Source organism: Nocardia puris (assembly GCF_036051655.1).
Lineage (GTDB): Bacteria > Actinomycetota > Actinomycetes > Mycobacteriales > Mycobacteriaceae > Nocardia > Nocardia puris.
The window spans coordinates 6,350,492-6,465,202 of the sequence record NZ_CP107943.1 but is presented as its reverse complement, the minus strand read 5'-3'; the positions used below and the strand labels follow the sequence as shown (position 1 = coordinate 6,465,202).

At 69.4% G+C, this 114,711-nt stretch carries 107 protein-coding genes, 2 tRNA genes, 5 pseudogenes and 1 riboswitch (1 of these 115 running past the window's edge); of the genes and pseudogenes, 39 read left to right on the top strand and 75 right to left on the bottom strand.

Annotated features, from left to right (window positions below; genetic code table 11):
- From OHB21_RS29970 to OHB21_RS29940, 7 genes are all read right to left on the bottom strand, one after another.
- A protein-coding gene (locus tag OHB21_RS29970; RefSeq protein WP_113975015.1) for a Dyp-type peroxidase crosses the window boundary here: on the bottom strand, positions 1–103 show its 5' portion. Its footprint begins 1,103 nt before the window's first position; 103 of the gene's 1,206 nt are visible here — the first part of the coding sequence; it begins with the start codon at positions 101–103; the stop codon falls past the left edge of the window.
- A complete protein-coding gene (locus OHB21_RS29965) occupies positions 96–641 on the bottom strand; it encodes a copper chaperone PCu(A)C (RefSeq protein ID WP_067501184.1) in 546 nt (181 codons plus the stop codon). The genes OHB21_RS29970 and OHB21_RS29965 overlap by 8 nt, the downstream gene beginning before the upstream one ends.
- A gap of 524 nt (positions 642–1,165) precedes the next feature.
- Positions 1,166–1,696: a hypothetical protein gene (locus OHB21_RS29960; protein WP_067501190.1), complete on the bottom strand. Its 531-nt coding sequence runs from the start codon at positions 1,694–1,696 to the stop codon at positions 1,166–1,168.
- A 558-nt stretch (positions 1,697–2,254) separates the two neighbouring features.
- Positions 2,255–3,040 (bottom strand): SGNH/GDSL hydrolase family protein, encoded by a 786-nt coding sequence (locus tag OHB21_RS29955; protein WP_067502036.1) that lies wholly within the window; start codon positions 3,038–3,040, stop codon positions 2,255–2,257.
- A gap of 71 nt (positions 3,041–3,111) precedes the next feature.
- On the bottom strand, positions 3,112–3,825 hold the full coding sequence (locus tag OHB21_RS29950; protein WP_113975014.1) for a S1 family peptidase: 714 nt from the start codon (positions 3,823–3,825) through the stop codon (positions 3,112–3,114).
- Complete coding sequence (locus OHB21_RS29945; RefSeq protein ID WP_067501195.1) at positions 3,822–5,210, bottom strand: FAD-binding oxidoreductase; 1,389 nt, start codon at positions 5,208–5,210, stop codon at positions 3,822–3,824. Before OHB21_RS29945 ends, OHB21_RS29950 begins: the two co-directional genes overlap by 4 nt.
- 394 nt (positions 5,211–5,604) lie before the next feature.
- Positions 5,605–6,216 (bottom strand): nucleoside deaminase, encoded by a 612-nt coding sequence (locus OHB21_RS29940; RefSeq protein ID WP_067501198.1) that lies wholly within the window; start codon positions 6,214–6,216, stop codon positions 5,605–5,607.
- Positions 6,217–6,341: 125 nt separating this feature from the next.
- Here OHB21_RS29940 and OHB21_RS29935 point away from each other — a divergent pair, with 125 nt between their 5' ends.
- The 4 genes from OHB21_RS29935 to OHB21_RS29920 all read left to right on the top strand — a co-directional run bounded on the left by OHB21_RS29935 (position 6,342) and on the right by OHB21_RS29920 (position 12,515).
- Positions 6,342–8,348, top strand: coding sequence for a heavy metal translocating P-type ATPase (locus tag OHB21_RS29935; protein WP_067501201.1), 2,007 nt, complete (start codon positions 6,342–6,344; stop codon positions 8,346–8,348).
- A gap of 242 nt (positions 8,349–8,590) precedes the next feature.
- Positions 8,591–9,286, top strand: coding sequence for a response regulator transcription factor (locus OHB21_RS29930; protein WP_113975013.1), 696 nt, complete (start codon positions 8,591–8,593; stop codon positions 9,284–9,286).
- A 61-nt stretch (positions 9,287–9,347) separates the two neighbouring features.
- Complete coding sequence (locus OHB21_RS29925; RefSeq protein WP_067501204.1) at positions 9,348–10,397, top strand: HAMP domain-containing sensor histidine kinase; 1,050 nt, start codon at positions 9,348–9,350, stop codon at positions 10,395–10,397.
- A gap of 84 nt (positions 10,398–10,481) precedes the next feature.
- Complete coding sequence (locus OHB21_RS29920) at positions 10,482–12,515, top strand: DUF4153 domain-containing protein (RefSeq protein ID WP_195124301.1); 2,034 nt, start codon at positions 10,482–10,484, stop codon at positions 12,513–12,515.
- Between the two features lie 226 nt (positions 12,516–12,741).
- On the opposite strand, the gene OHB21_RS29915 is transcribed toward OHB21_RS29920, so the two are convergent.
- The 4 genes from OHB21_RS29915 to OHB21_RS29900 form a co-directional block, all read right to left on the bottom strand.
- A complete protein-coding gene (locus tag OHB21_RS29915) occupies positions 12,742–13,245 on the bottom strand; it encodes an SLOG cluster 4 domain-containing protein (protein WP_324191913.1) in 504 nt (167 codons plus the stop codon).
- A gap of 587 nt (positions 13,246–13,832) precedes the next feature.
- The gene (locus tag OHB21_RS29910; RefSeq protein ID WP_067501207.1) at positions 13,833–14,636 is read right to left on the bottom strand and encodes a DUF72 domain-containing protein; all 804 of its coding nucleotides are present in this window, start codon (positions 14,634–14,636) and stop codon (positions 13,833–13,835) included.
- A gap of 523 nt (positions 14,637–15,159) precedes the next feature.
- Positions 15,160–15,540: a DMT family transporter gene (locus OHB21_RS29905; protein WP_067501211.1), complete on the bottom strand. Its 381-nt coding sequence runs from the start codon at positions 15,538–15,540 to the stop codon at positions 15,160–15,162.
- A gap of 1 nt (position 15,541) precedes the next feature.
- Positions 15,542–15,856, bottom strand: a complete 315-nt coding sequence (locus tag OHB21_RS29900; protein ID WP_067501214.1) for a DMT family transporter — start codon at positions 15,854–15,856, stop codon at positions 15,542–15,544.
- A 9-nt stretch (positions 15,857–15,865) separates the two neighbouring features.
- A riboswitch (guanidine-III (ykkC-III) riboswitch) is annotated at positions 15,866–15,930 on the bottom strand.
- Between the two features lie 225 nt (positions 15,931–16,155).
- Between OHB21_RS29900 and OHB21_RS29895 the strand changes: the two genes are divergently transcribed.
- Positions 16,156–16,317, top strand: coding sequence for a hypothetical protein (locus tag OHB21_RS29895; protein WP_157115784.1), 162 nt, complete (start codon positions 16,156–16,158; stop codon positions 16,315–16,317).
- Here the strand turns inward: OHB21_RS29895 and OHB21_RS29890 are convergent, their stop codons facing one another.
- The gene (locus OHB21_RS29890; protein ID WP_407675041.1) at positions 16,318–17,904 is read right to left on the bottom strand and encodes a serine hydrolase; all 1,587 of its coding nucleotides are present in this window, start codon (positions 17,902–17,904) and stop codon (positions 16,318–16,320) included.
- Between the two features lie 172 nt (positions 17,905–18,076).
- On the opposite strand from OHB21_RS29890, the gene OHB21_RS29885 reads away from it, so the two are divergent.
- Positions 18,077–18,442, top strand: a complete 366-nt coding sequence (locus OHB21_RS29885) for a hypothetical protein (RefSeq protein ID WP_067501221.1) — start codon at positions 18,077–18,079, stop codon at positions 18,440–18,442.
- Between the two features lies 1 nt (position 18,443).
- On the top strand, positions 18,444–19,232 hold the full coding sequence (locus OHB21_RS29880; protein WP_067501223.1) for a helix-turn-helix domain-containing protein: 789 nt from the start codon (positions 18,444–18,446) through the stop codon (positions 19,230–19,232).
- Positions 19,233–19,438: 206 nt separating this feature from the next.
- Here the strand turns inward: OHB21_RS29880 and OHB21_RS29875 are convergent, their stop codons facing one another.
- Together OHB21_RS29875 and OHB21_RS29870 are read right to left on the bottom strand one after the other, a co-directional pair.
- Positions 19,439–20,284: a fructosamine kinase family protein gene (locus OHB21_RS29875; protein WP_084537168.1), complete on the bottom strand. Its 846-nt coding sequence runs from the start codon at positions 20,282–20,284 to the stop codon at positions 19,439–19,441.
- A 68-nt stretch (positions 20,285–20,352) separates the two neighbouring features.
- Positions 20,353–21,228, bottom strand: coding sequence for a TIGR03619 family F420-dependent LLM class oxidoreductase (locus OHB21_RS29870; protein WP_195124299.1), 876 nt, complete (start codon positions 21,226–21,228; stop codon positions 20,353–20,355).
- An 89-nt stretch (positions 21,229–21,317) separates the two neighbouring features.
- Between OHB21_RS29870 and OHB21_RS29865 the strand changes: the two genes are divergently transcribed.
- Positions 21,318–21,926 (top strand): TetR/AcrR family transcriptional regulator, encoded by a 609-nt coding sequence (locus OHB21_RS29865; RefSeq protein ID WP_067501235.1) that lies wholly within the window; start codon positions 21,318–21,320, stop codon positions 21,924–21,926.
- Between the two features lie 238 nt (positions 21,927–22,164).
- Here OHB21_RS29865 and OHB21_RS29860 read toward each other — a convergent pair whose 3' ends face one another.
- The 3 genes from OHB21_RS29860 to OHB21_RS29850 form a co-directional block, all read right to left on the bottom strand.
- On the bottom strand, positions 22,165–23,328 hold the full coding sequence (locus tag OHB21_RS29860; protein WP_228788449.1) for a protein kinase family protein: 1,164 nt from the start codon (positions 23,326–23,328) through the stop codon (positions 22,165–22,167).
- A 398-nt stretch (positions 23,329–23,726) separates the two neighbouring features.
- Positions 23,727–24,530: a HugZ family pyridoxamine 5'-phosphate oxidase gene (locus OHB21_RS29855; RefSeq protein WP_195124297.1), complete on the bottom strand. Its 804-nt coding sequence runs from the start codon at positions 24,528–24,530 to the stop codon at positions 23,727–23,729.
- A gap of 352 nt (positions 24,531–24,882) precedes the next feature.
- Positions 24,883–26,115, bottom strand: coding sequence for a lipase family alpha/beta hydrolase (locus OHB21_RS29850; RefSeq protein WP_067501240.1), 1,233 nt, complete (start codon positions 26,113–26,115; stop codon positions 24,883–24,885).
- Positions 26,116–26,506: 391 nt separating this feature from the next.
- Between OHB21_RS29850 and OHB21_RS29845 the strand changes: the two genes are divergently transcribed.
- On the top strand, positions 26,507–27,274 hold the full coding sequence (locus OHB21_RS29845; protein WP_195124296.1) for a hypothetical protein: 768 nt from the start codon (positions 26,507–26,509) through the stop codon (positions 27,272–27,274).
- A 266-nt stretch (positions 27,275–27,540) separates the two neighbouring features.
- On the opposite strand, the gene OHB21_RS29840 is transcribed toward OHB21_RS29845, so the two are convergent.
- The 8 genes and pseudogenes from OHB21_RS29840 to OHB21_RS29805 all read right to left on the bottom strand — a co-directional run bounded on the left by OHB21_RS29840 (position 27,541) and on the right by OHB21_RS29805 (position 36,522).
- Positions 27,541–28,257, bottom strand: a complete 717-nt coding sequence (locus OHB21_RS29840) for a metal-dependent hydrolase (RefSeq protein WP_067502058.1) — start codon at positions 28,255–28,257, stop codon at positions 27,541–27,543.
- A gap of 70 nt (positions 28,258–28,327) precedes the next feature.
- Entirely contained in the window at positions 28,328–30,562 is a 2,235-nt protein-coding gene (locus OHB21_RS29835) for a serine/threonine-protein kinase (RefSeq protein ID WP_195124295.1), read from the bottom strand.
- Between the two features lie 115 nt (positions 30,563–30,677).
- Entirely contained in the window at positions 30,678–32,906 is a 2,229-nt protein-coding gene (gene katG / locus OHB21_RS29830) for a catalase/peroxidase HPI (protein WP_195126538.1), read from the bottom strand.
- A gap of 37 nt (positions 32,907–32,943) precedes the next feature.
- Positions 32,944–33,387, bottom strand: a complete 444-nt coding sequence (locus tag OHB21_RS29825; protein WP_067501246.1) for a Fur family transcriptional regulator — start codon at positions 33,385–33,387, stop codon at positions 32,944–32,946.
- A 67-nt stretch (positions 33,388–33,454) separates the two neighbouring features.
- Positions 33,455–34,732 (bottom strand): annotated as a pseudogene (locus OHB21_RS29820) (DUF2252 domain-containing protein).
- Positions 34,725–35,108, bottom strand: a pseudogene (locus tag OHB21_RS29815) (hypothetical protein); the annotation flags it as partial. The pseudogenes OHB21_RS29820 and OHB21_RS29815, both read right to left, overlap by 8 nt.
- Before the next feature lie 369 nt (positions 35,109–35,477).
- Positions 35,478–35,966 (bottom strand): DUF5994 family protein, encoded by a 489-nt coding sequence (locus tag OHB21_RS29810; RefSeq protein ID WP_195124293.1) that lies wholly within the window; start codon positions 35,964–35,966, stop codon positions 35,478–35,480.
- A gap of 1 nt (position 35,967) precedes the next feature.
- Complete coding sequence (locus OHB21_RS29805) at positions 35,968–36,522, bottom strand: DUF5994 family protein (RefSeq protein WP_195124292.1); 555 nt, start codon at positions 36,520–36,522, stop codon at positions 35,968–35,970.
- A gap of 360 nt (positions 36,523–36,882) precedes the next feature.
- Here OHB21_RS29805 and OHB21_RS29800 point away from each other — a divergent pair, with 360 nt between their 5' ends.
- Together OHB21_RS29800 and OHB21_RS29795 are read left to right on the top strand one after the other, a co-directional pair.
- On the top strand, positions 36,883–37,788 hold the full coding sequence (locus OHB21_RS29800) for a phosphatidylinositol mannoside acyltransferase (RefSeq protein WP_195124291.1): 906 nt from the start codon (positions 36,883–36,885) through the stop codon (positions 37,786–37,788).
- A gap of 227 nt (positions 37,789–38,015) precedes the next feature.
- The gene (locus OHB21_RS29795; RefSeq protein ID WP_147265763.1) at positions 38,016–38,447 is read left to right on the top strand and encodes a DUF5994 family protein; all 432 of its coding nucleotides are present in this window, start codon (positions 38,016–38,018) and stop codon (positions 38,445–38,447) included.
- Between the two features lie 245 nt (positions 38,448–38,692).
- Here the strand turns inward: OHB21_RS29795 and OHB21_RS29790 are convergent, their stop codons facing one another.
- The gene (locus tag OHB21_RS29790; RefSeq protein WP_084537171.1) at positions 38,693–39,703 is read right to left on the bottom strand and encodes an alpha/beta fold hydrolase; all 1,011 of its coding nucleotides are present in this window, start codon (positions 39,701–39,703) and stop codon (positions 38,693–38,695) included.
- Between the two features lie 16 nt (positions 39,704–39,719).
- On the bottom strand, positions 39,720–40,217 hold the full coding sequence (locus OHB21_RS29785; protein ID WP_067501272.1) for a hypothetical protein: 498 nt from the start codon (positions 40,215–40,217) through the stop codon (positions 39,720–39,722).
- Positions 40,218–40,335: 118 nt separating this feature from the next.
- On the opposite strand from OHB21_RS29785, the gene OHB21_RS29780 reads away from it, so the two are divergent.
- On the top strand, positions 40,336–40,947 hold the full coding sequence (locus tag OHB21_RS29780) for a TetR/AcrR family transcriptional regulator (protein WP_067501278.1): 612 nt from the start codon (positions 40,336–40,338) through the stop codon (positions 40,945–40,947).
- 584 nt (positions 40,948–41,531) lie between these two features.
- Here the strand turns inward: OHB21_RS29780 and OHB21_RS29775 are convergent.
- Complete coding sequence (locus OHB21_RS29775) at positions 41,532–42,011, bottom strand: winged helix-turn-helix transcriptional regulator (RefSeq protein ID WP_067501288.1); 480 nt, start codon at positions 42,009–42,011, stop codon at positions 41,532–41,534.
- Between the two features lie 56 nt (positions 42,012–42,067).
- Here OHB21_RS29775 and OHB21_RS29770 point away from each other — a divergent pair, with 56 nt between their 5' ends.
- Positions 42,068–42,856 carry a thioesterase family protein gene (locus tag OHB21_RS29770; RefSeq protein ID WP_195124290.1) on the top strand — a complete coding sequence of 263 codons (789 nt, stop codon included), beginning with the start codon at positions 42,068–42,070 and terminating at the stop codon, positions 42,854–42,856.
- A gap of 13 nt (positions 42,857–42,869) precedes the next feature.
- Positions 42,870–44,387, top strand: a complete 1,518-nt coding sequence (locus OHB21_RS29765) for an MFS transporter (protein WP_067501295.1) — start codon at positions 42,870–42,872, stop codon at positions 44,385–44,387.
- A gap of 45 nt (positions 44,388–44,432) precedes the next feature.
- Here OHB21_RS29765 and OHB21_RS29760 read toward each other — a convergent pair whose 3' ends face one another.
- From OHB21_RS29760 to OHB21_RS29705, 12 genes are all read right to left on the bottom strand, one after another.
- Entirely contained in the window at positions 44,433–46,826 is a 2,394-nt protein-coding gene (locus OHB21_RS29760; protein ID WP_195124289.1) for an ATP-binding cassette domain-containing protein, read from the bottom strand.
- A 160-nt stretch (positions 46,827–46,986) separates the two neighbouring features.
- Entirely contained in the window at positions 46,987–47,400 is a 414-nt protein-coding gene (locus OHB21_RS29755) for a VOC family protein (protein WP_067501299.1), read from the bottom strand.
- 10 nt (positions 47,401–47,410) lie between these two features.
- Complete coding sequence (locus OHB21_RS29750) at positions 47,411–47,854, bottom strand: helix-turn-helix transcriptional regulator (RefSeq protein WP_067502063.1); 444 nt, start codon at positions 47,852–47,854, stop codon at positions 47,411–47,413.
- A gap of 57 nt (positions 47,855–47,911) precedes the next feature.
- The gene (locus OHB21_RS29745) at positions 47,912–48,700 is read right to left on the bottom strand and encodes a DUF1460 domain-containing protein (RefSeq protein WP_195124288.1); all 789 of its coding nucleotides are present in this window, start codon (positions 48,698–48,700) and stop codon (positions 47,912–47,914) included.
- A gap of 72 nt (positions 48,701–48,772) precedes the next feature.
- Entirely contained in the window at positions 48,773–49,519 is a 747-nt protein-coding gene (locus OHB21_RS29740) for a glutamine amidotransferase (RefSeq protein ID WP_067501304.1), read from the bottom strand.
- A 266-nt stretch (positions 49,520–49,785) separates the two neighbouring features.
- The gene (locus OHB21_RS29735) at positions 49,786–50,232 is read right to left on the bottom strand and encodes a tautomerase family protein (RefSeq protein WP_067501306.1); all 447 of its coding nucleotides are present in this window, start codon (positions 50,230–50,232) and stop codon (positions 49,786–49,788) included.
- The gene (locus OHB21_RS29730; protein WP_195124287.1) at positions 50,223–52,469 is read right to left on the bottom strand and encodes a molybdopterin-dependent oxidoreductase; all 2,247 of its coding nucleotides are present in this window, start codon (positions 52,467–52,469) and stop codon (positions 50,223–50,225) included. Before OHB21_RS29730 ends, OHB21_RS29735 begins: the two co-directional genes overlap by 10 nt.
- Positions 52,466–53,440: an enoyl-CoA hydratase/isomerase family protein gene (locus OHB21_RS29725; RefSeq protein WP_195124286.1), complete on the bottom strand. Its 975-nt coding sequence runs from the start codon at positions 53,438–53,440 to the stop codon at positions 52,466–52,468. Before OHB21_RS29725 ends, OHB21_RS29730 begins: the two co-directional genes overlap by 4 nt.
- A gap of 113 nt (positions 53,441–53,553) precedes the next feature.
- Positions 53,554–54,348, bottom strand: a complete 795-nt coding sequence (locus OHB21_RS29720; RefSeq protein ID WP_195124285.1) for an SDR family NAD(P)-dependent oxidoreductase — start codon at positions 54,346–54,348, stop codon at positions 53,554–53,556.
- Positions 54,349–54,450: 102 nt separating this feature from the next.
- Complete coding sequence (locus tag OHB21_RS29715) at positions 54,451–55,038, bottom strand: TetR/AcrR family transcriptional regulator (protein ID WP_232331566.1); 588 nt, start codon at positions 55,036–55,038, stop codon at positions 54,451–54,453.
- A 38-nt stretch (positions 55,039–55,076) separates the two neighbouring features.
- Positions 55,077–55,967 carry an alpha/beta fold hydrolase gene (locus tag OHB21_RS29710; RefSeq protein ID WP_195124284.1) on the bottom strand — a complete coding sequence of 297 codons (891 nt, stop codon included), beginning with the start codon at positions 55,965–55,967 and terminating at the stop codon, positions 55,077–55,079.
- Between the two features lie 50 nt (positions 55,968–56,017).
- The gene (locus OHB21_RS29705; protein ID WP_067501322.1) at positions 56,018–56,590 is read right to left on the bottom strand and encodes a TetR/AcrR family transcriptional regulator; all 573 of its coding nucleotides are present in this window, start codon (positions 56,588–56,590) and stop codon (positions 56,018–56,020) included.
- Positions 56,591–56,785: 195 nt separating this feature from the next.
- Between OHB21_RS29705 and OHB21_RS29700 the strand changes: the two genes are divergently transcribed.
- The 3 genes from OHB21_RS29700 to OHB21_RS29690 all read left to right on the top strand — a co-directional run bounded on the left by OHB21_RS29700 (position 56,786) and on the right by OHB21_RS29690 (position 59,344).
- Positions 56,786–57,409 (top strand): TetR family transcriptional regulator, encoded by a 624-nt coding sequence (locus OHB21_RS29700; RefSeq protein ID WP_067501325.1) that lies wholly within the window; start codon positions 56,786–56,788, stop codon positions 57,407–57,409.
- Positions 57,410–57,419: 10 nt separating this feature from the next.
- Positions 57,420–58,073, top strand: coding sequence for an enoyl-CoA hydratase-related protein (locus OHB21_RS29695; RefSeq protein ID WP_067501327.1), 654 nt, complete (start codon positions 57,420–57,422; stop codon positions 58,071–58,073).
- 368 nt (positions 58,074–58,441) lie between these two features.
- Entirely contained in the window at positions 58,442–59,344 is a 903-nt protein-coding gene (locus OHB21_RS29690; protein ID WP_084537177.1) for an alpha/beta hydrolase family protein, read from the top strand.
- A gap of 250 nt (positions 59,345–59,594) precedes the next feature.
- On the opposite strand, the gene OHB21_RS29685 is transcribed toward OHB21_RS29690, so the two are convergent.
- The 9 genes from OHB21_RS29685 to OHB21_RS29640 form a co-directional block, all read right to left on the bottom strand.
- Positions 59,595–60,113, bottom strand: a complete 519-nt coding sequence (locus tag OHB21_RS29685) for a DnaJ family domain-containing protein (RefSeq protein WP_067501330.1) — start codon at positions 60,111–60,113, stop codon at positions 59,595–59,597.
- A 20-nt stretch (positions 60,114–60,133) separates the two neighbouring features.
- On the bottom strand, positions 60,134–62,758 hold the full coding sequence (locus OHB21_RS29680) for a heavy metal translocating P-type ATPase (RefSeq protein WP_195124283.1): 2,625 nt from the start codon (positions 62,756–62,758) through the stop codon (positions 60,134–60,136).
- 78 nt (positions 62,759–62,836) lie between these two features.
- On the bottom strand, positions 62,837–63,118 hold the full coding sequence (locus tag OHB21_RS29670; protein WP_067501332.1) for an NUDIX hydrolase: 282 nt from the start codon (positions 63,116–63,118) through the stop codon (positions 62,837–62,839).
- Positions 63,119–63,149: 31 nt separating this feature from the next.
- Positions 63,150–64,214 carry an MBL fold metallo-hydrolase gene (locus OHB21_RS29665; RefSeq protein WP_328436200.1) on the bottom strand — a complete coding sequence of 355 codons (1,065 nt, stop codon included), beginning with the start codon at positions 64,212–64,214 and terminating at the stop codon, positions 63,150–63,152.
- Between the two features lie 271 nt (positions 64,215–64,485).
- Positions 64,486–65,724: a cysteine--1-D-myo-inosityl 2-amino-2-deoxy-alpha-D-glucopyranoside ligase gene (gene mshC / locus OHB21_RS29660; RefSeq protein WP_067501338.1), complete on the bottom strand. Its 1,239-nt coding sequence runs from the start codon at positions 65,722–65,724 to the stop codon at positions 64,486–64,488.
- 250 nt (positions 65,725–65,974) lie between these two features.
- Positions 65,975–66,778 carry an SCO1664 family protein gene (locus OHB21_RS29655; RefSeq protein ID WP_067501340.1) on the bottom strand — a complete coding sequence of 268 codons (804 nt, stop codon included), beginning with the start codon at positions 66,776–66,778 and terminating at the stop codon, positions 65,975–65,977.
- A gap of 3 nt (positions 66,779–66,781) precedes the next feature.
- Positions 66,782–67,366, bottom strand: coding sequence for a DUF3090 domain-containing protein (locus OHB21_RS29650; protein ID WP_067501342.1), 585 nt, complete (start codon positions 67,364–67,366; stop codon positions 66,782–66,784).
- A gap of 71 nt (positions 67,367–67,437) precedes the next feature.
- A complete protein-coding gene (locus tag OHB21_RS29645; RefSeq protein ID WP_067501343.1) occupies positions 67,438–68,181 on the bottom strand; it encodes a histidine phosphatase family protein in 744 nt (247 codons plus the stop codon).
- Positions 68,182–68,212: 31 nt separating this feature from the next.
- Positions 68,213–69,154, bottom strand: coding sequence for an undecaprenyl-diphosphate phosphatase (locus tag OHB21_RS29640; RefSeq protein WP_067501345.1), 942 nt, complete (start codon positions 69,152–69,154; stop codon positions 68,213–68,215).
- Between the two features lie 307 nt (positions 69,155–69,461).
- On the opposite strand from OHB21_RS29640, the gene OHB21_RS29635 reads away from it, so the two are divergent.
- Genes OHB21_RS29635 through OHB21_RS29620 form a run of 4 tightly spaced genes read left to right on the top strand, consistent with a single transcriptional unit; the run spans position 69,462 to position 73,441 of the window.
- Positions 69,462–70,418: an aldo/keto reductase gene (locus tag OHB21_RS29635; protein WP_067501349.1), complete on the top strand. Its 957-nt coding sequence runs from the start codon at positions 69,462–69,464 to the stop codon at positions 70,416–70,418.
- Positions 70,419–70,458: 40 nt separating this feature from the next.
- Positions 70,459–71,493: a heme/hemin ABC transporter substrate-binding protein gene (locus tag OHB21_RS29630; protein WP_195124281.1), complete on the top strand. Its 1,035-nt coding sequence runs from the start codon at positions 70,459–70,461 to the stop codon at positions 71,491–71,493.
- Positions 71,490–72,584 carry a FecCD family ABC transporter permease gene (locus tag OHB21_RS29625; RefSeq protein ID WP_195124280.1) on the top strand — a complete coding sequence of 365 codons (1,095 nt, stop codon included), beginning with the start codon at positions 71,490–71,492 and terminating at the stop codon, positions 72,582–72,584. The genes OHB21_RS29630 and OHB21_RS29625 overlap by 4 nt, the downstream gene beginning before the upstream one ends.
- Positions 72,581–73,441 (top strand): heme ABC transporter ATP-binding protein, encoded by an 861-nt coding sequence (locus OHB21_RS29620; RefSeq protein WP_067501353.1) that lies wholly within the window; start codon positions 72,581–72,583, stop codon positions 73,439–73,441. The genes OHB21_RS29625 and OHB21_RS29620 overlap by 4 nt, the downstream gene beginning before the upstream one ends.
- A gap of 159 nt (positions 73,442–73,600) precedes the next feature.
- On the opposite strand, the gene OHB21_RS29615 is transcribed toward OHB21_RS29620, so the two are convergent.
- The 5 genes from OHB21_RS29615 to OHB21_RS29595 all read right to left on the bottom strand — a co-directional run bounded on the left by OHB21_RS29615 (position 73,601) and on the right by OHB21_RS29595 (position 77,721).
- Positions 73,601–74,257, bottom strand: a complete 657-nt coding sequence (locus tag OHB21_RS29615) for a DNA alkylation repair protein (RefSeq protein WP_324191921.1) — start codon at positions 74,255–74,257, stop codon at positions 73,601–73,603.
- 68 nt (positions 74,258–74,325) lie between these two features.
- Positions 74,326–74,700: a YrdB family protein gene (locus OHB21_RS29610; RefSeq protein ID WP_324191922.1), complete on the bottom strand. Its 375-nt coding sequence runs from the start codon at positions 74,698–74,700 to the stop codon at positions 74,326–74,328.
- Positions 74,701–74,704: 4 nt separating this feature from the next.
- On the bottom strand, positions 74,705–76,801 hold the full coding sequence (locus tag OHB21_RS29605; protein WP_067501359.1) for an MMPL family transporter: 2,097 nt from the start codon (positions 76,799–76,801) through the stop codon (positions 74,705–74,707).
- Between the two features lie 9 nt (positions 76,802–76,810).
- Positions 76,811–77,347 carry a hypothetical protein gene (locus OHB21_RS29600; RefSeq protein WP_067501362.1) on the bottom strand — a complete coding sequence of 179 codons (537 nt, stop codon included), beginning with the start codon at positions 77,345–77,347 and terminating at the stop codon, positions 76,811–76,813.
- Between the two features lie 17 nt (positions 77,348–77,364).
- A complete protein-coding gene (locus tag OHB21_RS29595) occupies positions 77,365–77,721 on the bottom strand; it encodes a hypothetical protein (RefSeq protein ID WP_067501365.1) in 357 nt (118 codons plus the stop codon).
- 146 nt (positions 77,722–77,867) lie between these two features.
- Between OHB21_RS29595 and OHB21_RS29590 the strand changes: the two genes are divergently transcribed.
- The 3 genes from OHB21_RS29590 to OHB21_RS29580 are packed head-to-tail and all read left to right on the top strand — an operon-like array spanning position 77,868 to position 80,214.
- Positions 77,868–78,884, top strand: coding sequence for a YncE family protein (locus OHB21_RS29590; protein WP_232331569.1), 1,017 nt, complete (start codon positions 77,868–77,870; stop codon positions 78,882–78,884).
- Complete coding sequence (locus OHB21_RS29585) at positions 78,884–79,132, top strand: DUF5703 family protein (RefSeq protein ID WP_067501371.1); 249 nt, start codon at positions 78,884–78,886, stop codon at positions 79,130–79,132. Before OHB21_RS29590 ends, OHB21_RS29585 begins: the two co-directional genes overlap by 1 nt.
- 8 nt (positions 79,133–79,140) lie before the next feature.
- The gene (locus OHB21_RS29580; RefSeq protein WP_195124278.1) at positions 79,141–80,214 is read left to right on the top strand and encodes a quinone-dependent dihydroorotate dehydrogenase; all 1,074 of its coding nucleotides are present in this window, start codon (positions 79,141–79,143) and stop codon (positions 80,212–80,214) included.
- 38 nt (positions 80,215–80,252) lie between these two features.
- Here the strand turns inward: OHB21_RS29580 and OHB21_RS29575 are convergent, their stop codons facing one another.
- Positions 80,253–80,636, bottom strand: a complete 384-nt coding sequence (locus tag OHB21_RS29575) for a hypothetical protein (protein WP_067501376.1) — start codon at positions 80,634–80,636, stop codon at positions 80,253–80,255.
- A 16-nt stretch (positions 80,637–80,652) separates the two neighbouring features.
- Positions 80,653–80,919, bottom strand: a complete 267-nt coding sequence (locus OHB21_RS29570; RefSeq protein WP_195124277.1) for a hypothetical protein — start codon at positions 80,917–80,919, stop codon at positions 80,653–80,655.
- A gap of 543 nt (positions 80,920–81,462) precedes the next feature.
- On the opposite strand from OHB21_RS29570, the gene OHB21_RS29565 reads away from it, so the two are divergent.
- The 3 genes from OHB21_RS29565 to OHB21_RS29555 all read left to right on the top strand — a co-directional run bounded on the left by OHB21_RS29565 (position 81,463) and on the right by OHB21_RS29555 (position 85,737).
- Positions 81,463–82,974: a PfkB family carbohydrate kinase gene (locus tag OHB21_RS29565; protein WP_195124276.1), complete on the top strand. Its 1,512-nt coding sequence runs from the start codon at positions 81,463–81,465 to the stop codon at positions 82,972–82,974.
- A 44-nt stretch (positions 82,975–83,018) separates the two neighbouring features.
- Positions 83,019–83,741: a GTP cyclohydrolase II gene (locus OHB21_RS29560; RefSeq protein WP_067501382.1), complete on the top strand. Its 723-nt coding sequence runs from the start codon at positions 83,019–83,021 to the stop codon at positions 83,739–83,741.
- A 163-nt stretch (positions 83,742–83,904) separates the two neighbouring features.
- Complete coding sequence (locus OHB21_RS29555; protein WP_067501385.1) at positions 83,905–85,737, top strand: AMP-dependent synthetase/ligase; 1,833 nt, start codon at positions 83,905–83,907, stop codon at positions 85,735–85,737.
- 175 nt (positions 85,738–85,912) lie between these two features.
- Here OHB21_RS29555 and OHB21_RS29550 read toward each other — a convergent pair whose 3' ends face one another.
- The 4 genes from OHB21_RS29550 to OHB21_RS29535 all read right to left on the bottom strand — a co-directional run bounded on the left by OHB21_RS29550 (position 85,913) and on the right by OHB21_RS29535 (position 87,934).
- Positions 85,913–86,149, bottom strand: coding sequence for an anti-sigma factor family protein (locus OHB21_RS29550; protein ID WP_084537186.1), 237 nt, complete (start codon positions 86,147–86,149; stop codon positions 85,913–85,915).
- Entirely contained in the window at positions 86,149–86,808 is a 660-nt protein-coding gene (locus tag OHB21_RS29545; RefSeq protein ID WP_067501388.1) for an RNA polymerase sigma factor, read from the bottom strand. Before OHB21_RS29545 ends, OHB21_RS29550 begins: the two co-directional genes overlap by 1 nt.
- Positions 86,809–86,912: 104 nt before the next feature.
- Positions 86,913–87,410, bottom strand: a complete 498-nt coding sequence (locus OHB21_RS29540) for a GNAT family N-acetyltransferase (RefSeq protein ID WP_195124275.1) — start codon at positions 87,408–87,410, stop codon at positions 86,913–86,915.
- Positions 87,407–87,934, bottom strand: coding sequence for a DoxX family membrane protein (locus OHB21_RS29535; RefSeq protein WP_084537190.1), 528 nt, complete (start codon positions 87,932–87,934; stop codon positions 87,407–87,409). Before OHB21_RS29535 ends, OHB21_RS29540 begins: the two co-directional genes overlap by 4 nt.
- A gap of 164 nt (positions 87,935–88,098) precedes the next feature.
- Between OHB21_RS29535 and OHB21_RS29530 the strand changes: the two genes are divergently transcribed.
- Complete coding sequence (locus OHB21_RS29530) at positions 88,099–89,064, top strand: Acg family FMN-binding oxidoreductase (RefSeq protein ID WP_067501395.1); 966 nt, start codon at positions 88,099–88,101, stop codon at positions 89,062–89,064.
- Positions 89,065–89,165: 101 nt separating this feature from the next.
- On the opposite strand, the gene OHB21_RS29525 is transcribed toward OHB21_RS29530, so the two are convergent.
- Positions 89,166–89,690 carry a YbhB/YbcL family Raf kinase inhibitor-like protein gene (locus tag OHB21_RS29525; protein WP_195124274.1) on the bottom strand — a complete coding sequence of 175 codons (525 nt, stop codon included), beginning with the start codon at positions 89,688–89,690 and terminating at the stop codon, positions 89,166–89,168.
- 41 nt (positions 89,691–89,731) lie between these two features.
- Positions 89,732–91,093 carry a M20/M25/M40 family metallo-hydrolase gene (locus OHB21_RS29520; protein WP_195124273.1) on the bottom strand — a complete coding sequence of 454 codons (1,362 nt, stop codon included), beginning with the start codon at positions 91,091–91,093 and terminating at the stop codon, positions 89,732–89,734.
- Between the two features lie 294 nt (positions 91,094–91,387).
- Here OHB21_RS29520 and OHB21_RS29515 point away from each other — a divergent pair, with 294 nt between their 5' ends.
- Both OHB21_RS29515 and OHB21_RS29510 read left to right on the top strand, forming a co-directional pair.
- On the top strand, positions 91,388–91,897 hold the full coding sequence (locus tag OHB21_RS29515) for a CD225/dispanin family protein (protein ID WP_195124272.1): 510 nt from the start codon (positions 91,388–91,390) through the stop codon (positions 91,895–91,897).
- Positions 91,894–92,316 (top strand): DUF2752 domain-containing protein, encoded by a 423-nt coding sequence (locus OHB21_RS29510; RefSeq protein ID WP_407675040.1) that lies wholly within the window; start codon positions 91,894–91,896, stop codon positions 92,314–92,316. The genes OHB21_RS29515 and OHB21_RS29510 overlap by 4 nt, the downstream gene beginning before the upstream one ends.
- Before the next feature lie 46 nt (positions 92,317–92,362).
- On the opposite strand, the gene OHB21_RS29505 is transcribed toward OHB21_RS29510, so the two are convergent.
- From OHB21_RS29505 to OHB21_RS37645, 6 genes and pseudogenes are all read right to left on the bottom strand, one after another.
- Positions 92,363–92,704 (bottom strand): hypothetical protein, encoded by a 342-nt coding sequence (locus OHB21_RS29505; RefSeq protein ID WP_195124271.1) that lies wholly within the window; start codon positions 92,702–92,704, stop codon positions 92,363–92,365.
- 352 nt (positions 92,705–93,056) lie between these two features.
- Positions 93,057–93,491 carry a T6SS immunity protein Tdi1 domain-containing protein gene (locus OHB21_RS29500; protein WP_198161644.1) on the bottom strand — a complete coding sequence of 145 codons (435 nt, stop codon included), beginning with the start codon at positions 93,489–93,491 and terminating at the stop codon, positions 93,057–93,059.
- Positions 93,492–93,821: 330 nt separating this feature from the next.
- On the bottom strand, positions 93,822–94,814 hold the full coding sequence (locus OHB21_RS29495) for a hypothetical protein (RefSeq protein ID WP_195124270.1): 993 nt from the start codon (positions 94,812–94,814) through the stop codon (positions 93,822–93,824).
- An 87-nt stretch (positions 94,815–94,901) separates the two neighbouring features.
- On the bottom strand, positions 94,902–95,345 hold the full coding sequence (locus tag OHB21_RS29490; protein WP_067502085.1) for a nuclear transport factor 2 family protein: 444 nt from the start codon (positions 95,343–95,345) through the stop codon (positions 94,902–94,904).
- Positions 95,346–95,504: 159 nt separating this feature from the next.
- Positions 95,505–96,047, bottom strand: a complete 543-nt coding sequence (locus tag OHB21_RS29485; RefSeq protein ID WP_324191925.1) for an aldehyde dehydrogenase family protein — start codon at positions 96,045–96,047, stop codon at positions 95,505–95,507.
- A gap of 176 nt (positions 96,048–96,223) precedes the next feature.
- Positions 96,224–96,327 (bottom strand): annotated as a pseudogene (locus tag OHB21_RS37645) (NAD(P)H-quinone oxidoreductase); the annotation flags it as partial.
- A 251-nt stretch (positions 96,328–96,578) separates the two neighbouring features.
- On the opposite strand from OHB21_RS37645, the gene OHB21_RS29480 reads away from it, so the two are divergent.
- A complete protein-coding gene (locus tag OHB21_RS29480) occupies positions 96,579–97,604 on the top strand; it encodes an alpha/beta hydrolase (protein ID WP_195124269.1) in 1,026 nt (341 codons plus the stop codon).
- Between the two features lie 286 nt (positions 97,605–97,890).
- Here the strand turns inward: OHB21_RS29480 and OHB21_RS29475 are convergent.
- Positions 97,891–97,975: transfer RNA gene (locus OHB21_RS29475), tRNA-Leu, on the bottom strand.
- Between the two features lie 406 nt (positions 97,976–98,381).
- Between OHB21_RS29475 and OHB21_RS29470 the strand changes: the two genes are divergently transcribed.
- On the top strand, positions 98,382–99,464 hold the full coding sequence (locus OHB21_RS29470; protein WP_067501418.1) for a Glu/Leu/Phe/Val family dehydrogenase: 1,083 nt from the start codon (positions 98,382–98,384) through the stop codon (positions 99,462–99,464).
- Positions 99,465–99,576: 112 nt separating this feature from the next.
- On the opposite strand, the gene OHB21_RS29465 is transcribed toward OHB21_RS29470, so the two are convergent.
- Positions 99,577–99,933 (bottom strand): winged helix-turn-helix transcriptional regulator, encoded by a 357-nt coding sequence (locus OHB21_RS29465; RefSeq protein ID WP_067501421.1) that lies wholly within the window; start codon positions 99,931–99,933, stop codon positions 99,577–99,579.
- 414 nt (positions 99,934–100,347) lie between these two features.
- Here OHB21_RS29465 and OHB21_RS29460 point away from each other — a divergent pair.
- A tRNA-Leu gene (locus OHB21_RS29460) sits at positions 100,348–100,432 on the top strand.
- Between the two features lie 163 nt (positions 100,433–100,595).
- Positions 100,596–100,889, top strand: coding sequence for a hypothetical protein (locus OHB21_RS29455; RefSeq protein ID WP_228788448.1), 294 nt, complete (start codon positions 100,596–100,598; stop codon positions 100,887–100,889).
- 285 nt (positions 100,890–101,174) lie between these two features.
- Here OHB21_RS29455 and OHB21_RS29450 read toward each other — a convergent pair.
- Positions 101,175–102,074: pseudogene (locus OHB21_RS29450) on the bottom strand (recombinase family protein); the annotation flags it as partial.
- Positions 102,075–102,919: 845 nt separating this feature from the next.
- Here OHB21_RS29450 and OHB21_RS29445 point away from each other — a divergent pair.
- Positions 102,920–103,102, top strand: a complete 183-nt coding sequence (locus OHB21_RS29445; RefSeq protein WP_195124268.1) for a hypothetical protein — start codon at positions 102,920–102,922, stop codon at positions 103,100–103,102.
- Positions 103,103–103,187: 85 nt separating this feature from the next.
- Here the strand turns inward: OHB21_RS29445 and OHB21_RS29440 are convergent, their stop codons facing one another.
- Positions 103,188–103,457 (bottom strand): hypothetical protein, encoded by a 270-nt coding sequence (locus OHB21_RS29440; protein ID WP_195124267.1) that lies wholly within the window; start codon positions 103,455–103,457, stop codon positions 103,188–103,190.
- Here OHB21_RS29440 and OHB21_RS29435 point away from each other — a divergent pair.
- The 4 genes from OHB21_RS29435 to OHB21_RS29420 all read left to right on the top strand — a co-directional run bounded on the left by OHB21_RS29435 (position 103,440) and on the right by OHB21_RS29420 (position 106,662).
- Positions 103,440–104,624, top strand: coding sequence for a radical SAM protein (locus OHB21_RS29435; protein WP_195124266.1), 1,185 nt, complete (start codon positions 103,440–103,442; stop codon positions 104,622–104,624). The two genes, OHB21_RS29440 and OHB21_RS29435, sit on opposite strands and share 18 nt — an antisense overlap.
- The gene (locus OHB21_RS29430; protein WP_195124265.1) at positions 104,621–105,238 is read left to right on the top strand and encodes a 3'-5' exonuclease; all 618 of its coding nucleotides are present in this window, start codon (positions 104,621–104,623) and stop codon (positions 105,236–105,238) included. The genes OHB21_RS29435 and OHB21_RS29430 overlap by 4 nt, the downstream gene beginning before the upstream one ends.
- Positions 105,235–105,858: an AAA family ATPase gene (locus OHB21_RS29425; RefSeq protein WP_195124264.1), complete on the top strand. Its 624-nt coding sequence runs from the start codon at positions 105,235–105,237 to the stop codon at positions 105,856–105,858. Before OHB21_RS29430 ends, OHB21_RS29425 begins: the two co-directional genes overlap by 4 nt.
- A 129-nt stretch (positions 105,859–105,987) precedes the next feature.
- The gene (locus OHB21_RS29420) at positions 105,988–106,662 is read left to right on the top strand and encodes an NAD-dependent epimerase/dehydratase family protein (RefSeq protein WP_280410818.1); all 675 of its coding nucleotides are present in this window, start codon (positions 105,988–105,990) and stop codon (positions 106,660–106,662) included.
- Positions 106,663–106,759: 97 nt separating this feature from the next.
- Here OHB21_RS29420 and OHB21_RS29415 read toward each other — a convergent pair whose 3' ends face one another.
- The 3 genes and pseudogenes from OHB21_RS29415 to OHB21_RS29410 all read right to left on the bottom strand — a co-directional run bounded on the left by OHB21_RS29415 (position 106,760) and on the right by OHB21_RS29410 (position 114,636).
- Positions 106,760–111,010, bottom strand: coding sequence for a zinc-ribbon domain-containing protein (locus tag OHB21_RS29415; protein ID WP_328436199.1), 4,251 nt, complete (start codon positions 111,008–111,010; stop codon positions 106,760–106,762).
- 15 nt (positions 111,011–111,025) lie between these two features.
- A pseudogene (locus OHB21_RS37640) lies at positions 111,026–111,652 on the bottom strand (zinc-ribbon domain-containing protein); the annotation flags it as partial.
- Positions 111,653–112,617: 965 nt separating this feature from the next.
- Positions 112,618–114,636 (bottom strand): hypothetical protein, encoded by a 2,019-nt coding sequence (locus OHB21_RS29410; protein WP_195124261.1) that lies wholly within the window; start codon positions 114,634–114,636, stop codon positions 112,618–112,620.
- Positions 114,637–114,711: the final 75 nt, after the last annotated feature.

The window sequence follows — 114,711 nt, the reverse complement described above, 5'->3', positions numbered from 1 at the left end:
GCGCGAGCGTGCCCGCACCGAGCCCGGCCGCGCCCGCCGCGGCGGCGCCCCCACCCAGGAGACGCCGCCGCGACAGACCTCGCGACGTGCTCGCCTCAGCCACCGTGCGCGGGGGCCGAGCCGGACGCGCCGTGCTCCTCGTCGGGCACGTAGTTCTCCTGGTTGCCCGGGAAGTCGCGCACCTGGGCGGTGAACGTCATCGAGGAGCCGTCGTCGAAGGTCAGCGTGACCGGGGTTTCCGACCCCGTGCGCAGCGGGCCGTTGAGCCCCATGAACATGATGTGATCCGCGCCGGGCCGCAGCGCGAGCGCGCCGTGGGCGGGAATCGTGAAGCCGCCCTTCTTGGGTCGCATCACCTTCGCGCCGCTGTCGTCGGTGACGACCTCGTGCAGTTCGACGGTGGCCGACGCCGGACTGGTCGCGGACACGATGGTGAGATCCCGATCGGCGCCGTTGGCGAGCTCGCCGAACGCCGCCGACATGTCGCTCTCGGCGGCCTTGATCCACTGCTCCCGGATGGTGACCGCGTCGGCGGCCGTGGTGGGGGCGGCGTCGTCGGTGGACGAACAGGCCACGAGGAGAAGGGGAGTGGCGGCCAGGGCGACCGCGGCCCGCCGGAGGCGGGTGAGGGGTGAAGACATGGTGTGCTCCAGTTTCAGGTTGTGCAGGTGGGTGGGGTTCCGCCTGGATTCGCGCGGGGTGGTCCGGGATCGCGCGGGGCTGGCGTTCGGGCGTGAGGTCGCGATCCGGCGGTGGGCGTCGGGCCCTGAACACCGGGTCGCCTTGCCCGCTGTGCGTGCACCGCCGGTCGACGCGGTCGAGAACCCGATCCGGCCTAGGGCTGCGCAGCCCCGGGCGTTGGTCGGCCCGTACCACGCGTTGGTTCGGTGAGACGCAACATCGGGCAGCCCCGGTCCGGACGTCGTCGATTCACGGCCGCGAGGAAGGAGTCGGTGCCCGCGCGCTCGGCTACGTGGTTTGTGCCGATGCGGCCGTGACGGTCCGCGGAACGCGAGACCGTTCGTTGCGCGCCGCTGGTCCGTTGCCGTTGCCGTTGCCGTTGCCGTTGCTTGCGCGCCGCGCTGGGGTGCGCGACGTGCGAGTCTGCGCCGCATGCCGATTCGTTGGCTCGCGTCGAAGAGTCGGCCGGTGGGAGGAAGAGGAACTACACCCTGACCGGTGGACCTCGGGTACCGAGCCCCGAACTGAGAAGCAGGTGTCGCGCGGCGGGCCGAGTGCCCGGCGCGAGGGGAGCTACGGCAAGCGGGACGACCGGCGCACCACTCGCCGCGAGCGCGCGCACCACTCGCCGCACGCTGGAGGCGATCCGCGCGAGCGCCGTCTCCGCGCCACGGATGAGAATCGCGCCGACCGGGATGGCCGCGAGGTGGGCGAGCAGCATCACCGAGGTGGCGTGGGTGCCGTGGTGGTGTTCGGGCGGCAGGGTGAGCGCGGTGTGCGCGACCGCCTGCCCGAGCGCGAGCAGCGCCATGAGCTCGAGGAGCCCGTTGCGGGTCCGCAGTGACCCGACCACCATGCCGACCGCCGCACACGCCCCGATCAACAGCGCCGCCGACGATTCACCGGGCGCCACCACACCCCCGCCGAGCGCGTGCGCCGCCACACTGACCGCCCCGGACGACGCGCCCACGAAGGCACCGCGCCAACGCGCCGCTACCTCCGCCGGTGAATGCACCGGTTCATACTACCGCCCGTCGTAGGGTCGGGCCTGAGTCACCGGTGAGGGGAGCGACCGTGTGCCGCGCGGTGACACCCCTCGCCCCCGGGACAGGCGACTGGCCGGCCTCCACTCGACCGGCACGCGAACAGCTGGCCGGCTCCGAGCGCGGCGGGTTGAACGGCAGACCGGCTGGGAACCATGCCTGACGGACCGTCCTCGGCGCCCGGCGGCACTCGCCGCCTGCGAGCGCCGGTAATTCGCGTGAACTCCGCGCCCGAGCGGAGTAGCGTCCGCCGCCACGGCGCGATGGCAGACCCTCTCGGACGGCCTCCGATGACCGGCGTATTCGAGTCCCGGATCGCCGACGCGCTGGCCGCCCTGCCCGGCGGCCCGACTTCGGCGGGTCCACGAACTCGTCGCCCGCGCATCCGGTGCGAACTCGGCGGCTCACCGACGCGGCTCACGACACACGTGCCTACCGGATCGTCGGCAAGGCCCGCGATGTCACAGTGAGCCGCCGCATGAAGCGCCTCTACTGCCCACCCCACCGCCCGAATTCCGCCCGAATCCCCCTCAACTCGCCGCGAGGGGCCGCAATTCGGGTCGTTTCGGCTCGATCCCCGTCCCCGACGACTGTCCGCGAATCCGCCGCGCCACCCACGGCAGCATGTGGTTGGCGGCCCAGGTGAACTCGGTCGCCAGGATCTCCCGCGCGCCGCGACGGGTCACCGGCAGCGGGTCGCGCCAGGTGGCGTCCGCGCCCGGCACGCCCAGGGTGTCGGCGACGGCGCGGGCGACGAGGTCGTGGCCGAGCGGGCTCAGGTGCAGGCGGTCCTCGGACCAGACCAGCGGGTGGGTGGTGGCGGCGACCGGTTCGAAATCCACGAGCGTGAGCCGGTATTCGGCGGCCAGACGGCGCATCTCGGCGTTCACCTCCCGCACGCGCGGCGACAGCGGTCGCACGAACGGCGCGACGCCGCCGATATCGGGGTAGGTGAACGTCACCACCCGCGCTCCGGTCGCGGTGAGCGCGGCGAACATGGCGTGCAGGTCGGCCAGCAGCGCGGCCCGGTCGAAACGCGGGCGGATGATGTCGTTCATCCCCGCCATGACGGTGACCAGATCGGGCCGCAACGCCAGCGCGGGTTCCAGTTGTTCGGCGCGAATCTGCCCGGCGCGCCTACCCCGGATGGCGAGGTTGGCGTAGCCGAGCGCGGGTGTGCCGGCGCCGAGCAGGGCGGCGAACCGGTCGGCCCAGCCGCGGTGCCCGCCCGCGCCGTCGGGGTCGCCGATGCCTTCGGTCTGGCTGTCGCCGAGCGCGACATAGCGGGCGAAGGGGTATCCGGGTGTCGAGTCCACGGTGTGCTCCTGCGGGTTCGGCTGCGGCGCAGCCACATCCTACGAGCGCCGGGGACTCACGGCCACGTGTGTCACAGCGGGCGGAAGCCCGCGCCCACCCCGCCGGTGCGGTCGACGGCGTCGAGCACCCGCCCGATGTGGGTGGCGACCGCCGGGTCGTGCACCGACACCGCCGGATGCTGGCAGGCGATGTCGAACACGGTGACGCCCAGGACGTCGACGCGGATGTGGCCGACGTTCATGCCGACGAGCCGGTCACCGACCGTGACGGGTCCGCCGGAATCGCCGGGCTGCGAACACACTTGGTTGCGGAACCACCAGTCGTGCCGATCCCACACCACCCCGCAGCTGTGGCCGGAGGTGCGCCCGTTCTTGCACACCACGTCGCCGGGTTCCGGCGGCCCGCCGATGCCGGTGATGACGGTGCCCGCCACCTCCCGCCGCGGCGCGACGCGGGCGGCGTCGAACTCGATGACGGCCCAGTCGTCGGCGAGCTGGCGCGCGACCACGGTGCCGATCACACCGGCGTGGGTGGCGTGCTCGGCGTGCACGGGCTGGCCGACTTCGGTGCAGTGCCCGGCGGTGAGCCCGACGAGCCTGCCCTCGCGGTCGTGCCCGATCGCGGTGAGCGTGCAGACGGCGCGGTACCCGAACACGACACCCGATCCACCACCCAGCGGGACATCGGGCGTGACCGCCTGCGCGCGCACGGGCAGCAGCGTGACGACGAGCGCCGGCACCGCGAACAGCAGGACGGGAAACGCCGCGCGGCGCGTCGCGCTCACGGCTGCGCCGTCGCGGCGGCGGGGTCGATGTTGTGATGCAGGTGGAAGACGTTGCGCGGGTCGTATTCGAGCTTGACCGCGGCCAGGCGCGCGTAGTTCTCGCGGCCGTAGCCGGCGATGACGCGGTCCATGCCTTCGTCGCCGATGAAGTTGAGGTAGACCGCGCCGGTCGAGTACGGCCGCATGGCGGCGGTGGCGTCGCGGACCCAGGAGATGACGCGGTCGTCCTCGGCGGAGTCCTCCCACATGCCGAAGGGGTGCAGCACCCAGCCCGCGCTGCGGTGCGGCTGCGGCCAGTACCCGGCGTTCTCGGCGACGGCGCCGCCCCACGGTGCCAGCAGATGCTGGGTGAAACCGGGGCACGGCATCGACTGCCCTTGCGCGTCGAACAGGCGTAGCGCGTCGTCGGTGAGGGCCGCGAGGTGCTGGCCGGACCAGTAGTTGCGGTTGCCCGGCGGATCGTCGAGCGCGGATTGCAGGTCGGTGTAGGGCATTTCGGCGATCATGGCGCCCGGGGGCGCGAGGTCGAGCAGCGGCGCGATCACCTCGCGCAGCTCGGCCTCGGTGCCCGCGTAGGTCCCGATGCAGGCGACCACGCGTTCGCCGCGCAGGGGTTCGGGGACGAAGTCCTCGGGCGGCCCGGTGAGGTAGGCGACGGCGCCACCGAGCTCGAGGGGGACGCCGCGCTCGAGCAGATCCCGGTACGCGGTGGAGATTTCGGGTCCGCGGTCGGCGGGCCACAGGAGCAGGGCGAGTGTGCACACCGGCAGCGGATGCAAGCGGAACGTGAGCCGGGTGGCGACGCCGAAGTTGCCGCCCCCGCCGTGCAGGGCCCAGAACAGGTCGGGGTGGCTGGTCGCGCTCGCGGTGATCGCGTCGCCGTCGGCGGTGAGGAGGTCGACGGAGGCGAGGTTGTCGCACGCCAGGCCGAAGCGGCGTTCGAACCAGCCCGAGCCGCCGCCCAGGGTGAGTCCGGCCACGCCGGTGGTCGAGACCCGGCCGCCGGTGGTGGCGAGTGCGTGGGGCTGGCAGGCGCGGTCGAAATCGGCCCACGTCGCGCCGCCCTCGGCGACGGCGGTGCGGGCGGCGGGGTCGACGGTCACGCGGTTCATGCGCCGCAGGTCGACGACCAGTCCGCCGTCGCTGAGGCAGGCGCCGGTGACGCTGTGGCCGCCGCCGCGCACCGCGACCTCGAGCCCTTCGCGCCGGGCGTGGGCGAGGGCGGCGCGCACGTCGTCGGGGGTGGCGCACTGGGCGATCACCGCGGGGCGGCGGTCGACCATGGCGTTGTAGACAACGCGGGCGTCGTCGTAGCCGGGATCCTCTGGGGTGAATACGGTGCCGGTGAATCCGGTCCGCAAGCCGTCGGGAGACAGGGTGCTCATGGCGCCTCCTTGGCCCGACCGCTGCCAGCATCGCGTCGGCAAACTCCGATCGGCTGAGTCAGGGTACGCAGGGTGCCGATGCGGGCAGACGGAGATCGCGGCGAGTGATGTCGAGCTGCAACGGGCGACCCGATCGGGGCGCCTGTGCTCGTGGATCATCCACTGCCGCAGGTGATTCGGAGGAATCGCCGGGTTGCGGGATACACGGAGTGGTCACGTGGGCGTCGCGTTCGGGGCACGATCGGATGGCGACGCGGTCTCGATGTGGCACCCATCCGTTCCGAGCGGTCACTCGCACAGGACGGCATGACCGGCGTGCCGAACGTCACTGATGTAGGTGTTCCCACCCGGCGATCCGCCGAAACGGGACGCGACCCTCTCGTCGTCCGCCGACTTACCCCGCCCCTCGCGCGTTGTACACGGTCAGCCCGCGTTCCACCGTCATCCGTCCGTACTCGGCGAACACCTCGAGCGCCTCGGCCCGCCGCACCCCGGTGACGACCTCCACGCCGCGCAGCCGCAACTGTTCGGCCCAGTCCTCGCGCATGGGTCCCTCGTCGAAGCCGGTGAGCTGCTCCAGTTCGGGGCCTTCGCCCGCGATGACGAGCCGCCGGATGCCCGACCACAGCACCGCGCCGTAGCACTGCGCGCAGGGTCGCCAGTTGACGACGAGTTCCCGCCGGGGCGCGCCCGCCGCGCCGAGATCCCATCCGCCCACCCGGGCCTGCGCCAGCGACAGCGCCGTCACCTCGGCGTGCGCGACGGACAATCCGCTGGCCAGCACCAGGTTCACCCCGGCGGAGACGAGTGCGCCCGTGTCGCTGTCCACGACCAGCGCCGCGAACGGGCCGCCCGACCCCTCCAAGGGATTGCGCGCGGCGAGGCGGTGCACGAGGGCCATGCGGTCGGCGTCGGTGCGCAGTGTGGCGGGGGTGGCGGCGATCTCCTCGAGCACCCACTCGGGCAGGTGCGCGCCGAAGGAGCGGGGTAGGCCGGTGGTGTCCACGGGCGGGTCTCCTTTCTGGGGACCTTCGCCACGCTAGGGCGGATCGATTGCGGCGATGTTGCCCGCAGGGGACGGCGGGATGACAGAGCTATGCAAACATAGCCATCTATGCATATGATGCTGGTATGACAGGGACCACGCACGAGCCCGGCCACGCGCACGGGCACTCGCTCCTCGGGGAACGCGGCGAGCTGATCTTCGCGCTCGCGGCCGGTGTCACCTACGCCGCGGGCATGGTGGCGGAATATCTGCTGTCGGCGCCGTCGTGGGTGCCGCTGGTGTTCTTCGCCGCGACCTACTTCTTCGGCGGATACTTCACCGTGCGCACGGCGGTGGAGACGGTGCGGCGCGGGCGGTTCGAGGTCGACTTCCTCATGCTGGTGGCGGCGGTCGGCGCGGCGGCGGTGGGGAAGTGGGCCGAGGGTTCGGTGCTGCTGTTCCTGTTCAGCCTCGGCCACGCGCTGGAGGAATACGCGATGGGGCGGGCCAAGCGCTCGATCGAGTCGCTGGCCGAGCTCACGCCCCGCACGGCGCTGGTGCGCGGCGACGACGGGGAGGTGCGCGAGGTCGATGTCGACGAGCTCGCCGTGGGCGATGTGATCGTGGTGCTGCCCCACGCGCGTCCGGCGGCCGACGGCATCGTCGTCGCGGGCGAGAGCGCCATCGACGAATCCTCGGTCACCGGCGAGAGCATTCCCGTGGCGAAGGCGCCCATGGCGGGCGCGGCGGTGGACGGGCGGGCGGTGCCCGAGGAGCACCGGGTGTTCGCGGGCACCGTGAACGGGTCGGGCGCGCTGGACGTGCTGGTCACCCGCCGGGCGTCGGACAGCATGCTGGCGCGCGTCATCACCATGGTCCGCGAGGCCGACACCCAGAAGTCGCCGACGCAGCGGTTCATCGACCGCTTCCAGCTGTTCTACGTGCCCGCCGTGCTGGCCGGTGTCGCCGCCGTGCTCGGGTTCGGTGTGCTCGCGCTGAGCGAGCCGTTCGCCGACAGCTTCTACCGCGCGATGGTGGTGCTGGTCGCCGCGAGCCCGTGCGCGCTGGCGATCGCGACGCCCAGTGCGGTGCTGGCCGGTGTCGCGCGGGCCGCGCAGGCCGGGGTGCTGGCCAAGGGCGGCGGGCCGCTGGAGACGCTGGGGCGGGTGCGGTCGATGGCGTTCGACAAGACCGGCACGCTCACCTGGGGGCAGCCGCGCGTCACCGATATCGTGGCGCTGCGTCCGGAACGGCGCGCCGACCTCATCGACACCCTGCACGCCGTCGAGTCCTACAGCGACCACCCGCTGGCCACCGCCCTCACCCGCGACCTCGCGCCGCTGGTCGGCACCGCGCGTGACGCGTCGGCGGTGCACTCGGTGACCGGTCGCGGCGTGACCGCGCTGGTCGACGGGCACGCCACCGAGATCGGCAACCTCACCCTGTTCGCCGAACTGGAGACCGACGGTGTGCCCGCCGAGGTGGCGCGCGTCGCCGACGACCTGCACGCGGCCGGGCGCACCATCATGATCGTGCGCCAGGGCGGGGTCTACCTCGGCGTGGTCGGCGTGATGGACACCCCGCGCGCCGAAGCGGCGCCGGTGGTGGCGCGGCTGCGCGAGCTGGGCATCGAGGACATCGTCCTGATCTCCGGCGACCACCAGCGCGTGGCCGACGCCGTGGCCGCCGGCATGGGCCTGGACGCCGCGCACGGCGGGCTGCTGCCCGAGGACAAGGTGCGCATGATCGGCCGGCTCGGCGGCCGCGACGGCACCGCCATGGTGGGCGACGGCGTGAACGACGCACCCGCCATGGTGAATTCGTCGGTGGGTATCGCGATGGGCGCGGGCGGTTCGGCGGTGGCGCTGGAGACGGCCGACGTGGCGCTCATGGTGGACGATATCGGCCGCCTGCCGTTCGCGGTGGCGCTGAGCAGGCGCACGGCGCGCGTCATCCGCCAGAATCTCGCGTTCTCGTTGCTGATCGTCGCGATCCTGGTCCCCGCCACCCTCATGGGTCTGCCCATCGGCCCGGCCGTGTTCATCCACGAGGGGTCGACGCTGCTCGTCGTCGCGAACGCGCTGCGGCTGCTGCGGTTCCGGCGCGGTGCGGAGCACGCCGGGATCGACCACGAACCCCGGCCGGTGGCGTAATCGCGACGCAGGTTCGGCCCCGCCCGGCTCTCCGGGCGGGGCCGCTCCGGCTACCGCACTCCACGTGACCGTCTCGCGGCCGCGCGACCGGGGCGTAGACGTTCTCGCCGCGCTCCGGCCTACGAGCGCACCGTAATTCGACACGAACACCGCGCGGCCATCGGTGTCGGCGTCACCGTCCCCCACGGAATCTCCACAATTGGCGCGGGATCTCTCCACAGTGGGTGGCTAGGGTTCCGGTCATGGACAACAGCGGGGCGGGTGAGCGGACACGGCGAGTGCTCGTCGTGGACGACGAGGTGACCATCGCCGAATCGGTGGCGGCGCGGTTGCGGGCCGAGGGGTACGCGGTCGACCTCGCGCACGACGGGCCGGGGGCCGTGGCGGCGGTCGAGGCGAACGAACCCGACCTCGTGGTGCTCGACGTGATGCTGCCCGGGTTCGACGGATTCGAGGTGTGCCGCCGCATCCAGTCCGGGCGGGCGCTGCCGGTGCTGATGCTCACCGCCCGCACCGACGAGACCGACCAGCTCGTCGGCCTGGGCGTCGGCGCCGACGACTACCTCACGAAGCCGTTCTCGATGCGGGTGCTGGCCGCCCGCGTGCACGCGCTGCTGCGGCGCGTGGAGCGGGCGAGCGACCGCCCGGACGCGGCGATCGTCGTCGGGGACCTGCGCATCGACCTGGACGAACGCCGCGTGTGGCGGGGCGCCGACGAGGCCCGGCTCACCCCGCTCGAATTCGATCTGCTGGTCCGCCTGGCGCGCAGGCCCCGGGCGGTACTGGCGCGCGAACGGCTGCTCGAAGACGTGTGGGACTGGGCGGACGCGGCGGGCACCCGCGCGGTCGACAGTCACGTGAAGGCGTTGCGCCGCAAGCTCGGTGCCGACCTGATCCGCACGGTGCACGGTGTCGGCTACGCCTTGGAGGCGCGATGAGCGAAATCATGGGCGGGCGCGCGCCGCGTGGGCCGGAGCCGAGTGCGGGCGAGGTGCGGACATGACTGAGCTCGCGCCGCGGAAGGCGAGACTGACGGCCGTCACCGACCGGATCGCCGAACTGTTGCCGCGACCGCTCGATCCGGTGCGCTCGATCAAACTGAAGCTGGCGATTCTCATGGTGTCGTCGGGGGCGGTCGCGTTCGGGTTCTTCGGGTTCCGCATCGGCTGGCTGCCGCCGCGCACCACCCTGGCCGCGCTCGTGATCGCGCTGGTGACCTCGCAGTTCCTCGCGCACGGCATCACCAGGCCGCTGCGGGAGATGACGGCCGCCGCCAAACGCATGGCCCAGGGCGACTATTCGCGCCGGGTGCGGGCCAGCTCCCGCGACGAGGTGGGCCAGCTGGCGGAGGCGTTCAACCAGATGGCCGCCGACCTGGCCGCCGCCGACCGGCAGCGCCGCGACCTCATCGCCAACGTGTCGCACGAGCTGCGCACGCCCGTCACGGCGTTGCACGCGGTGCTGGAGAACCTGGTCGACGGGGTCTCCCAGCCCGACCCCGGCACGCTGCGCACCGCGCTCGCGCAGACCGAACGGCTGAGCAGGCTGGTGTCGGAGCTGCTCGACCTGTCCAGCATCGAGGCGGGCGCGCTGCGGCTGGACCGCGAGGAGTTCGAGGTGGCGCCGCTGCTGCACGAGGTGGTCGCCGAGGCCGAGGTGATGACGGCCGCGCTGGGACGGGGCGTGCGGTTCCGCACGGACGTGCGTCCCGGCGACGCGCACGTGTTCGCAGACCGCGCACGGTTGCATCAGGTGCTGATCAACCTGCTGGACAACGCCGCCCGCCACGGCCCGGCCGGCGGCGAGGTGCGGATGACCGCCGAGGCGCGTCCCGCGGAGCTGGTGATCGAGGTGCACGACGACGGTCCCGGCATCCCGGTCGCCGAACGCGCCCGCGTCTTCGACCGCTTCACGCGCGGCGGGCGCGCCGACGGCGGCGGCACCGGCCTCGGCCTGGCCATCTCCCGCTGGGTCGTCGACCTGCACGGCGGTTCCATCGCCGTGGCCGACCCCGGCTCCCGCATCAGGGTGGTCCTCCCGGACCGCTGAACCTCCCCGACAGCAACCACTCCGCATCCCACCGGCCCCCACCTCGGGAGCCCGGTCGATCACGCACACCCTCCGGAGGGAACCATGGGTCCATCGACCTCGGAAAACCCGCGCGACGGCAAACCGGTCCGCGCACTGGCAACGCCGGAGCAATCCGACGGCGGCTCGGACGCGGGGGAATCGAGCCGCGCGTCGGAGGCGGCTGGCGCCGAGAAGCCTTCGACGGACAGCGGAGGCGCCGAGGGGCCGGTGCCGTCCGGCGACCCGACCCGCCCCGAGACGCCGGAAGATGTGCCCGTTTCGAGGGGTGCGGGCACATCCGATGCGGTGGAGGACACGGCGCGGACAGGCGAAGCACACGGCGGCGCGCAAGCCCCCGGCGAAGGAGTCGGCGAAAGTGCCCGCGCCACCGGACGATCGGGTGGCGGCTCCGCGAACTCGCACGGCGGCGCCGGGAACCTCGGGGCCGATCCCGTGCTGGGTGCGAGTTCACCCACATCCGGGGAGAGCGCGGAGGAGAAGGGCGCTTCCACAGGGGCGGGCAACACCGTCGTCGGACCGACCGGCGCGAAGTCTCCCGCTGGCGAATCCCGCGCGACGGACTCGGACAAGCCCAGTAAGGGCCCTGGCGCGGCAGAAGGCGTCGCGACCGCGGGGAAGGTCTCGTTGCGCAAGGACGCACCATTCCCGGCCCCGACTTACGTGCCGCGCTGGCGGCGCGTCGCCTATCCGGCCGCCGCGCTGCCGGGCGCGCTTGTGGCGGGGGTGGTCGGTGCGCTCGTGCTGCCGTGGGACCGGCCGGGCATCGGCTGGCTGCTGGCGGGGATCGCGATCACGGCGGCCGTGTTCGAAGTCGACCGGCGCGCGCGGAAGTCCGCCCGAGCCCGCGATTCCGGCGGGCAGAGGTGGCGTTCGCCGCGCGTCTGGTGGGCGGCGACGGCGCTGGCATTGCTGGCGGTGGGCACGTTCCGGGCGGCGGGCTGGTTGTTCGCCCTGTGCCTGATCGGGGCGGCGCTGGCGGGGTCGCTGGCCATCGTGCCGCGCCGGTCGGCGCACGGCATCGTCTATGACCTGCTCGCCGTCCCGCTCGAGACTCTGACGGTGTGGCCGTGGGCGTGGGAGGGCGTGCGCAAACAGGGCAGCACCCGCGCGGCACGCACCCGCCGGGTGGGGCTGACGGCGTTGGCGACCGTCGCGGTAGTCGCCGTGTTCGCGCCGCTGCTGGGCAGCGCCGACGCGACCTTCGGCGCACTGCTCAACCGGCTGTCCCCGGAGATCGGCGGGGAGGTGGTGTTCCGGTGGCTGGTGGTCGGCGGCATCGTCGTGCTCGGCTGCCTGTCCTGCTCGTATCTGATCGCCGGACCGCCCCCGGCGGCCGGGGCGAAAACGTCGCGGTCGCGTCGGGCGCTGCGGGTCTCGGAGTGGGCGCCGCCGGTGGGCGCGCTGACGGCCTTGTTCGCGGCGTTCGTCGTCGCCCAGTTCGCCGCCCTGTTCGGCGGGGACGACTACGTGCAGCGCACCGCGAACCTCACCTACGCCGAATACGCGCGCAGCGGTTTCTGGCAGCTGTCCATCGTCACGATGCTCGCGCTGGCCCTGATTCTCGCGGTCCTGCGCTGGGGCGCCCAGGATTCCGCGCGCGACCGCACCTGGTTGCGCGGGCTGCTGGGTGCCGTGACCGCACTGTCGCTGGTGCTGGTCGCCTCCGCGCTCGGGCGCATGTGGACCTACCAGCAGGCCTACGGGTTCACGGTGATGCGCCTGCTGGTGGAGGTGTTCGAACTGTGGCTGGGCCTGGTCTACGTGCTGGTGTTCGCCGCCGTCCTGCGGTTGCGCCGCGCCTGGCTGCCCCGCGCCGCCGTCGGCACCGCCCTGGCGACTCTGCTGGCCCTGTCGATCCTGAACCCCGAACGCGTTGTCGCCGACCGCAATATCGACCGCTGGCTCGACGGCAAACGCCTCGACACCCACTACCTGGGCACCCTGACCTCCGACTCGGCCCCCGCCCTCTCCCGCCTCCCGGCCTCGATGCGCACCGAGATCGAGCAGAGCATCCGCGCTGGCCAGCCCGAAGACACCTGGCAGAGCTGGAACCTCTCCCGCGCGAGCTTCCGGTAGGGGAGGTTCCGCGAAACATCGAGCTGTGTGGGCGGGCTGAACACCCGCCACGCGCCCGCGCCGGTCTGGGTGTCGGATCCGCGCGCCCGGAACAGCCCAGGGCCGTTCGGCTTGCACGAGTCGGCCCGGCGCGGGGACATGAGTGGGTCAGGGCTGGCGCGCGGTCCTCGAGACGGTCGGGTCCCACAGCACTTCGGTTCCGGCCGGCGTGTGTCCCCGCTGGCAGTCAGCCGATTCCGGCGAGGGCCAGGTGCACGGCGTGTTCCGGATCGTTCGCGACCAGTCCCGCGGATACGGGTCGCCCCGCGTCGTCGACGACGCTCCACCCGCGCAGCGACACGACGGGGACGTCCCCGCGATGGTGGGCGAGGGCGAGTTCGGAGAGGGTGCCCCAGGACCCGCCGATCACGATCACCGCGTCGGCGGAGCGCACCAGGATCGCGTTGCGCGCCTCGCCCATGTTCGTGTACAGCACGGCGGAGAGGCCGGGGCAGGCGGCGGCGCGGTCGGTGTCGGGCCGCACGCCGATCACCAGTCCGCCCGCCCCCGACGCGCCCGCCGCGACGGCCGCCATCACCCCGGTGCCGCCACCGCACAGCACGGTCGCGCCGGCCTTCGCCAGCAACCGTCCGACCTCGCGCGCGTCGGATACCTCCACCGGTCCGCACTCGCGCGGTCCGCACACCGCTACCTGCACGGCCACACCAACATTCGCTCCAGAGTCGGACACGGCCTCCAGTGTGCCCGCCCGGCCCCGATGCCCTCGCGGTTTCCCGCACCGAAAGGGACTCGTTCGCGACTCGATTCGCCGAGCACCCGATGCCGTCGTGCGGCAACGTGCGTCGCTCGGTCCGTCCACGACCGCACCCACGGTGACGCGATGGCCGGTCGTCCACGACCACCCCACGGCGACGGGATGACCGGGCCGCCTACGACCGCACCCCACGCCGGAGCGACCCCCTGGCACCCTTGCGAAAACCCCGTGCGCCGACCACCGCCCTGCATTACCGTGGGCCCCGCAAGTGATCCGGGTGTGGGCGGGCCGGAGCGGATCGGTTATCGGACACGGAGTCGCGGGTTCGAGTCCCGTCGGCATCCCCGGATGCCGTAGCTCTGCGGATAGAGCGCCGTGCAACACCGGTCGGCATCACCACGTCCGTCCCCCGGATCCCTTGTCCAGCCACAGCGGCATCCCGGGCAATCCCGCATCGACTGCGTGAACGCAGCTCGCGCACCCAGGCACTCGCTGCCCTCACCCGACGTTGTGCCGCAGCGCCATTGCGTCGAACGGCGCGCGCACCTCGCCATTCGCTGTCGTCACCCCACTTTGTCCCGCAGCACCATCGCGTCGAACGGCGCGCGCCCGTCCGCGTCGTTGTCGAAGTACACGTACACGTCACCGTCCCGCGCCCACCCGCGAATCTTCCGCGCCCACGCGTCGAGCCGGGCGTCGTCGTATCCGCCCCGGTACAACTCCTCGTGCCCGTGCAGCCGCACGTAGGTGAAGCCGGCCGTGGCGTGCTCGAACCGCGGATACTCGCCCGCGGTGTCGGCGACGACCAATGCCACCTCGTGCTCGCGCAGCAGTCGCACCGCCTCGGGGGCGTCGAACCCCGGGTGCCGCGCCTCGAGCGCGTGCCGCATCGGCCGATCGGTCGCGCAGTCGGTCCACGCCGATTTCACCCGGTCGTCGTGCCCACGGGCGATTCGCGCGGCCTCGCCGGTGGTTCGTGGCAGCAGCGCGCAGAACGCGTCGAGCCGGTCCGCGTCGAACGCCTGGGTGGCGGGCAACTGCCACAGGATCGGCCCGAGTTCGTCCACCGCCAGGACGCCCGCCGCGAGAAAGTTCGCGAGCGCGGTCTCGCTGTCGCGCAACCGTTTGCGGTGCGTGATGAAGCGGCTCCCCTTCACCGCGAACACGAACCCGTCGGGCGTCATCTCCGACCACTTGCGGTAGGTGTCGGGCCGGCCGAGCGCATAGAACGACGCGTTGATCTCGACGGTGTCCAGACGCTCGGCGAGATAGCCGAGCTCGTCGCGTTGGCGCAGCCCCTTCGGGTAGAAGTCGCCGCGCCATCGCGGATACACCCAGCCAGACGTGCCTATCCGAACCCGGCCCATCCCTCCATGGTGTCGTATGAGGCTGCGCACAGCGGTGTGGTTCTCGGTCTGGGGCGGGTGTTACCGTGGGTCGTCTTCGATGGATCGGCAGGGAAGTGGAGGTGAGTTGATGATTGCGGTAGTGGCCGCGGCCCCGAGTGGCACCATCCTCACGTCCCGGAACCCGTTCTGACCCGGTTCAGGTTGGGCGAGTGAAACCTCGCCGTCCGGCATTTCCCCAGTGAGTGGCGCGCCCGTGCGCACGGCACCGTCTCCCTCCCGCGTTGAGGGAAGGCGGTCGCCGTATACGGCGCCGCCTCGGTGCCCTTTGCCGGCCGGTCGCTCGGATGCGGTGTACATCCGGGTGGTTCTCGCGGCCCGCGACACCGAATCATCCCCTCCCACGAACTGGAGAAGACCGTGAGCACACGCTCCGACTGGATCACCCGCGCCGAATTGCGCGGGACACCCCGTGCGCCCGCCGGTGTGGCGCCGTCGCGGACGCGAGTTCGTCGGACCCCAGGTCGGTCACCGCATACGCGGATCACCGCATGCGCACGGGCGACGCGAGATTCCGGTCGACTTCCCCGGAACGAGCGTGCCCCGCGGGCGCCTTCGCGAACTTCAACCCGATCACACACCCGACGATCCCGACGAGGAACGTCACCTTGCCCACGGTCGCGGCCTCCGCACCGGTCACCATCGCGAACCCGACGGTGAGCGCCGCGCCGATCCCGATCCACACCGCGTACGCGACGCCGATCGGGATGCGGCGGGTGGCGACGGCGAGCCCGATCATGCTGAGCGCCAACGCGACCGCGAACACCACGGTGGGCACCGGGCGGGTGAATCCGTGCGATTCGCCGAGCGCGGTCGCCCAGACCGCCTCGAACACCGCACTGAGAACCAGAATCGGCCAACCCATGTCAGCTCACCACCTTCAGGCCCGCGACGCAGCCGACCAACCCGGCCAGCAGCACCGCACGGGCGACATTCATGCGTTCCTTGCCGGTCACCACCGCCCACAGCGCGGTCAGCACCGCACCCACGCCGACCCACACCGCATACGCGGTGCCGGTGGGCAGGCTGCGCATCGCATACGCCAGACCGCCCAAACTCGCGGCCAGCGCGACGGCGAAAACGACGGTGGGAACGATGCGGCGGAACCCGCGGGATTCGGCGAGCGCGGTGGCCCACACGGCCTCCAGCACACCCGCGACGAGCAGCACGATCCACGCCATGACCGACCTCCTGGCCAGTCTTGTCGCTGTCCGGGTACTGATCCCTCGTCCGGAGGCCCGTCAGGGGCCTTGACTCCGAGGCTAGCAAAGGGGGACCGGCTCGGGTGGTGACCTTCCTTACCACCTGGTCAGGCACGTAGGTGTGTGTGCGGGAATCGGTCGTGCGGGGGCGTTTCGCGGGGGCGGGCGCAGGTCGCGGTTCGGCAACGGGCAGTATCTGCGAGGGTTCGGCCGCCTATCGTTCGGGTACGTCAAGGTCGGATCACCGCGGTAACCCGGAATACAACGGAGGAATTGAGATGGCGAAAGTCGATGCCGTGCGGCTGTCGAGCGTGCTGGGCATCGATGTGGCGCAGGCGATGCTGCGACTGCGCCACGAGAAGTATCCGGGGGAGACCGAACACGAGACCTGCCTACGGCTCATCGCCGAGGACGCGCGCCGCAGGCGGCACGGCGCCTGATCACCCGGGCGCGCGCGTGAACGTGCCGAGTCCGTCGGCGTCGTAGTACTCGAGGATCAACCGGTCACCGTCGAACGTCGCCCGCGAGACCGTTCCGGCGGTGGCGTTCTCACCGGACGGGGTGAACACGAAAGTGTCACCGTCCCAGTGCCGCAACGGAAACTCCATGTTCCGCGGCCCGAGCGTGAGCGTGAGCTCAGTACCGGCGACGGCGACCACGGCCGGTCCGTAGTAGTCGTTGCCGAACGTCCCCGCGTACTCCGCGAGCGGTCGCGCCGGCGCGGGATCGGTGGGTGGAGACCGGCCCGCCAGGTCGCCGAGCGGCGCTCCCATCGGCGCGAACGCCTGCTCGTAGAGGGCGCGCCAATCCTGGCGGATGTCCCCGAACTGGACGAGATCGGCGAACTCGGCGTTGAGCGTTTCGGGCACACCGATCGGCGGCCCGTTGGTGAGCGTCACGATGCCGACGTTCACCGACGGGATCAGCGCGAACGCCGTCGCGGCGCCGAGGTCGAAGCCGCCGGAGTGGCTCAGCATCACCCGTCCCGCCCCGGAATCGCTCACATTGAACCCGAATCCGTAGAAGCCGGACCGGGCGTCGGGCTGCTGGGCGGGCTGCGACACCGCCTGCGGCGTCACCGCGGGCAGCAGCGCGTCCGGTGCGACGAATTCGCGTCCGTCGAGGGCGCCGTCGGCGAGGATGAGCCGCATCCAGGCGGCGACGTCGTCGACCGACGAGCTCACCCCACCTGCCGGGGTCTGGGCGTCAGGGTCGCGCGGCGGGTCGGTCACCCGGTACGCACCGTCCACGAGGTGGTGCCCGTCGGCGCGGTTGGCGCGGGACCGGAAATCGGCGTAGCGCGAACTGGTGGCCGCCATGCCGAGCGGTTCGTAGAGGGTCTGCTCCGACAGCGCCTCCCAGTCCATCCCGCTCGCCGCCGCGACCGCCTCGGCGGCGGCGGTGAGCCCGAAGTTGGTGTAGGCGTAGGAATCCCGGAACGGGTCCAGCGGCAGCAGCCGCAACCGCCGCAGCACTTCACCCCGGTCGAATCCGAGGTCTTCGAGAAGGTCACCGGCGTGGTCGGGCAGTCCGGAGCGGTGCGAGAACAGATCGCCGACGGTCACGTGGTCGCTCACGTACGGCTCGCCCAGCTCGAACCACGGCAACCGCTCCCGCACGGGCGTATCCCACGCGACGGTGCCCGCCGTCACCTGCCGCGCCACCACCGTCGCCGCGAGCGACTTCGACACCGACGCCAACTGGAATACCGTCTCCGGGCCCACCGGTTCCCGCGTCTCGACGTTGCGGACCCCGAAACCCTTGCGGTACACCACATTTCCGTCGTGCACCACCGCCACCGCCATACCCGGCACACCGGACTCGCTCAGCAGGCTCTCGGCGAGTTCGTCCAGACGTTCCACCGCCCGGTCGATCTGCCCGGCGGGGATGTCGACACCCGGCACCAGATTCGGCATCTCCGTGGACCCGGCCGCCCGCTGCGGCGGCGGTTCGGCGGTGCACGCACCGAGCACCAATCCCGCGACCAGGATCGCGGAACAGACGGCCCCCCGCTCGAACAGGCGCACGGGTAACTCCGGATGTCGTCATCGACGTGTCATAGAGGCTAGCCCCCGATTGGGAAACGTCACAACACCGCGATCCCGCCCGCGGGGGCAAATGCTCAATTATCTCCGCCGCCGCACCCCGCGCCGTACCGGTCGATACGGTGGACGCGGATCGGGAGGAAGCGGAAATCCTATGGACGATGGCGCGCGGCTCGAGGTCGGCGCGGCGATCAGGATGGGGTTGGACCTGGCGCTCGCGTTGCTCGAGGACACCGACTCGTCGCTGGACGGGATGCTGCGCAGGCTCGCGCGCGACACCACGCGCTGGGCCATGGACGGCGTGCCCATCGAGGACGTCCAGCACGCCGTGCACGACGGCGTGAAGTCGGGTCTGGCCGAGATGCGCGAGCGGGTGGGCGACCCCATTCCCGACTGCGTGCCGGTGGTGGAGCTGCTGGACCTGCTGACCTCGGTGGTGTCGCGCGCCTACCTCGACGCCGACCGCGCGCTGCGTCCCGTGCGCCGCATTCCGGCCGGGTGGCCACCGACCGGTTCGTAATATCGACAGCGTGAGCACCCCCACCGCCGGCGACCTGCTCCGGCACTGGCGACAGGAACGCAGGCTCAGCCAGCTCGAACTGGCCGGGCGCGCCGAGACTTCCGCGCGGCACCTCAGCTTCATCGAAACCGGCCGCGCCACCCCGAGCCGCGCCATGCTCGCCCACCTGTGCGATCACCTCGACATCCCGCTGCGCGAACGCAACCGTCTGCTGCTGGCCGCCGGATACGCCCCCGCCTACGCCGAACCCGCGCTCGATTCGCCCGCGATGGACGCGGTGCGCGCGGCCATGCGCCAGATCCTGGCCGGGCACGAACCGTATCCGGCGCTGGCCGTGGACCGCGCCTGGACCATGGTCGACGCGAACGCAGGCATCGCGCCGCTGCTCGCCGACGTGGATCCGGCGCTGCTGCGGCCGCCGGTGAACGTGCTGCGCCTGAGCCTGCACCCGCGCGGACTCGCCCCGCGCATCGTGAATCTCGCCGAATGGCGCGGGCACCTGCTCGCGCGCCTGACCCGGCAGTGGGAAGCCACCGGCGCGCCCGACCTCGCGGACATGCTCGAGGAGATGCGCGCCTACCCGGGCGGCGAGGTCGACCCGGCGCTGCCGGAACCGGACCAAGCCGTCGTCCCGCTGCGCGTGCGGCACGAGGGGCACGAGCTGTCGCTGCTGAGCGTCACCACCGTGTTCGGCACGCCCCTGAACATCACGGTCGCCGAACTCGCCGTCGAATCGTTCTTCCCGGCCGACGCGGAGACGAGGAAGCTGCTCGCCGAAGTGGTTCCGTAGGGTCCGGTCGACTTCCGTTCCGGCATCGAGCCGGTCGGCGCCGAAAGCTGCGCACCACCGCGGGCCGAGGAACGTCCGGATCGGCGCTTCACGAGAATGCAGGCCCACCGCCGGACCGCAATTCCGGAGTTTCGTGGGCTCGGGCGGAGCCGGTTGTCGCCCAGCGCTCTTCGACCGTACACAGATGTGCGCGCCCGCGCTGCGGCTCACCCGCCGAGCACGGCGCGGGCGGCGGCGAGAGTCTGCGACCGATACCCGCCCCCGAACAGCGCGACGTGCACGAGCAGGGGATACAACTGGTGCAACGGGATTCGCGCCCGCCACCCGGCCGCCAACGGATGCGCCTCCCGATACGCGCCCACGATCCGGTCCAGGAACGGCGCCCCGAACAGCGCGAGCATGGCCAGATCGGTCTCGCGATGCCCACCGTGCGCGGCGGGGTCGATCAGCACGACCCGCTCATCCGTCCAGCACAGGTTTCCCGACCAGAGATCTCCGTGGATTCGCGCAGCGGGCTCGGCCGGACCCGCGAACTCCTCGACGGATTCCAGTACGCGCTCGAGCAGCCGCGTGCCCTCCGCGCCCAACACCGACGCCGTCCGCTCCACATAGGGCAACAACCGGCGTTCGGCGTACCAGCGTGCCCACGGGCCTTCGGAGCGCGTGTTGTCCAGCGGCAGCGAGGCGATCCACCCCTCCCAGGGCGCGCCGAACATCCCGGGCGAATCCGCGTGCAGCGCAGCCAGATCCCGCCCGAACCGCTCGGCCGCCGCGGGCGTGGGGGAGCGCTCGGTGAGCCACGGCAGCACCAGCAACCCGTCGGCGGCGGCCAGCACCGGCGGCGTCAGCTCTCCTGGTCCTTCCGCCAACCACCGCAACCCGGCCGCTTCCGCCGCCAACGCCCCCGCCGACCCCTCGGACGCTTTCACGAACACCACGCGCCCGTCGGTGAGTTCCGCACGCGCCATCGTCCACGCGTGACTCGTACCGAGCGCCGACACCGATCGCACCTCCGCGCCCAGCGCCACACTTACCCGTTCGGCGATGCTCACCGCACCACCGTAAGCGCGCCGGTGCGCGGCGGGCCGGTGAGTTCGGCTTCGGCTTTCCTCGAGCGCACTCAAGACGCGGTGCGCGCGATCACCTTCTCCGCGAAACGCGAGAGATTCGCGATCTTGGTGTCCAGACTCTCGGTGTCCTGTTCCCGGGTGTAGGGGTAGCGGAAGCCGACGATCACATCGGTGACGCCCTTGTCCTCCAGGCGCTTCACCCCGTCCACCGTGAAGCCGTCCAGCGAGATCACGTGCACCTCGAAATCCTTGCGGGTCCCGCATTCGGCGCGCAACGCGTCGAGTTTCACCAGCAACCGGTCCAGCTCGCCGGGGTCGCCGCCGGCGTGCATCCAGCCGTCGCCGCGTTCGGCCGCGCGCCGCAGCGCCGGATCGCTGTGGCCGCCCACCAGGATCGGGATCGGCTCGGTCGGCACCGGGTTGATCTTGATCGGCGGCAGGTCGTACACCGTGCCGTGGTACTCGAAGTAGCCGCCCGCGGTGAGACCGCGCACGATGTCGACGCATTCGTCCATGCGCGCGCCCCGCTTGGCGAACGGCACGTCCATGATCTCGAAATCGTCCGGCCACGGGCTGATCCCCACCCCCAGGCCGAACCGGTTATCGCTCAGCACCGCCACCGACGCGGCCTGCTTGGCCACCAGCACCGGCGGGCGGATCGGCAGCTTGAGCACGAACGGGGTGAACCGCAACGTGGTGGTGGCCGCCGCCATCGCCGCCGACAGGACGAACGCCTCGATGAACGGTTTGTCCTCCAGGAAGTCCCTGCTGCCGTCCGGGGTGTACGGGTAGGTGGCGTCGGAGTCACGGGGGTAGGCGATGCTGTCCGCCACCGCCATCGACGTGTAGCCGGCGGCCTCCGCGGCCTGTGCCAGCGGAATGAAATAGGACGGGTCGGTCATCGTCTCCGCGTACGTGAACCGCATTGTTCAGCCTCCTGCTCGCTCGCCCCCACCAGCCAATTAATCACTAGTGCTTAACCTGGTCAAGGCTCGGCTTCAACTACAGTGCACCCATGGCCGCCGAAGACCCCCGCACCGCCCTGCTCGACGCGGGGGAGCGGCTCATCGCCGCGCGCGGCGTCGACGTGCCCCTGCGCGACATCGCCGCGGCGGCCGGGCAGCGGAACAACTCCGCCGTGCACTACTACTTCGAATCCCGCACCGGACTCATCGAGGCCATCGTCGACCGCAAGATGAACCGCCTCGAAGAACGCCGCCTCGCCCTGCTCGCCGCCCGCGAAGCCGACGGCACCGCCACCGAACTGCGCACCCTCGTCACCCTGCTCATCGGACCGATGGTCGAACTCGTCGCCGAAGACCCCGACAGCCACTACGGACGCTTCCTCGAAGTCATCCGCACCCACCCCGCCATCGCCGACGCCCGCCGCCTCGCCGGCGCCGACCGCGCGGCCGTCCGCATCCTCGCCACCCGCCTCGACGCCGCCCTCACCCAGCTCACCCCACGCCACCGCCGCCGGCGCCTGGAAACCATGACCACCCTGCTGTTCGCCCTCCTCGCCGACTACGAACGCGCCATCCAGCACGGCACCCGCACCCCCGACCTCGACACCGACATCGCCGAACTCACCGACATGCTCGTGGCCATGCTCAGCGTCGGCTAGCGCCTTCGGCGTATTGCCTGGGGGGCCAACGCCTTCGGCGTATTGCCTGGCATCTGGTGCCAATGCCACAGGTATGAGTAGTGGGGCGTTGGCGCCTTTGGTGTAGCACTTGGCATCTGGTGCCGGTGCCACAGGCATGGGTAGTGGTTGGCTGGCGCTTGCCCTGTCGGCTGGGTGGTGGGTCGCCTTGTTGTGCATATCGGTTGGACATCGAGTCGGTGCGCCGCGGTCCGCGGTCCTATACGGCGGGTTGTCCGATGTCGGGGTTCCGTTCGGGTCGGTCGTAGAGGAGGCGGCGGATCTCCTTGTCCGGATACGGGGTGTCGCGGCTCTCGTGCTGGAACGCGTGCGTGAAGGCGGACATTCGTGCGGCGATCGGCGCGTTTCGGGTGAGGACCACGGCGGCCCCCGCTGGAATGCCCTCGGGGCGCTCGCCTTCCGCGAACGCGTGCACCAGCGCGGTGCGCGCCTCCCGGTCGCCCGGCCGGAGTCCGTACAGGGCGGTGACGAGCCAGTTCACCAGGTAGGTGGTGGTGTAGCCGCGGTCGTAGGTCTGGTTGCGGTCGAAGAACGCGGACTCGTCCGGCGAGAGGTCGAAGCCGTGGGAGAGGGCCAGGCCGTAGTCGCTGAAGTAGAGGCGCCGGCCGTCGGTCAGGATGTTCTCGAAGTGCGCGTCGAGGTGCAGCAGGCCACGGCTGTTCTGGAATGCGGTGCCGGTGGCCAATTCTCGCTCCACCAGGGCGCAGGCCCGGTCGGCGGCCTCGTCACCCGCCTCGACCTGGCGGCCGAGCCACTCGTGCAGGTTCTGCGGGATGTACTCGAGGAACAACGCGATGCACGCCGAAGCATCCCGCAGGGCCTCGATCCGGCGGCGCACCTGTGGATTGCCCTCCCAGTAGGCGACGGCGCGGTCGATGTCGGCGAGCTCCTCCGGCAGTGGTGTCGTGTCCGGCAATACCCGCCAGTGGTACATCAGCGGGAAACCCTCGTATTCGGCGGCGAGCACCCAGTTCGTCGTCATGGTGTGCGCGGCCTGCTCGCGCCAGGCCCCGAAGCCCGCCGCGCCGATCAAGCCGACGCCGTAGTGGTAGAACTGCGGTAGGTCGAAAAGATTCGCCGTCGTCCGGACGTGCTCCGGCTGCCGTTCCAGGTCGGTGAGGGGAATACGCTTCACGAAGACCGGGATTCCGGCGACCTCCAGCAGCGCGGACGTCCCGCCGATACCCGTCCCGAGGGGCGAGCCCGCGTCCACGAGGTCCTGCAACACGTGATCGCTGTGCCGCGCCAGCGCGGTGGAGACGGTGCTGTGGGCGCGCAGGCGTGCGGAGTGCGTCATGTCGCGGGTCGCCGCGTCAAGTGATGTGGACGCCCCGGTGTCGGGCGTGTTCGCTGCGGTTTCCATGCGGACGCAGACCTCGATTCAGTCAGGACCACGGCGGTCCTGCATGACCACGCGGTCGTGCGCAGACCTCGGGCGCGGTCGGTCAGGAGCGCTCCGGCGCGCCACTGACTCGAATCACCCCGTGCGGTGGGAAGGGCACTCCGCGACCCACAGGACCGTTTCTCCCCGCCGCACCGGCACGTGGCCCGTGGCGCGGTCCGCACCGGCGCCCACGCCGGAATTGTCGGTGGCGCAGCGGGATCCGAGGAGGTGTTCCACGATGCGTGATCGCCTCACCGCCCCACCTCCCGCCGTGCCGTTACTCGACCGGCGGGCATCCGCCGATCCGTCAACCCCCGGAACTTCGTCATGACACCAGGATCGCCCCGGCGGGTGGGCGGAGGGAAGCGTAGGAGTACTCAGGTGCGGGCCTCGCGGGCCCGATGCGCCAAATCCACTGTCGCCGCGCGCAACTCACCGGCCGACGCGATCGGCTGCGCATAGCCCACGCGGGTGCGGGCCACGCCGCGCGGCGTCCGGACCCGCAGATCCAGCCCGTAGCGGTCCGCGCGCTCGCACACCGCCTCCGTCGCGTCGGGATACCCGCCGAACGCGTGTGCCATGTCCAACAGCGCGTCGGCGTGATCGTCGTTCAGATGCGCCACCGCGCGGCCCGACGCGGGCACCACCGGGTCGGGCTCCGCCGCCAGATACTGTTCGGCCGTCGCGGAATCCATCCGCCCGTACCCGCCGACCCAGCGCACCCGCCGCACCCGCAACACCCACAGCGAGAAGTCGCCGTAGTCCACGTAGTTCGACGCCACCGGCACCGCCGCCAGCAACGCGGCCCGCGCCGCGCCCGCCTCGTCACTCTCCGGCTGCTCCACCACCCCGGCCAGCGTGACGCGCGCACCCGCCAACGGGTCCTCCGGCAGGTCCGGCGCGACGATGGACAGGCTCGCGCGCGGATCCGCGAGGAGATTGCGCCCGTGCTCCGCCAGCCGCGAAACACACAGCACCGGAGCACCTTCCAACAGCCCGTAGGTCACGAACGAGGCCCACGGTCCACCGTCCGCGCTCAGACTCGCCAACGTCGCGACATTCGTCGCCGCCGCGATCGTGCGCGCCTCCTCCGCCGCCGACGGCCGCACCACCTGCTCCACCGGCGCCGTCGGCGGCGGCACCGACGGCGCGTCCCCGGGATCACCATGATCGAGTGTCATGCGCCCAGCCTGCCACGATCCCTACCAGGAGTATGCGGGTTCGCGGCACCGCGGTGACGCTCCGCTTTCCCATGGCGGTCGGTGCGCACGGTGGGGGCCACGAGCCGGTGACGGCTTCACGGTGCACCATGATGCTCGGGCGCGGCCACTGCTCGCCACGCTTGGGTGCGCGCGGATGGGGATCGCACACCGGTCCGTCGAGGCGGCGCTCCGAGTGTGCGTGGGTTCGGGCGATGCCGCGTGGGCAGCTCGTGCGCACGAGCAGGCTGGGTGTACGCCGGGGCCGCGCGAGATGGCGGTGGCCGGGTGCTGAAATCGAGAGCCACTCGGCACGTGCTCGAGTCCGCGGCGGTCAGCGGGCGATCGCCATGTCCGCACCGAGCCAGCGGCGCAAGGCCGAATAGACCGCGTCGTTATTGAGCAGCGTGAAGTGATTCGCCCCCGGCACGTGCAAGCCGTTCTCCTCGGCGAACCCGAGCCGCCGCGCGTGGCTGCGGCCCGAACCGCTGCCGGTGAGCACCAGGCCGTCACCGATCACCCGGCCCAACGGATGTCGCGGACTCCTCGTGACGGTCGCGGTGACGAAGTAGTGCTCCGCACCGACGAGCAGCGGCACCTCCCGCACGGCGCGCCGGCCCAGCGCATCCGCGTCGAACCCGCGCCAATCCTCGTCGACCAGCGACCCGTACCGCAGATCCCGGATCCCGGAACTGCGGCGGCGCAACAGATTACCGATCGGCCGCGTCTCCGGCACGAGCGCCAGCAGCGCCGACAGCCGATGCACCACCTGCTCCAACGGCGCACCCAGGTGCGGGGACCCGAGGCTCACCACTTCGCTCACCGATCGCACCCACGGCGTGCTCGACTGCTCGCCGTCGAAGCAGGCGGCCCGCGCGATCAGCCCGCCCATCGAATGCCCGATCAGCGTCAGCCGCCGCACGGGCACCGGCCAGCTCTCCACCAGCCGTTGCACCAGCTCACTGAGTTGACGAGCGTTCTCCGAAATATGCAGTCCGCTGTTGTAGCGCACCTGCACGCACGCGCACGACAGATCCTCGCTCAGTCGCTCGGCGTAGGTGGGGCGCCCGCCGAGCCGCCACGCGTGCTCGGTCTCGACCAGGCCGTGCAGGAAGACCACCACATGCCCGGTACGCGGGGCATCGGCGGCGATCGTCTCCGGCGGGACCGGGTTGCCGTCCACGCGAAAGGTCATGGGAGCGGCCAGAATCGGCCGGTTCTCCTCGAGCTCGTCACCGATCAACCCCTGAACCGCCGCCAAGAGTCCCGACCCCAGCACCGTGCGCGACGGCGCGACACCGGGCACGTCCACGGCCCGTTCGGCGACCATGCCCGCACCGACGGCCGCGCCGCTGATGATCCGGTACACGCTGTCGGTGATGGCGTCGTGCACCACCTTCACGGGGGCGGCCGCCGGCCCCACCCCGAGCCGCACCGTCGCGAACACCCGATCCGACACGGCCCGGTGGATCGCGCCGATCCCGTCCACCGCGCCCCCGAGCTCGTCACCCGCCAACCGGGCCAGCGCCCGCACCTCGGCCCGCCGCTGCGGCACACTCTCCGACATGAGAATTGAGTGTACAGTTGTGCACCGAAATCGTCTCGGGGTAGGGCTCGGGAGTGGGGGAGTCTGGGAGTGGTCCCAGGCGAGCCGGGCGCGAGTTGTGATGGGGGAGTGGTGTCTCCGCGTCGCCGCAGCACCTTGGGGAAGGGGACTCCGCGCGAGTCTCGCGGAACTTCGCGGTCCCTGCTGGGCTCGGGTAGCCCGCGGCGAAGCCTCCCAGAGTTAAATATTGCTATGACGATATGCGCATTGACGCATGTTAGTGCGATCCAAATCGGCAGTCGCGACAACTGCAACCGCAGACCCCCACAAACAGCAAGGGAGGGAGGGGTCCCGTGCTCGGCTGGGAAAATGAGGCGAGTTCGCCATCGGGTGTGTCATACGGTCGGGAGCCGTGCTTCCTGTCATGTGGCTGCTCGGAACGTCCGGGGTGGGGAAATCGACGGTCGGGTACCGGTTGCTCTCCGCGCTTTCGGCGTCCGGAGTGACGGCGGCGTTCATTCTGCGTCTCGATACGGCCGGACGACCGACGGCAGCCCTGGCGGGGGAGCTCGTCTCGGCGGCCCGCGCGCATCTGAGCCGTGCGGCCGGCCGCGGCGAGGCGGGGTCCGGTGGTGAGAGGGCGATGCCGCGGCTCCTCACCATCACCGGTCCGGGTGGTGTCGGTGTCTCCACTGTCGGTTTCCAGACCTTCGCTCAGCTGGCGAAATCCTCTGTGCCGGTTGGCTACCTGGATACGCACCAGCTCGGGTTCCTGGATGGTGGCCATCGGCTCGCGGAACTCCGCGCGAGGAATGCGTTCTCGGTGGCGGGAACGTTCGCGGGGAAGGGCGCGGAGGTCGTCGTGATCGGTGGCGATCCGGCGACCATGCGGGTTCTGGGTGAACGCGTGGAGTCGGCGCGGGTGTTCTGGCTGCACGCGTCTCCGGATGCGCTGGCCGAGCGAATCACGTCGCGAGCGGCGGGAGCCGGCCCGCCGCTGCAGGGAGACCACCGTCTCGGGCTGGCCGGCGCGGACTTGACCGCCTCCATCGCGCGTGCGGTGGACGAGTCCCGCGACCTGAGTCTGAGACCGAGGGGGAGTGCGGCAATCGACACTAGTTCGTTGACGGCTGGGGGAGCGGCAGACGTCATCGTCGACGCGTCGGCGCTCGTGGGGTAGGGGAGTGGACTTGGCGAGGCGCACTACTTGTTGTGGGAGAGCCGGATTCGGCATCGGGTGGGCTGTCGAAGTGGATGCGGCTGGATCCTCGAGGTCACGCAAACCGGTTATCTACGATTCGGGTATCAAGATATCGCTATGTATCCAGATAGCGTTTCCCTCTCTTGCTGTTCACGTTCTGCGAACAACTCCAGTAATCAACAAGGACGCCAAGACCAGAAGGTGGGTGCGGCAGTGTCGGGAGGAGACTGCCGCACGCACTCACCTCACGGCGCGACCGTGAACACGTGCCACAGCACCGCGAGCGTCCCCACCCCGAACAGCGGTGTCAGGATCCAAGTTTCGACCTTGTTCCCGGTGCGCTCGATGATCGGGAACGACACCCGCTTCTTGATGGGCCACAACAGGGGACACCCGCGGTCGGTGAGGCAATCGCCGAGGATGTGGGCGAGAGCGCCGAGGCCGACGCAGAACGGCAACCAGGCGGGTTTGTCGCTGATCCAGTGGTCCATCGCGAAAGTTCCTGCGACGGCGAGAAGTACGACCGTGCCCCAGGCGCGGATGCTGTCGCCGGGCGGGTGCAGGTGGAGGGCGCGCAGGGCGAGCGCGAGGAGGAAGAAGACGAGCGCGAGCGTGAAATTGCGTCCGATCCAGTGCATTCCGGCCCAGGTGCCGTAGGCGGCGACGGCCACGAAGACGAACGAGTGAGTGGCTTGGCGATGCCCGCCCGCGAGCTTGGAGATGATCTTGCACAGCACGTGCGACAGCGGCCCGAGGACGTGCGAGATGGTGCCCTTGGGATGATCGGCGTCGGGGAGCAATGCCGCACCGGCGGTGAGGAATACGCCGAGGAGCACGTCGACGGGGCCGAGCCGCGCGTCGGTGTTCTGGGCTACCGGATACGTCAATGCCGCGAGTGGCAGCGTCGCCGCTGCCGCCGACCAGGCGAGTGCGCCACTGGTCGCGTGTGAATGTCCAAGCACCACAGGAACGTTAGTCGAACTGATGTTCCCCACCGTCGATCGGTCGGATGACCAGTCGGGACTCGGGATGCTAAGCGTGCCGGACCACGCGGTCCAGGGCGCGCAGGTCGGATTCGAGGATGTAGTACACGCGCATGGCCACGAGGAACGCGAAAAGTCCTCCGACGCAGAGGGCGACGATGGAGCCGATGACGGCGCGCTGCTGGTCGGAGTCGAGAAAGGCGAGGCCGGCGGCGACGCCGAAGAGCGGAACCGAGGCGGCGATGCCGAGGTAGATCCGTGCGCGCCCGGAAAGTCTGCGCAGGCGCGCGGATTCGTCGGCGGCGGGATGGCCGGCGGCGAGCAGGCCCGGGTAGTACCAGCGCAGGACGAAGAAGGTGACGGGGAAGTAGGTGTAGACGACGGCGACGGCGGCCGCGACCAGATGGGAGGCAATGAGATTCGTGAGCAGCCCGGGACTGAGGTCGGCTTCGGTGGTGAGCTGGACGAGGAAGATCAACAGCGCGAGCGTCCAGCCGGCGAACGCGACCACGGCGATGCGGTCCCCGCACACCAGCGTGTCGGCTCGCGCGCGGGCCAGCGTCCCCTCGTCGTATTTCTTGCCGTGCCGCAACCCTTCCGGCACCAGGAACACCGCGCGGCACCAGTACAGCAGCAACCCGATCCCGATGGGGTAGGCGAGGAACCCGACGAGGACCGCGAGACGGGTGAGCCCGCTCATGGCCTCGGGGGTGAGTTCGCGTTCGAGGAGGGTGGTGTTGTGCGCGGAGAGGTACAGCACGCCGAGCAGCTGGCCGAGTGCGCTGGACAGCGTCACGACGGGCATGGGCCGCATACGCAGCCGGGCGCGCAGACTGCGCGCGGGTGGGGCGACGAGGTCGCGGGCGGTGCGGTCGAGACTGAGTTCGAGTTGATGGGCGAGTTCGGCGCCGCTGGGGTAGCGGTCGTCGGGGTCGGGGGAGAGGGAGGTGAGCAGCGCCTGGCGCAGCACGGGCGGGCAGTCGGGCGGGACGGGCAGCGTGGGATCGACCGGTTTGCTGCGGCGTTCGATCATGCGCGCCAGGGACGCGTCGGAGTCGCCGGTGTCGCCTTCGTCGTCGAACGGGAGACGCCCGGTGAGCAGTTCCCAGAGCACGACGGCGAGGGCGTAGAGGTCGCTGCGGGTGTCGAGGTCGGCGGCCGAGCGGGTTTCGGTGGGGTGGCAGGCGGCGAGCTGTTCGGGCGACATGTAGGGCAGGGAGCCGCCGAAGTAGGCGGCGGGGCTGGCGCCGGGGATGTGCCTGCTGAAGCTGATGTTGAAGTCGGCGAGTTTGGGGTGTCCGTCGGCGGTGAGCAGCACGTTGGCCGGTTTGATGTCGCGGTGCAGCACGCCGCGCCGGTTGGCGTAGTCGAGGGCGGTGGCGAGTCTGCTGCCGAGCCAGGCGACGGTTTCGGGCCAGCTGAGTCCGGCCAGCTGCCTGCGGGTTTCGGAGGGCTGCGGTTCGAGCACACCACCTTCGGTGACGGCTTTGTCGACGGCGTCGAGCAGCGTCTGCCCGCCGCGCGGGCCCGGCGCGGTCGTGCGGAGGTGGCGGAGTACGCCGAGCAGGGTGCCGCCGGGCACGTACTGCATGTAGAGCAGGCGCAGGGAGCGGTCGTGCACGCTGCGCTGGTCGAAGACGCGCACGATGTGCTCGTGGTCGAGCTGGGCGAGGGTCTGGGGTTCGCGGCCGCGGTCGCGCGACACCTTGACGGCGACGAGGCGCTGCATGGTGCGCTGGCGGGCCAGGAACACGCGCGCGAAGGACCCTTGGCCGAGGGGGAGGAGCAGGTCGAAATCGTCGAGGCTGGTGCCGGTTTCGAGGGCGTCGAGCGCGTGCGCGGACTCGGGGTCGGACAGCATCGTGGTGTGGAACTGCTCGTCGCCGAGGGTGGCGCCGATGCGGGTCATCTGGGCCGGGTAGTCGGCGGTGTATTCGCCGAGGTCGACCTCGTCGTCGGTGCTGCTGCGGACCGAGATCTCCTCGTAGACGAGGTCGGGCGGCAGCGGCGCGCTGTCGAGTTCGGGAAACTGGCGGCGGTAGTCGGCGAGCCGTTTACGGCCTTTGTGGCGCAGCCACCGGTGGTGCAGGTCGACCTTGATGAGTTCGATGAGCGCGGTGCGCCGGTAGGGCGTGGTGGTGGGCGGGACGTGCGCGGCGAGGTCGGGGGGTTCGCCGGAGCGGCGCCAGGCACTGTCGAATTCGGCGACCACCTCGCGTAGCGCGGTGCGTGTCGCCTTCGCACGATCGGGCTCGTGCGCCCACGGGTCGATCTCGGCATCCATGTCGCCCACCTCGGCTGGGACCCAACCTCCGAGAATAAACGATCTTCGGCTCGCCCCGATCGGGTTCGGGGGAGACGGTGGCGTCGCACGCACCGCGCGCGACGCCACCCGGTGCTCACTTCCTCAGGTCGAACCGGTCCAGGTTCATGACCTTGTCCCACGCGGCGACGAAGTCGTGGACGAACTTCTCCTTCGCGTCGTCGGTCGCGTACACCTCGGCGAGGGCGCGCAGCTGTGAGTTCGACCCGAATACGAGGTCGACGCGGCTGCCGGTCCACTTGGGCGCGCCGGTGGCGCGGTCCTTGCCTTCGTAGGTGCCGTCGTCGGCGGCCGAGGGCGACCAGACGGTGCCCATGTCGAGCAAGTTCACGAAGAAGTCGTTGGTCAGCGACCCCGGCTTGTCGGTGAACACGCCCAGCGGCGACTGCTTGTGGTTGGCGCCGAGCACGCGCAGGCCGCCGATGAGGACGGTCAGCTCAGGAGCGGTGAGCGTGAGCAGGTTCGCCCGGTCGATGAGCAGGTATTCGGCGGGCAGGCGCGCGCCCTTGCCGAGGTAGTTGCGGAACCCGTCGGCCTGCGGCTCCAGCGCGGAGAACGACTCGACGTCGGTCTGTTCCTGCGTGGCGTCGGCGCGGCCGGGCGCGAACGGCACGGTCACGTCGTAGCCGGCGTTGCGCGCGGCCTGTTCGACGGCCGCGACGCCGCCGAGCACGACCAGGTCGGCGAACGACACCTGGGCGCCGCCCGCCGCGTTGAAGGATTCCTGGATGCCTTCGAGCACCCGGATCACCTGGGCGAGCTCGTCGGGTTCGTTGACCTCCCACCCGGCCTGCGGTTGCAGGCGCAGGCGGCCACCGTTGGCGCCGCCGCGCTTGTCGCTGCCGCGGAACGAGGCGGCCGCGGCCCACGCGGTCGACACCAGCTGAGCCACCGTCAGTCCCGACGCCAGGATCTGCTTCTTCAGCGCGGCGACGTCCTCGGCGGAGACGAGTGGCCCGGTGACCGCCGGGATCGGGTCCTGCCACAGCAGCACCTCGTCCGGGACGAGCGGGCCGAGGTAACGCACGACCGGGCCCATATCGCGGTGGGTGAGCTTGTACCAGGCCTTGGCGAACTCTTCGGTGAGTTCCTCGGGGTGGTCGAGCCAGCGGCGGGTGATCTGCTCGTAGATCGGATCGAACCGCATCGACAGGTCCGTGGTCAGCATGACCGGCGTGTGTGACTTGGACGGGTCGTGGGCGTCGGGCACCGTGCCCTGGCCCGCGCCGTCCTTCGGGATCCACTGCCAGGCGCCCGCGGGGCTCTTGGTCTTCTCCCACTCGTAGCCGTAGAGAACTTCCAGGAAGCTGTTGTCCCACTGGGTCGGGGTGGGGGTCCAGGTGCCCTCCAGGCCGCTGGTGATGGCGTCGCCGCCCACACCCGAGCCGAACGACGACTTCCAGCCCAGGCCCTGTTCCTCGAGCGGCGCGGCCTCGGGTTCGGGGCCCACCAGGTCGGCGGGTCCGGCGCCGTGGGTCTTGCCGAAGGTGTGGCCGCCGACGATGAGCGCCGCAGTCTCCACGTCGTTCATCGCCATCCGGCTGAACGTCTCGCGGATGTCGATGGCGGCGGCCAGCGGGTCCGGATTGCCGTTGGGGCCTTCGGGATTGACGTAGATCAACCCCATCTGGACGGCGGCGAGCGGGGACTCGAGGTCGCGCTGCCCGGTGTAGCGTTCGTCGCCGAGCCAGGTGTGCTCGGGACCCCAGTAGACGTCCTGTTCGGGTTCCCACTGGTCGACGCGGCCGAAGCCGAATCCGAAGGTCTGGAAGCCCATCGACTCGAGCGCCACATTGCCCGCGTAGACGATGAGGTCGGCCCAGGACAGCTTCTTGCCGTACTTCTGCTTGACCGGCCACAGCAGGCGGCGGGCCTTGTCGAGGCTGGCGTTGTCGGGCCAGCTGTTCAGCGGCGCGAACCGCTGCATGCCGGCACCGGCGCCGCCGCGGCCGTCGTGGACGCGGTAGGTGCCCGCGGCGTGCCAGGCCATGCGGATGAACAGGCCGCCGTAGTGGCCGAAGTCGGCGGGCCACCAGGGCTGGGAGGTGGTCAGCACCTGCTCGATGTCGCGTTTGAGCGCGGGCACGTCGAGGGTGGCGATCTCGGCGGCGTAGTCGTAGTCGGCGCCGAAGGGGTTGATCTCGGCCGGATTCTTCTGCAGGATCGCGAGATTCAGCTGGTTCGGCCACCACTGGCGGTTGCTGTTGCCACCTTCGGTGGGGAAGGCGAGGCGACCGCCCACCGGGCAACCGGACTCGGCGGGTTCGGTGTTGGCCTCGGCGATCGGAGGATGCTCCTCGGGCACGGCGTTTTCCTTTCGAGAGCGAGTGATCGGGCTGTGATCACAGGTGTGATCGCGACTCGTGAGGGGTGTTGCAGGCGGGGCACAGGCCCCAGTAGATGACCTCGGTCTCGTCCAGGACGAAGCCGTTGTCGTTCGAAGCGCTCATGCAGGGCGCGTCGCCGACGGCGCAGTCGACGTCGGCGATGACTCCGCAGTTGCGGCAGACCACGTGGTGGTGGTTGTCACCGACCCGGGTTTCGTAGCGGGCGACCGAACCCATGGGCTGGATCCGCCGGATCAGTCCGGCGGCGGTCAGTGCCCGCAGCACGTCGTAGACCGCTTGGTGCGAGACCGCGCCGAGGGTCGAGCGGACGAGACCGAGGATGGAGTCGGTATCGGAGTGCGGGTGGTGGTGTACCGCGCTCAGCACGGCGACCCGCGGCGCGGTCACCCGCAGGGAGGCCCCGCGCAGCATCCGCTCGAACTCCGAGGTCGTGGACACATTCCGAAGTATGACTCATTCAAGTCTTCGCCGGGCGGAATTCGGGTGAACAGTTCGAACCGGGCATCTACCAGCCCTGTTCGGCAGCCCGCACCTCGCCGTCGGCGATCGCGGCGACCAGATCGGCGTGATCGGTGTGGGTCTGCGCGGCGTAGGCGCGGGCGTAGGTGACGATGCCGGAGGCGAACGCGTCACCCTTGCCGATGTAGCCCGAGATCGCCTCCGGGTCGCCGCTGCGCGCGTGCGATTTCGCCAGCGCCGCACCGCACACCGCCGCGAACTGGGGGAGATAGCCCGCGATCTGGTGCCCGTTCGGGATGATCTTCATATCGCGGAATTGCCGCACGTAGTAATCGAATTCGTTCACCCGCACGCTGCCGAGGAAGATGTCGCTGGCCGTCTGCATCAACCGCTGCCCGACGCACACGCGCTCACCGTGGTTGTCGAACCGGCTGGGTTCGAGGAATTCCTCGTACACCGAGGCCGTCGCCTGTTTCACCTGGAAGAACACCGGCTGGCGGCCGCTATCGCCCTCCATCAGATGCAGGTAGACGCGCATGCCGACGCTGCCCACGCCCACCACCTGCCGCACCGAGTCGATCCGAGTGAACCGGCCGACCAGCCGCTCGAGGTGGGGCGGGATCGACCGCAGGTACGAGTCGAACACCTGCTCGTAGACGCTGACCTCTTCCTCGTCGCCGAGCGTGAAATGCCTGCGCTTGAGCGGGTCTTCGGAGATGCGGCGCTTGCCGTCCTCGACCACGATCAGCTAATGCCTGCGCTTGAGCGGGTCTTCGGAGATGCGGCGCTTGCCGTCCTCGACCACGATCAGCTGACGCGCCGTGCCCTCCTGCGACCGCTTGCGGCTCTGCTTGTCGATCGTGCGCTTGGCCTCCTCGGCGAAGTGGGAGGTCAGGTACTCCATCGGCATATCGGCGGTGATCCGGTCGTACCAGATGTCGAGTTCGCCCGAACGCGCGTAGCGGCGCATCGCCGTGCGGTACCCGTCGATCACCGCCTGGGCCGCCTCGTCGGCCGTGGAGCCGGCCACCGACTCGGTGGCCGCGAGCACGTAGACGCTGGTGGCGAGCCGCTTGAGGTCCCACTCGAACGGTCCGGGCAGCGTCTCGTCGAAATCCCTGGCGTCGAACAGCAATTGCCGCTCGGGGGAGGCCCACAACCCGAAGTTGAGGATGTGCGCGTCCCCGCACATCTGCACCGTCAACCCCGAATGCGGGCGGATAGCCAGATCGGCCGCCATCACCGCCGCCGCACCCCGCAGATACGCCCACGGCGACGATGCCATCCGCGCGTACCGCAGGGGGAGCAGCTCCTGATCACGCACCGCCTCCTGCGCCCGCAACCGCGCCAACGCCGGCTCGGACCGCTGCGACGGATCCCATTCTCCCGCAGCCCGTCTCGGCGCCCGAGCCCGCGCCGCCCGCCCGGCCTCCGCGTCGAAGTCCGTCGCGGGCAGCGCCCGCACCCGCACCGCGCCACCCGATCCACTGTCGCTGGTCATCGCCACTCCCTCGCTTGCCGGCCGACGCCACCGGTCCCGGGGGACCGGCGCGGGAACGCTGAGCACGCCCGCACAGAACGATAGCCCCAGATTCGCCGGGGATCACTCCGCCGATCGGGAGTGTGTTGGCCGGCGACCGCGCCTTCTCCCGATTCCCGGGAGCGTTCATATCGCACCACCTGCGGGTGCGGCTTCGGCTGGTGTCCGAGGCCCGGCCCGGAGTGCTTGATGGCCGGGGCCGCGGACGAGGGGGATCGTGGAGGGCGCGAAGGCATACGCGCGGCGGGGAACGCCATTACTTGACATAATGTTGATTATCGGCGTTACAACGTGGGCGGGCAGAGCGGTTTCGGCTCGGGTTGGTTGATCAGTGTTTGCCTGGTGCGACCGCGCGTTCAGGGTTTCGGCTGGTGTCGACCCCGGAGGGTGCTAGTCGGAGTATCGTGCTGTCTCGGGTCGTCCACTCTCTGCGGACGAAGGCTGGGCAATGGAAAATTTCCTGCCAGATGAGATTTTTGCGTAAAGATTTCCTGGACGCTCCTAGTTCCCGCTCCCCCCGCCTGATCGGTCACCTCAAATCGTCACTGTGACGATTTGAGGTGGTGTCGCGTAACGCCTCGCGCATCTGCGCGTTGGCGCGGTCTGCCGTGGCGGCGGGGTCGATTACCAGCAATCGAACGCGTCGATCGTGTGGGCCGAAGACGTCCATCACCTGCGGTGGCTGATCCGGATCCGGTCCGGTGACCTCGATTCCGTCGGGAGCGTCGATGCGGCGTTGGGACAAGCTCAGCGAGTTCCAGTCGAAGCTGATTCGGGTGGTAGCGCCCAGTCGCGTGGTGAGAGCGGCGACCAAGTCGTGCAGTTCGCTGGTGAGATTGTCGGTTCTGGGCCACCAGGTGCCGTCGAAGCCGCCGGACTTCTCGTCGCTGTCGCTCAGCAGCAGTCGCGGTGTGCGGGTGGGTGTGTCGAAGGGCTGCCCGCCGTCGTCGCGGGCATGGAATCGGCCCAGGCCGCGGTCTGCGACGCCACCTCTGTCCTGCGATCGGTTCTGTGTCATGTCAAGCCTCCGGCACGGTCGTGTTTACTCTGCGCGGGTGCGCGCTGCGCCCGCCCTCGTCGTCCCAGCGCCGCAATGCCGCATCGTTGTCCGTGTCCTCGAGGTGGTGCCGGGTGTGCGCGGCCATGAGTTCGAAGGCGGTGAGTTCGTTGCCCGGTCGGGATGCGGCCGACAGCAAAGCCTGGGCGGCGGCGTTCTCGGTGTCCGTGGGGATTGTCAGCAGGACCAGGCGGGTATGGTCCAGCCCCACAACACAGACGGTGCGGGCGGGCAGGTGCCGATATCCGTCGAGGTGGACCGAACACCCACCCATCATTGTGCGCCTCGGGGCCGGCTGCCAGGCGTCCATGTTGTACATGATTCGGCAGAGGTCGCCTGCCCGCCTGCCCAGTAGCGGCTCCAGGCCGGGCAGTTCGGTGACCAGGTCGTTCGTGCGGGGCCACCAAGCCCCATCCACCGCACCCGGGTGACGCGCTCGCGGTGACGGCGGCGGACCGCTGCGGACGGCGAAGCGTGAGAAGCGGTCCAGCAGGATCGCCCGTTGTTGTGGCGTCATCGCGACGCTCCTGACCGGGGCCGCGAAGCGGTCCCTTGTCGACTCGCCGGGCGACGACCGAACCATGGGTGGCCCGGTGCGAAAGCCCCCGACTCCTTCATCCTACTCACCGGTCACACCAGCCCGAGCGGCCGCGGAGGCGTAATTGCGCGCGCTCTGGACGGGTCGTCATTGTCGGTGCGTGTGGTGGCCGAAACGGCTGCCGTTCGCGAGTGATGGGGAGGACACTCGAGAGATGGAAGGCTGTTGTCGTCGGTGCCCTCGCCTGGTCGGTCGCTCGCCGAATCCGCCGGCGGATGTGCCCCGGCAGAGATCGCCGGTGACCCGCTGCCGCTGTCCAGCACAGGCCGGTTCAGACCGGTGACCCCGAGCGCCCTGGTCTGGGATCTCTGGTACGCGGTCGGCTGGCGCCTGGTGCGGGAACTGCCGCAGCGATGGGCGATGCGAGCGTTCGAGGTCGCCGCCGATCGCGCTGCCCGGGGAGGCGGACCGGTCCAGCTGCGCCGGAATCTGGCCAGGGTGCTGTCCACCACCCCGGCAGGGGTGCCCGACGAACTCGTGCGGGCGAGCCTGCGTTCCTACGCCCGCTACTGGTGTGAGGTGTTTCGGCTGCCGGCGATGGATCCCGCGCGGCTGGCCGCGACCATCGAAACCGCGGCCACCGGGCTCGAACACATCCACGACGCGATCGATCGTGGACGCGGGGCCGTGCTGGCGCTGCCGCACAGCGGCAACTGGGACCTGGCGGGAGTCTGGCTGGTCCAGCGGGTCGGCACACCGACCGTCGTCGCCGAACGGCTCCAACCGGAATCACTGTTCCGGCGCTTCGTCCGGTTCAGGGAAGGCCTGGGATTCGAGATCATCCCGCTCACCGGCGGGACCGCGCCGCCGTTCGAGTTGCTGGCCATGCGGCTGCGGCAGGGGCGGATCGTCGGGCTGCTCGGTGACCGCGACCTGACTGGTGCGGGTGTGCCGGTGACGTTCTTCGGCGAATCGGCCCGCATGCCGGTAGGCCCGGCCCGGCTGGCGATCGACACCGGTGCGTCGCTGCTGCCGGTGCACTGCTGGTTCACCCCCGACGGCTGGGGATTTCACGTCGACGCCGCGATCGACACTGCGGGCGGCGTACGGCCGACGACTCAGACGCTGGCCGACCGGTTCGCCGCCGGAATCGCCGCGCACCCCGCTGACTGGCACATGCTGCAACCACTGTGGACCGCCGACCGCCTCATTCGAGAGCGGACGGCTGGCACGCCGCACGATTGATCCAGCCGCCCATCGTGGGTCCGCGCACCTCGGCGCGGACCGTGCTTCCCCACCGCGTACACCGGATCGCGCGGGGCGTAAGCTGAGCAGTGTCCGGCGGCAACACGCGCGCTGACCAGCAGGGGTCGCGTCGTCACCGGATCGAAGTGATCCGGCCTGCTGTCAGGCCGTGATGGGAGCGTCCGATGACGCCTTCTCCGTTGCCCACCCCGTCGGTGCCGCCGCAGGTGACCACCCCGGGCCCGCGATTGCATCTTCATCCGGACGCGAGTGACTACATCGATGCGACTTGGTGGCCGCGATCGGGAGTCCTCGTCACCGAGTTGCCCGATCTGCTCACCGCGCTCCAGTTGCGGGCCGGGCCGATATCGCGCGTGGTCTACGACCCGACGGCCTGGTCAGAGGCCGAACGGAGTTTGCGAATGGACGATCGTGTCATTCGACTCGATCCATATCCGTTCGAGCTGTTCGACACGATGTATGTGTACGGAACCAACGGTGCCGTGATCGTGCTGCAAGTTGTCCACCCGGGCGCCGGATCGGCACCCACAGTGGCCGGGGAGCCCTCCCGCGCCGCGGGACCGAATACGACGGGTAGCGGTCGGGAACCCCGCACTATCACCAACCACGCGGCGATGGGCGGCTCCGCGGATCGGTGACCCATAGACCGGGCGGGTCGTTGCGTTTCTGTCAGCGCGGTAGGCATTGTCGCGGACCGATCGATGTCCCGGGTCTGGCGTCGACGGCGGTGTCGATGAGCCCTTCAGCGCGGCGGGCGTCAGCCGGGAACGCGGCAAGTGGTGCGGCGTGTTCGGGTCGTCGGCTGGCGGCGTATCCGCTTCCGGGATCACCGTGAACAGATCTCAGCTCGAGGCGTACCGGCCCGCACGGCCGTTTCGCATCGTTACGTCGGCGGCGCTTCGAGGAAGGCGGCGATGTCCGCGGCGATCCGGTCCGGGTATTCGCCGTTGATGGCGTGGGAAGCGTCCCGGTAGATGAGGACGGTGGCGTCGGCGAGGGTTTGGCGGGCGTGGTCGGCGGCTTCGTTCGCATCGTGCATGACCGATTTGCCGGCGAGGATCACGAGGAAGGGCATGCGCGGGCTGGTGAGTTGGTCGGTGCTGAACTGGGTGGTGGTGGGCAGGTGCAGGGCGTAGGACCGCATGCCGGCCTCGATCATGTCGGCGACGGGCACGTCCTCGACGGGCGCGCCGCCCGCGGTCCAGCTGTTGAAGCTGTCGCGCCAGCTCTTCGGTAGCCAGCGCACCGAGGCCGGGATGGAGCGGATGATCGTCTCGAGCGGCAGGCCGGCGAAGGTCATGGCAGGGTCGAGCAGGATGACGCGGCCGATGCCGTCGGGTTCGCGGACGGCGAGGTTGGTGGCGGTCCAGCCGCCGATCGACATGCCGAGCAGGTCGACGGTCTCGTGCGGCAGCTGGCGCAGGGCTTGGTGCAGCCAGCGCGCCTGGTCGGCGTCGTTCTCGATCGGCCGGCTCTGGATGCTGGCGCCGGGTTCGCCGAGCAGGTCGATGGTGTAGACGGTGCGCAGCGCGCGCAGTGACGGCAGGTTGTCGGCCCACACGGGGGTGGCGGCGGCACGGCCCGGCAGCAGGACCAGAGGGGCCGCGTCTGGATTCGCGCCGTCGAACCGGTACATGCGGACCACGCCGAAGTCGGTGCGCAGATCCAAAGTTTGGTCGGGCGTGGGCATTTCGGCCATCGCGCGGTCGTAGGCGGTGAAGAACCGCTCGTAGCCCTCGGCGGAGGTGAAGTGACCGACGGGTGCGCTGTCGCGCAGGGTGAACCACGCCAGTACGGCCAGCGTGGTGAGGCCCGCGGTGCCGATCAGCAACCACTTGCGTCGCCGACGCGGGGGTCTGCCTGCCTCGGGATCAGCTGTTGTCTTGTCGGACAATGTAGTTCACCTCCCGTTAGATCTGACTGGACCACGCGATGAGGAACAGCACCGCGATCGCCGCGAGCACCACCGTGAGCGGAACCGGCCACACCGGTCCGCCCGCCCCGAGGTAGCGGCGGTCTATCCGGTCGATCATCGCGCCGAGCCCGAGCATGCCCAGCATCGCCACGCCGGTGCCGAACAGCCCGACCAGCGCGTGCACGATCCACGCGCCGGCCAGCGACGGGCCGCCCCAGGCGTTCACCCAGCCGTCGTCGTCGATGACGAACCCGTACCCGAGGCCGCGCACGAGCATGATCACCGACATGACCGCCAGCACCAGCGCGGGAAACCACAGCAGGGTGAGGAGTGCGGCGTGGGTGGCGCGGCGGCCGGCCGGGATGTCGCGCCGGTCCGGTGCGCCGAACCGGCGGATCGCGGTGGGTGCGGCGGTGAGTGGCGCGACCAGGCGCGCGGGCAGCGAGGTGGTGTCGCGGCGGACCTGGGTCCGTGGGTGTGCGGCCGAGCTCATGCGTGTCCTCCCGATACCGTTCGGTCGTTTGAAGCAGACAGTACCCGCTATGGGACGTGAATGTCTCATCGTTTTCCGCTGATGTCCGGGCATGGTCGGTCCGTGTACTGTCCATTTCATGGTGCGCAACAGGCCGAACGACGGGGTGGAGGCACGGTCGAGCGGCCTGCGAACCCGGACCCGCACGGCGATCCTGGCCGCGGCGCTGGCGGTCTGGTCCCGCGATTTCGCCGCGTCGCTGGCCGATATCGCCGAGCGCGCGGAGGTCAGTCGCAGCACCCTGCACCGGTACTTCCCGGAACGCCAGGATCTGGTGGACGCGCTGCTGGTGGAGTCGCTGGAAGTGCTCGACGGGATCGCCCGCGCGGCGACCGAGCAGACCACGTCGGCGTTCGACCACCTGATCTATCTGTTGCGCTCGTTCGTGGAGGTCGGGGACCGCGTGGTGTTCCTGTTCGCCGATCCCGGCCGGTTCGCGGGCAACCCGCACTGGGCCGACACGGGCGACGTCTCGCTGCGCACGCTGATCGCCGCCGCGCAGGAGGAGGGTGATCTCGACCCCGACCTGCCCGCCGAATGGCTCGAGGGTGTGTTCAACGCGCACATCTACGTCGCGGCCGATGCCGCCCAGCGCGGCACGCCCTCGCACGCGATCGCGGACGCGGCGGTGCGGACGCTGCTCAACGGGATCGGTTCGGCTCGAACGCGCGAGGGTGCGCCACGACGCTGAATGCGGCGCCCGGAATCTACGTCGCGGCCGATGCCGCCCAGCGCGGCACGCCCTCGCACGCGATCGCGGACGCGGCGGTGCGGACGCGCGAGGCGCGCCACGTGCTGGACGCCGAGCATGGGTGCGCGCCGTGTTGGTAGTGGCCGTCGGTCGGTGCGGTTCCGCGCGGTAGGCCGAGCGTCTGGCTGTGCCGAGACATCGTGGGCGCGATCGACTCATCGGCGTGCTCGGCTGTCGCGGTGCTGAGGCAATCGGCGTGCCCTGGTCGTCAGCGACTGGTGCGGCCGTGCTGTCTCGGCGATCGGAAACACGCGATATGGGGATCGGGCACACGCGATATGAGAGGTCGCCGTGGCGGGCGGACTCGGCTACCGGCACGGTGGCGGGTGTGGAGGGCGCGTGCCACGACCGATCGCGCCGTAGTGCGCGGTGCCGACCCGGAGCGCGCGGTGGCGGAAGTGCAAGGGCGCTCCAGTCTCGTTCGCGACGGGTGATCGGGCAGCACGACCCGCGCCGTATCGCACGGCCTTACGCGGCCGACGGTTGCCCGGGGCTGAGGGCGTGGGCGCCTGACTATCCGCTATTCATGCGCTCCGCGCAGGCAGGATCGAGCTCTCCCCCGCGCCCGGCCCGTCCACCGGGCGCAGGTCGCGCCCGCGCACCCGCTCACCGCAGTGTGAACACGTCGGTTCGATGACCGCGATGTGGCCGCAGGTCTGGTGCACCACCTGGACCGGCGGTCCGGCGGGGGCGGCCCATTCGTCGCCCCACTGACGCATCGCGGTGACGACCTGCCAGAGGGAGCGTCCTTTGGTGGTGAGCCGGTAGTCGTAGCGGACGGGGTTGTCCTGGTAGGGCTCTTTGGTCATGATCTCGTGCGCGACAAGGGCTTCCAGGCGTTGGGTGAGGATGTTGCGGGCGATGCCGAGGCGGTCGCGGAAGTCGTCGAAGCGGGTGACGCCGAACAGGGCGTCGCGCACGATCAGCAGGGTCCACCACTCCCCGACCACTTCGAGGCATTGGGCCAGGGAGCAGTTCATGTCTTCGAAGCTGGTGCGCCGCATCCCCCGAGCATAGTCGGTTGCATGAAAGAACTCACTGCCTTAGGTTGAGTTGCATTATGGAACTCACTGGGCGGCTCGGCGATGAATTCGGGCTCTCCCCCACCGACTCCGGCCACTGGAGCGCCGTAGTCGACGCCTCGTGGCGCGGCTGGACCGGCCCGCACGGTGGCGCGCTCGCCGGTCTCCTGCTCGACGTCGCCCAACGCGCCGACGAACGCCCCGTTCGCAACGCCGACGTCCGATTCCTCGGCAAACCCTCACTCGGGGCGCTCACCCTGCACGCGACCGCGCACCGCGTCGGCCGCAGTACGGCCGTCGTGGACGTGCTCGCGACACAGGACGACGCCCCGGTCGTCGCCGCGACGGTCACCCTCGGCGCGCACGGCACGACGGCGATCGCCGAGCACAGTTCCCGGCCCGCGCCAGTGGTTCCCGCGCCGCCGGACTGCCCGGTGTTCGCGCTCCCCCGCGAAATCGTTCCGGCGGGCGCGCATTTCGTGATTCGCCCCGCCGCGGGACCGCTGCCGCTCACCGGCGCGGACGAGGCGATGATGTGTGCCTGGATCGCTACCGATCCGGAACTCGCGATCGACGCGTCCAGCCTGGCGCTGCTCGCCGACGCGCTGCCGCCCGGCCTGTTCCCGCTGCTGACCGCTCCGGTCGCGATCCCGACCGTCACCTTGTCGATGCAACTGCACGCCGCGACCACGGCCCCCGCGCCGGTCCTGGTCCGCACCCAGAACGTGAGTACCGCGGACGGCTGGTCGGTCGACGACACCGACATCTGGGACCGCCACGGCACCCTGCTCGCCACCGCCCGCCAGACCCGCCGTGTCCTCGGCTGAAACGGAGCGACCGATGTCTTCCCGCTCCGCGTCGCGGGCGGCCACCGATCCGCGCGTCGTCCTCGCGATCGTTTCCGTCGGCGTGCTGTTGTCCAGCCTCGACCTGTTCATCGTCAACCTCGCCGTCCCCGCCATGTCCGAGGACTTGGACGCCGGGCTGTCGGGTCTGTCGTGGGTGCTCAACCTGTATGCGATCGTGTTCGCGGCGCTGCTCGTCCCGGCGGGGCGGCTCGGCGACCGCGGCGGCAATCGAGTGGTATTCCTGCTGGGGCTCACCGTGTTCGCCGCCGGGTCGGCGCTGTGCGCGGCGGCGTGGAATGTGGAGTCGCTCATCGTGTTCCGTGTCGTGCAGGCGGTCGGGTGCGCGTTGATGACGCCGTCGTCGCTGGCCCTGGTGCTGGCCGCGACCCCGCCCGAGCGGCGCGCCGGCGCGGTGCGGCTGTGGGTCGCGTTCGGCGGGCTCGGCGCGGCGCTGGGACCGGTGGTCGGCGGCGTGCTGGTGGCGTTCGATTGGCGCTGGGTGTTCCTGGTGAATGTGCCGATCGGACTGGCCACGTTGGCGATCGGGCTGCGCCGGTTGCCGAGTCCGCCCGCAGCGGGAGGTCCGCTGCCCGATCTGGTGGGTGCGGGTGCGCTGATCGGTGCGGTCGGGTCGCTGGTGCTGGCGGTGGTGCAAGGTCCGGAGTGGGGATGGTCCTCGCCCGGGGTCCTGGCGGCGTTCGCGGTGGCGCTGGCCTGCGGTGTGCTGTTCGCGGTGTCCTCGGCGCGCCACCACAGCCCGCTCGTGGACGCCTCGGTGCTGCGGCTGCCGAATGTCGTTCTGGCGGCGGTGAATTCGGTGGTGTTCCAGATCGCGTTCGCGGGCATGCTGCTGTCGGCGACGCTGTGGGCGCAAGACGTGTGGGGCTGGTCGGCGCTGCGCGCCGGACTGGCGATCGCGCCGGGCCCGCTGGTGGTGCCGTTCGTGGCGATCCTGGCGGGGCGGCTGATCGGCCGGGTGGGCCCGGGGCCGGTGATCGCGGCGGGCGGGTTCGCGTTCGGCGGCGGGTTGCTGTGGTGGGCGCTGGCGATCGCGCTGTCCCCGGATTACGTGTCCGGGATGCTGGGCGGGATGCTGCTGACCGGTGTGGGTGTCGGGTTGATCGTGCCGACCGCGTTCGCGGCGGGCTCGAGCGCACTGCCCCCGGCGAGCTTCGCGACCGGCTCGGGCGTGCTCAGCATGGCGCGGCAGCTGGGGCTCGCGGGCGGTGTCGCCGTGCTGGTGGCGGTGCTCGGTACCCCCGACAGCCCGGTGGCCACGCTCGAAGCCTTCCGGCGAGCTTGGTGGGTGATGGCCGCAGTGGCGGTGTTCGCGGGTCTGCTCGGGCTCGGTCTCCGGCGAACGTCACCGGGTGGAGCTACGCGTGAACCGTCCGACGCTCCAGAACAGCATCGCGCCCAGGAACACCTGATCCCGCAGGAATCCTCCGGCGAGCGCACCCACCACCACCGTCCTGCGGTATCGCCGGAGGACACCACCGTTCGTCCGTGATGGAGAGCGGGCGGTGCTGCCGCACGCACCGCCCGCCAGCGCGTCTCACCCTCCGACGTAGGCCGCCAAATGCTCGCCCGTCAGCGTCGACCGCGCCGCGACCAACTCGGCCGGTGTCCCCTCGAACACGATCTTGCCGCCGTCGTGACCCGCGCCGGGCCCGAGGTCGATGATCCAGTCGGCGTGCGCCATCACCGCCTGGTGGTGCTCGATGACGATCACCGACTTCCCGGACTCGACCAGGCGGTCCAGCAGTCCGAGCAGCTGCTCCACGTCGGCCAGGTGCAGGCCCGTGGTCGGCTCGTCCAGCACGTAGACGCCGCCCTTGTCGGCCATGTGGGTGGCCAGCTTCAACCGCTGCCGCTCGCCACCGGACAGGGTGGTGAGCGGCTGACCCAGCGTCAGATAGCCGAGACCCACGTCGGCGAGCCGTTGCAGGATGGCGTGCGCCGCGGGGATACGGGCTTCCCCCTCGGCGAAGAACGCCAGCGCCTCGTCCACCGGCATCGCCAGCACCTCGCTGATGTCGCGCCCACCGAGGTGGTACTCGAGCACCGCCGCCTGATACCGCTTGCCCTCACACACCTCGCACACGGTCGACGTGCCCGCCATGATCCCCAGATCGGTGTAGATGACGCCGGCGCCGTTGCAGTTCGGGCACGCACCTTCCGAATTCGCGCTGAACAGTGCCGGTTTCACGCCGTTGGCTTTCGCGAACGCCTTGCGGATCGGTTCGAGCAACCCGGTGTAGGTGGCGGGATTGCTGCGCCGCGATCCCTTGATCGCGCCCTGGTCCACCGACACCACGCCTTCGCTCGCCGGGATCGACCCGTGCACGAGGGAACTCTTGCCCGACCCCGCGACGCCGGTGATGGCGACCAGCACGCCCAGTGGAATGTCGACGTCCACGTCGCGCAGATTGTTCGTCGACGCGCCACGGATCTTCAACGCGCCCTTGGGTTTCCGCACGCTCTCCTTCACCGAGGCGCGGTCGTCGAAGTGACGGCCGGTGATGGTGTCGCTCTTGCGCAACCCCTCGACCGTGCCCTCGAAACAGATGGTGCCGCCCCCGGTTCCGGCGCCCGGCCCCAGATCGACGATGTGGTCGGCGATCGCGATGGTCTCGGGCTTGTGCTCGACCACCAGCACGGTGTTGCCCTTGTCGCGCAAGCGCAGCAGCAGATCGTTCATGCGCTGGATGTCGTGCGGGTGCAGGCCCGCGGTCGGCTCGTCGAACACGTAGGTGACGTCGGTGAGCGCCGAACCCAGATGACGGATCATCTTGGTGCGCTGCGCCTCACCACCCGACAGCGTGCCGGCGGGCCGGTCCAGCGACAGGTAGCCCAGCCCGATCTCGACGAACGAGTCGAGGGTGTGCGCGAGGGAGGTGAGCAGCGGCGCCACCGACGGCTCGTCCAGGTCGCGCACCCACTCGGCGAGGTCGCTGATCTGCATCGAGCACGCGTCGGCGATGCTGATGCCGCAGATCTTCGACGAGCGCGCCAATTCGCTGAGCCGGGTGCCGTGGCACTCAGGGCAGGTCGTGAACGTGACGGCGCGCTCCACGAACGCGCGGATGTGGGGCTGCATGGACTCGACGTCCTTGGACAGGAACGACTTCTGGATCTTCGGGATCAACCCCTCGTAGGTGAGGTTGACGCCGTCGACCTTCACCTTCATCGGCTCCTTGTACAGGAAGTCCTGCATCTCGCGCTTGGTGAACTTGCGGATCGGCTTGTTCGGGTCCACGAACCCGGACTCGGCGTAGACGCGGACGGTCCAGAAGCTGTCGGACTTCCAGCCCGGAATCGTGAACGCGCCCTCGGCCAGGGATTTCGAATCGTCGTAGAGCTGGCTGAGGTCGATGTCGTTGACGCGGCCGCGGCCCTCGCAGCGCGGACACATGCCGCCGGTGATGCTGAAACTGCGGCGCTCGCGCATCTTCTGCCCCGCCCGCTCCACCGTCACCGCGCCCGCACCGCTGATGGAAGCGACGTTGAAGGAGAACGCCTGCGGGGAACCGATGTGCGGGTCACCGATCCGGCTGAACAGGATGCGCAGCATCGCGTTCGCGTCGGTGGCGGTGCCCACCGTGGAGCGCGGGTCGGTGCCCATGCGCTGCTGGTCGACGATGATCGCGGTGGTCAGGCCCTCGAGCACGTCGACTTCGGGGCGGGCCAGGGTCGGCATGAACCCCTGGATGAAGGTGCTATAGGTCTCGTTGATGAGGCGCTGCGATTCGGCGGCGATGGTGTCGAACACCAGGGAGCTCTTGCCGGAGCCGGAGACGCCGGTGAACACGGTGAGCCTGCGCTTGGGCAGCTCGATGCTCACATCGCGCAGGTTGTTGACCCGCGCGCCGTGCACGCGGATCAGTTCGTGGCTGTCGGCGGCGGGCGGCTTCGTGGTCGTCTTGGTCGTCCCCGTCTTGGTGGGCATCCTGTCTCCCTGGTCGTCGGGCGGGGCCGCGGGCGCGGTCGCCGTCGCTACCGCCCGGCGGGCGGATACGTCTTCGATGAGTTGTGTCTACCGGATCGCTGTCGCGCGCCGAGGGAGGCGCGTTACCCCGGCCGGTGCGCGCCGGCCGGGGGCGTGCGCGTCAGGGACGCTGCTGGATACGGACCATGTTGCCCGCGGGGTCGCGGAACGCGCAGTCCCGCACGCCGTAGGGCTGATCGATCGGCTCCTGCACCACCTCGGCGCCGCTGGCCTGCACCTGCTCGAAGGTGGCGTCCACGTCGGGCGTGGCGAGCAGGATGCTGGCGAAAGTGCCCTTGGCCATCATCTCCGCGATGGTGCGGCGCTCGTCGTCGGTGATGCCCGGGTCGGCGCCGGGCGGGTAGAGCACCACGGAGGTGCCGGGCTGGTTCGGCGGGCCGACGGTGAGCCAGCGCTTCCCGTCGTAGCCGACGTCCTGACGGACCTCGAAGCCCAGGGCGTCGCGGTAGAAGCCGAGGGCCGCCTCGGGGTCGTCCTGCGGGAGGAAACTCGAGTAGATGCTGATGTCGGTCATGCTGATCAGGCTATTGCCGCTCGGTAGCCTGCGCTTCTCGATTCCTGACCGGTCGTGTCACCTGTTTGTAGACCAGCGAGGGCATCCCCTGGGTCGCGTCGCTCTGCTCCCGTTTGTAGACGCTGGGCGGCATGCCGACCAGTTCGGTGAACCGGGTGCTGAACGTGCCCAGCGACGAACACCCCACCTCGAAACACACCTCGGTGACGCTGAGATCGCCGCGCCGCAGCAACGCCATGGCGCGCTCGATGCGGCGGGTCATCAGATACGAGTAGGGCGATTCGCCGTAGGCGAGCCGGAACTGTCTGCTCAGATGCCCGGCCGACATGTTCACACCCCGTGCCAGCGCCGGCACATCCAGCGGTTGGGCGTACTCGCGGTCGATGCGGTCCCGCACCCGGCGCAGCAGGACGAGATCACGCAGGTACTGCGGCGTATCGGATCTGCTGGTCATACCGAGATCGTCCCACGCCACCGCCCCGGCTGCCGATGGTCGCCAGGGATTCGCCGGTCAGTGGGTGCGCAGGACGAGCAGGCCGGGGACGGTGCGCAGGTAGTCGGTGAGCGGGGTGTCGACGACCTCGTAGGTGGCCGAGAGGGAGGAGGCGTTGCGGAAGATCGGGCCCGACGGGCCGGCGACGAAGATGCCGACGTGGGTGACGTCGAGGCCCGCCTGATCGGTGTAGGCGCCGAGATAGTCGCCCGTGCGGAGATTCGCGATCACCTCGGGGGTGACGGCGGTGGACGGGATGTAGGTGACCTGGCGGTCGGTGACGGGCAGACCGGGGAGGTAGTGGCCGCCGTCGGCCTTCGCGTTGAGGTGCTTGGTGACGGTGGTGGCGGCGGGGCTCACGGCGGCGGTGACGTCGGTGGCCGCGCCGGTGTGGGCCCAGTCGGTGAAGAAGTGCTTGCGGTGCGCGTAGTCGACGCGGGCGTCGCGGTAGCGGGTGCGGACGAGGTTGTCCAGGAAGCTGTCGCGGTCGGTGGCCGAGGTCAGCGCTTCCACGTAATCGAGGTAGGTGAAGCAGTCCACCCGGCGCAGATCCACCACCAACTGCTCGGGGGTGGTGTCGGAACCGATGAGCATGTTCGCGCCGTACGGCGTGCCGAGGAATTGCCGCGACAGCACCTCGATCAGCGCGCCCTTGTCCGCGCCTGCCGAAGCGCGCACCGCGAGGAGTTCGTCGAGTTTGCGGGCGGTGGTGTCGTCCAGGTGCACCTGCGGCGCGGCCTGCGCCGGCGCGACGAGCGCGCAGGACAGCGCCAAGACGATCAGCAGCACGCGGACGATGATGCGCACAACGCCTCCCAGCGGTCGATGCCCGAGCCCATCCCACCCTAGCCGCCCCGATCTGGCAACCGTCCGGCGAACTCAATCCTCGTACAGCTGGACGAACCGGCGCACGAGCGCCCCGGGATGCACCACGTTCCCCGACCGCGCGACCTGCTTGAGGGATTCGGCTTCGCCCGGCTCGAAATAGCCGTGGTGCTTGTAGGCGTCGATGCGGGTGCTCATGCCCTGCGCGTCGAGCTCGGGATGGAACTGGGTGGCGTACACGTTGGCGCCCACCCGGAACGCCTGCACCGGGCAGGTGTCGGAAGTCGCCAGACGATCGACACCGTCGGGCAGTTCGCTGACGGATTCCTTGTGCCCGACGAACGCGTCGAACCGCGGCGGCAGCACACACAGCAACGGGTCGACCCGGCCCGCGTCGGTGAGCGTGACCGTGGTCGGGCCGACGGGCTCCGGATGGGTGCGGTCGATGACCGCGCCGATCTGTGAACCGATCACGCCGATGCCGTAACAGGCGCCCAGGAACGGGAAATCCTGGCGCACCACGGCCGCGACGAGATCGCCCAACTCGGCCTCCACCCGCCGCTGCACCGGCGACTTCCCGTCGGGCGGGTCGGACACGGTGAACGGGCTGCCGCCCAGGATGATCCCCGCGTACTCGTCGAGATCGAACTCGCCGAGAGGTTCGCGTTCCAGGCGGCGCCGACGCAGACGATGCGGGGCGAGCCCGCCGTACCGGAGGAACGCGGCGTACTCCTGGTCGGCGGCCTCGTCCTCGGCGCGGGTCGCCAGCAACAGGAACGGCCTGGCGTGCGCCTCGCTCATGCCGACGCCTCACCGGCGCTCGCCCCCGCGGGGCGCCGACCCATGATCCGCTCATGGCGTTCGCTCATGTCAGACACCGTAACCGCGCGGACCGCGATCGAAACCCGAACGGCACGCGCGGAATGTGCGCGGGCCGATCACCGGTTACGGTCGCCTACTCGACGTAAGGGAAACCCCGGTGAGGCGTCGGCTGGTGACTCGGCGTCTGGGTCGGACCGACCGGGGACCGTGGCGGCCGCCGGAGACGCCGTCGTCACCGCGACCGCTCAGGACTCCGCGACCTTCTCCCGCTCGGCCCCCGACACGGCGAGCAGGTCGCTGAAGCGGATGACCTGCCCCGCCGCGCCCCAATTGCCGTCCGGCACTTCCCGGATCAGCGTCCACACGTGCAGGGCCCGCTCGGGCTCGAGCCCCGCCGCCGCGGTGACGGCGGCGTGCACGTCGGCGACCAACCCTTCCTTGCGGCGCTGCGAGAGCGCACCGGCGGGCACCGTGATCTCCACGCGGAAGCGTGGGCTGCCGCCGGGCCTGCCGCCCACCGCCAGCGCCGTGGCGGGCAGCGGATGCAGGTACACCCAGGTGATCTCGCGGAAGAATTCGGTGTCGGGCGCGCCTTCCCAGCGCAGCAGGATGGTCGCGAGCTCCTCGAGCAGCGCGGAGGCGGTCTCCGGGGCGAGGGTGTCTTCCACGGCGTAGACGTCGATCAGGGGCATGGGGTGACTCCTTGGTCGGGTGCGGGTTCGAGGCGGGCGGGCACGTGTTTGTGCCACGGGGTACCCGCGATGCTGTCGCGCAGCGTGAGGTCGGTGAGTTCGTTGAGGGCGACGCCGGTGCGCCCACCCGGCAGGTCGAGACCGAAACCGTTGGGCAGCGAGACGTGGCCGCGCTGCATCCGGTCGGTGACCTCGACGGTGGTCAGCGCGCTGCCACGCGCCGTGGTGACGCGCGCCCGGTCGCCCGAGGACAGGCCGAGTCCGGCGGCGTCGTCGGGATTGACGCGCAACGCGCCCTGCGGATCGCGGCGGCGCCAGCTGTCGTCCCGGAAGATCGTGTTCGCGGTGAACGCGCGCCGCTCGCCCGCCGACAGCACGAACGGGAACTCGTCGCTGGTGTGGGCGACGGGCGCACCGCCCAGATCACGCAGGGCAGCGAGGAGTTCGGGGATGGCCAGCGGAATCCGTTTCCCGGGGTGCGGCACGTAGTCCCAGGCGTCGGCGTAGTCGTCGACGGTGAACGTCACCCCGGACCGGCCCGCGAGGATCGCGTCGAACAAGGCGTCGGCGTTGCGGTGCCCGGCGCGGCGCATGGCCGCCGGATGTAGTTTCGCGACACGCTGCGTCAACGCCCACAGCACCGCCGCCGAGCGCGCCCCGTCGGGCAGCGTCGGCCCCAGCGTCTCATACAGCAGATACGGGGCCAGCCCGAACGTCTTCTTGTCGATCGCCATCAGCGCCGCGAACGCTCCCAGATACGCGCGCCGCCCCAGCCGCGCTGCCGCGCTCAGCAGCGCCAGCCGCCGGCGCGAGACCACGCCGAGTTCGCGCAGCAACCGCGCGTAGATCTCGGGCTCCGGCAGGGTGCCCGGCAGCGGGTCGAGCAGCGGCGCCCGCAGGTGGAAAGTGTTGTGCGGGAACTCCAACGTGAAGAACGTGGCTTCCCACTTCTCGAACTGGCTGGCCGCGGGCAGCACGTAGTCGGCGCGGCGGGCGGTCTCGGTGAACGCGATATCGATGACCACCACGAGATCGAGGGCGTCGAGCGCGGCGCGGAACGCGGCCGAATCCGCCAGCGAGTGCGCCGGATTGGACGATTCGATGATCATCGCCCGGAACCGGTCGGGATGGTCGGTGAGGATTTCCTCGGCGATGCTGTTGCACGGCACCATCCCGCCCAGGATCGGTGCGCCCGTCACCGGGGTGCGTTTGATCTCGCGGTCGTACCCGGCCAGCGGCACCAGCCACGAATGCGGATGCATCGCACCGCGTTTCGCGAAATTGCCGGTCAGCAGCCACAGCAGTTTGTTCAGGTAGGAGACGAGGGTGCTGTTGGGGCTCTGCTGCACGCCCAGGTCCTCGTAGGTGGCGACGCTGCCCGCGGTGCCGATGCGGTGCGCGGCCGCGCGCACGAGATCGACAGGCACGCCGCAGACCTCGGCGTAGGCGTCGATGTCGACGGCGCGCAACGCGTCCAGCACCGGTGCCGCGTCGGTGGTGTGTTCGGCGAGGAAGCCGTGGTCGAGCAGGTCGTCGCGGACCAGGACGGCCAGCATCGCCGCCAGGCACCACGCGTCGGTGCCCGGCCGCACCGGCAGGTGGATATCGGCCATCTCCGCGGTCTCGGTGCGCACCGGGTCGAGCACGATCATGGTGCGCGCCGGGTCTTTCGCGATCTGCTGCAGCACGGTGCGGGCGCGGGCGACGCCGTGGGATTGCCACGGATTCTTGCCGAGGAACACCGACACCTCGGCGTGCTCGAAATCGCCGGTGGTGTGCCCGCCGGTGAGGTGGGCGTCGACCCAGCCCTCCCCTGTCTTCTCCTGCGCCAGCGCCGTGGATCGGTAACGGCTGCCCAGCGCACGGCGCAGCGCGCCGCTGTAGGCGCCGCCGAGGTGATTGCCCTGGCCACCGCCGCCGTAATAGAAGATCTTGTCGCCGCCGTGCGCGTCCCGCACCGCCGACAGGCCCGCCGCGATCTCGGAAATGGCGGTGTCCCAATCGATTTCGGTGTAGGTGCCGTCGGGTTCGCGGCGCAGCGGGCTGGTGAGGCGGGTGCTGCCGTTCTGGTAGTGGTCCAGGCGCAGCGCCTTGTTGCAGGTGTAGCCGGCCGAGGCGGGATGGTCCTTGTCGCCGCGGATCTTCTCGAACCGGCGGCCGTCCAGGCGCACCAGCAGCCCGCAGTTGTTCTCGCACAGGATGCAGGCGGTGGCATGCCACCGCTCGGTGGTGGTCACGGGCTCACCTGATCGACGCGGCTGCCGTCGAACCACGGTTTGGGATCGGCCAGGAACGGGGTGTCACCCAACCGCGCCAGGTCGTCGGCGAAGGCGCCGAAGGTGCGGGACGCCCCGGCCGTGGTTCCCACCGAGACGAACGCGGCCAGTTCACGGTCCAGTCCGCGCGAGAGCGTGGTGTCGGTGCCGAAGTAGACGGCGCGTTTGAGTTCGGCGATCACCACCGGATTGCGGGCCGCGAGTCGGGCGGCGGTGAGCTGGGATTCGGCGAGCAACTGGCCCTCGGGGATCACCCGGTGCACCAGGCCCAGCCACGCCGCTTCCCGCACCGCCAGCGGTGCGCCTTCCAGGGTGAGTTCGATGGTTTTGGCCGCGCCGAGCAGGCGGATCAGGCGCTGCGTGCCGCCGCCGCCCGGGATCAGGTTGGCGAGGGTTTCGATCTGCCCGAGCCGCACGTGTTCGGCGTCGGCGGCGTAGCGCAGATCGCAGGCCAAGGCGATCTCGAGGCCGCCGCCCAGCGCGGGACCGTTGATCGCCGCCACGTACACCGCGCGGGAACGGTTCATCCGCAACGTCGTTCGCTTCCACCGATGCCCCCACACCAATCCGGCGCCCAGACCGCCCCCGGCCCGTTCGGTGACCGACGCCGCGCCGGGAATGCGCAGTGCGACGTCGAGCGCCCGCAGGAACGGCCGCGCCACCCCGGCGGGCACGAACGGATGGGGCCGCTCGATCATGTCGGCCAGTGCGACGGGATCGGCGTGGGTGAGGAACCGGCCGGGCACTCCACCCGTGAGGACGACCGCGCCCACCGAATCGTCGGCGTCCACGGCGGCGGTGAGCGTGTCCAGATCGCGCACCACCTCCTTTGTCACGAAGTTCAGCGGTGGCGCGCTGAGGCGGGCGGTGAGTACCCGTCCGTCCTGGACTGGGTCGATCGTCTCCAGCTGGAGAGCGGCGGCGCGGGACATCGGCGGCTCCTAACGGCGCGCGGCGAGGGCCGGTGGTCCGCCCTCTGCCTTCACTATGGCATACACCATAATCGTGGTGTCAAGAGGAGCCCGTGGATCCGAACCATCCCGGATCAGCGCTTGGCGCGCTGCCCGTCGGCCAGCTTCGCCGAGAGCGCGCCGGCCCCCGCCCACCGCTGGATGCGCGCCGTGAGACCCGGTGCGACACCGGCGAATCGCGCGGCCACCCGCATCTGCGGCGACGCCACATCCACCTCCCCGAGATCACGTTCGACTGCCCGCACCACCACCGCCGCGGCCACGTCCTCCGGACTCGACGTGCCCACTCCCGGCGGCGCCGCGACACCCGCGTCGGCGAACATCCCCGCGTCCCGCACGAAACCCGGGAACACGGTCGACACCCCCACCCCGGCCGGCGCCAGATCCTGCCGCAACGCCTGCGCGAACCCGCGCACCCCGAACTTCGTCGCGTTGTAGAGCGAGGCGCCCGGCGAGGCGACCTTGCCCGCGATCGAGGAGAGGAACACCAGGTGCCCCCGGCCCTGCGCGGCGAGCGGTTCGGCCAGCAGGCGCGCGGTCAGGATCGGCGCGCGCAGATTCACGTCGAGCGTGCGGTCGATCTGCTCGACCGTGAAGTCGGTGAGCAGCCCGCTGGCCGGCAGCGCCGCGTTCGCGACCACCACGTCGACCTGCCCCACCTCCGCCAGCAGCTTCGCGACACCGTCGCGGTCGGCCAGATCGGCCGCGATCGCGACCGCCCCGGTCTCGGCGGCCAGGGCCTCGAGTGCGTCCACCCGCCGCCCGGTCACCACCGGCTGCCCGCCGCGCGCCGCCACCGCGCGGGTGATGGCGTGACCGATCCCGCCGGTCGCGCCCGTGATCAGTACCCGAGTTCCCTTGATGCGCATGGCCCGCCACCACTTCCGGTCGTTGGTGTCTGCACGGTATCGAGCGCGGCGGGCGCGGGCATCGGCGCGCGGTCGGATTCGCGCTCCGACCCCGGTAGGAGCTCAGCGGGCGGTGTAGAGCGCTTTCAGTTCGTCGACGATGTCGTCGAGCGGGGTGAGTGAGTGCTGCGCGCGGCACAGCGCGATCGCGCCCTCCATCGCGGTCACGGTGAGCGTGGCCAGGCGGCGAGCGCGGTCGGCGGGCATGCCGTAGCGCGAGAACCCCTCGGCCAGCGCGGCCTGCCAGCGGGCGAACACCTCGGCGGCGACCGCGGCGAACTGCGGTGCGTCGTCGTTGGTTTCCACGGCCACCGCGAAGATGGGGCAGCCCGCGCGGAAGTCGCTGTCCCGCAACGTCTTGCGCCACATGTTCGCGAAACGATCGAGTGCGTCGAATGGCTCGCCCTCGCGGGTGATGTCCTCGATATAGGCCGACATCACCTCCCCCGCCGTCGTGATCGCGTCGGTGATCAGTTGGGTGCGCCCACCGGGGAAGTGGTGATACACCGAGCCGCGCGGCGCGCCGGTCTCGGCCAGCACCCGATCCACACTGGTCGCGCTGGCGCCGTGCACGCGCAACGACTCGATCGCGCCGGCGATCATGCGCTCCCGCGCGCTCGGCTTCCTGGAGGTGCTACCTGTCGCTGCCACCCACCCATTCTATGGGGCCGACCATAGTGGCGGGCGTCTCACCCGACCTCGGTGTCGTGGAAGTCGGCGAACGCCGCCGCCGTCCGCTGCGGTGCCTCCACCTGCGGATAGTGGCCCACATCCGCCAGCTCCACGACATCCGGATCGGGGACCAGCTCGCGGTAGCGGCGCACCATGTGCGCACCCGACACCGGATCCAGCGCGCCGTCGATCAGCCGCACCGGCATCGGCGCCCGCGTCAACGCGCCCACCCAGCGTTCGCGGTGCGCGCGGCGTTCGGCCATGTAGCGGATCAGCTTGTGCGCGTTGCGGTTCCCGTGATGGTTGTGCCATAGCAGCCAGAACCGGCGCAACTCCTCCGGCGAGGGCTGCGTGCGCGGCCCGAACACCGCCGCCAGGCTGCGGGTGAACGCGCGCTCACCACCCAGCGCACCCACCACCGGGCCCAGCGGGCTTGCCAGCAGCCGCTGCACCGCACGCGGCCGATGCGTCTCGGGGAACAAGCCTCCGTTGAGCAGGCACACCGACGCGATCACCAGCGAATCGTCGCCCACCGCGGCGCGGTCGGCGGCGCGGGCCAGCAATTCCTGCGCGACGGTGTCGCCGTAGTCGTGGGCCAGCATATGCACCCGCCGCACCTGTCGCTCCCGCAGCAGGGATTCGTGCAGGTCGGCTTGATCGGCGATCGAATAGTCGTAGTCGCGGGGTTTGGCCGACCACCCGAAACCGATCATGTCCGGGGCCAGCACGTGGCCGAACCGCGCGCACAGATCCGGCCAGATCGGATGCCAGTCCCAGGACGCGGTCGGAAACCCGTGCAGGCACAGCAGCGTTTCCCCGCCGCCCGAGCCGCCCTCGGCCAGGAAGATCTGGTGTCCGCGATGGGTGAAGCGGTGGCCGTTCGCCCGCCAGGTCGCGAAATCGTCCATGCCGCCAGCATCGCGCGCCCGCCCGCGCGGCGGCACGGAATCCGCCGAAATCAGTAGGAGGCGCCGACCGGTTCGGCGGTGCGGGCGTGGGAGTAGATGAGGCGCGAGTACTGATCCAGCAGGCGCTCCAGGCAGATGTTCTCCCCGCTCGCCGCGATCTGCTGGTAACCGATCAACATCGCCATCCCGAGCGAGGTGACCACGGCGGCGGTGTCCTCGTCGCCCACCACGCCGCGCACCACGCGCTGCACCGTGCGGTGGCGCGATTCGTCCACCCGCTTCACCGCCGCGCTCACCGACTCGTCGTTGGCCGCCCACGCGCGAATGGCGGCCTCGGCCGAATGATGCAGTCCCGCGGCGAGATCCGCCATGGCGCGCACATCCTCGTCGGGATCGCCCTGATTGAAGTTCGAGGAGCGCAGGATGCGCACCTGGCGCTGCTCCCAATGCTCGAGCAAGGCGTCCACGAAACCCTGCCAACTGCCGAAGTGGTGATAGAACGAGCCGCTGGTGACTCCCAGTCTGCGACAGAGCAATCCGATATTCAGGCCCTTGAATCCCAGCTCCGCCAGCACCTCCAGAGCCGTGCCGAAGTACTGCTCCTTGGTGACCACTCGTGACATTCGGATGCCGTTCTGTTCGCGCCGTCAAGGGGGTGAGGGCCCGAACAGTACCGCAAACGGCCGCGGGAACGGGCGCGCACAACGAAATCCGTACACCACCTCCGTGGGTGACTCAAAGTAGCTGTTACCTGGCGAAATACGCAGTGCCGCCGGCGACCGCGAGTAACAGAGCATCCGCTCTGTTATCCTGTCCGGGTGCCGCGCCCCCGCTTCCACGACCCCGAGGTCGTTCTCGACGCCGCCGAAGCCCTCGCGGCCGGCGGCGGGCCCGGCGCGGTCACCGTCCGCGCGGTCGCGGCCGCCACCGGTGCGTCCAACGGCGCGCTCTACCACACGTTCGGGTCCCGCGCCGGGCTGCTCGGGCGAACCTGGCTGCGCGCGGCTCACCGGTTCCTCGCGGTGCAGACCGAACTCGTCGACGCGAGCGAAAAGGACTCGGGCGTCGAGCATTCCGGGATCGCCGCCGTCGTGGCCGCCGCCGAGGCGCCCAGCGTGTTCGCCGAACGGTATCCCGGCTCCTCGCGCCTGCTGCTCACGCTGTCGCGTGACCGGTTGCTCGGCGAAGACCTCCCCGGCGACCTCGCCACCGACGTGGCGGCCGCCGAACGCGCGCTCGTCGCGCTCCTGGTGCGGCTGGCCCGGCGCCTGTGGGGACGGGGCGACCGCCGCGCCGTCGACGTGCTCACCCTCTGCGTGGTCGACCTGCCCACCGCCATCCTGCTCGACCGCGACCGGCTCGCCGACCCCGACGCGCGCGCCAGGCTGCGCGCCGCCGTGCGCGCCGTCCTCGCCGAAGGACCCCCACCCCGCACACCGTGAAGGAGACCCCGTGCCCACCCTGACCCACCACGACAAGATCGCCGTCCTCGACCTCGGCGGCGGCGAGAACCGCTTCTCCCCCGACTTTCTCGACCAGGTGAACGCCCACCTCGACACCGCGCTCGCCGAAGGCGCGCAGGGCCTGGTCACCACCGCGAGCGGCAAGTTCTACTCCAACGGCCTCGACCTGGACTGGCTCGGCGCCAACGGCGACCGCGCCGACTGGTACGTCGGCCGCGTGCACGCCCTGTTCGCGCGCGTGCTCACCCTGCCCGTGCCCACCGCCGCCGCACTGCCCGGCCACGCCTTCGGCGCCGGCGCCATGCTCGCCATCGCCCACGACTACCGCGTCATGCGCGCCGACCGCGGTTTCTTCTGCTTCCCCGAAGCCGACATCCGCATCCCCTTCACCCCCGGCATGGCCGCGCTCATCCAGGCCAAACTCACCCCGAAGAGCGCCATCGCGTCCATGACCACCGGACGCCGGTTCGGTGGGGAGGACGCCGCCGCGTTCGACCTCGTCGACGCCGCCGTGCCGGAGGATCAGGTCACCTCGACCGCGCTGGAGCTGCTGGCGCCGCTCGGTGGGAAGGACCAGGCCACCCTCGGCGCGATCAAGAACACCATGTTCGCGCCGGCGGTGAAGGCGTTGACCGGGGCGTAGGCGGGCTCGGCCCTGGGCGCCGGATGATTACCACCGGCGTCCTCGGTGCGTGGTGCCGAGATTGTCCCGCAGGCCCGGTGCTGCGCGTGGTGCGGTCGGCCCCAACTGGGCTCCTGCACGATGTCGCCGAGGCCGGCTCCACCTCGACACGCTGCTGATCCGGACGGTGGACCACCCTCGCCGCACGTTCCTGTCGGCGTCGTTCTCTGCCGGTGCCCTTCTCCGACGCGGCGGGGCAGGTACCGAGTCCGGTAGATCCTCGGGCATCGGCGGGTCAGGTTGACGATCTGTCCTCAGCGTCCTAAGCACACAGGAGGCCGCCGGGTTCCAGCGTGCGGCGGTTCCGGTCGGCTCGAGGAGGGTGCGCGATGGTTCGGATTCGACAGGGCTCGGTCGCGAGCCGGACACGCTGGGCGGCAGCGGGATTCGTGTTCTCGACCCTGCTCGCCGGATGCGGGACCGACACCGGGGACGCCGCGCCACCGGCCGCCGTCACCGTGCGCGTCGACTACGGCGCCGATCCCGACACCTACGGCATCCTGCACGTCCCCGGCGGCGCGGGACCGCATCCCGTCGTGGTCCTCGTACACGGCGGCGGCTGGCGCGAGGACCACGACGTCACCACCTTCGAACCTCTCGCCCGCTCGTTGGCCGACCGCGAGGTCGCGGTGTGGAATATCGAATACCGGCGCGTCGGCGGCACCGGCGGCTGGCCCGTCACCCTCGCCGACGCCGACAACGCCACCGAAGCGCTCACCGGCCCCGTGCAGGACGCCGCCGGTGGACGCCTCGACCTCGACCGCGTTCACCTCGCCGGTCACTCCGCCGGCGGGCACCTGGCCGCCTGGATCGCCGGCCGACACACCCTGCCCGCCGACGTCCCCGGCGCGCAACCGCAGGTCCGGCCGCGCAGCGCCACCATCATGGCCGGCGTGTTCGACCTGTCCCTCGCCGCGACCGACGGGCACGACGCGTTCGTCCGCGGCCTGCTCGGCGGCACCCCCGACGAACAACCCGATCGGTACGCCATCGCCTCACCCATCGAGCACCTGCCGATCGGACTATCGGTGGTGGCCGTGCACGGGAGCGCCGACACTGTGGTCGACCCACGCCAGTCCCGCGACTACGTCGCCGCCGCCGAACGGGCAGGCGATCCGGCACGCCTCCAGATTCTCGACGGTGCGGGGCACGCGGAATTCGGGGACGCGGCGTCGCACAGTTGGACGGCGGCGCGGGAGATCATCCTCGGGCACGTACGCGAGAGTCGCTGAGGGGCCTCAGTTTTCGATTCGATTGGTCTTCAGGCGCGGTTGCAGGGGCGGCCTCCCGCCCGAACACCGCCCCGGCGATGAGCTGTGGCGTTCCGCCAGGCGGACGGCGGCGGCGAGTCGGCCTCCCGGCGCGCTCGCTTCGGCAGGTTCTCCGTACACGTCGCGTCAGCGCTCGCGCCCCGCGCACAGCGTCACGACGGGCATGGGCAGCCGGGCGCGCGGGTGGGGCGACGAGGCCACAACGGCCGGGTCAACCTGTGCGGCGTCGCCACCAACGGCGTTGCGGTGGTTCGGGTTTCGGAGACGCGGATGTTCCCTCCCCAGCCGATGCCTCCCGTCCGCCCAGCGGTCGTGCCGACGGCCGACCAAACGAACCGGGCCGCCGACGCGACAGCACGTCCTCCACGTTCACCGGCGCCAGCGGGACCTGCGGTGGGGTCGGGGTGCGCAGCCAGGCGACGATCCGGCGGTTCAGATCCGAGACCGCCGCGCGGATCTCGGCCTCACTGTCGAGTTCGGCGGCGGTCTCGTGAATCCGCTCCACGTCCCGGCGCAGCACCAGCGACTCCGGCAGCATCCCGTCGGCCGGCACGCCCTCGCGGCGCAGGTAGTCCCGCAACCACCAGTTCTCGTCCACCTGCGTGCCCGCACCCGGAATCGGTTGCCCCGCACCGCGCAGGCCCTCGAACTCCCCGCGCTCGGTCGCTTCCCGGATCTGCCGGTCGATCCACGACTCGAAGGTCTGATCCGGCGGTTTGCGCTCGGTCATACCACCAGATTACGGACCGACTACCGGTCGACCCGCTGCTTCGCGTCCGCGGGTGGTGCGGGCAGGCGCAGACGTTTCAACGACAGGGCGTTGAGGGCGACGATGATGCTCGACCCCGACATCGACATCGCCGCGATCTCCGGCCGCAACGTCAGCCCGAACGCCGGCTGGAACACACCGGCCGCGATCGGCAGGGCGAGGGTGTTGTAGCCGACCGCCCACGCCAGATTCTGATGCATCTTGCGCAGCGTGCCACGCCCGATCCGCAGCGCCGTCGGTACATCCAGCGGATCGGACCGCATCAGCACCACGTCGGCGGTCTCGATCGCCACATCCGCGCCCGCGCCGATCGCGATACCCAGGTCGGCCGTCGCCAGCGCGGGCGCGTCGTTCACGCCGTCACCCACCATCGCGACTTTCCCGCCGGCGGACTGCAACTCGGCGATCCGCGCCGCCTTGTCCCCCGGCAACACCTCCGCGATCACCGTGTCGATGCCCAGATCGGCGGCGATCCGCTCCGCCGTCGCGCGGTTGTCGCCGGTGAGCATCACCACCCGCGCGCCGAGTTCGTGCAGGGCGTCGATCGCGGCCCGCGAGGTCGGGCGCGGCGCGTCGGCGAGCGCGAACACCGCCACCGCCCGCCCGTCGACAGCGGCCAGTACGGCGGTGCGGCCCGTCGAGACCAGCTGATCCCGTTGCGCCGCAAGCGGACCCGCGTCCACGCCCTCGCGCTCCAGCAGGCGGAGATTGCCGACCGCGACCCGGTGGCCGTCCACCTCCGCCACCGCGCCGTGCCCCGGCACATTCTCGAAACCGCTCGCCGAGCCCACCGCCACCCCGCGATCCTTCGCGTAACGCACGATCGCCTCGGCTAGCGGATGCTCCGACTCCACCTCCACCGCCGCCACCAGACCCAGCACGTCGGTCTCCGAAACATCCCGCGCGAACGCGGTTTCGGCGACCTCCGGTTCGCCCTTGGTCAGGGTGCCGGTCTTGTCCAGCACCACCGTGTCCACTCGCGCCGCCGACTCCAACGCCAGCGCGTTCTTGAACAACACGCCCCGGCGCGCGCCCAGACCCGTGCCCACCATGATCGCCGTCGGCGTCGCCAGACCCAGCGCGTCGGGGCAGGTGATCACCACCACCGTGATCGCGAACAACATCGCCCTGCTGAACGACGCCCCCGCCAGCAACCACACCGCCAACGTCAGCGCGCCACCCGCCAGCGCCACCAGCACCAGCCAGAACGCCGCCCGGTCGGCCAGCTGCTGACCCGGCGCCTTCGAATTCTGCGCCTGCTGCACCAGATCCACGATCTGCGCCAGCGCCGTGTCCGCACCCACCTTCGTCGCCCGCACCCGCAGCACGCCGTTGGTGTTCACGGTCGCGCCGATCACCGTCGCGCCGGGGCCCTTGTGCACCGGCAGGCTCTCTCCGGTGACCATCGACTCGTCGACCTCGCTGCTGCCCTCGAGCACCACACCGTCGGCCGCGATCTTCGCGCCCGGACGCACCAGCAGCACATCGCCCACCGCCACCTCGGCGGTCGGCACCTCCACCTCCGCGCCGTCGCGCAACACCACCGCCCGCGGCGGCGCCAGATCCAGCAGCGTGTGGATCGCGTCGTTCGCCCCGCCCCGCGCCCGCATCTCCACCCAGTGCCCCAGCAGCACGAACGTCGCCAGCATCGTCGACGCCTCGTAGAACACCTCCCCGCCGCCGGTCAGCGTGATCGCCAGCGAATACAGCCATCCCGCCCCGATCCCCACCGCCACCAGCACCATCATGTCCAGCGTCCGCGCCCGCAACGCCCGCACCGCGCCCGTGAAGAAGATCGTGGACGAATAGAAGATCACCGGCAGGCTCAACACCAGCGCCCACACGTCCTCCCGCAGGCCGAACGGGGTCGGCACATGCCAGCCGAACAGGTGCGTGGCCATCGGTGACCACAGCATCACCAGCAGCGAGAAGACGGCGGCGACGAGGAAGCGGTTCCGCATGTCGGTGGCCATGTGGGACATGGACATTCCGGCGTGGGCCGTGTGGGGTGCGTCCGCCGAGGCGGAGGCCGAGTGCGGTGTGTGCGGGGAGACGTCCGCGTGGGTCGCGTGCTTCCCATGACCGGAACCGCCCACGTGCGGGGAGCGCTTCCCACGGGGCGGGTCTTCCGAGTGCGCCCCTCGCGCCGAGTAGTCTGCGTGTTTCCCGTCGACGGAGTCCGGCAACGGGGTGACATTCCCGGCGTCATCGGGGCGAGCGTGATCCGCGTGTGGGACGGAGCGCTCTACGGCATCGGTGCCGTGGGCGCTCGATCGCGCACGCGAATGTGGGCGGTCGTCGGTGAGCGCACGGTCCGCGGAACCCAACACCCCCGGCTCCCCCAACGGATCACACAAATGCCGGGGCACCGAACGCCCCGCGCAGTGATACCCGCACTCCCGCACCCACTCCCGCAACTCGGCGACCGACGTCCGCTCCGGGTCGTAAACCACCGTCGCCGTCTGCGCCACCGCATTCGCCGACACCGTGACCACCCCGGGCCTGCGCCCCAACGCCGCCTGCACCACATGCACCGACGTCCCCCGCAACAACCCGCCCACATCGAGCACCACCGTGCGACCCCCGGCAACCACCCTCTCGTCCATCCACCTACTCCTCACCGAAGCGCCTCGTAGATCGTTCGACGGTGTGCACCACCGACGGGCCTCGCAACCCAGAGCACACTATACCCCTGACGGGTATCGATCCGCGCTCGTCGCACCGCCGGCGACCAGGCCGGTGAGGCGGACGGTGCTGCCGGTCTCCTCGAGGGTTTCCCGAACGGCCGTGTGGCTCGGCGATTCTCCCGGATCGTGGGCGCCGCCCGGCATCGACCGATTGCCGTTGTCGGAGCGGCGGATGAGCAGGACCGCGCCCTCGCGCTCGACGAAGGCACCCGCGCTCGGGCGAACGCTGTTGGCGGCCGGGGCGTTCGGGTCCCGGTGGTAGTCGATCCGGCGTCCCATCGGGCCAGGATACTGGTGGTGGCGGGGCGACCTACAGCGCGAATGTGAGGCGGGACGGGGTCAGGTAGTCGGTGGGGTCGTGCATGAGGCGGAGGTCGGGGCGGGAAGAGGTGGGGAGGCGGGCGAGTTCGGTGTGGAGCGGGGTGTCGTAGGCGGCGGCGCTGGAGGTGAGGCCGGGGAGCCAGTTGTCGTGGTGGCCGGGGACGAAGACAGTGGGGGCGAGGGATTCGAGGTAGGTGCGGGGGTCGCGCAGGCCGTTGGTGAGCTGGTTGTAGCCCTGGATCGCGCCGAGGTGGACGTGCGTGGTGGGCAGGGCGGCCAGGGTGTTGAAGAGGTCGGGCGCCTTCTCGGTGAGGGGGCCGGAGGAGTCGTGCCAGGTGAGCGCGAAACCCGGTGTGCGGAACTGATAGAGCAGGACGCCGCCTTCCGGGTCGAGCAGGCGGGGCACCGTTTCGCGGAGGTGGGTGAGGGTCGGTGGGTGCCGCAGGATCGGGCCGAGTTGGGGGCGCGGGAAGAAGCGTGGGGCGGGGTCGTTCTCGTCGGCGGGGGTACGCGCCGAGTGAAGGTGGCGGATCGCGGTCACCTCGACCGAGCCGACCGTGAAGTCTTCGCGTGCGCCGACCGGCGTGGCCGAATCACCGTGCGCCACCGTCGGAAACGACGCGTTCGGTACTTGGCCGCGGATCGCCGCGCAGTGCTCGGCCGTGCCGTGCACGGTGGCACCTGACGCCTCGGCGATCGTCCCCGCGTCGCCCGCGTGATCGAAATGTCCGTGGCCGATGAAGATCGCCTCCGGCCGCAAGTCCACCAGGTCCTGCGGCGTCGCGGGCACGTATCCGGAACTGGTCACGCGCGGCACCCACGCGTCCAGCAGGAACACCGACCCCGCGAACGCCATCGCGTACGTCGTGCACCCCACCCACGACAGCACCACCCGGTCGGGCCGCACCGCGCCCGTGTCGGGGTCGGCCGCGTCCCCGAAGAACCGGCGCCGCACCGCGATCGCCCGCGCCGACCCCGCCTCCGGCGGCGCGGTGAGCGGTGGAACGGCTCCGAACACGCCGCGAAGACCCGAGATCAGCGAACCTGGACGCACAGTGCACACCCGACGAACCACACCACGGAATCACCGGCACGGCAAGACCTGTACTGCTCGCCGAGGGTGGGCGCTCCGCACCCACCCTCCTCACGGCGCGAGGGTGCTCAACCGCTGCACGCGGTGCAATCCCGCATGGACTACCACCGCGACCTGAATCTCACGGCCCGTCAGCCGCGCGCAGTCGAACGCGCCCGCAGCCTGGGATCGACCCCCGGTGCCCCTTGCCCGAGCCAGGCGAAAACGTCATCGCCCCGGCGAATTCCGACCCTCAGAGCCGAATACCCAGCAACCCGTCGATCGCCGTCGCGATCAACCCGGGCGCCCCCGCATCCGACCCACCGTACGTGAGCGCCTGATCGGCCCAATTGTCGAGGGCCGCAACAGCTTTCGGTGTATCGAGATCATCGGCCAGGTGCTGGCGCAGCCGCGCGACGGTGTCCTCGGCCGACGGCCCCGACGCCAGCGCGGTCGCCGACCGCCACCGGTCCAGACGCCCCACGGCCTCGCCGAGCACCGCGTCGGTCCACATGCGGTCCTGCCGGTAGTGCCCCGACAGCAGCGCCAGCCGGATCGCGGACGGGTCCACCCCCGACCGCCGCAACACCGACACGAACACCAGGTTGCCGCGCGACTTCGACATCTTCTCGCCGTCCAGCCCGATCAGGCCGGTGTGGACGTAGTGGCGGGCGAAGCGGCGCCCCGCGATCAGGGATTCCGCGTGCGCGGCGGAGTACTCGTGGTGCGGGTAGATCAGATCGCTGCCGCCGCCCTGGATGTCGAACTCCGCGCCCAGACGGTTCAACGCGATCGCCGAACACTCGATGTGCCAGCCCGGACGGCCCGCGCCGAACGGCGACGGCCACGAGGGCTCCCCGGGACGCGCCGCCCGCCACAGCAGCGCGTCGATGCTGTCGCGCTTACCGGGACGGTCCGGGTCGCCGCCGCGTTCGGCGAACAACCGCTCCATCGTCGCCCGGTCGTAGCCGGACTCGTAACCGAACTGCTCGGTCGCGTCGGACCGGAAGTACACGTCCGGGTACTCGGCGTCCTCCACCACGTACGCCGCGCCGGAAGCCAGCAACTTCTCGACGAACTCGACGACCTCGTCCACCGACTCGACCGCGCCCACGTACTCGCGCGGCGGCGCGACGCGCAGCGCGGCCATGTCCTCGCGGAACAACTCGATCTCCCGGTCACCGAGGTCGCGCCAGTCGATCCCGTCGCGCTCGGCGCGTTCGAACAGCGGATCGTCGACGTCGGTGACGTTCTGCACGTAGTGCACCTCGTGCCCGGCGTCGCGCCACAGCCGGTTGACCAGGTCGAAGGTCAGGTAGGTGGCGGCGTGGCCCAGGTGGGTGGCGTCGTAGGGGGTGATGCCGCAGACGTACATGGTGGCGGTGGCGCCCGGCGTCACCGGACGGACCCGGCGATCCGCGGTGTCGTACAACCGCAACGGTGGCCCTGCTCCGGGAACGGTCGGGATGGCGGTTTCGGACCAACACTGCATGATTCGAGGGTAGAGGTGTGGTCGCCGTCATGGCCGCCCACCCCGGTCGCCCGTCCGGGACACACCCCCGGCACCCCCTTTGTGAACAGCCACAATGGGACTCCGACGGGAAGTCAACCGTTTAGCTCTCATCGACGCGAGCGCCAGCTCGAATCGAACCGGGCGTCAGCGTTCATCGCCCGCGAGCACCCGGCGCCGATCATGGTCGCCGAACCTGCGCCACAACATCACTCGCCCCCGCACGAATCCCCTAGAACGCCGGCCAGGGAATCGGCCGCGACGACCGCGGCAACGGCATCACCGGAGTATCCAGCAACTCCTTGGCGCGCGCCGCCAGCGCGTCGATCTCGGCGTCGGTGATGTGGTCGGCCAGCGCGTCCGCCGGGGCGCCCGGCAACTCCGCCGCGAACGCCGCCACATCGGCGACCAACCCGTCCGGGACCGGCTGTCCCGCCCACCCCCACAGCACCGTGCGCAACTTCGGCTGCTCGTGCAGGCAGATGCCGTGATCCACGCCGTAGACCTGGCCGTCGGTGCCCTCGAGCGCGTGCCCGCCCTTGCGGTCGGCGTTATTGAGCAGCACGTCCAGCACCGCCATGCGTTGCAGGCGCGGATCGTCGGCGTGGATGAGCGACACCTCCTCGCCGGCGGCGTCGGTGGCGCGCAGCACCTCGCGGAAACCGTCGGGGACCGCGCCCGGCGGGCACAGATCCACCAGATCGAGCCGGTTGCCGCGCTCGGTGTGGTTGTCGACCGACGTCACCCACCGCTGCACCATCCCGGGCCCGAACGGGCCCTCGCGCAGGATCGTCTCCGGAATCACGTGCCAGCCCAACGCTTCCGACACCAGATACGACGCCACTTCGCGCCCCGCGAGCGTGCCGTCGGGAAAGTCCCACAGGGGACGCTCGCCGCGCACCGGCTTGTAGACCACCCGCAGCGGGGCGTCGCCGTTCGCGTCGATATCGCACACCAACGTGACATTGCTGGCGGTCGACACCCGCCCGATGACGGTCAGCTCACCGTCGTGGAATCCGTCGCCCGCCCGCGCCACGCATCACTCCTCTAGTTCGGCCGCGCCGAAGATGTCCCCGCGCTTGTAGCCGTTGGTCCGCACACACATGTGACCCCGCGCCGAGAGCGGTTCCCCGCACAGCGGACACGGCGGGCGGCCCGCCGCGATCACCCGCGCCGAGCGCAGCGCGAACTCGCGCGCCTGGATCGGGGTGAGGAACACCCGCACCGCGTCGGGGCCCTCCTCGGTGTCGTCGAGCACCACCGACTCGTCGACCTCGGTCTCGGTGATGGCCAGCAGCTCCACCACCACCGCGCCCGCATCGGCGTCCCAGCCCAGCCCCATGGTGCCGACCCGGAATTCGGCGTCGATCGGCGTCACCAGCGGCGCGACGTCGTTGACGTCCTCGGCCTGCGGCGGCACCTGCGCGCCGAACCGGCGGGCGACCTCGTCCAGCAGCAGACCCATACGGTCGGCCAGCACCTTGACCTGCTGCTTCTCCAGCAGCACACTCACCACCCGCGGCTGCTGCACGGCTTGCAGATAGAACGCGCGATCGCCCGGCTCACCGACGGTCCCGGCGACGAAACGATCGGGGGTGCGAAATACATGGATTGCTCGTGCCATCTGCACCTCCTGATACCTGACCCTGATCGACCCTGCGCGGCGCCGGACTCCCGGACCGCCGTCTCCTCCACTTACAAGGAATCGCGGCGCTCCGCATTCCCATTATCCGCGTCACCGGCGACCTCGCCGCCCGGGATCGGACCCGAGGACGCGGCCCCGGGACGGTCCTCGGCGTTCGGCGGGGTCAGCGCGGCGAGCGCGCCCAGGTCGGTGCCGGTGTCGTTGAGCCGCCACACATAGGGCGCGGTCGGGGTGTAGCGGACGACGCTGATCGAGGCCGGTTCGGCGACGATGCGCTGGAAGCCGTCGAGGTGGATGCCGAAGGCGTCGGCCAGGACGGACTTGATCACGTCACCGTGCGTGCACGCCACCCACAGCGCGTCGCCGCCGTACTCCTCGCCGAGGACCCGATCGTGCTCGCGGATCGCGGCGACGGCGCGGGCCTGCACCTGCGCCAGCCCTTCCCCGGACGGGAACACCGCGCCCGAGGCGTGCCGCTGCACGACCTTCCACAGCGGTTCCTCGAGCAGTTCGGCGATGGGGCGGCCGGTCCAGTCGCCGTAGTCGACCTCGAGCAGGCGCTCGTCGTGGTCCGGTTCCAGGCCCAGTTTCTCGGCCAGTGGCGCCACCGTGCGCTGGCAGCGCAGCAGCGGCGAGGACACGATCCGCCGGATCGGGAGCACCGCGAGTCGTTCGGCCACCGCGCGCGCCTGTTCGGCGCCGCGTTCGGTCAGGTCGACGCCGGTACTGCGCCCGGCGAGGGTGCGGGCCGTGTTCGACGTCGAAACGCCGTGCCGCAGCAGGATCACCGTCATGCGGCCAGCCTAATGAGCGCCGCGCCCGCCCTCATGTGGCCGACACCACTCCGCCGGCGAGCAGGCCCATGATCACCAGGCCCAGCACGATGCGGTAGCCGACGAACCAGTTCAGCGAATGTTTGGCCACGAACTTCAGCAGCCACGCCACCGAGGCGTAGCCGACGACGAACGAGACCAGCGTCGCGACCAGCAGCTGCGGCCCGGAGGCGTTGAGTCCCTCACCGGCCGGTTCGAACGCGTCGGGCAGGCTGAACAGGCCCGACGCCGTCACGGCGGGGATGGCGAGCAGGAACGAGAACCGCACCGCCGCCTCGCGCTCGAGACCCAGGAACAGGCCGGCCGAGGACGTCGCCCCCGACCGCGACACGCCCGGAATCAGCGCGAGGCACTGCGCCAGGCCCATGATGATGCCGTCGCGGGTGGTGAGCTGCTCGATCGGGCGGGCCTTGGCGCCGTAGTACTCGGCGGCCGCGATGACCAGCGCGAACGCGATCAGCATGAACGACACCAGCCACAGGTTGCGGGCCACCGTGCGGATCTCGTCCTTGAACAGGAACCCGAGCACACCGATCGGGATGGTGCCGATGATCACATACCAGCCGATGCGGTAGTCCAGGTCGCGCTGGGCGTCCGGATCGGGGCCGTAGGGGGCCGAGCCGGTGACGACCGGCAACTTCGTGGTGACCTGGTCGTGGATCGGCACCGGCTGCTTGCTGCGGGCGCTCAGGCGCAGCGCGATCCCGGCGAACCACGCCTTGACGATCCGCACGATGTCCTTGGCGAAGTACACCAGCACGGCGGCCTCGGTGCCGAGCTGGGTGACCGCGGTGAACGAGGCGCCCGCGTCCTCACCGAAGAACACCGAGGACACGATGCGCAGGTGACCGGACGAGGAGACCGGCAGGAACTCCGTCAGCCCTTGCACAAGACCGAGGACCAGCGCCTGCACCCAGGTCATCGACTCGCCCACGCAACCTCCTCGTCCGCTGCCCGAAAGATCAATTCCTACTGGGCAATTGGTCAGCACCGGCGCCGGAGGGGTCCCGGCGCCGCAATACCGCAGCGACAGTACCCGTTCCCGCGCGCCCGAGCGCGCCCGGCCGCCGCCGCTCCGAGACCGCGCGGCCGCCTGAGTACGGCATCGGGGCGAGGAACCGCGGATGCCGCCGGAGCGTGTGCGGCCGCGCCACCGCCTCAGTTGTGCGGCCGCGCCACTGCCTCAATACTGCACGGCCGGAACGTAGGCTTGGCGCCGTGACGAAAGCGGGGATGCGGTGATGGAACAGCGGACGGTCGGCCGCAGCGGGCTTCGGGTGTCGCGGATGGGACTGGCGACCCATACCTGGGGTTCGCATACCGACCCCGACGACGCCCGGTCGCAGCTGGAGGCGTTCGTCGACGCAGGCGGCACCCTGGTCGACACCTCCCCCGCCTACACCGGTGGCACGGCCCAGCGCATCCTCGCCGACCTGCTCGGCGACCTGGTCTCGCGCGACGACCTGGTGCTCAGCGGCTGCTCGGGCATCTTCCCGCGCCCCGCCCCGCCCGAGGTGCCCGGCCCGGCGCACGACGAGATCGACACCTCGCGGCGCAGCCTGCTGCGCCAGCTCGACCGCACGCTGCTCGAGCTCGGCACCGACCACCTCGACATCTGGCACGTCGCGGCGTGGGACGCGCGCACCCCGCTCGACGAGGTCGCCGCCGCTCTAGAACACGCCGTGCGCTCCGGCAAGACCCGCTACGCGGGCGTGCGGGGGTTCAACCCGTGGCAGCTGGCCAGCCTCGCCGCGATCACCACGGTCACCGCCGCGCAGACCCCGTACTCGCTGCTGGCGCGCGGCGCCGAAGCCGACTTCGCGCCCGCCGCGTCTCACCACGGGGTGGGCCTGGTCGCGTCGGCGCCGCTGGCGGGCGGCATCCTCACCGGCAAATACCGCAACGGTGTGCCCGCCGATTCGCGCGGCGCCGACGAGGCCACCGCCGCCGAGATCCGCCACCGCCTCGACGACCGCGCCACCCGCGTGGTGGACGCGCTGGTCACCGCCGCCGACGGACTGGGCACCTCGCCGCTGGCAGTGGCGCTGGCCTGGATCCGGGATCGGCCCGGTGTGGCGAGCATGTTCGTCGGGGCCCGCGACATCGGCCAGCTCACCGGGGTGCTCGCCGCCGAGACCCTGGAACTGCCGCGCGCCATCGCCGCCGCCCTCGACGACGTGAGCGCGCGCACGGAATGAGCCCGACCGCGCGTGCGGGCCGCCTATTAGGCTTGCCTGCATGAGCATCCTCCCCGGTGTCCGATCCGCGGTGCTGCGCTGCGTGCTCGCCGCGCTCGCCCTGGTCCTGTGTGTGGGAGTCACCGCGTGCGGTGGTGGCGACGACGCGGGCGCCGCGCAGCCGCACGGCCCGAGCACCGCGCGGGTGGACGATCTCGACCCGGTCCCGATCGGGCCCGCGCCCACGCCGGTGCTGCCCGCGACCGTGCGCTCCTTCGACGGCGGCGACGTGACGGTCACCTCCGCCGACCGCATCATCGCCTCCGACCGCTACGGCACCCTGGCCCAGATCGTGTGGGCGCTCGGCCTGGGCGACAACCTCGTCGGCCGCTCCACCTCGGCGTCGTTCCCCGCCGTGCGCGAGGTCCCGAACGTCGCGGGCGGCAACGGCGCCCTCAATATCGAATCCATCCTGGCGCTGCGCCCGACCGTGTTCCTCACCGACACCACCACCGCCGCGCCCGCCGTGCGCGAACAGCTCAGCGCCGCCGGCGTCACCGTCGTCTACTTCGATCCGGAACGCACCATGGAAGGTGTGGTGCCCCAAATCGAGGCGGTCGCCGCCGCGCTCGGCGTCCCCGACGCCGGCCGCGCGCTGGGTGAGCGCACCCGCGCCGAGATCGACGCCGCCTCCGCCGGCGTCCCCGCGCACGGCGAACGCCCCCGCATCGCGTTCCTCTACCTGCGCAGCGCCGCCATCACCATGCTCGCCGGGCCCGGTTCCGGCGCCGACGCGCTGATCGCCGCGATCGGCGGCGAGGACGCCGGCACCGCCGCCGGGCTCACCGAGCCCTTCACCGCCATCACCAGCGAAGCCATGATCACCGCCGCACCCGACGTGCTGCTGGTCATGACCGACGGTCTGGACTCCCTCGGCGGCCTCGACGGGCTGCTGAAGGTGCCCGGCATCGCGCAGACCCCGGCGGGCCGAAACCAGCGCGTGGTCGACATGTCCGATGCGGTGATCCTGAGCTTCGGCCCGAACACGGGCCGGGTCATCGCGGCGCTCGGCGAGGCCGTCTACGGCACCGCATGACCGAGCCACGCACCGACGCGCCCGCGGTCGTCGTCACCCCGGTGCCGAGCGGGCGCAGCCGCTCCCGGGTCTCGCTCACCTTCGCCGTCGCCCTCGGGGCGCTGGTGATCCTCGCGCTGGCCTCCGCCGCGATCGGGCAGGTGCCCACCACGCCCGCCGAGGTCGCGGGCAGCGTGTTCCACAAGATCGGGCTCGACTGGGGGTCGCTGCCCGCCCACCCCGCCGGGGAGGTGACGCTGTGGGAGGTGCGGTTCCCGCGCGTCATCCTGGCGATGCTGGTCGGGGCCGCGCTCGCGACAGCGGGTGCATTGTTGCAGGGAGTGTTCGCCAACCCGCTCGCCGAACCCGGTGTGATCGGGGTGTCGGCCGGGGCGGCCGTCGGGGCGGGCACGGTGATCGTGGTCGGTGGCGCGTTCGTCGCGGCCTGGTCGGTGGCGGCCGCCGCGTTCGTCGCCGGGTTGATCACCACGGCACTGGTGTATGTGCTGGCGCGGTCCAACGGGCGCACCGAGGTGGTGACGCTGGTGCTGACGGGTGTCGCGATCAACGCGTTCGCGGGTGGGTTGATCGCGTTCCTGCTGTTCGTCGCCTCCCCCGCCGCGCGCGACCAGATCGTGTTCTGGCAGCTGGGCAGTCTCAACGGCGCCACCTGGGACGCCGTCGGCGTGGTCGCCTCGCTGGCCGCGCTCGGGGTGGCGGCGGCCGTGCTGGTCTCGCCGCGGCTGGACCTGCTGGCGCTGGGCGAATCGGCGGCCCGCCACCTCGGCGTCGACGTGGAACGGTTGCGGCGCAACGTCATCGTCATCGTGGCCGTGCTCACCACCGCCGGGGTCGCGTTCACCGGCATCATCCTGTTCGTCGGCCTCATCGTCCCGCACCTGGTGCGCATGATCGTCGGCCCCGGCCACCGGGTGCTCATCCCGCTCAGCGCCATCGTGGGCGCGGTCGTGCTGCTCGCCGCCGACGTCGCCGCCCGCTCCCTCGTCGACAACGCCGACCTCCCCCTCGGCATGCTCACCTCCCTCATCGGCGGGCCGTTCTTCTTCTGGATGCTGCGCCGCACGCGCGCCCGAGCGGGAGGGTGGGGATGAAAGACGGTGTGAGCGGGTTGCGGCAGGGGTTGGAGTCGATGCTCGGGCGCGCGCACGAGCTGCCGGTGCGGCCCGAACGCGGCACCGAGACGTTGCGTGCGCGGAGTGTGAGCGTGGTGCGGTCCGGGGCGCGGAAGGTGCTGGACGGCATCGACTTCCATGTGGCAGCCGGTGAAGTCGTCGCGCTGGTCGGGCCCAACGGGGCGGGCAAGTCCACGCTGCTGGCCGCCCTCGCCGGGGAGGTCCCGCTCAGCGAGGGGGTGGTGGAACTCGACGGACGCGACCTCGCGCACTGGAGCACCCTCGACATGGCGCGCAGGCGGGCCGTGCTCCCGCAGAGCCACACCGTCGGATTCCCGTTCACCGCCCGCGAAGTCGTCGCCATGGGGCGCGCGCCCTGGGCGCGGACCGAGCGCGGCGACCGCGACGACGAACTCGTCGGGAAAGCCATGGCGCTCGCCGACGTCACCCACCTGGCCGCCCGCTCCTTCCCCACCCTCTCCGGCGGTGAACGTGCCCGCGTCGCCCTGGCCCGCGTCCTGGCCCAGGACACCGCCACCCTGCTGCTCGACGAACCCACCGCCGCCCTCGACCTCGGCCACCAGGAATCGGTGCTGCGCCTGGCCGCCGAGCGCGCCACCGCTGGCGCGGCGGTCGTCGTGGTCCTGCACGACCTCGGCTTGGCCGCCGCCTACGCCGACCGCGTCGCCGTCCTCGACGAAGGCCGCCTCGCCGCCGACGGCTCACCTCGCAAGGTGCTCACCACCGACTTGCTCACCCGCGTCTACCAGCATCCGGTCGAAGTCCTCGACCACCCGGTGACGGGCGCGCAATTGGTGCTGCCGGTCCGCCGCTGAAAACCGTTGGGGCGCAGGGACTTCCGGTCTTACTTCAACGCCGCTTCCGCAAGGTCCGGGAAGGCCGCGAACTCCGCCCGCTGTTCCTCGGTCGGCAACTCCTCCGGCACGGTGATCGCCTTACAGCCCCGTCGATCATCAGTCGCCTCATACAAAGGGTCAGCGCTGGCGTGCCTCGAGGTAGTGCGTGCGCTCGTCGGGGTCGAGGTGCTCGACGGCGTAGCGCAGGGCTGTGCGTGGCATGGTGGCGGCGTGGCGGTCGAGGAAGGCGCGCAGGCCGTCGAGGTCGTGTTTGCCCGCCTCGCGCACCCAGCCGCCGACCGCTTTCTGCACGTACTCGTCGGGATCGTCGGCGAGCAGGTCGGCCAGGGCGAACGTGTCCGACACGTCACCGGACTTGATGAAGTACCAGGTGGCGGTGATGGCGGTGCGGCGGCGCCACGGGTCCGGTGAGGCGGCGAGCTCGTAGAGCGGGGTGCGCGGACGGTCCGCGAGGTAGCGCCCGACCACGTGCGGCGCGGCGCGGTCGACCAGGTCCCAGGTGTCGATCCGGTCGTGCCGGTCGAGGTACAGCTCGAACAGCGCCCGGCGCTCGTCCTCGGAGGTGCCGCGCTGCCGCGCCCGGAAGTCCATGATGCTGACCGCGCCCACGCGCGCCGCGTGGGCGTCCTCGTCCAGCAGCAGTGCGACCTGGTCCACCGGCATCGCCGTGTACGTCTTGGCGAGCGCGAAGATCTTCCCCATCGGCAGCCGGTCCTCGTGGCCAGCGACCACCGGCGCCAACTCGGCCAGAAACGCTGAGGCGGTGAGCGTCACGACCTCTCCTCTCGGAACGAGCCGATCGCGCAACGAGACCGGCGTCTCGATCATGCCCGACGGCACGGTCAGGCGCGCCCCGCCACGTCGACCAGCAACCCGCCCTGCCACAACACCCGCACCAGAGCGTTCACCACCCACAGCGCGAAGAACACCACCCCCGCCGCCGGCGACACCGCCTCGGCCCACAGCAGCGCCCCGCCGCCGAACCAGATCACCTCGAGCGCGACGCGCCACCACCCCGCCAACCGGAAACGGGCGTCGGAGGCCGCGCCGAACAACGCCCACATCAGCACGAACAGCAGGGGCGTGAGCACCCCGGCCGCGATCCGCACCGGCCAGCCCGCCGACAGCGTGAAACCCCAATACCCCGCGCCGATCACCACGCCGAGCTCCAGCAGGAACATCAATCCCAGGTTCGCCCCGGTCACCGCGCGCCGCACGCCCTCACCTCCACACGAGCTTCAGCACCGCGGGCGTGAGCAGCATCCGGATGACCGTCGCGTCGATGATCAGCGCCGCGATCATGCCGTAGGCGATGTATTTCATCAGCACCAGATCCGAGAACCCGAACGCGCCCGTCACCACGATCAGGATCGCCGCGGCCGAGGTGATGACGCCGCCGGTGTGGGCGATGCCGTACCGGATCGCCTCCGGCGCGTCCGCCCCCGCCGCGCGCGCCTCCGCCACCCGGGAGAGCAGGAACACCTCGTAGTCGGTGGAGAGCCCGAACACCACGGTCACGATCAGCGCCAGCACCGCGAACATCAAAGGGCCGGGCGTGAATTGGAAGATCTCCGACCCGTGCCCCTGCACGAAGATCCAGGTCAGGATGCCCAGCGTCGACAACAGGCTCAGCGCGCTCATCACCACGGCCTTCACCGCCAGCACCACCGACCGGAACGCCACGATCATCACGATCAGCGCCGTGCCGATCAGAATCGCCAGCAGCAGCGGCAATCCCGCGAGCAGCCCGTTGATGCTGTCGCGCTCGAGCGCCGGCACCCCCGCCACCATCACCCGCACCCCCGGCGGTTCCGGAATGGCGCGCAGCGCGGCGATCACGTCGTCGGCGTCGCGTTTGTCGACCAGCCCGGCGCTGAGCACGTTCACGCCGTCCTTGGTCGCCGACGCGGGCTCGAATCGCCCGGTGAGCCCCGGCACCTGGTTCGCCTCGTGCCGGATGTCGCCGAGCTGCTGCGAATCCGCGCCCACCACAACAAGTTTCAACGGCTCGGTACGGAAACTCGGGAACAGCGCGTCGAAATCCTCCTGCGCCACCCGCGCCGGACTGTCGCTCGCCAGATACTTCTCGCTGATCCCGCCGAACTCGATGTGGCGCATGGGAATCGCCAGCGCCAGCAGCGCCAGCACGATCGGCACCGCCACCAGCAGCGGCCGCCGCATCGCGAACAGCGCCAGCCGGGAGAAGAAGCCCGCGTCGATCTGTTCCTCGGTCTTGGTGCGGGAGAAGCGCTTCCAGCCCAAGAAGTCGATCCGCCGCCCCACGATCGCCAGCGCGGCGGGCAGCGCCGTCACCGACAGCAACGCCGCCAGCATCACCGAACTGATCCCGCCGTAGGGCACCGAGCGCAGCACGCCGTTCGGGAAGATGAACAGCGCGCCGAGGCTCACCGCGATGATCGTCGCGGAGAACAACACGGTGCGGCCCGCCGTGGCCACTGTGCGCGCCACCGCGTCCTCCACGTCGCGGCCCGCGGCCAGCTCCTCCCGGAACCGGGTCACCGTGAACAGGCCGTAGTCGATCGCCAAACCCAGTGAGACCAGCGTCATCACCGCGTTGGCGAAGACGTTCACCTCGATGTGGTCGGTGAGCTCGCGCAACATGCCCTGGGTGCCGAGGATCGTCATCCCGCCGATCAGCACCGGCAGCAACGCGCCGATCACCCCGCCGAACACGAAATACAGCAGCACCGCCACGATCGGCAGCGCGATCAGCTCCGCCCGGTGGATGTCGTCCTGCATGCCGGTGTTGATGCCCTCGACGATCGGCTGCAACCCGGCCAGCTGGACCGTCGTGCCGCCCGGACCCCCGCCCTCGGCACCCGCGCCCAGCGCGTCCTTGATCGCGAGGTAGTTCTCGACGGTCACCGTGCCGCCGTCGCCCTGCAGGCCGACGCTGGCGAAGGCGTGCTTCTTCTCGGCGTCGGCCGCGTTCGCGGTGAACGGGCTGTCCCAGTAGCTGTCGATCTTGAGAATGCGATCCGGATAGCGTTCCAGCAGGTCGGCGAGCTGCCCGGTGACCGCGTCCCGCACCTGCGGATCGTCCACGGTGTGCCCGTCGGGGGCGGTGTAGAGCAGGATCAGGTCGCTGTCGGTGTCGCGCCCGAAGGTGGCGTCGGCCAGTTCGGACGCCACCACCGACTCACTGGTCTCGTGGAACCAGCCCTCCTGGGAGAGCCGGTCCATCAGATCGCGGCCGTACCAGCCCGACAGCAGCACGGCGAACACGAACACGCCGAGCACGAGATAGCGGTGCCGGTAGACGAACCGTCCCCACCGCAGGGAACCGGAATGCAGCATCGACCGCGATCACCCGCACGCGGGGGTGCGATAGTCGGCCGAGCGCAGGATGCCGCACAGATCGGTGCGCGAGATCTTCCAGCGGCCGTCCAGGTAGATGAAGTGCACCACCGTGGTGCGCACCGCGGTGCCCGAACCGTCCTTGTCCAGCCGCATGGTGGCGGTGAGCGTGCCGTCGCGGTTGTCGAACACCGGATCGGTCACCCCGTAGACGGCGCGCGGATTGTCCTGCAGCGCCCGGTACATGTCGGGGATGGCGTCTTTGAACGCCTCGCCGTCCTCGATGAGCGCGGTGCGCTCGCTGTCGGGCAGCGCCGGGTCCAGCGCCCGCTTGATCTGCGCGTCCAGTTCGGCGGCGGTGGGCAGCGGGCGATTCACGATCTCGCTCGACGTGGCCGCCGCCGAGGACGACAGCTCGGCCAGCGCCTTGGAACGGGCCGCCTCGACCTCGGCGTCGTCGGGGCCCGAACTACACGCGGCCACCGCGACGACGGCCAGGCAGGTCGCGGCGCCGAGCGCGATTCGCGAAATTCGTGTGGAATGCATCACTACCTACATACCACCTACATGCCGTCCAGCGCGGAACTGATCCGCCCCAGCAGCGCCCGCACCGTCGTGACATCCCGGTCGGCCGCCGATTCCACCGGCACCGCGTCGGGGATCATGTCGCGCACCAGCGCCACCACGCTGCGCTCGTCGTCGAGATCCACATCGGTGACGCGCACCTCCGCCACCGCGACCACGTCCTCGGGGCCCGGCACGTCGGTGTCCAGGTCGGCGCGGTAGATCTCCAGCGTCAGGGTGGAGCGGACGGTGCGGAACGCGTACGGCCTGCCGTCGGCGGTGGTGCCGAATCCGTGAGCGAACGGACCAACGGTGATGTCGTCGATGGCAAACCCCGATGGATGGTCGGCTTTCAACCGGAACTCCCTGCGTTGGACGTCTTCCTGTACACCGTAACCCCCAACGGTGACGTTCCGGCGTCGCCGCCACCCCGGTCGGCCGGGGCGAGGGACGGTCATGGTCAGATGGTGGGGTCGCGTTGACCCGTCAGAGAAGGAGTTCGGTGGTGCGCCCTCGGGGCTCGGTGATCTCGGCGCTGGTGGGTGTGACCGTCGCGGCGCTGCTGTCCGGATGCGGTGCCGACGACGACGTCCCGAACGTCGCGACCCGCGAACCCGCCGTCGCGGCCGTCGCGCCCGCACCGGCCGCCGCCCCCGCGGGCGAGGTGCTGGGCGTCGCCGTTCCGGTGCGCGCGCTGCTCGCCGAATCCGAAACGGGACGACTCGCCGCCCTCACCGACACCACGCTCACGCTCATCGATCCGGCCGCACCCGCCGACGCCCGCACCGTCACCCTGCCCGGCCCCGGCGCGAGCCTGGCCCAGGGCGCGCCCGGCGAAATCCTCGTCGCCACACCGCAACGCATCGTCCGCGTCGACGTCGCCCGCGCCGAAGCCACCGAGATCCCCGCCGACGGCGACGTCCGCACCGTGCGCCGCCGCGACGACGGCAGCTACGTCCTCGGCACCGCCGACGGCAAGGTCCGCCTCGTCTCGGCCACCGGCGAAACCCTCGACACCGTAGGCGGTCTCGTCTCCGCCGACGTGGTCGCGCTCACCGCCGACCGAATCGCCGTGCTGGACCGCCGCCAGACCTCGATCACCGAGATCGACCCCGCCAAGGACTCCCTCGGCCTGGCCCTGCGCGCGGGCGACGGCGCCACGAACATGATCTCCGATCACTTCGGCCGCGTGCTCGTCACCGACACCGCGGGCGGCGAACTGCTCGTCTACACGACCGGACCGCTCGTCCTGCGCCAGCGTTTCCCGGTAGGATCGTCGCCTTACGCACTGGCCTACGACCCGCGGTCCGAGACCGTGTGGGTCACGTGCACGCAGAGCAACGAGGTGGTCGGATTCGATCTGTCGGCGGGTATACCGGAGGAAGTGGGACGCCATCCCACCGTCCGGCAGCCCGATGCGGTGACCGTCGACGAGCGCACCGGGGACCTGTTCGTGGGATCCGCGACCGGGGACGGTGTGCAGCGGATTCCCGCGGACCAGCTGAAGAGAGGGCAGTGATGGCGCAGAAGAGTTCCCGCGCGGCGTTACCGGCCGGCTGGGAGACCAGCGGTGACGACTACGAGTACATACCGCTGCGGCTGCCCAAGGACGTCACCCGCGTGACCGCGTCCATGCGCCTGGCCATCCAGGCCGAATTCGGCGGGTGGGAACTGTCGCGCGTGCGCGCCTACACCGACGGCAGCCGCAAAGTCCTGCTGCGCCGCCGCAAGCACGCCCTACTACCCCAGCCCGAACCGGGGATGTGACGCGACCGATGTACGCACTGCTGCTGCGCCTGATGTTCCTGGTGCCGCCGGAACGAATCCACCACTGGGCCTTCACCGCCATGCGCCTGGCCGCCCGCTTCGCCCCCGCCCGGTGGGCGCTGAACAAGCTGGCCGCCGAGGACCCGATCCTGCGCAACACCGCCTTCGGCGTGGAGTTCCCGGCCCCGCTCGGGCTGGCCGCCGGATTCGACAAGAACGCCGACGGCGCCGACGTGTGGGGACCGTTCGGGTTCGGATTCGCCGAGATCGGCACCGTCACCGCCCAGGCCCAGCCCGGCAACCCGGCCCCGCGCCTGTTCCGGCTGCCCGCCGACCGCGCGCTCATCAACCGCATGGGCTTCAACAACCACGGCGCCGCGGCCGCCGCCGCCCAACTGCGCGCCCGGCGCTCCACCGTGCCGATCGGCGCCAATATCGGCAAGACCAAGGTCGTGGAACCGGCCGACGCCGCCTCCGACTACGCCACCAGCGCCGCCCTGCTCGGGCCGCTCGCCGATTTCGTCGTGGTCAACGTCAGCTCCCCCAACACCCCCGGCCTGCGCGACCTGCAGGCCGTCGAATCGCTGCGCCCCCTGCTGCGTGCCGTGCTCGACACCGTCGAGGTGCCGGTGCTGGTGAAGATCGCCCCCGACCTGTCCGACGACGACATCGACGCCGTCGCCGACCTCGCCGTGGAACTGGGCCTGGCGGGCATCGTCGCCACCAACACCACCATCCGCCGCGACGGTCTGCGCACCGACGCCGCCGAGGTGGCCGCCATGGGCGCGGGCGGACTGTCCGGTCCCCCGGTCGCCGCCCGCTCCCTCGAGGTGCTGCGCCGCCTCTACCGGCGCGTCGGCGACCGCCTGGTGCTGATCTCCGTCGGCGGGATCGAAACCCCCGAACAGGCCTTCGAACGCATCCTCGCCGGCGCCACCCTCCTGCAGGGCTACACCGGCTTCATCTACGGCGGCCCGTTCTGGACCGGCAAGATCCACCGCGGCCTGGCCCGGCTGCTGCGCGAGTACGGCTACACCTCGATCGCCGAGGCGGTCGGTGCGGAGAACGTCGCCAGGACCTGAAATCCCTTGGGGCGCAGGGCTGGTGCGCCCGGATCGACTCACCCGTAGACGTGCGGTTCGTCGCAGATCAACCGCCGCGAATGGTGCTCGCACCCGAGCGCCGTCCGCGGCTGCGGCGACGCCACACCCCGCCCGTCGCGCTCGAGCATCCGCTTGTACAGCCACACGATCGCCTGCTCGACCAGGATGCCGAGCCGGTCGGCGCGCACCGCGGCCTCGGCCATCGCGACCCGGTCGTGCACCAGGCCGGGATCGCTGAGCTTCTCGTCCAGCTCCATGCCCGCCAGGGCCTCCTCGCAGGTGAGCAGGCGGCCGGGTAACCAGCTCAACCGCCACACCCGCTCACCGGGCCCGCGTTCGCGATAGGCCGATTCGGGCGTCAGGTCGCTGATCATGAACCAGTCGGTGGTGGTGATGGCCATGGCTGCCTCCGGGTGCTTACAGCCCGAGCATGATCTGCTCGAAGGGGATACCGAGTTGTCCGGCCAGGTGGACCGCGCGCAACTGCGCCGTCTGATCCAGCCGGTGGGTGCGGGTGCTGATGATCTCGGCGAGATCCATCCCCGCCAGGGCCTGCTCACGGGTGAGCAGACGGTCGGGCAGCCAGCTCAGCCGCCACGAATTCGGCCACTTCTCCGCGACGCGATGCGCCGTGTGATCGGTGAGGTCGCTGGTGATGTTCCAGTCGGTGACGAACATGGTCACGAATGCCTCCTGTTCGGACATCCGCTGCGACGACGGCAGTGCCGCCGTCCGGGTGGTTCCGGAAAGGGCCGTTCCGCCAGGGGATTCGGCCGTATCGGGTGCCGGTACCGGTCATCCGGTCCGTCGGCGAGCGCCGGGTGCGCCGATCAGCGGATCGGCCGCCCCGCACGCCCGGCATTCGGCTCGCGCTCGGTCTCGGGGCGCTGCCGTCGGTGCCGGCGGATGCGTCGCCGGACGAGAACCACTCTCATCACCAGTCCCTCCGAGTTCCTGGTGCGGGCGATCGGGTCGCCCGATTTCAGTGTCACCGCTGTGACGGCCCGATCGCTACCAGAATTTCGGCAGTTGCCGAATTGCAACGTCAATTGCCGTCACAACTACGGAATTCACCGCGATTCGCGTGGCTAAACCCGCTCGGGCGGCCTATTGTGAGCGTCGTCCGGCGGATCGCGCCGTCACAAGCACAGATGCCGTTGCCCACGATCGGGGATCGACCCCTCCTCGGGACCGTCCCCCTCAGCCGCCGAGGAGTGGATCGCGCCTATGGTGTCGCAGGACTCCGCCCCTGCCCTGCGCGGCATCCTCGCGCGGCTCGGCAAGCACTCCGGACTCGCGGGCGGTGCGGAACGGTTGCGCTCCACCGAGATCGACGTGGGGCCGCTGGTCGGGCTGCCCGTCGTCCATCGCCGCGCTTACCGCGACGGCGTCACGGCCGAGGAGGCGGTGCTCGCCGTCGTCTCCGACCTCGCCGCCCAACTCGACCTCAGCGACCGGCTCATCGCCGACGCGGCGCTGTCCCTCGGACTGCTGCGCGGCGCACCGCCCCCCGGCATCGATCCGGACCGCCTCTATGCCGCCGACCTCGGACAGCGGCGGACCTACCTGTCCGAACAGTGGGAGGCCTTGCACCGCGGCGCGGGCGCCACCAGGATTCCGCCCTCACCGACGGTGCGGTCGCTGCGCAGCACCCTGGAACGGCGCGCGCTCGGCGCCCTGGCCACCCTGCTCGCCAGCGAATCCGCCTTCGCACCGGGCGCGCACGACACCGTCTCGCCGACAGACGCTTCGGCCCGGCCGCGCGGCGACATCGGCGCGGCCACCGTGCTCGGCGACGCCGTGATCGACCACTTCTACCGGGTGGACCGGCTGCCGGGGAAGTCCTCGCCCAGCAGGGGCCTGTTCGGCGACCACATCGGTGGCAAGGGACTCAACCGCGCCGTCGCCGCCGCCCGTCTCGGGCTCGACGTGCGCCTGCTCGCCGCCGTCGGCGACGACCTGCCGGGCAAGAGCATCGGCCGCTACCTCACCCGCGAGCACGTCGACATCGAACTGGTGAAGATCGTGCCCGCCGAGTCGACGCCCGTGGCCTGCGTGATCGTCGACGACAGCGGCAACAGCCTGACCATCGGCAGCGCCAACGACACCGTGCGGCTCACCCGGGAGGACCTGAACAAGCCGGGAGCCCGGGAGGCGATCACCGAATCCGACGCTCTGCTCGTGACTTTCGAGCCGCCCGTCGGCGTCCTCGAGCACATGCTGCGCATGATCCAAGGCGCCACGGACCCGCCGTGGTTGCTGGTGCACCCCACCCCGCCGATGGCCCATCCGCAGTACCTCTACAAGTACTTTCCGTTGGTGGACTACATGATCGGTTCGCGCGCGCAGCTGGCCGGGTTGTTCGCCGAACCGGGCACGGTGGAGTTGCCGTCGGTCGGCGAGATCACCCGCCGGCTGCGGGCCATGGGCGTCGACAACGTCTGCGTCGTCGACGGATTCGAGTGTCACGTCGTCGCCGAGGACGACTCCACCCTGCATCTGCCGCGCTCCGTCGCGGCGCAGCTGGACAGCTCCCCCGGCGCGCACGCGGCGTTCATGGCGGCCCTGGCCTACCGCCTCGTCGTCAACGGACGCGCCGCCGACCGCGCCGACTTCGAATGGGCGACCGCGGCCATGGCCGCCACCCAGTCCTTCGGCGAAGTCGCCGACACCATGCCGACCGCGGCCGAAATCGACCGCATCGCACGATATACCGCGACGGGCCCGCAGAACTCCTGAGCACCGCCGCACCCCCACCCGAAACCCACTGCATGGAGGCACATGTGACCCTCTCCGCGCGCGGTCTCGACGAGACCGAGCACCAGCTGACGCGCAAAGGCCGGGAGATGACCGTGCGGGTGCACGAATTCCACGCCGGACGCGACAGCGGCACCCTGTTGGTGTTCGGTGAGATCGCGGACGGTTGCCTGGTGCGGATCCACTCCCGCTGTCTCTACGGCGACGCGCTGGCCTCCGACGACTGCGACTGCGGTCCGGAGCTGGACCTGGCCATGGACCAGATCCAGAACGAGGGCGCCGGCGTGCTGCTCTATCTCGAACAAGAGGGGCGCGGAGCGGGTCTCACCGCGAAGGCGCGCGGCCTGCGCGCCTCCGAACTCACCGGCGACGACACGTTCACCAGCTACGCCCAGCTCGGCCTGCCCGCGGACTCCCGCGACTACGGGCCCGGCGTCACGCAGCTGGTGCAGTTGGGGCTGACACGGATCCGCCTGCTCACCAACAACCCCGAGAAGGCCGAGGCCGTGCGCGCCGCAGGCATCCACGTGGTCGTCCTGCCGTTGGCCACGCGGGCCCGGAGTGCCAGGGCCCGAAGCTATCTCGACGCCAAACGCCAGCACCGCAAGCACTGGTTCGCCGCCGACGCCGGGCCGTGGGCCCCCACGCTCGCCTCCCCCGAGAGCACCCTGGTGATGCCCGTCCTGCCCGACGACTCGGGCTGGTCGGAACCGGCCGAGGAACCACGCAAACGCCGGCGCCTCCGGTAACCGCCGCCACATCCGCGCCCGAATCGCTACGATAAGTGAGCCGCGCCACTCGAAGACGCGCCGCGTGGCGAGAGAATGACATAGCATCTCTCGCATCGCGTCGGCATTGCAGGGGCCGAGCGCACGGGGTCGGTTCACGACAGAAGCACCGGGAACAGGGATTATGAGCACAACAGATATCGGTTTCGCGCACGAATCAGGCAAAACGGTCTACACCGTTCCCGAGGCGTTCCAGGAGACCATCACCTTGCGGCCCGACCAGGTCGCGCTGCGCACCGTGGGCGGCACCACGGAGATCACCTGGCGCGAATACGGTCAGCGGGTCGAAGTCATCGCCGCCGGACTCGCGGCCCTGGGCCTGAAACGCGGTGACACCGTGGGCATCATGCTCACCAACCGGCCCGAGTTCAATCTGGTCGACACCGCCGCGCTGCACCTGGGCGCCACGCCGTTCTCCGTCTACAACACCAGCTCCCCCGAACAGATCCGGCACCTGTTCACCAACGCCGAGAACAAGGTCGTCGTCACCGAGAGCCTGTTCCTGCCCATCATCACCGGCGCGGGCGTCGAGCTCGAGCACGTGATCGTGGTCGACGGCCCGGCCACCGGCGCCCTCACCCTCGCCGAGGTGGAGGCCAACCCGGCCGCCGATTTCGACTTCACCGCCGCCTGGCGGGCCGTCGAATCCGGCGATCTGGCCACCCTGATCTACACCTCGGGCACCACCGGCCCGTCCAAGGGCGTCGAGATCACCCACCGCAACGTGCTGGCGCAGATCATCGCGCTGGTCAACGGCCCGCTGCGGGTCGGATTCGACGATCGCGCGGTGTCCTACCTGCCCGCCGCGCACGTCGCCGACCGCATCTCCGCGCACGCCATGAGCCTGCTCACCGGCATCCAGATCACCACCGTCACCGATCCCCGCGAGGTCGCCGCCGCACTGCCCGACGCCCGGCCCACCACGTTCTTCGGCGTGCCGCGCGTGTGGCAGAAGATCAAGGCCGGTATCGACGCCAAGCTCGCCACCGAGCCGAGCCCGGTCAAGAAGTCGCTGGCCCAGTGGGCGATCGGCACCGGCGTCGCCGCCGCGCGCGCCGATCTGGCGGGCAAGGGACGCGGCGCGGTGCTCGGCGTGCAGTACAAGCTCGCCGACACCCTCGTGCTGTCCAAGCTGCGCCACGCGCTCGGCCTCGACGAGCTGAAGGTCGCCGCGTCGGGCGCGGCCGCCATCCCGCCGGAGACCCTGGAGTACTTCCTCGGCCTCGGCTTCACCATCACCGAGGTGTGGGGCATGTCCGAGACCACCGGCGTCGGCACCTACACCGAACTCGACAAGCCGCGCCCCGGCTCGGTCGGCCGCGTCGTCGACGGCGCGGAGATCCGCCTCGCCGAGGACGGCGAACTGCTGATCCGCGGCGCGATCGTCACCCCCGGCTACCGGTCGCAACCCGACAAGACCAAGGAGGCGATCGACGACGACGGCTGGCTGCACACCGGCGACGTCGCCACCATCGACCCCGACGGTTACGTCCGGATCGTGGACCGCAAGAAGGAACTGATCATCAACGAGTCGGGCAAGAACATCTCGCCCAGCAATATCGAGAACGCGGTCAAGGCGGCGTCCTCGCTCGTCGGCCAGGTCGTCGCGATCGGCGACGCCAAGCCCTACATCGCGGCGCTCATCGTCCTCGACCCCGATATCGCGGCGGTCCGCGCCAAGGAGATCGACGCTCCCGCCGACGATCTCGCGGCGCTGTCCACCCGCAAGGAGATCCTCGACGAGGTCACGGCCGCCGTGCAGGCGGGCAACCGGAAACTCTCGCGCGTCGAGCAGATCAAGCGCTTCACCGTGCTCGGCACCCTCTGGGAGCCGGGTGGCGACGAACTCACCCCGAAGATGTCGCTCAAGCGCAAGCCGATCGACGCCAAGTACGCCGCCGAGATCGCGTCCCTCTACACCGACCCGATCCCGGACACCGTCATCAACGTGAAGTAGGTACCCGACTCACGTGGCCCGGGGCGAGAATCTGGGTTCTAGCCCCGGGCTTCATCGGAGGTGACTGAGGATCGCGTGTCCGAACGAGAAAGGGTGCTCTGAACTGGGAGAATTCTGATTGCTGAGGTCGGAATTCGCGCGTATTCGAGGAGCGCCCCTGTCGGCTCAGCTCAGCTCAGTAGGACTGGGAACGGAACTCGGCCAGCAGCGCTTGTCTCATATCGTTGGACAGGCCGGGCGAAGGTTGGTGGTTGAGGGCGTTGATGGTGTGGCGCAGCTGGTCGAGATAGCGGTCGCACCCGTCGCAGTACCGCAGATGGGCGAGGAACAGCCGCTCTTCGTCCGCGCTCAGGGCGCCTTCGAGAAAGTCGGTGACCCGTTCGACAAGGTCGATGCAATGAATTTCCTCCATCAAGGTACCTTCCTGTCCGTTCGCCGGTGGGTGTTCTCGGCTGCGGCGAAGTACTCCTCCAGTCTTCCTCGGACGAAAGCCCGCGCCCGATGCAGTAGTACTCGCTGGTTGGCCGCGGAGATCTCGAGTATCTCGCGGACCTCGTGCGCCCCGTAGCCGAGCACATCGCGCAGGTTGATCACCATGCGTTGCCGAGCGGGCAGTTGTTCGAGCGCCGCGACTATCACCGTGCGCACCTCGTCGTCGAGCAAAGCCTGCTCCGGTGAGGGCCACGGCACCGGCGGCGACCACCAGTGACCCGCATACGGCTCTCCCTCGGGTCGAAATAGCGCGGAGTCGACCGTAGGTCCGGTGTCCAACGAGCTCATCGGAACACTACGCGCCTCCTGGAGACCACGGCGTTTGGCCGTGTTGACCAAGACGCGGTACACCCAAGTTTTCAATGTGGAGCGACCTTCGAATCTGTCGATGCCGCGGATGACGGCGATCCAGGTTTCCTGCACCACTTCGCAGGCCGACTCGTGGGTCGAGACGTAACTTCTCGCTACCTGGATCATCCCACCCGACCAATTGTCCAAAATGAACTCGAACGTGGCCGCATCACCATTCTGCAAGCCAGCGAGCAGGACGTATTCCTCTGTGTCGTTCCGTTCCGACATCCGTGTCTCCAGGCGTGCGGGGACGATAGGGCCGCCGGGCTCAACTCGGTGCGGCCTCAACTCGAAGCCAGCAATCCGGTTGTGAGAACGGATCCCCGTTCGTTTCATTCTAAGTCGAGTTCGTAGTACAACGAGACAGGCCCTTGGCCTTTGCCTTCGTGGCAATCGAAACCGTGTTTCTCATAGACGCGGCGTGCGGCGCGGTCTTCCTCGGTGGTGGTCAGATCCATGTATGTCGCCCCGCGTTCACGGGCGTGATCGAGAATCGCCGCCAGGAACTGTGAGCCTATGCCACGTCCACGCAGCCGCGGAATCACGTAGAACTCGGCGAGATAGGCTTCGGAACTCGCCGACCACGTACTGGTCCGGAACCGAAGTACAGCCACTGCGACCGCCGGATCACCGAGGAGCAGGACACTGGTGTCTCCGCCCGCGATCAACGTCGACAGATGATCAGCCAGCCACGCCGGATCAGGGGCGGGATCGTTGTATTCCCGGTTGAAATCCACCAGCAGTTGGGCAGCAGCAGCCAGGTCCCTCGCCTCTGCAGGTACCACGCGCACCGACGTGTTGCCCGGGTCGGCTACACGGGAATAGTTCATCGCTTGCCCTCCACCTTCGCGGCCACCCGGGAGTCCAACGACACCGCGCCTGCTCCGGTCCAGGTCAGAGCAAGCGCGACGAGCAGCATTGTCGGTGCGAGGCCGAGGTGAAAGTAGCCGCCCTCGTGTATCCCGGCGGTGCAGATCGCACCCACCATGGTGACTGCGAGCCCGGCAGTGGCCAGTCGCGTACCGAGGCCGAGGAGTAGCAGCGCCCCGCAGCCCAACTCGAGCAGGCCGACCAGAATGACGATCAAGGCCGAATCCGGAAAGCCCCACCTCACGAACGCGGCCAGTTCTGCCTGGTAGTAACTCGAGAACGGAAACTTCGAGGTTGAGGCGAGGATGAAGAACGCGCCGACCACGATTCGCACGATCGCGACGGTGACCGCCCAGCGTCCGGACACCCGGCTTTCCAGCATGCGAAGCGCCCAGGGCTGGTCGGCTTTGCCGCCGCCGTGTGGGCCGGAGCCCGCCGCCGCGGTGGCTGCTTCTGCGGACGGGGGCAACGGGGTGCCGTACATTGAGACTCCTTCCAAGCGGATAGCTTCAGAAGGCTCAGTGTCAGCAGTCCCGGCAACCGTTACATCGACATCGATCGCTGACCAATTCCCTGCGGGACGCGGTCTGCTCCTGATCCCAACCGGCAACGCCGCCGACAGCCGCCAGACCGCGCGGATCGCGAGGTGTGCCGCGCACCGTCCGGGCCGGGGTGCGGGCGGCCGGACGCGCGCCGTCGGTGCACAACACGCAACCGTGGCGGTGGGTGTTCGACGGGACGCGCCTGCACCTGTTCCGCGACGACAGCCGGTGGCTCGCCGCCACCGATCCGCACGCGCGCCAGCTCGTGATCAGCTGCGGCGCCGCCCTGCACCACGCCCGCACGGCCTTCGCCGACGCCGGCTGGCACACCGACACCAGCAGGCTGCCCGACCCCGCCCGCCCGGATCACTTGGCGGCCATCACCTTCCGGCCCTGGCCCGACCCGCCGCCCGGCATCGCGGACCGCGCCACCGCCATCGACCGCAGGCGCACCGACCGCCTGCCCCTGCTGCCCCCACCCCGGCAGGCCGACCTCGTGCACCGGGCCCGGCTGCTGGTGCAGCCGCACGACCTCGAACTGCACCTGCTCGGCGAGGACGCGCGCGACAGGCTCGCCGAGGTCTCGGCGCACGACACCGCCGCCCACCGCTACGACATGGCCTACCAATCCGAATTGCATTGGTGGACCGGGCATTCGGCCGAAGCGGGCGGTGTGCCCGCGCAGTCCCTGGCCTCGGCCGAGGAATTCGCCAGGGTCGGCGTGGGCCGCGCGCTCCCGTCCCGCGCGTCCTCCACCCGGCGCGCCGACCTCGCCGACCGCTCCAGCCTGCTGGTGATCAGCTCCCCGGCCGACGCCCCCGAAACCTGGCTGCGCACCGGGGACGCCCTCTCGGCCGTCCTGCTCGAATGCACCGCTCAGGGCCTGGCCATCTGCCCGCTCACCCACATCACCGAACCCCCGACCGGCCGCAGAACCATCGCCGAACTGCTCCCCCACACCACCGTCCCGCAGATCGTCCTGCGCGTCGGGGTCTCCCCGCTCACCGCCCCGCCCCCACCGCGAACACCGCGCCGGCCGGTCGAGGAAATCCTCGAAATACGCACCGGCTGAAGCGCTGTCGGGACGAGCGGCCTTCGCGACACACGACAGCGACATCGCAGCCGCACGCACAATCGTGGCCCCGAGCCGACCGGCCCGGGGCCGCCGCCGCCTTACCGCTCGTACTGCGCCACCAGCGTGGCCCGGCCGAGCGTGTGGGAGAACAGGGTGAAGCCCACCAGCGCGGGCGACGCGCCGGCGTCCACGCCCAGCGACTCCACATCCACCGCGTGCACCACGATGAAGTAGCGGTGCGGGCCGTGCCCGGGCGGCGGGGCCGCGCCCACGAAGCCCGCGAAACCGGCGTCGTTGCGCACGGCGAGCGCGCCCTCGGGCAGCGAACCGCCCTCGCTGCCCGCGCCGCTGTCGAGCGAGGTGACACTCGCCGGGATGTCGGCCACCACCCAGTGCCAGAAGCCCGAGGCCGTCGGCGCGTCCGGGTCGTAGACGGTGACGGCGAAACTCTTGGTGCCCTCCGGGAATCCGGACCACGACAGCTGCGGCGACACATCCTTGCCGCCCGCGCCGAACACGCCGCTGACCTGGTCGTTGCCGAACGTGGCGCCATCGGCCACATCGGCGGAGGTGACGGTGAATTCCGCAACCTTCGGGAGCGCGTCGTAAGGGTTGTAGGTCATCGGTGTCCTTTCTCTGCCCGGTGGTGCACTCGGGCGTCGGATCAGCTGTGCAACAAGAAGTGTTCCAGCACCCGGGTGCCGAACTCGAGCGCGTCCACCGGGACCCGCTCGTCCACCCCGTGGAACAGGGCGCTGAAATCCAGTTCGGGCGGCAGCCGCAGCGGCGCGAAGCCGAAGCAGCGAATGCCCAAGCGGGCGAACGCCTTCGCGTCGGTGCCGCCGGAGAGCATGTAGGGCACGGTGCGGCCCTGCGGATCGTGGGCGAGGATCGCGTCGTTCATCGCGTCCACCAGGTGCCCGTCGAAGGTGGTCTCGTAGGAGTCGAGTTTGGTGATCCACTCGCGTTCCACGTCGGGGCCGATCAACTCGTCGACCTCCCGCTCGAACGCGGCCTGCCTGCCGGGCACCACCCGGCAGTCCACCACCGCCTCCGCCGTCTGCGGGATGACGTTGGCCTTGTACCCGGCTTGCAGCATGGTCGGATTCGCCGTGTCGCGCAGCGTCGCGCCGATGATCCGGGAGATGGTGCCCAGCTTGGCGAGCTGGCCCTCGATATCCGGGCTCTCCGGATCGAACGGGATACCGGTCTCCTCCGACACCGCCGCCAGGAACTCCGCCACCGAATCCGAGAGCACCAGCGGGAACGTGTGCTTGCCGAGCCGGGCCACCGCGTCGGCCAGGATCGTCACCGCGTTGTCCTCGTGCAGGAACGAACCGTGACCGGCGCGGGCCTTGGCGCGCAACCGCATCCAGCCCAGGCCCTTTTCCGCGGTCTCCACCAGGTAGAGCCTGCGCTCACCGCCGTCGCGGCGCGGCACCGTGAGCGAGAAACCGCCCACCTCGCCGACCGCCTCGGTGATGCCGGTGAACAGATCGGGCCGGTTGTCCGCCAGCCACTGCGAGCCCCACCGGCCGCCGTTCTCCTCGTCGGCCAGGAACGCGAACACGATATCGCGCGGCGGCACCGTGCCCTCGATCTTGAACTGCCGGGCCACGGCCAGCATCATGCCGACCATATCCTTCATATCGATCGCGCCGCGGCCCCACACGTAACCGTCGCGCACCGCGCCCGAGAACGGGTGCACGCTCCAGTCCGAGGCCTCGGCGGGCACCACGTCCAGGTGTCCGTGCATCATCAGCGCGCCACGGCTGGAATCCGCGCCCGCCAGCCGCGCGAACACGTTGCCGCGACCGGGCGCGCCGGACTCCACGTACTCGGTGGTGTAGCCGGCGTCCTGCAACTGGTGGGCCACCCAATCGGCGCACTCGGCCTCACCTTTGGTGGTGGCCAGGTCGCCGGTGTTGGAGGTGTCGAACCGGATCAACCGGCTCACCAACTCGACGACTTCGTCTACCGCGCGGGATCTGCTGTTCGGATCTGGGAGTTCACCGTTGACGGACACGCCCCCTTCCTACCATTCGCCGCCGGGCCCCGTGCCGCACCCGCGCCCGGCGATCCGCGCCGCGCGTCCCTGGCATGCGCGATTATCCACGCGCGCAGCCGAATCACCTCGAGTACAACCCTTCGCGACGGGGCATGAATACCGGTGGCAACCGCCGGACTGTGCCCGCCGCCCCGACCCATTACACTGCCGGAGACCTGGTCAACAGATTGTCAGGGGTCGTTCGGGGGGCGTGCTTCGGAGGTCCGCCGAGAACACCCGCGCCACCGAGCGTCGACGACAAGTGAGGAATTGATGACATACCCGCCGCAACAGCCCGGATTCGACCCGTACAAGCAGTCGGATCCCTACGCGCAGCAGCAGCCGCCGGCCAGTGACCCGTACGCCCAGCAGGCCGGATACCCGCCGGCGGGCTACCCCGGTGGCGCGCCCGGGTACCCGGCGGCGGGTGGTTACCCCGGTGCGCCCGGATACCCTGCGGCGGGCGGATACCCGCCGGCGCCGGGCTACCCCGGTGCCCCCGGTTACGGCGCGGGCTACCCGCCGGCCGGCCCGCAGCCGGACAATCACATGGTGTGGGCGATCCTGGCGACCGTGTTCTGCTGCCTGCCCTTCGGCATCGTCGCCATCATGAAGGCGTCCAACGTGAACAGCCTGTGGATGCAGGGCCAGGCCGCCGAGGCGCAGCGCGCGGCCGACGAGGCCAAGAAGTGGTCCACCATCGCCGCGATCTGCGGCGCGATCGTCATGGTCGTCTGGATCGTGATCTACATCGTCGCGTTCGCGGCCGCCGCCTCGGCGTGACCACTCGCGTGTCGCTCCCGCACCGGCTGATCGCGCCCGTCGCGGTCGCCGGTGCGGGAGCGCTCGCCTGCGTCGCCGTATGGTTCGCCGATCCGACCACTCCGGGCGGCATCATCCCGGTCTGCCCGTCCAAGTTCCTGCTGGGCATCAACTGCCCCGGCTGCGGCAGCTCCCGCATGCTGTATTCGCTGCTGCACGGCGACATCCCGGCCGCGGTGCACTACAACGCGCTCGCGCTGCTCGCGTTGGTCGTACTCCTCGGCACCTACGTCTTCTGGGCTCGCGACCGCGTGCGCGACCAGCGGACCCGGCGCTGGTATCAGCGCCACCGCGCCCCGCAGGTCGTCCTCGCGCTGGTGTTGGGCTGGCTCGTGGTGCGCAACATTCCCGTCGCGCCGTTCACCTCGCTGCGCGTGTAGATCGCGCGCGGTCTGCCGCCGCAACCGGCAGCGCGACCTGGCCGATCTACTTACCGTTCCCGGTGTCACCGTCCTTCGGCATGCGCACCGCGTCCCACGGCACCCACTGCCGCAAGGTGGTCTCGGTGAGCTTGTTGCGGGTGCGATAGTCCACCGCCACCTCGGCGTACCAGGCCAGATAGTGACCGAAGTGCAACCGCGCCCAGCCGTACTGCGTGGCGGGCAACCACGGCTCCTGGAAGCACGGATCGATGCTGTTCGAGGACGCGCCAAGCGACGGCCGCGCCGGCCCGGGACGCTGCGGCGGCACCCAGATCCGCTTCGGATCGACCAGCACCCGGCGCGGTCGCGGCAACCTCCGCACCGCGGAACGCTCGTCCTCACTCACCCGCGACCACCCGCCGCACACCACTCCGGCAAACCGCCCGCATTCGAACACATGTTCCCATCATTGCACGGGAACAGACCGGTCGGAACGGGACCCGGGAAGGAGCATCATGCGGTGCGGATATGCGGTGACTGCGTCATCGCACGTGCTGCCTTCGGCACCGGCAGCACCCCCGGAGTGAGAGGTTCGAGCAGGCGCGTTCCGGTTGCGGGCGCACCACCTGTCGCGCCGGTCGTCGAGCGATGAGTTGCCCGGCGTGGCGGGGGCTTGCGGGGTGCAGAACAGCCCGCCGGGTTCGGCGTTGCCCGCCTTGGGCGGCGGGCAGGCGGCGCGCGGTGTCGTCGGTGGTCCGCTACGCGAATCCGTGCGCCTGGGCGACGAGGTCGAGGAACACGCCCACCTCGCCCACCGAGTACGTCTCCGGCGCTTCCGAACCGCCGAGGAACGGGTAGGGCTCGGCGATGTAGACCTGGTCGGCGGTCAGCGGGCCCAGTCGCTCCCTGATCAGCGCCACGTGCTCGAGGCGCAGCACGAACTCGCCGAAACCGCGCTCGCGCAGCACCTGTCCGGCGAACGCCTCCGGATCGGAGAACTGCCCGTATCCTTTCGCCGCCGCCTTGTACGGGTGCAGCACCGCGCACTCCCCCGACTGTCCGTTCACCATGAACACATGCCCCAGATCCGACCGCCCGAACACCAGGTCGAACTGCGGAAACTGCGGCGCCCACGCCGGCATCGCCTCGACCATCGGCCGCTGCCCGAACAACTGGAACCCTTCTCCCGTCACGCCAACGATCCAAGCAGCCCACCCCGGGCCCGCGCCACCCACGGGGTAGAGGGCAGATATCGCGCCCGCACCCGGTTCCGCCGGAACCAACCGGCCCTGATTCCCCCGGTGCGCGGTCGCCGCCGGTGATCCCCGCGGCGTTTACCCGGTGCGGGACGGCCGCGTTCCCGACCGTGCTCGCCGGGTTGCGCGGTTCGGTCCCCTAGCTTTCGCGGACGAGCCACGTGCGCCTCGCCTTGGGGTGCGCGCCGATACGGCAGGGGTCGGGATCCCGCGGGCGGATCGGTGACGACCGCCTCGACAGGTCGACATCGGGAAACCGGCGACCACTCACCGTCCTCGCGCTCGCTGCACGCCTACGCAGTGCAGGCTGAAGCGGCGGTAGGGGCTGGCGAAGCGCCAGGACCGCTCGGCGAGCTCACCGACGGAGGCGAAACCGAGGTCCCGTAGCAGCGACACGGCGAGTTCGGCGGCGGGACGTGGATCGTGATCCGGCGCGAAAACACTTGTCCAAGCGTCGTATTCGTCGCGCGCGAGGCCACGCCGCGCCAGAGACTCGGGATCGGGGTGGTCGTTGCCCACCAAGACCGTCAGCTCGTCGACGCCCTGCACGAGCTGGACGACACGGGAGTCGCCCGCGGCCGATTCCAGGGAGATCACCACGCCGTCGGTCGTGGGAGCGGGACCGCCGACACCGAGCGCCCGCATGCCGAACCGGATGTCGCGCAGGGTGCCGGTGAGTGCCGTGACCAGCCCCGGCCACGATCCGGCCACGCGGCCGCCGGTGTGAAAGCCCGCCAGGCTCGGGTGCCCGTTGTCGCCGAGCCAGGTGTAGGGGACGTCGTCCACGGCGTCATCCCACTCCCAGGTGCGATGATCCCAACTCTCCCACGCCTCGGTGCAGAACGCGCGCACCAGCACCGACCCCTCGCGATCGATCTCGAGCTGCCGCGACACCACCGGTCCGCGCCACCGCGCGAACGCATTCCGACTGCCCCCGTACAGCGACGGCTCGCCCCACACCTCCGTGGCGACCTCCAGGTGGGCGCGAAACCTCTCGGGCATCGTCACCGCCGCGCACAAGTACAGCTGCATCATCTCGGACTCGCTGTCGCGCCGGCGATCCCAGTTCTCGGTGAGATAAGCCCCGCGCACCGCGCCCGGCACCGCCGCGATCTCACAGCGCGGCAACACCTCTCGCGAGACCTTCCACCCCGAACCCGCGCACACCGCGTGCACGTCGGCGCGCCGCCAGCCGCCGAAATCGGCCGCCGCGAGATCGGTGAGCAGCGCCCGGAACTGAGTCTGTGTCATCCCCACCATGCCCGGCACGCTACGCCTGGGGTCCGACACGAAACCGCGCCGGTGACAGCACCTTTCACCCGTGCCATACGGATCCGGCGACGCCCCCTACGAACCGCCCGTCGCCGGCGCGAGATACATGAAACTCTTCTCCTCGACGCGGCTGCGTATGCGCCACCGTCCGTCCACCCGCGCGACCGTATCCAGGTACCACAATCCGCACATCATCAGACTGTGCGCGCCGCCGTCCCCGTGCACGAGCATCGGGTTGTGGCACATCGTCCGCACGGTCGCGGTGTCACCGTCGAACGTCATCGCCGAATTGCTCACCAGGTGCTGGAAGGCCGGGAAGTTCGGCATGACGGCCGCCAGGAACTCCTTGGTGGACTTCAGATCTCCCGCCGGCCCGCCCATGGCCGTGTAGTCGATGAACGCGTCGTCGGTGAACACCTCGTCCAGCAGCTCCCACTGCCGCGAATCCACCGCGTGCGCGTACCGCACCAGCAGGTCCTGGATCTCGAGCCGATCCGATATCTCCCGCAGCGACAACATGTCCACCTCCGCACCGCGACACCGCGCTCAGACTAGAACATGTTCTCCCTCGCGCGGGGCGTTCTCCCCGGAGTCGATCAGAAACGCCGCCGCACGCGGCCTTCCGGCGATCCGGACCCGCGCTCCTGGACTCGCCCCCGGGTGATCGGTGAATTTCCGTCAGGCTGCCAACGTCGTAGCCGAAGCGTAACCGCCGCCGATGCGCAGCTTCTTCGCGCGCGCCACGAACGCGGCGACGAACTCCTCGCGAATCGCCTCGTCCACATACAGGCGCTCGACGCAGACGCACAGCTGCCCGGTGGAGGGGAAGCGCGCGGCGATGGCGCCGTCGGCGGCGCGCTCGATATCGGCGTCGTCGAGCACGAGCATGGCGTTCTTGCCGCCGAGCTCCAGCGAAGCGCCGATGAGGCGTTCGCCCGCGTCGCGGGCGATCTGGCGGCCGGTGGCGGTGGAGCCGGTGAACATCATGTAGTCGGCGTGGTCCATCAGCGTGCCGCCAAGGGAACTGCCCCGGCCCACCACCATCTGCCACACGTCCCGCGGCAGACCCGCCTCATACAGCAGGTCCAGCGCCCACAGCGCGGTGAGCGCGGTCTGGGTGTCGGGCTTCTGCACCACGGCGTTGCCCGCCATGAGCGCCGGAATGGCGTCGCCGGCGGCCATGCTCAGCGGGTAGTTCCACGGCGAGACGACCGCGACCACGCCCCGTGGGGTGGCGCAGCTCCGTGGTGTGGGTCAGCAGGGGGATCGCGCCGCGACGGCGCTTGGGCGCGAGCAGCTTCGCGGCGCTGCGCGCGTAGTACGCGCGGTGATCGCGATATCGGTGACCTCGAGGAAGGCGTCGCAACGGGTTTTGCCGCTCTCGGCCTGCATCAGGTCACGTCGATGGCGACCTCGCCCGGGCCGGGCGCGGGCAGATCCGCCACCGGGCCCGCCGCATCACCTCGGGGCCACCGAAACCGTCGAGCGTCACCGCGTGCATGTCGAAATCCTTTCGATCAACTCAATATGTGCACCGTTTACATCACTCTTCGAGTGAGCAGCGTCAATATATGGAAGAGGCGATGCTGAGCACTCGTTCGGCAACCCGGATTGACCGCTCCTTTTCGAGCAGGTGGCAACTTGTCGGTAACGACCAAGGGGCGGCTGTCTGTCACTAGACTGGCAATGGATCAGCGAACCCTGACGAAAGAGTCAAGCCATAGATCCCTTCCAATTCGAAAGAGGTCCACCATGACTCAGCTCCCCCCGCCTCCGGACCCGGTACTCGAGCCCGCCGCGCAAGCCCTCGCCGACGCGACGTCCGGGCATCCGCGGATCTACGAGGTCCCCCCGGCCGAGGGCCGCGACATCCTCGCCGGACTGCAGGCCGGCGAAGGCGTGGACAAACCCGAGATGGACGAGCAGTGGGTCGACGTGCCCGGCGGGCCGACCGGCTCCACTCGCGTGCGCATCCTGCGCCCCAAAAGCCTGACCGGCAACCTCCCGGTAATCTACTACATCCACGGCGCCGGCTGGGTGTTCGGCGACGAGAACACCCACGATCGCCTGGTGCGCGAACTGGCCGACGGCGCCCAGGCCGCGGTGGTATTCCCTCTCTACGAACGGGCGCCGGAATCCAAGTACCCGAACGCGATCGAGCAGAACTGGACCGTCGGTAAGTGGATCGTCGAGCACGGCGCGGAATACGACCTGGACGGCTCCCGTATGGCGGTCTGCGGTGACTCGGTGGGCGGCAACATGTCCGCCGTCTTCGCCCTCATGGCCAAGGAGCGTGGCGGCGTCGACCTCTCGGCGCAGGTGCTGCTCTATCCCGTCACCAACGCCGACTTCGACACCGCGTCCTACCTGCAGTTCGCCGACGGCTACTTCCTGACACGCGAAGGCATGATGTGGTTCTGGGATCAGTACACCACCGACCCGGACCAGCGCGCCGAAATCCACGCCTCTCCCCTGCGCGCGAGCCTCGACCAACTGCGCGGCCTGCCGACCACCCTGATCATCACCGGCGAGGCCGACGTGCTGCGCGACGAGGGGGAAGCCTACGCGGCCAAACTCCGCGCCGCCGGCGTCGACGTGACCGCCGTCCGCGCCCTCGGCATGGTGCACGACTTCCTCATGCTCGACAGCCTCCGCGACTGCCACGCCACCAGCATGGCGCGCAATCTGGCCATCGAAGCGCTGGCCGAAGCCCTGCACGGCAGCAACGCCCGCGCCACCATCCCCCACTGGTTCAACCACACGACAGCCGAGGTGTAGACCCGGCTTACGGAGACGCGCCGAGCGGTGGGACCGCTCGGCGCATCGGCGTTCTCCCGCGGCGAGCCGTACCGGGCGGACGTCACGTAACCCGTTCGTCGGCTGAATAACGGACCGACCCCCGCACGTAGCTGCCACCGATCTTTCTCCGGCGAGAATGCGGCCGCACGTATTCATAGCCCATGCTCATCAGTATGCGGCGGGGGTCCGACACGTTCGGGCGAGTCGGCGAACCGAACGAGGCCGGATCATGTTCTCCGCGAACATGATCCGGCCTCGGTTGATGTGTCCGAAGGGGGACTTGAACCCCCACGCCCGATAAAGGGCACTAGCACCTCAAGCTAGCGCGTCTGCCATTCCGCCACCCGGACCGGTGTTCTGTTGTGTGCCTGGTGAGTTGGGGTCGCCCGGCGGATGATGATCTTAGTAGGGGTGGTTCGCGGATTGCCAAATCGGGTGGTCAGGCGGGGGTTTCGATGCGGGTGGCGTCCACTCGCACGTCATCGGACTGTGTGCGTCGCCGGGCGCCCATTCCGTCACGCCGGGGCCGATCGCGGCGAGCTGAACGCCGTGGGAGCGCAGCGGGCCGAGCCTGGTCATTGTGCGCAGCGTCACACTCCCGACCGCTCAAAGTTCTGGGCATACTGCTCAATCTTTTGCCCACATCTTGCGCATTATGACTGTGAAATGCTTCTGTGATGCGCATAACGCCCCCACATCGAGCCGAATCGCGACCGCGAAGCTCTCGCGCCACGACAAGCACAGGAAGGATTTCCCATGCCCCAGATCCTCGAACACGCCACGGCGACAACGGTATTCGACCGTGAGGACGCCTCGGAGCATCCGCACGAACAGGTGATCTTCTGCGAGGACGCCGCCACCGGCCTCCAGGCGATCATCGGAATCCACTCGACCGTGCGCGGCCCCGCGCTCGGCGGCACCCGCTTCTATCCCTACCCGGACCAGGGTGCCGCCCTGACCGACGTGCTGCGGCTCTCGCGCGGCATGACCTACAAGGCCGCCGTCGCGGGTGTCGACCTGGGCGGCGGAAAGGCGGTGATCATCGGCGATCCGAACCGGATCAAGACGCCCGGCCTGCTGCGCGCGTACGGACGCTTCATCGACACGCTCGGCGGTCGATACATCTCGGCGGGCGACGTCGGCACGAATACCGCCGACCTCGACATCATCGGCGAAGTCACGAACCATGTCGTCGGCCGCTCGGCGCGGACCGGGGGATCCGGGGACAGCGCACCCATGACGGCACTGGGGGTGTTCCAGTCCATGCGCGCGGCCGCCGACAGCATCTGGCGCGCACCGTCCCTCGCGGGCCGGACGGTCGGGGTGGAGGGCCTCGGCAAGGTCGGCACCGAACTCGTCGCACTCCTGCACGCCGACGGCGCCCGCATCGTCGTCGCCGATGTCGACCCCGACGCGGTCCGCCGGGTTCGCGACCGATTCCCCGACGTCTCCGTCGCCGCGCACGTTCTCGGCGCCGACCTCGACGTCTACGCGCCCTGCGCACTCGGCGGCACCCTCACCACGGACACGGCGTCCACCCTCACCGCCCGGATCGTCTGCGGCGCGGCCAACAATCAGCTCTGGACACCCGACGTCGAACAGATCCTCACCGATCGGGGTGTCGTCTGGGTGCCCGACTACGTGGCCAACGCCGGCGGGCTCATTCAGGTGGCCGGTGAGTTGCGGCGCGCGAGCGCCGAGCGGATCCGCACCGAGGTCGACGCGATCTACGACACCGTTTCGTCGCTGCTGGAACAGTCGCGGACGGAATCCATCCTCCCGGGACGGGCCGCCGACCGGATCGCCGAGGAGCGCATCTGGTCCGCTCGAGGCGCATGAACCCCAGCCCTGCCGGGCACTTCCGCCACCTGGACATGAGTCCTGTTGTGCTCCTGGCGAGTTGGGGTGCCGGCGGATGATGGGGTGGTTGGCGGATCGCCGAGTCGGGTGGTCAGGCGGGGATTTCGATGCGGGAGGCGCCGATCCGGTCGATGCGGTCGCGGCCCCAAAGGCCCAGGGGCTCCAGGGCGGCGTTGAGGGCGGCGCCGCTCTCGGTGAGGCGGTACTCCACGCGGGGCGGAACCTCGGGGAAGATCTCGCGGGCGACGATCCCGTCTTCCTCGAGTTCGCGCAGATGCTGGATGAGCATCTTCTCGGAGACGCCGGGCAGGCCGCGGCGCAGCTCGCCGAAGCGCCGCACGCCGTGCGCCTCGAGCTCCCACAGGATCAGCGCCTTCCACTTCCCGCCGATCACGTCCATCGCCGCGTCGATCCCGCACACGTACGGTCCGGTTCGCTTCGCACCCATCTCACACCTCGTCAGCCGCGTTCGTGTTCCGTCGCATGGTAGGACCACTCGAGCAACGCCGGGGTGATCGCCGGGATTCCGCGAGCGCCGAGCGATGGGAGCGCGTACCGCCCCGAGTCGCTACACACGACCACATCGTGCCGAGCGAGAGTTGCGGCATGTGGAGACCGATCCGACGGCGCACCCCGATGCGGAACCATCCGGATACACTCAGATACGCATCAGGGTGCGGGAGGACGTCGCGTTGGTGCATGCGCTCGGGTGGCCGTTCGGTGGTATTCAGGATGCTCGGGTGGACGTCGGCCGGGACCTGCGCCGCCAGTTCCACAACACCCCGTAATCCCGGCGTGACCAGCGGATCAGGGGGCGATTTGGTCCGCGCGCCGGTATCCGATAACCTTGCTGAGCACACCGGTCCGGGTGGCGGAATGGCAGACGCGCTAGCTTGAGGTGCTAGTGCCCTTTATCGGGCGTGGGGGTTCAAGTCCCCCTCCGGACACAGACACTACGCACACGGGTGGTTGTGGAGCAGTTTCTGCCACGACCACCCGTTTTTCGTGGTCATAGGTGAGCTTCAGACCGAGTTGCCGGTAGACCTCGAGTTTGTCGGTGGGGTCAGCTGCCTTCAGTATGTGAACCAGGCCGCCTAGTGAGGTCACGAGTTGGTGGATCTCCTCCCTGGTCATCGGGTGATTTCCACGTTGCTCGGCTTCCAGCGTGGCGAGCTGTGCCGCGGTGGCCTGCCGTTCGCGCTGAACCTGTTGGGTCCAGCCCGCCACCAGAGCCGGGTCGGTGCCCGCTTCCAGTGCTGCTCGGTACCGGGACAATTTGCGGTCGTGTTCGGTAAGCGATCGTCGCGCACTCTCGATGGCGGGAGTGATGTCGGCTTGCGCGTCCTCGAGCATGGTCAGCGAATGCTCGATCCGATCGGGGTGAAAGATGTCAGCCAACCATGAATCGATCGGGCCGCTGAGCTGGTCTTCGCGCAGGTAGACGGTAGTCGGGTGATCGAGCTTATTGGCGAGGGCGTACTCGGAGGGATACCGGCAGCGGTAGTGCGGCAGCCCGTGGTTCCAGTTGCCCTGCATCCGCCGTCCGCAGGCGTCGTGGAAAAGCAGCCCCTTGAAGGCGTACGGGTGCTGACGGCGGGTCGTGGTCCTGCCCGTCGATTGCGGGCCTCGGGCGGCGAGCCGTAGTTGTGTCTGCTCGAAGGCGTCCCTACCGATGAGGGCACTATGGGCAGGTTGGTCGGAGTAGACCCACTCGTTCTTCGGGTTCCACGCCAAGCGGGTGTGATGGCCTAAGGCGACGTCATCGACGTCGATGAGGAACTCCTGCTTGCGCTGTTTGTTCCACACCTCGTAGCCGGTATAGCGCGGATTGCCCAGGATCGCGCGCACCGCACTCTTGGACCAGGCGGCGCCGGAGCGATGGCTGTTGCGCCTGCGGTCGTAGGCCGACGGGCACAAGATGTTGTCGGCGGTCAGGCGTTGCGCGATAGCGAATATCCCTATGCCGGAAAGGTACTCGCTGAAGATTCGTTGGACCACCGGTGCGGTGACCGGGTCGGGTTCAAGGGTATGCAGCCGTTTACCGTCGGCGGCTTTGCCCGGATTGGGATGAGGCCCGGCGTCTGCGAGACGATACCCGTAAGGTGGCCGGCCGCCGAGGTAGCGGCCCTCGACTTGGGTTTGCGCGGCCATGGCGGCGCGGACGCGGATCTTGATGCGGTTGCGTTCGCCTTTGGACATGCCACCGAACACCGACATGATCAGGTCGTGTGCTTCGGAGTCCGGGTCGATCGGGCCGCCGACCTCCGGCACCCACAGTTGCACGCCGTAGTGGACGAAGACCGGAAACGTCAGCCCGAACTGGTTGCCGTAGAACGCGCGCTGCGGTTCGCCGATCACAACCGCGTCGAACCCTCGCTCGGGCTCTTTGAGCAGCTCGAGCAGCCGCCCGGCCGCGGGGCGGCGCTTCCACGGAATCGACCGCGACTGCCCGATGTCGAAGAACTCCACGACGATCCGCCCGTGCTGACCGACCAGGGCGTTCGCTCGTCCAAGCTGCCAGTTGCGAGACGCTTCCGGATCTTGCTGGTCCTCGGTGGAAACCCGCCCGGCGAAAGCGAACCTGATCATTGCTGCGATTCCTCCTGCTGGTTGAGAAAGACATCGGCGTTCGGCGGTGACCTGGCCGAACTGCCTCCTCGGAAGCTGCGATGGAGCGAGCCGGCCGTGGTGTTGATGCTGGACTCGGTCGCGGACTATCGACGGTCTCGCCACGAGTCCCGCGGACGTGTCCGAGAATGATCTCCAGCAACACTTTAGCGGCCATGGCGTTGAGCTGAGGCGGGTCCTCTGGAACGACGACAGTGACATCGTTCGTGCGGCTTCTGGCAGCCGGATCATGCGCGTTGCTGCCATCAGGGCACACGGCGCACGTCCTCGGCTACGCTGGCCGACTGGTAGCTGTCCGTTGACGACCGGTACCTCGTTCCGTACCGATCACGAGCCGCGCGCGTTCGGGCGGGGCAATCCCTCCGCCAAGAACGGCGTACCGGTGTGCTGGTGTGAGTAGAGGTAAACGATGAGCGCGCCGCCGCGGGAGACAAAGGCCCAGGACGAACTCTGGCGCCGAGATGGCCAGTAGAGAACTCACCGTGGAGATCGAAAGGCATGGCTCCTCCGCGCCTGCCGATTCTCCCGCCTTCCATGAAAGCCGAAACACGGCGATTTCGCCACCACCTGTAGCCGAGGGCCCGTCAGAGCACCGACAGACGCGCACTCGTGACAGCCGGTCGAACAGCTCCGTGCTCTGTTCGCTCTCAATGGATGCGCGTGAGCGGCGATAAGTGCAGGCTGTGGGTGGGGATTTCGGCCAGGTCTGTGGCGCTAGTCATTTGGGTGACTGGGTCGCCTTAGCCATCCCCCTACGGCCGGGCACCAGCAGCCCGCGAAGGTCGCTCGGTACCCTGCTCGATGACATGGCCGCGGCTGAGGTCGAAGCCGACCGGCTGCGGCTCGGCTCAGAGCCAGTCGACGCCGACGCCGTGCACCAAGCATGGACAGCACTCGGCGAACTCGCCATCCACTGGACCGATCTCGTCGAGCAGATCACCAACTCCCAACCATGGCGCTGGTTCGCAGATGAGGCGCAGAACAATTGACGTGTTCTCAGCTACCACGGTCATCTACGTGCTGCTCGGGACAAGTGTCATCGGCACAGGTGGCTGGTTACTGCTGCATCCGCGCTCACAGCGCACCGGCAAGCTGACCGTCGCCACCATCAGAGACCGGCTCTCCCACGATGCGCCACACCGTCCACTGTCGATGGCCCAGGCCCGCGAACAACTGCCCCACCACCGCGAATGCGACCGCCGACACTGCGCCCGACGACGGGCAATCGACCAAACCCTCAACGCCGCGAAACGTCACCGGCCGCGCGCCACCACGTCCGCACCCACCGAACCACTGCCGCGAATCACCGATTGAAAGGCGCTTGCCATGCGCGACCGCGAGCAAGTATCCAGCCTGTCCCGCACCCGGCGGCAACTGCCGCTCCTCACCGCCGCGCAACAGGAACAGCTACGACCAGACTTGCGTGAAGTCATCGAATACCGGAAATCCGGACTGAGCGTCAACCACATCATCGGCTGCCCACTCGATTGCGGATACTGCATTCGGCACGTCTTCGACAACTTCGAGATGAAGACACCACGCGCCCTCATGACCGACGCCGAAGCCGCGGCCATGCTGCTCGCACACCCATACTTCCGGCCCCACATAACCCCGATTCAGCTCTTCAACCGGGCCACCGACCCTATGCTCCCGCCGGTCAAGCCGCACACGTTCGAGATGCTCAGACTGCTGGACCAGCAAGCGCTGACCAACCACGTCCTTGTCATCACCCGCTGGCGCATCGAACCCGCCGACTGCGACATCCTCAACTCGATCAGCAACCTTCGACTCACCGTCCTCGTCACGCACTCCGGCATCGACGACGAACGCATCGAGCCCGTCGACTCGAACATCGCCGCCACATCCCTGCGCACCGCCTACCAGCACGCCGACAAATACCGGGTCGTGTTGTACTGGCGACCGATCGTCCCGGTGCTCAACGACACCGACGACCACCTCCAACACGCGTTCGAACTGAGCCACTACGCGCACGCGACCGTCTTCACCGGCCTGTTCTTCAAAGACGAAATCCGGGAATACTACCAGTCGCACGGACTGCCCGAGCCGTACCTCGAAGGCGCGCGCCGCAAAGTGTTTCCCGCAGACCTCGAACACCGCATCCTCAACGCCGCAACCGAATACGGCACCGGATCGCCGCTGTTCCGCAAGACCAGCTGCGCCGTTGCCTACGCCCATGGCGTCGCCGACTACAACGGCCACTACGGTATCCGCGAGCTGTGCGACATATGCCCCACCGCCCAGATCCAGCGCTGCGCCGACGACTGGCACCGCCCCGACACCCACCAGGCAGCCACATTCGCCGACCAACTCGGCGGCAGGCTGGTGGAGGTCAACGACCGCGCAATCGTGGTCAGCGGCCTGTCCGAGCAGCCGCGCTACCTCATGCAACACAACCTGCGCTACCAGGTCCACGACGTCACCAAGCCGCACCACCCCCACCGCCACGGCCGCGCCGACCTCGGCTGGCCCGACACCAAGGAGAATCAGTGATCGCCATCCCGAACGCGCTGCGCGGCAACAACCTCGCCGTTGTCGACGTCGAGGGCAACGGCCAGACACCACCCGAAATCATCGAGATCGCCATCCTCCCTGTCTCCGGCGACACCGCCAGCCATACCGACATCCGGTCATGGCTGATCCGCCCACAACACCCGATCACCCCGATCGTTACCCGCAAAGTCCATGGCATCACCAACAACGACGTCGAGAAGTGCCCGCAATGGACAGACGTCGCACCGGAGATCGATGCCGCACTGGCACAACGCACCCTCATAGCCCACAACGCGGGTATCGAACAACGTGTCCTCGCCGCACACCTGCCGTACTGGACCCCACCCATGGTCCTGGACACCCTCCGACTGGCGAAGAATGTCTGGCCCGGCCTGCCCGGCTACAGCCTCGACAAACTCATCGACCACGCCGACCTCGACGTCTCCGCCCTGGCCGAGCAGGGTTACCACCGCGCAGGTTACGACGCCTGGGCGGCCTGGCTGCTGCTGTGCAAACTCGTCAACGACACCCACTTGGACTGGACCGGTCTTGTCAACGCGGCAGCACCTAAGGAGTTCGTGCCGGCACCCGAGCCTGAAGGAGGACTCTGGTGAGCCAACCACGACCCGAAGTGGTGCGACCGGTCACCGTCGCGATCACCGGAACACATTCCACCGGGAAAACGACCTTCCTGACTCGACTCGCCGACAGGCTCAGACGCGACCGAGTAAACGTCGCCGTTGTCAGCGACCTCGGCGCCCAAGCCCAGCAACTCGGTCTGCCGATCTTGTACAACCACACTTGGGCATCGACACTGTGGATTATCACCCGCGGCATCAGCAACGAAATCCAATCATGGACCACCGCCGACGTTGTCCTGATCGACCGCGCAGTACCTGACGCCCTCGCCTACTACGAAGCAGCCCTCGACTACCGCGACCGCCGCGCCGATCCTCACCGCATCCAGCATCTCGAAGATCTCATCGCCAACCACAACTGCAACTACGATCTCGTCCTACGCACAGTGCTGGACAACCGATTACCGCTGGGCCTGGCGAAACCGCGCGACACCGACATGGAATTCCGCGCTCTCGCCGACCAGCATGTCGAGAAGGTGCTTACCCGACTCGACATCGAGCACGACCTCTTGCCCGCCGAAGGGCACGACCGTGTCCTCGTAAAGGCTCTGACGTTCATCAGACAACGACTGGACGAATACCAGGGTTCCGTTTAGAGGAGACAGCAGCGCCCGGCTATTCGACACCGGGCGCCGCCTCGATCGACTTGACGGGGCGCGCGTTCGGTAGGTTGCGATTCTTTGACGGCGTCGCGGCTGATCGAAAAGATGATCAGCCGACTGTGCGTGAAGATTCTGGGAGCCACCGCCATGCTCGACGGCGCCTACGCCCACCACGACATCGCCCAAATCCTCACCCCCACCGCCAGCTACGTCGCCGTCCTGCACCTCGCCGGCCTCATCGCCGCAGGCGAATCCATGCACCACCCCGAATGGCACTGGGACAACAACACCCGCGCATCCCTCGCCCTGCTCGACGCCATCCACACCGCCCACGTCGGCAAACTCGTCTTCTCATCCACCGCCGCTGTCTACGGCGAACCCACCCATCTGCCCCTGCTCGAAACCTCACCCACCAACCCGGTCAACACCTACGGTGACACCAAACTCGCCATCGACAAAGCCATCACCACCTACACCCGCGCCTCCACGCTCGGCGCGATCTCCCTGCGCTACTTCAACGTCGCAGGCGCCCACGACTGCGGCGACGGCACCATGATCGGCGAACGCCACAACCCCGAAACCCACCTCATCCCCCTCGCCCTCGACACCGCCCTCGACCGCCGCGACAAACTCACCCTCTACGGCGACGATGCCAGTGAACCAAAATTTCGACGATATCGACCACGTCGAACGTTCTCCTCGCCGATACAGGCTCCCATCACCATTGAGCGATGGGAGCAGCCAACTCCTGCGAGGACCACACCAGCCGCGACCGCCTTCCCGATGGGAATTACGTGAACGGAGCCCTGTCCGAATATACGTGAACGGAAAACGGCTTACCTGCGGATTTTCGTGAACGATGATACCAATGCTGGACACCGGAATCGACTGGACGTTATCCGGTCCGGAGCTTGATCGGCGTGGTCGTGTCCCCGGGAACACGGTCGGATTTGATCGCACGAACGAACATGAACTGCCCAGCTGGGCGCGCGCGATGCAACTCGAATCCATACTCGGCCAGGACCTCTCCCAGCCGTTGCTCGTCATCACCAATGCTCGATGTCGGTTCGCACAACCACAAGAACCCGTCAACGGGCAGAATCCGATGCGCCTCGCGCAGGTAGTCCAGGTGATTCCTGCCCATGAGCGCCAAGCACAGCACCGCGATATCCACTGACGCATCATCGAGCGGGACTTCAGCAATATCGCAAACCGTCACACGCTCATCGATGGCCACGTGGTCGAACGCCAGGATCGTGTGATCGGCGGTGACACGGTCCGCCAACAGCATCTGCCCGCACCCGAGGTCGGCGACCACACACGACCGTCGGCGTTGATTGAGCCAGTCGGCGAACTCGTAGGCCGGCACTACCTCCCAACTCTGTCGGGCTTGACTGTAGAGATCGTGGTACCGATGCCATTCCGACGGATCCTCGGTCAACCTGCTGTGTGTCACAGTGGAATTGGTTGATGCCCATGCCCCGTGCATCAGCGACAGGTCCCCGAAGCGTCGAGCCTTCGCTGCCGAGCTCAACCGCTCGACATCCTCACCCAACAACTGATCCAGAGGCTGACGATTCGCAGACCGCGGCCCTGATTCGGTTAACCGCCGCAACCATTCGACCGAGGCACGCGCCGCCTGCGCAGGAGAGATCAACACCCCCTTGGGCAGCACGCCATCGACCGCACAATCCGACAACGTCTCCTTCATCTCTACCCGTGCCCAACGCTGAGCACACCACGACCACTGCTGCAGCTCACCATCAGGTGAGGTGACGGTGGCGAAAGTGGTTGGAATGATGACCTTCACCGTCTCCGCGCTCTGCCCTTGTCTGTGGATCCGCCCCACGATCTGCTGAAAGTTGGCGTGCGTCCACGGCAACGTCGCGAAGATCAGTGTCTCGCAGACATGTTGGAGGCCATCGACACCTGTGCCTATAGCCTCGGAGCCGATGAGCACATCGACTTGGTCCTCCTGACTGATCGCGTCGCCGTTGGGCCATGCACCCACGAACCGGGCGTATCCGCTCTTATCGTGGCCGGTGAACATGCCCACCCGCAGCCCCGCCTTCTCCAACGCCCTGACCAGCGGCTCGATTACATCGGTGACGAACTGGGTGTAGATCAGTGTTTTGCGGCTCCGGTCGCAGTAAGCGACGATCGAGTCGAGCTTGTCGGTCAACAGCACCTGATCCAGCGCCGCAGGTGTCGGCGTATTACCGAGCGCGAGAATCTTTTCGAGCCGTTCGGTGACATCGATAGGAATCGTGACCGGCTCTAGGTGGGCGGCGTAGTCGGGCATCCACCGCGACCCCACGCGCACCAGGAACTGGTGAATTCGCATCGCGTTCGGCACGTTCTTCATCGTGGACACGTCATCGAGCTTCACGCCCTGCACCAATTCCAGCAGGCTGCGCGCCTCGTGCAGGTCGTTAACCACCGGTGTGGCCGACATCCCCAGCACAGCCAGATCCGGATTGGACTGCGCCGCAGCAACCGCGATCCCTTCCAGCACGGTACGCCGTAGCGACGGGGCGACATTCTCGCGTTCCTTCACATAATGGACTTCATCGATGACAAGCATGTCGACCCGATGAGCGGCGATCAACTCCTTGAGGGTGCCCTCGTTTCCCGGCAGTCGGTCGAAGTTCAACACCAGCCAACGCGCACCAGCCCCCCTTTCCCACACCGGGTTGAGCGTCTTGGCGGCGACGCGGGCCTGCGGGTCGCAATCTGCGATCGCTTTAGTCCATCCGGCCACGACGTTGTTCGGGCAGATCACCAGCACCAGCCCGTTCCCATGTCCCGCCTCCAGGAGCCCCGCCGCGAAGATCGCTGACACGGTCTTGCCTGCTCCGGGCCCGGACCAGTTGCCGACGCGTTTGCGAGACAGTACTTGTGCAGCGATATGACGCTGCATCAGATTCGGTGCCGTGACCTCGACGGCCCCTGCCGGACGGAAAGACCAGTTTTCGGGCATTGGGAGTGCAAGTGCCTGCTCATACTCCGATCGGAACCGCTGGCGGATGCTCTCGGCGTACTCTCCCAGACAAGGCTCGATCGTCTTATCCAACTCCCCTTGCAGCCAAGTACGTTCATGGTCATCGATGTCCCACGAGTCGAGTCTGTAGGCGAGCTTCCAAATCTGCGCCGCCGCAGCGGCGGTCAAGAAGTCCGCGGCTTCCGCGTCCAAGCTCGCGAAGAACCGGTCCCCTACCCTGAGCACATCCTCGACACCCAGCCACGGAAGGGGCACATCGCCACCGGCCGACTCGTAGCCGCCTGCAATTGCCTGCGGCCCGCTTGTCGCTGCTGCAATTTGATCTTCAGTCGGCACGTGACCGCTCGGATCCAGAACTCCGAGACTGTCATCCTCAACACCATCGGGCTGGTGCCCCGGCGCCTCGGCATCAGGTGATGACTGAGCCCCCTGTTCGAGTTCGGTTCTGCGTTGTTCTATTAGCTCCTTAAGACTCGCCGGATCCGACAGCGCATTGCCGATAACGTCGGCCTTCGACGAGCCCAGCACCCCAGCCTGCTGACATACCGCGTACAACATCGCCGGAGTCATCGCATCGATATGGTCAACCAGATCCGCGACGAATCCCTCCAGCCGTCGAGCACTCCAGACCCGGGCCTGGCAATGACAACCTGCGGGGCGCCTGGCCCGAGTCCGCCACTCGACCCGCATCCGGTATCGGTGTCCATTCGGGCACATCCAGTACACTTCGCGGTCCGAACGAGCAGCGACCTCTGCAGGAGTAAGCGGCGCGTTTCTCTGAAAGTCCCACTCCGCAGCAACCTTGGGGAATTGAGATGCCAGGTCGTTGACGCCGCTAATCGGGCGACGCCCAGAACAGAATGGGCAACCAACTCCACCGCTGGTGCGACTGACGATCACCGCCTCCCATCGATGCCCAGCCTTGGCACACCGCCAATGTGCACGCTTATTGCTCCCCGGAACCACCTGTTGAGGCGTCAGTCCGTGGTTGTTGTCGTAGTCCCACTCCGCAGCGACCTCTGGGCAGAGGGTGCCCAAATCGTTCAACCCGACCTGAACCTGCTGATTCAAGCAGATCGGGCAGCCGCTGCCAGCAGTTCGGCTCGCAATCACCGCATCCCAGCGATGCCCACACGCCCCCCGCCACGAAACCGACTTGCTACTGCTGGCAGTGAACTGATCGGGTTTCAATGGATGATTCGTCGCATGATCCCACTGCGCCGCGACTGCGGGAGCGGTCGTCGCCAGGTCGTTGTACCCAGCCAAAACCGTATAGTTCGAACACACCGGACAACCAATTTCTCGTTCAGCGCGTGCTCCCACCTGAGCCATCCAGGAATGGCCTGCTTTACGGCAAAGCCAATACACCTTCTTGTTGCTTCCCATCGTGACCCGATCCGGTGTCAGAGTCCCGTTACGCTCATGGTCCCATTCCTGAGCAAGAAGAGGGTTTTGCGAAAGAAGGTCGTTGAAACCGGCCAGCACCGTGTTGTTCGAACACACCGGACAGCCCGTTCCGCCGCGTGTGCGCTCGCTAATTTTCGCCTCCCAAGAGTGACCATGGGAAGTGCACAGCCAGAATGCCTTCTTGTTGCTACCTACTACCACCTGGTCCGGGGTCAGGTCACCATTTCGATCGGGATCCCACTCCGCCGCGACTGCGGGGGCTTGGGATCTCAGATCGTTGAACCCAACCTCGACCTGCTGATTCGAGCAAATCGGGCATCCCTGGGCGCCGTTGTCCTGCGTGCGCTTTGCGATCACCGCCGACCAGCGGTGACCGTGCTCAAGGCACCGCCAGAACACTTTTTGACTGCTTCGCGTAGTGACCTGCGCCGGTGTCAGATCGCCATTGCGGTCCTGGTCCCACTCCGCCGAGACTGTCGGGTATTGAGAAGCCAGATCGTTGAATCCGGCGAGAACCACCTTGCCGCTACAGATCGGACATCCCGTAGGCGCCTTCTTCCGGGTCCGATTCGCAATCGGAGCCTCCCACTCATGCCCATACGCGCCGCACTTCCAATGGGCACTCGAACGGGTGCCGACAGTGACCTGATCCGGCGCCTGACCCTGATTCTTGTCCGAATCCCACTCCGCAGCGATCTTGGGAGCCTGAGAAGCCAGATCGTTGAACCCTGTGCACACCACCCTCCCCGAACACACCGGGCACCCAGTACCACTTGAGGTTCGACTCCCCACCGTGGCCAGCCATTGATGGCCGAACCGCGCACACCTCCAGTACACCTTCCTTCCCGATGTGGGTGTTACCTGATCAGGTCTCAGCTCTCCGTTGGCGTCGTCATCCCACTCCGCGGCGAGCGCTGAATAGGCGGAGGCAAAGTCATTGAAACCCGCGAGCACCGCATTACCCGCGCAGTATGGGCAACCAGTTCCGCTAGTCGTACGACTATTCGGACTGGCCTCCCATTGATGTCCATGCGCGAGGCACGTCCAGCCAACCTTCTTGCCCGATCCAGGAGCCACCTGATCGGGCGTGAGATCACCGTTCGAGTCGTGATCCCACTCCGCCGCAAGATCAGGATGCCGGGTAGCGAGATCGTTGTAGCCGGCCAGGACCTTCTTGCCACTGCAGATCGGGCACCCATATCCCTTACGCGTACGGTTGGCCACCGTCGCCTGCCACCGGTGCCCGTGCGCGCGACACTTCCAGTGCGCGTTGAGATTACTCCCCGACGTTACCTCGCCAGGCCCTTTCAGGTTCCGGTCGAAGTCCCACTCGGCGGCCACCCCTGGGTGATCTGCCAGAAGTGAACGTGATACTGCCATCGCTGTCCGTTTCCCGCCGCAGGCCCACAGACGGCCTCGACCGACGCGCGGGCACAGCGCGTAAAGCTCGATACTCGATTAGTGAATCGTTTGGGGTCAAGCCTCATCGGCTACAAATCGACACAAAGCGGACACTCGTCGATGAACTCGATACGCCCGCTCCCGTGCAGCGCTAGACACCCACTCCCAGCGAATGTCGGCGCGATATAAGAACAGCGCGTGGTGACCAGACGAAGTCCATCCATGCATGCCACACGCAGACCATACCGGGTAGGTATGACACATTCGATCTGAGCAGGTCACCGCCCGTAAACGATCCCTACCCAGGGCATCTAGGACGAGACTTGCTTCGGAGCCAAGAATGTCGAGCACGGCGTCGATCTGATCCTGAATCAAGTTGGCACTGTCCTTGAGATGGCGGGACAACCGCACCGTCAGCCGCGGCAGCAGCGGTGTGGCAGCTCACCCGGCCAGCTCCCACACCGCTGCGCGCACCTGCTGGGTCGTGCGAACAGTCCGCCGCTGGTAACGTCCCACCACACCAGGCGATTCTGTTCTCGAAACAAGCTGCAGTTGTGCGTAGTTGGGCAGACAAGTTCCTGAACTGGCACCCTTGTGACCGCCGCCCCGGGCATCCACCGGAACGTCGGTGAGGGAGCGTTCGTGATAGCTGTGAACTCGGCCGGACTCCGAACCGCAGGACGGGCAGGGAGCTGGCCCGCCCGAAATCCGCACCAGGACCAGGAGCTAATCGCTCTCCTCCACCACATCCCCGACAATAGGCGTGTTATAAGCGCGAAAGGCGACATGGGATCACAGTGACAGGGCGGGCTGTCGAACCGCGGCCAGCCCACGACGTTTCAGTTGCAACACGAGCCAATAACGACGCGTTTGATCAGTCACTCCATTTCTTGAATTTCGACCTCAATTATCATGAAAATGATACAATGCCTACATCATTTGATTCATTGAATATTACTTATTACGGATTGGAGCCGTGCTGAAATAAGTTGAGTGGGGCCAGCGAGGCGGTAGCGTCCCTTGCGTTCCTCAACCACGCCAATGAACGGTGACGATAGCAGTTGCAATGCCTGTACGACGATGTCATGCGGGGCGCCGAGCTTACGCAGGTCACGGCGTAATTCGTTGGGGCCCAACCATGCCCCTTCGTACATGGGGTTCTCGTCGCGCCTCTCGAGGTCGAGCTGCGTAATTACGGCGGCGAGAACCGCCAGAAGCTGCGTGCGCTCATCGTGGTGGCGTTGAAGCGCGATGCCTCGCGCCTCGGCGGGCATCTCGGCGTCGAAAAGCACCTGTAGCTGATGCGGTGAGAACGGCGTCCGAGCGTGCCATAGGACCGCATCAGCGAGGGTCTGGGCGTGCAGGACCGCAAGGTGCGGATCGGCAGCGGCTTCGGCATGGATTCGTCGATGGAACTCGGGACCGATGAGAATCGTCGTCGAAGCATTGATCTTTTCTCGATGTTCTCGAAGGCCCTGGAAACTGACATCGCGATCGGACACCGGCCCATCTGCGGAGGTCTTCGCTTCAACCGCCAGGACGACCCCTGCTGAAGGTAGTAGCAGGGTTGCGGCGAGATCAGTTCGAGCGGGACCTGATAAGTGCTCAACTTCGAGGTGGAGGTAGCTCAGTGCGTCGTGGATCGCTCTCTCGAAGCGGGTCGGGTGGCGGCTGTCGCGCATCGCGTCGATCAGTTCGCTCGCAACTAGCGACGCATCATCGAGTGTTAACTCGGTAGGTATTGGTTCGTCGGTCGGTTTTGTTGGCTCCGAGGAGGATTCGATCCGGCTCGCGTTCGGCAGGTCGGCAAGGAAAGCTTTGCCTGCGGGCGTGAGCTGGTAGCGCTGGTGGTCGTACTTTTCGACGAGTCCGCACTCGCGCATCAAAATGAATCGTGTACGTAAGCCCGGCACTCGGAGTGCATCGCGGCCGTACTTGGTGCTCTGTGCCGCCAGAGTTGCGGCGTCGGCCGGGCCGTCTTGCAGTTCGTAAAGGATCTCGCCGACGAACCAGACACAGGAGTGGACGATGCGAATGAGGTCGACGTCGTCGTTGCTCTCCAACCATGCCACGGCTGGACCGGTTGCAGACCATCGCCCCAGCCCCGCCCGTTCGATGAGCCCGAGCAACCTCAAAGACGCCCGTGCCTGTCGAGCGGATGCTTCGGCAAGCCCATACTGCTGGAACAGCTTGTCCAGATCACCCTCAACGGCCATGGGGACAGCAACACGAACAGCTGCTTTGAGTACCTCTGTCGGCCCCACCCCTTCTGGGCTTGGGAGGTACAGACTTCGCGCTTCGGATCGCCCTTCATGGTTGCCCGCGTGAAGGGGCTCGAGGATCCGGTCGATCACAGGGGGTGCGCACGCCACCGACGCTGCTGTGTCCAACTCCCCGGTCTCCGGATCACCAAGAGGAATCCAGTCCAGCAGCGCTGCGCCAGTCTCGGTCAGATGCACTTTGCCGTCATAGAGTTCGACGTGCCCGGACCCGCGCAGCCAGGTTGTCCTTCTCCGGAGCTGGTCCAGTGCGGTCCAGTTCATCCCGTACCGGCTGTTGGCTCGCAAGCGAAGCTCATCGTGCGAGCGTGGTCCGTCACTCAACAGTGCCAGCAGTTCGCCTACCAGCCGCACATGCCGATGGATATGAAGAATGAGTTGCTGCGCATCAGCGGCCTGTATCCACTGCTTCGCGCCATCGGTGAGCACCACTCGACCGTTGCGGCGTGTGACGAGGCTGGGCCCCAACTTCTTGACCACCTCTGCTATGTCCAGGGGTTCGTCGAACCCGGGCACATTGATGGTCTCGTCGGCGTCAGTCGCACCGGCCAAGACTTCTAGGAGTAGCGGTAATCTTTTGATCCACTGCTCGCCGGAGCCGGGAAGGGTGGGCGCCGTCTGGATACGGTCACGCCACGCCAACAGCTCGTATCGTGCGCCGGCATCATCGACGAGATCACCCATGCCAGAACAGTAGCGAGGCATGACAGGACTTCGCCGAGAAACGTCTGAAAGGTTCCAGCCGTGAGAGCGCCTACC

Bases quoted from the DNA above. Each gene is read 5' to 3' on its own strand.
- OHB21_RS29965 (WP_067501184.1), bottom strand. From the start codon at position 641: ATGTCTTCACCCCTCACCCGCCTCCGGCGGGCCGCGGTCGCCCTGGCC.
- OHB21_RS29945 (WP_067501195.1), bottom strand. From the start codon at position 5,210: ATGAGCACCCTGTCTCCCGACGGCTTGCGGACCGGATTCACCGGCACC.
- OHB21_RS29935 (WP_067501201.1), top strand. From the start codon at position 6,342: ATGACAGGGACCACGCACGAGCCCGGCCACGCGCACGGGCACTCGCTC.
- OHB21_RS29930 (WP_113975013.1), top strand. From the start codon at position 8,591: ATGGACAACAGCGGGGCGGGTGAGCGGACACGGCGAGTGCTCGTCGTG.
- OHB21_RS29925 (WP_067501204.1), top strand. From the start codon at position 9,348: ATGACTGAGCTCGCGCCGCGGAAGGCGAGACTGACGGCCGTCACCGAC.
- OHB21_RS29920 (WP_195124301.1), top strand. From the start codon at position 10,482: ATGGGTCCATCGACCTCGGAAAACCCGCGCGACGGCAAACCGGTCCGC.
- OHB21_RS29910 (WP_067501207.1), bottom strand. From the start codon at position 14,636: ATGGGCCGGGTTCGGATAGGCACGTCTGGCTGGGTGTATCCGCGATGG.
- OHB21_RS29905 (WP_067501211.1), bottom strand. From the start codon at position 15,540: ATGGGTTGGCCGATTCTGGTTCTCAGTGCGGTGTTCGAGGCGGTCTGG.
- OHB21_RS29900 (WP_067501214.1), bottom strand. From the start codon at position 15,856: ATGGCGTGGATCGTGCTGCTCGTCGCGGGTGTGCTGGAGGCCGTGTGG.
- OHB21_RS29895 (WP_157115784.1), top strand. From the start codon at position 16,156: ATGGCGAAAGTCGATGCCGTGCGGCTGTCGAGCGTGCTGGGCATCGAT.
- OHB21_RS29885 (WP_067501221.1), top strand. From the start codon at position 18,077: ATGGACGATGGCGCGCGGCTCGAGGTCGGCGCGGCGATCAGGATGGGG.
- OHB21_RS29870 (WP_195124299.1), bottom strand. From the start codon at position 21,228: ATGCGGTTCACGTACGCGGAGACGATGACCGACCCGTCCTATTTCATT.
- OHB21_RS29865 (WP_067501235.1), top strand. From the start codon at position 21,318: ATGGCCGCCGAAGACCCCCGCACCGCCCTGCTCGACGCGGGGGAGCGG.
- OHB21_RS29860 (WP_228788449.1), bottom strand. From the start codon at position 23,328: ATGGAAACCGCAGCGAACACGCCCGACACCGGGGCGTCCACATCACTT.
- OHB21_RS29855 (WP_195124297.1), bottom strand. From the start codon at position 24,530: ATGACACTCGATCATGGTGATCCCGGGGACGCGCCGTCGGTGCCGCCG.
- OHB21_RS29850 (WP_067501240.1), bottom strand. From the start codon at position 26,115: ATGTCGGAGAGTGTGCCGCAGCGGCGGGCCGAGGTGCGGGCGCTGGCC.
- OHB21_RS29835 (WP_195124295.1), bottom strand. From the start codon at position 30,562: ATGGATGCCGAGATCGACCCGTGGGCGCACGAGCCCGATCGTGCGAAG.
- OHB21_RS29810 (WP_195124293.1), bottom strand. From the start codon at position 35,966: ATGACACAGAACCGATCGCAGGACAGAGGTGGCGTCGCAGACCGCGGC.
- OHB21_RS29805 (WP_195124292.1), bottom strand. From the start codon at position 36,522: ATGACGCCACAACAACGGGCGATCCTGCTGGACCGCTTCTCACGCTTC.
- OHB21_RS29785 (WP_067501272.1), bottom strand. From the start codon at position 40,217: ATGAGCTCGGCCGCACACCCACGGACCCAGGTCCGCCGCGACACCACC.
- OHB21_RS29780 (WP_067501278.1), top strand. From the start codon at position 40,336: ATGGTGCGCAACAGGCCGAACGACGGGGTGGAGGCACGGTCGAGCGGC.
- OHB21_RS29775 (WP_067501288.1), bottom strand. From the start codon at position 42,011: ATGCGGCGCACCAGCTTCGAAGACATGAACTGCTCCCTGGCCCAATGC.
- OHB21_RS29770 (WP_195124290.1), top strand. From the start codon at position 42,068: ATGGAACTCACTGGGCGGCTCGGCGATGAATTCGGGCTCTCCCCCACC.
- OHB21_RS29765 (WP_067501295.1), top strand. From the start codon at position 42,870: ATGTCTTCCCGCTCCGCGTCGCGGGCGGCCACCGATCCGCGCGTCGTC.
- OHB21_RS29760 (WP_195124289.1), bottom strand. From the start codon at position 46,826: ATGCCCACCAAGACGGGGACGACCAAGACGACCACGAAGCCGCCCGCC.
- OHB21_RS29755 (WP_067501299.1), bottom strand. From the start codon at position 47,400: ATGACCGACATCAGCATCTACTCGAGTTTCCTCCCGCAGGACGACCCC.
- OHB21_RS29750 (WP_067502063.1), bottom strand. From the start codon at position 47,854: ATGACCAGCAGATCCGATACGCCGCAGTACCTGCGTGATCTCGTCCTG.
- OHB21_RS29740 (WP_067501304.1), bottom strand. From the start codon at position 49,519: ATGAGCGAGGCGCACGCCAGGCCGTTCCTGTTGCTGGCGACCCGCGCC.
- OHB21_RS29735 (WP_067501306.1), bottom strand. From the start codon at position 50,232: ATGCCCCTGATCGACGTCTACGCCGTGGAAGACACCCTCGCCCCGGAG.
- OHB21_RS29725 (WP_195124286.1), bottom strand. From the start codon at position 53,440: ATGTCCCGCGCCGCCGCTCTCCAGCTGGAGACGATCGACCCAGTCCAG.
- OHB21_RS29720 (WP_195124285.1), bottom strand. From the start codon at position 54,348: ATGCGCATCAAGGGAACTCGGGTACTGATCACGGGCGCGACCGGCGGG.
- OHB21_RS29710 (WP_195124284.1), bottom strand. From the start codon at position 55,967: ATGGACGATTTCGCGACCTGGCGGGCGAACGGCCACCGCTTCACCCAT.
- OHB21_RS29705 (WP_067501322.1), bottom strand. From the start codon at position 56,590: ATGTCACGAGTGGTCACCAAGGAGCAGTACTTCGGCACGGCTCTGGAG.
- OHB21_RS29690 (WP_084537177.1), top strand. From the start codon at position 58,442: ATGGTTCGGATTCGACAGGGCTCGGTCGCGAGCCGGACACGCTGGGCG.
- OHB21_RS29685 (WP_067501330.1), bottom strand. From the start codon at position 60,113: ATGACCGAGCGCAAACCGCCGGATCAGACCTTCGAGTCGTGGATCGAC.
- OHB21_RS29680 (WP_195124283.1), bottom strand. From the start codon at position 62,758: ATGGACGAGAGGGTGGTTGCCGGGGGTCGCACGGTGGTGCTCGATGTG.
- OHB21_RS29670 (WP_067501332.1), bottom strand. From the start codon at position 63,118: ATGGGACGCCGGATCGACTACCACCGGGACCCGAACGCCCCGGCCGCC.
- mshC (WP_067501338.1), bottom strand. From the start codon at position 65,724: ATGCAGTGTTGGTCCGAAACCGCCATCCCGACCGTTCCCGGAGCAGGG.
- OHB21_RS29650 (WP_067501342.1), bottom strand. From the start codon at position 67,366: ATGGCACGAGCAATCCATGTATTTCGCACCCCCGATCGTTTCGTCGCC.
- OHB21_RS29645 (WP_067501343.1), bottom strand. From the start codon at position 68,181: ATGACGGTGATCCTGCTGCGGCACGGCGTTTCGACGTCGAACACGGCC.
- OHB21_RS29635 (WP_067501349.1), top strand. From the start codon at position 69,462: ATGGAACAGCGGACGGTCGGCCGCAGCGGGCTTCGGGTGTCGCGGATG.
- OHB21_RS29630 (WP_195124281.1), top strand. From the start codon at position 70,459: ATGAGCATCCTCCCCGGTGTCCGATCCGCGGTGCTGCGCTGCGTGCTC.
- OHB21_RS29625 (WP_195124280.1), top strand. From the start codon at position 71,490: ATGACCGAGCCACGCACCGACGCGCCCGCGGTCGTCGTCACCCCGGTG.
- OHB21_RS29620 (WP_067501353.1), top strand. From the start codon at position 72,581: ATGAAAGACGGTGTGAGCGGGTTGCGGCAGGGGTTGGAGTCGATGCTC.
- OHB21_RS29605 (WP_067501359.1), bottom strand. From the start codon at position 76,801: ATGCTGCATTCCGGTTCCCTGCGGTGGGGACGGTTCGTCTACCGGCAC.
- OHB21_RS29600 (WP_067501362.1), bottom strand. From the start codon at position 77,347: ATGCATTCCACACGAATTTCGCGAATCGCGCTCGGCGCCGCGACCTGC.
- OHB21_RS29585 (WP_067501371.1), top strand. From the start codon at position 78,884: ATGGCGCAGAAGAGTTCCCGCGCGGCGTTACCGGCCGGCTGGGAGACC.
- OHB21_RS29580 (WP_195124278.1), top strand. From the start codon at position 79,141: ATGTACGCACTGCTGCTGCGCCTGATGTTCCTGGTGCCGCCGGAACGA.
- OHB21_RS29575 (WP_067501376.1), bottom strand. From the start codon at position 80,636: ATGGCCATCACCACCACCGACTGGTTCATGATCAGCGACCTGACGCCC.
- OHB21_RS29565 (WP_195124276.1), top strand. From the start codon at position 81,463: ATGGTGTCGCAGGACTCCGCCCCTGCCCTGCGCGGCATCCTCGCGCGG.
- OHB21_RS29555 (WP_067501385.1), top strand. From the start codon at position 83,905: ATGAGCACAACAGATATCGGTTTCGCGCACGAATCAGGCAAAACGGTC.
- OHB21_RS29550 (WP_084537186.1), bottom strand. From the start codon at position 86,149: ATGGAGGAAATTCATTGCATCGACCTTGTCGAACGGGTCACCGACTTT.
- OHB21_RS29545 (WP_067501388.1), bottom strand. From the start codon at position 86,808: ATGTCGGAACGGAACGACACAGAGGAATACGTCCTGCTCGCTGGCTTG.
- OHB21_RS29540 (WP_195124275.1), bottom strand. From the start codon at position 87,410: ATGAACTATTCCCGTGTAGCCGACCCGGGCAACACGTCGGTGCGCGTG.
- OHB21_RS29535 (WP_084537190.1), bottom strand. From the start codon at position 87,934: ATGTACGGCACCCCGTTGCCCCCGTCCGCAGAAGCAGCCACCGCGGCG.
- OHB21_RS29525 (WP_195124274.1), bottom strand. From the start codon at position 89,690: ATGACCTACAACCCTTACGACGCGCTCCCGAAGGTTGCGGAATTCACC.
- OHB21_RS29515 (WP_195124272.1), top strand. From the start codon at position 91,388: ATGACATACCCGCCGCAACAGCCCGGATTCGACCCGTACAAGCAGTCG.
- OHB21_RS29495 (WP_195124270.1), bottom strand. From the start codon at position 94,814: ATGGTGGGGATGACACAGACTCAGTTCCGGGCGCTGCTCACCGATCTC.
- OHB21_RS29490 (WP_067502085.1), bottom strand. From the start codon at position 95,345: ATGTTGTCGCTGCGGGAGATATCGGATCGGCTCGAGATCCAGGACCTG.
- OHB21_RS29480 (WP_195124269.1), top strand. From the start codon at position 96,579: ATGACTCAGCTCCCCCCGCCTCCGGACCCGGTACTCGAGCCCGCCGCG.
- OHB21_RS29470 (WP_067501418.1), top strand. From the start codon at position 98,382: ATGCCCCAGATCCTCGAACACGCCACGGCGACAACGGTATTCGACCGT.
- OHB21_RS29465 (WP_067501421.1), bottom strand. From the start codon at position 99,933: ATGGGTGCGAAGCGAACCGGACCGTACGTGTGCGGGATCGACGCGGCG.
- OHB21_RS29445 (WP_195124268.1), top strand. From the start codon at position 102,920: ATGGCCGCGGCTGAGGTCGAAGCCGACCGGCTGCGGCTCGGCTCAGAG.
- OHB21_RS29435 (WP_195124266.1), top strand. From the start codon at position 103,440: ATGCGCGACCGCGAGCAAGTATCCAGCCTGTCCCGCACCCGGCGGCAA.
- OHB21_RS29410 (WP_195124261.1), bottom strand. From the start codon at position 114,636: ATGGGTGATCTCGTCGATGATGCCGGCGCACGATACGAGCTGTTGGCG.